The 115,343-nt window shown below is 41.8% G+C and carries 90 protein-coding genes, 2 tRNA genes and 3 pseudogenes (1 of these 95 running past the window's edge); 33 read left to right on the top strand and 62 right to left on the bottom strand.

All coding sequences use genetic code 11. The features are described from left to right. The 12 genes from ACGF5R_RS03730 to ACGF5R_RS03675 form a co-directional block, all read right to left on the bottom strand. On the bottom strand, positions 1-597 hold the 5' portion of the coding sequence (locus ACGF5R_RS03730; RefSeq protein ID WP_112877506.1) for a phage baseplate assembly protein V. Its footprint begins 159 nt before the window's first position; the window shows 597 of its 756 coding nt (coding positions 1-597); the start codon lies at positions 595-597; its stop codon lies off the left edge, out of view. Then, positions 594-1,550, bottom strand: a complete 957-nt coding sequence (locus ACGF5R_RS03725) for a phage protein (RefSeq protein WP_387689818.1) — start codon at positions 1,548-1,550, stop codon at positions 594-596. The genes ACGF5R_RS03730 and ACGF5R_RS03725 overlap by 4 nt, the downstream gene beginning before the upstream one ends. A 91-nt stretch (positions 1,551-1,641) precedes the next feature. Next, positions 1,642-1,947 (bottom strand): phage baseplate plug protein, encoded by a 306-nt coding sequence (locus ACGF5R_RS03720; protein WP_112877510.1) that lies wholly within the window; start codon positions 1,945-1,947, stop codon positions 1,642-1,644. Continuing rightward, positions 1,932-2,537, bottom strand: coding sequence for a phage baseplate protein (locus ACGF5R_RS03715; RefSeq protein ID WP_112877514.1), 606 nt, complete (start codon positions 2,535-2,537; stop codon positions 1,932-1,934). The genes ACGF5R_RS03720 and ACGF5R_RS03715 overlap by 16 nt, the downstream gene beginning before the upstream one ends. Positions 2,538-2,539: 2 nt before the next feature. Beyond that, positions 2,540-4,306: a hypothetical protein gene (locus tag ACGF5R_RS03710; RefSeq protein ID WP_387689816.1), complete on the bottom strand. Its 1,767-nt coding sequence runs from the start codon at positions 4,304-4,306 to the stop codon at positions 2,540-2,542. Beyond that, positions 4,296-4,421, bottom strand: coding sequence for a DUF6889 family protein (locus ACGF5R_RS03705; RefSeq protein WP_250151028.1), 126 nt, complete (start codon positions 4,419-4,421; stop codon positions 4,296-4,298). Before ACGF5R_RS03705 ends, ACGF5R_RS03710 begins: the two co-directional genes overlap by 11 nt. A 77-nt stretch (positions 4,422-4,498) precedes the next feature. After that, positions 4,499-4,909: a phage tail assembly chaperone gene (locus ACGF5R_RS03700; protein ID WP_387689813.1), complete on the bottom strand. Its 411-nt coding sequence runs from the start codon at positions 4,907-4,909 to the stop codon at positions 4,499-4,501. 114 nt (positions 4,910-5,023) lie between these two features. Continuing rightward, the gene (locus ACGF5R_RS03695) at positions 5,024-5,464 is read right to left on the bottom strand and encodes a DUF3277 family protein (protein ID WP_387689811.1); all 441 of its coding nucleotides are present in this window, start codon (positions 5,462-5,464) and stop codon (positions 5,024-5,026) included. A 9-nt stretch (positions 5,465-5,473) separates the two neighbouring features. Beyond that, positions 5,474-6,943 carry a DUF3383 domain-containing protein gene (locus ACGF5R_RS03690; protein WP_387689809.1) on the bottom strand — a complete coding sequence of 490 codons (1,470 nt, stop codon included), beginning with the start codon at positions 6,941-6,943 and terminating at the stop codon, positions 5,474-5,476. A gap of 3 nt (positions 6,944-6,946) precedes the next feature. Continuing rightward, positions 6,947-7,510, bottom strand: a complete 564-nt coding sequence (locus ACGF5R_RS03685; protein ID WP_387689807.1) for a hypothetical protein — start codon at positions 7,508-7,510, stop codon at positions 6,947-6,949. 411 nt (positions 7,511-7,921) lie between these two features. Further along, positions 7,922-8,341: an antiterminator Q family protein gene (locus ACGF5R_RS03680; RefSeq protein WP_112877524.1), complete on the bottom strand. Its 420-nt coding sequence runs from the start codon at positions 8,339-8,341 to the stop codon at positions 7,922-7,924. Positions 8,342-9,586: 1,245 nt separating this feature from the next. After that, positions 9,587-9,662 (bottom strand) — tRNA-Thr (locus ACGF5R_RS03675). A 729-nt stretch (positions 9,663-10,391) separates the two neighbouring features. On the opposite strand from ACGF5R_RS03675, the gene ACGF5R_RS03670 reads away from it, so the two are divergent. The 8 genes from ACGF5R_RS03670 to ACGF5R_RS03635 all read left to right on the top strand — a co-directional run bounded on the left by ACGF5R_RS03670 (position 10,392) and on the right by ACGF5R_RS03635 (position 16,859). Further along, complete coding sequence (locus tag ACGF5R_RS03670) at positions 10,392-10,757, top strand: Dabb family protein (RefSeq protein ID WP_112877528.1); 366 nt, start codon at positions 10,392-10,394, stop codon at positions 10,755-10,757. After that, complete coding sequence (locus ACGF5R_RS03665; protein ID WP_112877530.1) at positions 10,747-11,169, top strand: DUF2000 domain-containing protein; 423 nt, start codon at positions 10,747-10,749, stop codon at positions 11,167-11,169. Before ACGF5R_RS03670 ends, ACGF5R_RS03665 begins: the two co-directional genes overlap by 11 nt. A 13-nt stretch (positions 11,170-11,182) precedes the next feature. Beyond that, positions 11,183-12,586 (top strand): phenylacetate--CoA ligase family protein, encoded by a 1,404-nt coding sequence (locus tag ACGF5R_RS03660; RefSeq protein WP_387689805.1) that lies wholly within the window; start codon positions 11,183-11,185, stop codon positions 12,584-12,586. Beyond that, positions 12,583-13,530 carry a branched-chain amino acid transaminase gene (locus ACGF5R_RS03655; RefSeq protein WP_112877534.1) on the top strand — a complete coding sequence of 316 codons (948 nt, stop codon included), beginning with the start codon at positions 12,583-12,585 and terminating at the stop codon, positions 13,528-13,530. The genes ACGF5R_RS03660 and ACGF5R_RS03655 overlap by 4 nt, the downstream gene beginning before the upstream one ends. Positions 13,531-13,551: 21 nt before the next feature. After that, entirely contained in the window at positions 13,552-14,130 is a 579-nt protein-coding gene (locus tag ACGF5R_RS03650) for a prephenate decarboxylase (protein ID WP_387689803.1), read from the top strand. 99 nt (positions 14,131-14,229) lie between these two features. After that, complete coding sequence (locus ACGF5R_RS03645; protein WP_387689801.1) at positions 14,230-14,922, top strand: carboxymuconolactone decarboxylase family protein; 693 nt, start codon at positions 14,230-14,232, stop codon at positions 14,920-14,922. 86 nt (positions 14,923-15,008) lie between these two features. Beyond that, entirely contained in the window at positions 15,009-15,956 is a 948-nt protein-coding gene (locus ACGF5R_RS03640; RefSeq protein ID WP_387689799.1) for an ornithine cyclodeaminase family protein, read from the top strand. 276 nt (positions 15,957-16,232) lie between these two features. Beyond that, on the top strand, positions 16,233-16,859 hold the full coding sequence (locus ACGF5R_RS03635) for a LysE family translocator (protein ID WP_112877540.1): 627 nt from the start codon (positions 16,233-16,235) through the stop codon (positions 16,857-16,859). Positions 16,860-17,169: 310 nt separating this feature from the next. Here the strand turns inward: ACGF5R_RS03635 and ACGF5R_RS03630 are convergent. Further along, a tRNA-Ser gene (locus ACGF5R_RS03630) sits at positions 17,170-17,257 on the bottom strand. A 213-nt stretch (positions 17,258-17,470) separates the two neighbouring features. On the opposite strand from ACGF5R_RS03630, the gene rcsD reads away from it, so the two are divergent. Both rcsD and rcsB read left to right on the top strand, forming a co-directional pair. After that, entirely contained in the window at positions 17,471-20,161 is a 2,691-nt protein-coding gene (rcsD, locus tag ACGF5R_RS03625; RefSeq protein ID WP_112877542.1) for a phosphotransferase RcsD, read from the top strand. A gap of 4 nt (positions 20,162-20,165) precedes the next feature. Then, positions 20,166-20,819 carry a response regulator transcription factor RcsB gene (gene rcsB / locus ACGF5R_RS03620; protein ID WP_112877544.1) on the top strand — a complete coding sequence of 218 codons (654 nt, stop codon included), beginning with the start codon at positions 20,166-20,168 and terminating at the stop codon, positions 20,817-20,819. 86 nt (positions 20,820-20,905) lie between these two features. Here rcsB and rcsC read toward each other — a convergent pair whose 3' ends face one another. Together rcsC and gyrA are read right to left on the bottom strand one after the other, a co-directional pair. Beyond that, positions 20,906-23,722 (bottom strand): two-component system sensor histidine kinase RcsC, encoded by a 2,817-nt coding sequence (gene rcsC / locus ACGF5R_RS03615; RefSeq protein WP_387689797.1) that lies wholly within the window; start codon positions 23,720-23,722, stop codon positions 20,906-20,908. A 157-nt stretch (positions 23,723-23,879) separates the two neighbouring features. Then, positions 23,880-26,516, bottom strand: a complete 2,637-nt coding sequence (gene gyrA / locus ACGF5R_RS03610; RefSeq protein WP_387689795.1) for a DNA topoisomerase (ATP-hydrolyzing) subunit A — start codon at positions 26,514-26,516, stop codon at positions 23,880-23,882. Between the two features lie 169 nt (positions 26,517-26,685). On the opposite strand from gyrA, the gene ubiG reads away from it, so the two are divergent. The 4 genes from ubiG (at position 26,686) to yfaE (ending at position 31,477) form a co-directional block, all read left to right on the top strand. After that, positions 26,686-27,408: a bifunctional 2-polyprenyl-6-hydroxyphenol methylase/3-demethylubiquinol 3-O-methyltransferase UbiG gene (gene ubiG, locus ACGF5R_RS03605; protein ID WP_112877549.1), complete on the top strand. Its 723-nt coding sequence runs from the start codon at positions 26,686-26,688 to the stop codon at positions 27,406-27,408. A gap of 368 nt (positions 27,409-27,776) precedes the next feature. Next, entirely contained in the window at positions 27,777-30,068 is a 2,292-nt protein-coding gene (nrdA, locus tag ACGF5R_RS03600) for a class 1a ribonucleoside-diphosphate reductase subunit alpha (RefSeq protein WP_387689793.1), read from the top strand. Between the two features lie 12 nt (positions 30,069-30,080). Continuing rightward, positions 30,081-31,211, top strand: coding sequence for a class Ia ribonucleoside-diphosphate reductase subunit beta (nrdB, locus tag ACGF5R_RS03595; protein WP_036781046.1), 1,131 nt, complete (start codon positions 30,081-30,083; stop codon positions 31,209-31,211). Beyond that, complete coding sequence (yfaE, locus tag ACGF5R_RS03590; RefSeq protein WP_036811868.1) at positions 31,211-31,477, top strand: class I ribonucleotide reductase maintenance protein YfaE; 267 nt, start codon at positions 31,211-31,213, stop codon at positions 31,475-31,477. The genes nrdB and yfaE overlap by 1 nt, the downstream gene beginning before the upstream one ends. Before the next feature lie 100 nt (positions 31,478-31,577). On the opposite strand, the gene ACGF5R_RS03585 is transcribed toward yfaE, so the two are convergent. Together ACGF5R_RS03585 and ACGF5R_RS03580 are read right to left on the bottom strand one after the other, a co-directional pair. Beyond that, positions 31,578-31,982: a type II toxin-antitoxin system VapC family toxin gene (locus tag ACGF5R_RS03585; RefSeq protein WP_315903392.1), complete on the bottom strand. Its 405-nt coding sequence runs from the start codon at positions 31,980-31,982 to the stop codon at positions 31,578-31,580. An 11-nt stretch (positions 31,983-31,993) separates the two neighbouring features. Continuing rightward, positions 31,994-32,233, bottom strand: coding sequence for an Arc family DNA-binding protein (locus ACGF5R_RS03580; protein ID WP_036848206.1), 240 nt, complete (start codon positions 32,231-32,233; stop codon positions 31,994-31,996). Between the two features lie 628 nt (positions 32,234-32,861). On the opposite strand from ACGF5R_RS03580, the gene ACGF5R_RS03575 reads away from it, so the two are divergent. Next, positions 32,862-33,857 (top strand): Gfo/Idh/MocA family protein, encoded by a 996-nt coding sequence (locus ACGF5R_RS03575; protein ID WP_387689791.1) that lies wholly within the window; start codon positions 32,862-32,864, stop codon positions 33,855-33,857. Between the two features lie 301 nt (positions 33,858-34,158). Here the strand turns inward: ACGF5R_RS03575 and ACGF5R_RS03570 are convergent, their stop codons facing one another. The 9 genes and pseudogenes from ACGF5R_RS03570 to ACGF5R_RS03530 form a co-directional block, all read right to left on the bottom strand. After that, a complete protein-coding gene (locus tag ACGF5R_RS03570; protein ID WP_387689789.1) occupies positions 34,159-34,692 on the bottom strand; it encodes a hypothetical protein in 534 nt (177 codons plus the stop codon). Positions 34,693-35,188: 496 nt separating this feature from the next. Next, positions 35,189-35,539: a DUF4440 domain-containing protein gene (locus ACGF5R_RS03565; RefSeq protein ID WP_112877559.1), complete on the bottom strand. Its 351-nt coding sequence runs from the start codon at positions 35,537-35,539 to the stop codon at positions 35,189-35,191. Positions 35,540-35,718: 179 nt separating this feature from the next. Next, a complete protein-coding gene (locus ACGF5R_RS03560) occupies positions 35,719-35,910 on the bottom strand; it encodes a contact-dependent growth inhibition system immunity protein (RefSeq protein ID WP_112877561.1) in 192 nt (63 codons plus the stop codon). A gap of 159 nt (positions 35,911-36,069) precedes the next feature. After that, entirely contained in the window at positions 36,070-36,570 is a 501-nt protein-coding gene (locus ACGF5R_RS03555; RefSeq protein ID WP_112877644.1) for a contact-dependent growth inhibition system immunity protein, read from the bottom strand. Between the two features lie 145 nt (positions 36,571-36,715). Beyond that, positions 36,716-37,222, bottom strand: coding sequence for a contact-dependent growth inhibition system immunity protein (locus ACGF5R_RS03550; RefSeq protein WP_387689787.1), 507 nt, complete (start codon positions 37,220-37,222; stop codon positions 36,716-36,718). 162 nt (positions 37,223-37,384) lie between these two features. After that, positions 37,385-37,891 carry a contact-dependent growth inhibition system immunity protein gene (locus tag ACGF5R_RS03545; protein ID WP_387689785.1) on the bottom strand — a complete coding sequence of 169 codons (507 nt, stop codon included), beginning with the start codon at positions 37,889-37,891 and terminating at the stop codon, positions 37,385-37,387. A 162-nt stretch (positions 37,892-38,053) separates the two neighbouring features. After that, a complete protein-coding gene (locus ACGF5R_RS03540) occupies positions 38,054-38,560 on the bottom strand; it encodes a contact-dependent growth inhibition system immunity protein (RefSeq protein WP_112877565.1) in 507 nt (168 codons plus the stop codon). Beyond that, a pseudogene (locus ACGF5R_RS03535) lies at positions 38,560-43,884 on the bottom strand (DUF637 domain-containing protein). The gene ACGF5R_RS03540 and the pseudogene ACGF5R_RS03535 overlap by 1 nt, the downstream one beginning before the upstream one ends. A gap of 58 nt (positions 43,885-43,942) precedes the next feature. Continuing rightward, complete coding sequence (locus ACGF5R_RS03530) at positions 43,943-45,619, bottom strand: ShlB/FhaC/HecB family hemolysin secretion/activation protein (RefSeq protein WP_387689783.1); 1,677 nt, start codon at positions 45,617-45,619, stop codon at positions 43,943-43,945. Positions 45,620-45,923: 304 nt separating this feature from the next. On the opposite strand from ACGF5R_RS03530, the gene tyrP reads away from it, so the two are divergent. Next, on the top strand, positions 45,924-47,129 hold the full coding sequence (tyrP, locus tag ACGF5R_RS03525) for a tyrosine transporter TyrP (RefSeq protein ID WP_387689781.1): 1,206 nt from the start codon (positions 45,924-45,926) through the stop codon (positions 47,127-47,129). 56 nt (positions 47,130-47,185) lie between these two features. Here the strand turns inward: tyrP and ACGF5R_RS03520 are convergent, their stop codons facing one another. Beyond that, a complete protein-coding gene (locus tag ACGF5R_RS03520) occupies positions 47,186-47,728 on the bottom strand; it encodes a YfaZ family outer membrane protein (RefSeq protein WP_387689779.1) in 543 nt (180 codons plus the stop codon). 285 nt (positions 47,729-48,013) lie between these two features. Here ACGF5R_RS03520 and ACGF5R_RS03515 point away from each other — a divergent pair, with 285 nt between their 5' ends. After that, positions 48,014-49,456 carry a catalase gene (locus ACGF5R_RS03515; protein ID WP_262980863.1) on the top strand — a complete coding sequence of 481 codons (1,443 nt, stop codon included), beginning with the start codon at positions 48,014-48,016 and terminating at the stop codon, positions 49,454-49,456. A gap of 98 nt (positions 49,457-49,554) precedes the next feature. Here ACGF5R_RS03515 and menE read toward each other — a convergent pair whose 3' ends face one another. From menE to menF, 6 genes are all read right to left on the bottom strand, one after another. Then, positions 49,555-50,955, bottom strand: coding sequence for an o-succinylbenzoate--CoA ligase (gene menE, locus ACGF5R_RS03510; RefSeq protein ID WP_387689777.1), 1,401 nt, complete (start codon positions 50,953-50,955; stop codon positions 49,555-49,557). Further along, on the bottom strand, positions 50,943-51,914 hold the full coding sequence (gene menC, locus ACGF5R_RS03505) for an o-succinylbenzoate synthase (RefSeq protein ID WP_387689775.1): 972 nt from the start codon (positions 51,912-51,914) through the stop codon (positions 50,943-50,945). Before menC ends, menE begins: the two co-directional genes overlap by 13 nt. Then, complete coding sequence (menB, locus tag ACGF5R_RS03500; RefSeq protein ID WP_387689773.1) at positions 51,914-52,771, bottom strand: 1,4-dihydroxy-2-naphthoyl-CoA synthase; 858 nt, start codon at positions 52,769-52,771, stop codon at positions 51,914-51,916. The genes menC and menB overlap by 1 nt, the downstream gene beginning before the upstream one ends. A 12-nt stretch (positions 52,772-52,783) precedes the next feature. Continuing rightward, positions 52,784-53,551 carry a 2-succinyl-6-hydroxy-2,4-cyclohexadiene-1-carboxylate synthase gene (menH, locus tag ACGF5R_RS03495; protein ID WP_387689771.1) on the bottom strand — a complete coding sequence of 256 codons (768 nt, stop codon included), beginning with the start codon at positions 53,549-53,551 and terminating at the stop codon, positions 52,784-52,786. Beyond that, a complete protein-coding gene (menD, locus tag ACGF5R_RS03490; RefSeq protein WP_387689769.1) occupies positions 53,548-55,242 on the bottom strand; it encodes a 2-succinyl-5-enolpyruvyl-6-hydroxy-3-cyclohexene-1-carboxylic-acid synthase in 1,695 nt (564 codons plus the stop codon). Before menD ends, menH begins: the two co-directional genes overlap by 4 nt. Positions 55,243-55,347: 105 nt before the next feature. Then, a complete protein-coding gene (gene menF / locus ACGF5R_RS03485) occupies positions 55,348-56,667 on the bottom strand; it encodes an isochorismate synthase MenF (protein WP_387689767.1) in 1,320 nt (439 codons plus the stop codon). Positions 56,668-57,683: 1,016 nt separating this feature from the next. Between menF and ACGF5R_RS03480 the strand changes: the two genes are divergently transcribed. Both ACGF5R_RS03480 and ACGF5R_RS03475 read left to right on the top strand, forming a co-directional pair. After that, positions 57,684-58,910 carry an alpha-xenorhabdolysin family binary toxin subunit A gene (locus ACGF5R_RS03480; protein WP_112877587.1) on the top strand — a complete coding sequence of 409 codons (1,227 nt, stop codon included), beginning with the start codon at positions 57,684-57,686 and terminating at the stop codon, positions 58,908-58,910. Positions 58,911-58,955: 45 nt separating this feature from the next. Beyond that, on the top strand, positions 58,956-60,017 hold the full coding sequence (locus ACGF5R_RS03475) for an alpha-xenorhabdolysin family binary toxin subunit B (RefSeq protein WP_112877589.1): 1,062 nt from the start codon (positions 58,956-58,958) through the stop codon (positions 60,015-60,017). Positions 60,018-60,169: 152 nt separating this feature from the next. On the opposite strand, the gene nuoN is transcribed toward ACGF5R_RS03475, so the two are convergent. The 14 genes from nuoN to hexA all read right to left on the bottom strand — a co-directional run bounded on the left by nuoN (position 60,170) and on the right by hexA (position 76,814). After that, entirely contained in the window at positions 60,170-61,627 is a 1,458-nt protein-coding gene (gene nuoN, locus ACGF5R_RS03470) for an NADH-quinone oxidoreductase subunit NuoN (RefSeq protein ID WP_113042499.1), read from the bottom strand. Between the two features lie 6 nt (positions 61,628-61,633). Beyond that, positions 61,634-63,154: an NADH-quinone oxidoreductase subunit M gene (gene nuoM, locus ACGF5R_RS03465; protein ID WP_262980858.1), complete on the bottom strand. Its 1,521-nt coding sequence runs from the start codon at positions 63,152-63,154 to the stop codon at positions 61,634-61,636. 20 nt (positions 63,155-63,174) lie between these two features. After that, positions 63,175-65,022, bottom strand: a complete 1,848-nt coding sequence (gene nuoL / locus ACGF5R_RS03460) for an NADH-quinone oxidoreductase subunit L (RefSeq protein WP_113042495.1) — start codon at positions 65,020-65,022, stop codon at positions 63,175-63,177. Further along, positions 65,019-65,321 carry an NADH-quinone oxidoreductase subunit NuoK gene (nuoK, locus tag ACGF5R_RS03455; protein WP_011147297.1) on the bottom strand — a complete coding sequence of 101 codons (303 nt, stop codon included), beginning with the start codon at positions 65,319-65,321 and terminating at the stop codon, positions 65,019-65,021. Before nuoK ends, nuoL begins: the two co-directional genes overlap by 4 nt. Beyond that, a complete protein-coding gene (nuoJ, locus tag ACGF5R_RS03450; RefSeq protein WP_011147298.1) occupies positions 65,318-65,863 on the bottom strand; it encodes an NADH-quinone oxidoreductase subunit J in 546 nt (181 codons plus the stop codon). The genes nuoK and nuoJ overlap by 4 nt, the downstream gene beginning before the upstream one ends. Before the next feature lie 12 nt (positions 65,864-65,875). Continuing rightward, the gene (nuoI, locus tag ACGF5R_RS03445) at positions 65,876-66,418 is read right to left on the bottom strand and encodes an NADH-quinone oxidoreductase subunit NuoI (RefSeq protein WP_112877597.1); all 543 of its coding nucleotides are present in this window, start codon (positions 66,416-66,418) and stop codon (positions 65,876-65,878) included. 14 nt (positions 66,419-66,432) lie between these two features. Further along, a complete protein-coding gene (gene nuoH, locus ACGF5R_RS03440; protein ID WP_011147300.1) occupies positions 66,433-67,410 on the bottom strand; it encodes an NADH-quinone oxidoreductase subunit NuoH in 978 nt (325 codons plus the stop codon). Beyond that, on the bottom strand, positions 67,407-70,133 hold the full coding sequence (gene nuoG / locus ACGF5R_RS03435) for an NADH-quinone oxidoreductase subunit NuoG (RefSeq protein WP_387689764.1): 2,727 nt from the start codon (positions 70,131-70,133) through the stop codon (positions 67,407-67,409). The genes nuoH and nuoG overlap by 4 nt, the downstream gene beginning before the upstream one ends. A gap of 75 nt (positions 70,134-70,208) precedes the next feature. Beyond that, positions 70,209-71,573: an NADH-quinone oxidoreductase subunit NuoF gene (gene nuoF / locus ACGF5R_RS03430; RefSeq protein WP_112877598.1), complete on the bottom strand. Its 1,365-nt coding sequence runs from the start codon at positions 71,571-71,573 to the stop codon at positions 70,209-70,211. Then, complete coding sequence (nuoE, locus tag ACGF5R_RS03425) at positions 71,570-72,118, bottom strand: NADH-quinone oxidoreductase subunit NuoE (RefSeq protein ID WP_262980855.1); 549 nt, start codon at positions 72,116-72,118, stop codon at positions 71,570-71,572. The genes nuoF and nuoE overlap by 4 nt, the downstream gene beginning before the upstream one ends. A 2-nt stretch (positions 72,119-72,120) precedes the next feature. Beyond that, on the bottom strand, positions 72,121-73,920 hold the full coding sequence (nuoC, locus tag ACGF5R_RS03420) for an NADH-quinone oxidoreductase subunit C/D (RefSeq protein WP_387689762.1): 1,800 nt from the start codon (positions 73,918-73,920) through the stop codon (positions 72,121-72,123). Positions 73,921-74,037: 117 nt separating this feature from the next. Beyond that, the gene (locus ACGF5R_RS03415) at positions 74,038-74,712 is read right to left on the bottom strand and encodes an NADH-quinone oxidoreductase subunit B family protein (protein WP_112877604.1); all 675 of its coding nucleotides are present in this window, start codon (positions 74,710-74,712) and stop codon (positions 74,038-74,040) included. 17 nt (positions 74,713-74,729) lie between these two features. Beyond that, positions 74,730-75,179, bottom strand: coding sequence for an NADH-quinone oxidoreductase subunit A (locus ACGF5R_RS03410; RefSeq protein WP_011147306.1), 450 nt, complete (start codon positions 75,177-75,179; stop codon positions 74,730-74,732). Positions 75,180-75,884: 705 nt separating this feature from the next. After that, positions 75,885-76,814: a transcriptional regulator HexA gene (hexA, locus tag ACGF5R_RS03405; RefSeq protein ID WP_112877606.1), complete on the bottom strand. Its 930-nt coding sequence runs from the start codon at positions 76,812-76,814 to the stop codon at positions 75,885-75,887. An 810-nt stretch (positions 76,815-77,624) separates the two neighbouring features. Here hexA and ACGF5R_RS03400 point away from each other — a divergent pair. Further along, positions 77,625-78,839, top strand: coding sequence for a pyridoxal phosphate-dependent aminotransferase (locus ACGF5R_RS03400; protein WP_011147308.1), 1,215 nt, complete (start codon positions 77,625-77,627; stop codon positions 78,837-78,839). Positions 78,840-79,625: 786 nt separating this feature from the next. Continuing rightward, complete coding sequence (gene yfbR / locus ACGF5R_RS03395) at positions 79,626-80,219, top strand: 5'-deoxynucleotidase (protein ID WP_041380177.1); 594 nt, start codon at positions 79,626-79,628, stop codon at positions 80,217-80,219. On the opposite strand, the gene ACGF5R_RS03390 is transcribed toward yfbR, so the two are convergent. Together ACGF5R_RS03390 and yfbV are read right to left on the bottom strand one after the other, a co-directional pair. Next, positions 80,216-82,048 carry an SLC13 family permease gene (locus ACGF5R_RS03390; protein WP_112877608.1) on the bottom strand — a complete coding sequence of 611 codons (1,833 nt, stop codon included), beginning with the start codon at positions 82,046-82,048 and terminating at the stop codon, positions 80,216-80,218. The two genes, yfbR and ACGF5R_RS03390, sit on opposite strands and share 4 nt — an antisense overlap. Positions 82,049-82,225: 177 nt before the next feature. Beyond that, on the bottom strand, positions 82,226-82,690 hold the full coding sequence (gene yfbV, locus ACGF5R_RS03385; RefSeq protein WP_387689760.1) for a terminus macrodomain insulation protein YfbV: 465 nt from the start codon (positions 82,688-82,690) through the stop codon (positions 82,226-82,228). Between the two features lie 391 nt (positions 82,691-83,081). Between yfbV and ackA the strand changes: the two genes are divergently transcribed. The 10 genes and pseudogenes from ackA (at position 83,082) to ACGF5R_RS03335 (ending at position 98,548) form a co-directional block, all read left to right on the top strand. Further along, entirely contained in the window at positions 83,082-84,284 is a 1,203-nt protein-coding gene (gene ackA, locus ACGF5R_RS03380) for an acetate kinase (RefSeq protein ID WP_112877612.1), read from the top strand. Positions 84,285-84,355: 71 nt separating this feature from the next. After that, entirely contained in the window at positions 84,356-86,497 is a 2,142-nt protein-coding gene (gene pta / locus ACGF5R_RS03375; protein ID WP_112894040.1) for a phosphate acetyltransferase, read from the top strand. A gap of 182 nt (positions 86,498-86,679) precedes the next feature. Then, positions 86,680-87,093 (top strand): type II toxin-antitoxin system HicB family antitoxin, encoded by a 414-nt coding sequence (locus ACGF5R_RS03370; protein ID WP_387689757.1) that lies wholly within the window; start codon positions 86,680-86,682, stop codon positions 87,091-87,093. Between the two features lie 249 nt (positions 87,094-87,342). Next, complete coding sequence (locus ACGF5R_RS03365; protein WP_262980851.1) at positions 87,343-88,467, top strand: ISAs1 family transposase; 1,125 nt, start codon at positions 87,343-87,345, stop codon at positions 88,465-88,467. Between the two features lie 983 nt (positions 88,468-89,450). After that, positions 89,451-91,148, top strand: coding sequence for a ShlB/FhaC/HecB family hemolysin secretion/activation protein (locus ACGF5R_RS03360; RefSeq protein WP_262980850.1), 1,698 nt, complete (start codon positions 89,451-89,453; stop codon positions 91,146-91,148). Positions 91,149-91,196: 48 nt separating this feature from the next. Then, complete coding sequence (locus ACGF5R_RS03355; RefSeq protein WP_387689755.1) at positions 91,197-96,722, top strand: DUF637 domain-containing protein; 5,526 nt, start codon at positions 91,197-91,199, stop codon at positions 96,720-96,722. Further along, the gene (locus ACGF5R_RS03350) at positions 96,722-97,177 is read left to right on the top strand and encodes a hypothetical protein (RefSeq protein ID WP_262980848.1); all 456 of its coding nucleotides are present in this window, start codon (positions 96,722-96,724) and stop codon (positions 97,175-97,177) included. The genes ACGF5R_RS03355 and ACGF5R_RS03350 overlap by 1 nt, the downstream gene beginning before the upstream one ends. 147 nt (positions 97,178-97,324) lie before the next feature. Next, a pseudogene (locus tag ACGF5R_RS03345) lies at positions 97,325-97,536 on the top strand (HNH/ENDO VII family nuclease). 8 nt (positions 97,537-97,544) lie between these two features. Beyond that, positions 97,545-97,964, top strand: a complete 420-nt coding sequence (locus tag ACGF5R_RS03340) for an SMI1/KNR4 family protein (RefSeq protein WP_225816017.1) — start codon at positions 97,545-97,547, stop codon at positions 97,962-97,964. Between the two features lie 248 nt (positions 97,965-98,212). Beyond that, positions 98,213-98,548 (top strand): hypothetical protein, encoded by a 336-nt coding sequence (locus ACGF5R_RS03335; protein ID WP_387689752.1) that lies wholly within the window; start codon positions 98,213-98,215, stop codon positions 98,546-98,548. Between the two features lie 69 nt (positions 98,549-98,617). Here the strand turns inward: ACGF5R_RS03335 and ACGF5R_RS03330 are convergent, their stop codons facing one another. After that, positions 98,618-98,710, bottom strand: coding sequence for an IS3 family transposase (locus ACGF5R_RS03330; RefSeq protein WP_387689875.1), 93 nt, complete (start codon positions 98,708-98,710; stop codon positions 98,618-98,620). A 98-nt stretch (positions 98,711-98,808) separates the two neighbouring features. Between ACGF5R_RS03330 and ACGF5R_RS03325 the strand changes: the two genes are divergently transcribed. Further along, positions 98,809-99,144: an immunity protein YezG family protein gene (locus ACGF5R_RS03325; protein WP_387689750.1), complete on the top strand. Its 336-nt coding sequence runs from the start codon at positions 98,809-98,811 to the stop codon at positions 99,142-99,144. Between the two features lie 81 nt (positions 99,145-99,225). Further along, a pseudogene (locus tag ACGF5R_RS03320) lies at positions 99,226-99,339 on the top strand (phosphate acyltransferase); the annotation flags it as partial. A 214-nt stretch (positions 99,340-99,553) separates the two neighbouring features. Here the strand turns inward: ACGF5R_RS03320 and ACGF5R_RS03315 are convergent. From ACGF5R_RS03315 to ACGF5R_RS03260, 12 genes are all read right to left on the bottom strand, one after another. Next, the gene (locus ACGF5R_RS03315) at positions 99,554-100,243 is read right to left on the bottom strand and encodes a hypothetical protein (RefSeq protein ID WP_387689748.1); all 690 of its coding nucleotides are present in this window, start codon (positions 100,241-100,243) and stop codon (positions 99,554-99,556) included. 696 nt (positions 100,244-100,939) lie between these two features. Beyond that, entirely contained in the window at positions 100,940-101,569 is a 630-nt protein-coding gene (locus tag ACGF5R_RS03310) for a hypothetical protein (RefSeq protein WP_387689746.1), read from the bottom strand. Between the two features lie 314 nt (positions 101,570-101,883). Beyond that, on the bottom strand, positions 101,884-102,528 hold the full coding sequence (locus ACGF5R_RS03305) for a hypothetical protein (protein ID WP_387689744.1): 645 nt from the start codon (positions 102,526-102,528) through the stop codon (positions 101,884-101,886). A gap of 788 nt (positions 102,529-103,316) precedes the next feature. Continuing rightward, positions 103,317-104,141 (bottom strand): class I SAM-dependent methyltransferase, encoded by an 825-nt coding sequence (locus ACGF5R_RS03300; RefSeq protein WP_118987793.1) that lies wholly within the window; start codon positions 104,139-104,141, stop codon positions 103,317-103,319. A gap of 11 nt (positions 104,142-104,152) precedes the next feature. Next, entirely contained in the window at positions 104,153-105,307 is a 1,155-nt protein-coding gene (locus ACGF5R_RS03295; protein WP_387689741.1) for a cysteine desulfurase family protein, read from the bottom strand. Positions 105,308-105,319: 12 nt separating this feature from the next. Then, a complete protein-coding gene (locus ACGF5R_RS03290) occupies positions 105,320-106,204 on the bottom strand; it encodes a hypothetical protein (protein ID WP_387689739.1) in 885 nt (294 codons plus the stop codon). Positions 106,205-106,988: 784 nt separating this feature from the next. After that, positions 106,989-108,443: an amino acid permease gene (locus ACGF5R_RS03285; RefSeq protein ID WP_387689737.1), complete on the bottom strand. Its 1,455-nt coding sequence runs from the start codon at positions 108,441-108,443 to the stop codon at positions 106,989-106,991. A 98-nt stretch (positions 108,444-108,541) separates the two neighbouring features. After that, entirely contained in the window at positions 108,542-109,528 is a 987-nt protein-coding gene (gene astE / locus ACGF5R_RS03280; RefSeq protein ID WP_387689735.1) for a succinylglutamate desuccinylase, read from the bottom strand. 12 nt (positions 109,529-109,540) lie between these two features. Further along, positions 109,541-110,884 carry an N-succinylarginine dihydrolase gene (astB, locus tag ACGF5R_RS03275; RefSeq protein ID WP_387689733.1) on the bottom strand — a complete coding sequence of 448 codons (1,344 nt, stop codon included), beginning with the start codon at positions 110,882-110,884 and terminating at the stop codon, positions 109,541-109,543. Positions 110,885-110,933: 49 nt separating this feature from the next. Continuing rightward, positions 110,934-112,409 (bottom strand): succinylglutamate-semialdehyde dehydrogenase, encoded by a 1,476-nt coding sequence (gene astD / locus ACGF5R_RS03270; RefSeq protein ID WP_387689731.1) that lies wholly within the window; start codon positions 112,407-112,409, stop codon positions 110,934-110,936. Between the two features lie 2 nt (positions 112,410-112,411). Further along, on the bottom strand, positions 112,412-113,440 hold the full coding sequence (gene astA / locus ACGF5R_RS03265; protein ID WP_225816046.1) for an arginine N-succinyltransferase: 1,029 nt from the start codon (positions 113,438-113,440) through the stop codon (positions 112,412-112,414). Between the two features lie 20 nt (positions 113,441-113,460). Beyond that, the gene (locus ACGF5R_RS03260) at positions 113,461-114,669 is read right to left on the bottom strand and encodes an aspartate aminotransferase family protein (RefSeq protein WP_387689728.1); all 1,209 of its coding nucleotides are present in this window, start codon (positions 114,667-114,669) and stop codon (positions 113,461-113,463) included. Between the last annotated feature and the right edge of the window lie 674 nt (positions 114,670-115,343).

The raw sequence follows: 115,343 nt of genomic DNA, 5'->3' as shown, positions 1-115,343 counted from the left end.
GTTAATGGTGACGTTGCCATTTAGGAAGATGTCAGGTGAAGTGATTTCAGTACCGCCATTGGCTGTCGCAATAAGTTTTGCCGATGTGATAATCGTGACGTTATGGCTGTTGGGATCGAGTTCGATATAAGCCGCTCCATCATCACTTCTCAACTGAGCAGCGTTTGTGCTGATACCCGATATTTTTTGTTGCTGGGATTGTGGGCCAATAATGGCAAATCCATCAGACAGGTTGTGCTGCCGGGGATCGACCGGCTCCTGCACACCGCCAGATTGCCACCAATAATCAATGCAGCGATCAGCAAATACGACCAGGCATTCATCACCGGCTTTTATCGGGAAGGTTAATGTCACACCACCGCCCCTTGGGAATATAACCGGCACATCCACTAACAGCGGTAAGGATACCGATTCCAGTTCCCCATCTTTTTGCCTGATTTTCCATCTGATGGCCGGTTGCGCGGTGATGGTTACCGCATCAGCATTAAATGATTGAATAATGCAAGGCAAGGAGACATACAATCCGGCGCTAATGACTTCTTGCATAGCAAAAAAGACCGCTTCAGGTCTATTGAGTCGTTCGTCAGTATTTATCATTCGCTCTCTGCCTTATCCTTATTGTGAGTTGATTGATTCAGCAAAGTATGATCGCTCTTGGCGATACACATTATTGTCATGTACCACTCTGTTTCGCGGGTATTGCCGGAATACTCCACATTGAAGACAATGTAATCACCATCAGCATCCAACATTGCCGGTTGTGCTTTTGCATCCTTATGATCACCAGATTGAGCAGCTTGTTTAGTCGCCGGATCAACCGGTTTGATTGAACGGTTATCCAGTCGGATTAATGTCCCGGGGCGGATATTCGGATTAATTAAGCATGTAACGTTAATACCTGAGCCAATAGTTTGTTCAGGCATACCGATAAGGCCTGTTTTTGATGTAAGGACAATGGCTTCAGTTAAGTATTTATTTTTGGGTACAATGTGTAGTTTGTTATCTTCATAGCGCCAATTAGCATCACATTGTTTTGCCAGATTAGAAACTTCATTGCGGTGCATGCCAAAAAGTACTTTTCCCCTGGGTGATGCTGATTTACTGAATTCAGGGCGTAGACCGGCGGTAATGCCATATTTGGCAATATCACGCATTAGCAAATGATCTAAATCTGCTTGCGAATATCCAGCCGCAATGGTGGTATTCACGGTCGCATAATTGTGTGCTTCATCCCCGTCCGCTGCATGAATTACAACACAAGTATCCGTTGCGTTGTCTCTTTTTACATACGTGTACTGAATTTGGCCTGAGAATATTTGTCCTGAGTTCTCCTTGTAACCCGCCACAAATTTAATCTTTTTAAATTCATTTTTACGTAATTTATTACTAGTTTCGTTATTGAGGTTATATATAGTAAAAATACCAGTAGCAGGATTGGAAGATTCCGTTCTGCTAATGTTAAATGTGATTTTCAGATCTGATAAATTTACTTTTTCGCCATCTTTGTCTACAACGATAAGGTGGCATTCTCTTATCCATTGTTTTGACATAATTCACCTAATTAATAGAAATAAAAGAACCGCAATTAAGCGGCGTATGTAATAAATTATTACAGAATATCTTACCCTTCCTCTCATCAAGTTAACTTATTACAAAGTATAACCTGTCCTCTTTACCAAGATTATTCCTGAAAGGTTTCTCCTGATTTATATCACCATAAAAAATTAATGAGCCGTTAAAACCAAGATGACGATATTGTTCCAGTAAGTCAACCCCAAAAACCAACGGTAAACCTGTGACAATAAATTCACTGTCCGGCGTCATAATATCCAAAATCCAACCCGCGATATCACGCCACATTAATCTCATTTTATAGTTAATGCCATTTAGCTGAATATCGAATTGCTGATTTTGCGGTGATAAAGGAATTTCTACAACCCTAGCCATTTTTTACCTCGCTCTATAATAAAATCAAGAATAATTTTTGGCATTGATGGCTTCACCGTGACTTTGGCGCCCATATTAACTACAGGTGCTGTATCTTCAGGATTTTTCATATTTTCCGCCGGCGCGGCCTTATTCGGTGACGTTTCAACAATAACAATTTCACGTAGGTTTAAAACTACCGATAAAACATTTTCACTGGTTTTATCTGTTGTGACACTGATATCTTTAATCAACATATTTTTATATAAGCGCTTTCCCGTTACGACATCAAACGGTTTATGTGATGCCCTTAGGTCAAGTAACTGTTGATATATATCGCGCGGGCTGGTTCCAAGGTTTAGCCCGGTAGAAATATCAAATACCTTTGTTGTATCAATAATATCAAGCAGCGAACCACCACCGGCGAAACCTAAATCCATTCTCACTTCCGATGGGCTGTCATAAGCATGATCACTGAATGTCACCCCCTGCTGGACCGGATGATCGGTGATATTCGATACATCGGTATGTGTTTCTGAAATAATGACACTCGGTACAATGACACCTATTTTTCTCTTTTGCTGAGAAAACATGACTGATAATATATCCATTGTTATCTCACCTGTGTTTGCATATTTCGAAGGAGCATACTGTGAGTGCGTTCTATCGTTTCTCCGGTCAGTCTCGCCGTTTCTTTGGGAGATTCAACGCCATTAATCTCAATATGATAATTTACTTCTCCTATTCCCGGCATATTATTGCTGGCAGATATTGGCGCACGATATAATAAAGCGGGAGTAAATTCCTGATGATTCACCATATTATTGATATTTGTCACCGCACCATTGATCATTCGGTGATCAATGGACATATTTCGCAAAGAATGAACCACATGATTTAAATGTCCAGCCCGCTTTGGCGGTTTATTCGCTGGCTGTAGCTCTGCCATAATCGCTGACCTGATAAATTCTGGTGAATAGGGATTACCACCACTTTCCACTATCATCATGCTATCAATCAGCCGTTGCATCACATCAGGATCAGTGAGATCAAGGACCGTATCCTTAGAAACTCCCATCATTTTAGATACATTGGCAATGTACTGTTTGGTTTTATTATGATCTTTCTTTGGTGCCCATACCGGAACAATACTTGCAATAGTCTGTAGCTTTGTTCCTGTAGTTTTACCATGAAAATAACGACTCAACTGGTGAGCAGTAGCCCTTAATCCACTGAATGCATCTGGATACTTAGCAAATCTGGGTTTTGGGTTATCTTCAGGTACCGCTCCTGTCTGATGTACAAAGTTCATATTTAATGGATTGTTATTCCGTACTCCTCGCGAAGACTTTAATCTTTTTAGCTTTGCGGCTGTAAGCTCACTATTAAAGATATTCGTTGGCGGATTAACTGGAGTATTTAACTCCTTAGGAGCATCGTGATGCTCAACAATGCCAGCCTTAAGATGATCTTTATTTAATTGCTTATGCTTTCGTTTCTTCTTCGTTTTACTTGATCGTTCTGATACTTTACTGGAAATATCAGCAACTTTCTGGCTATGTTCTTTGTCGATTATCGTTTTCTTATCATCAATTTGTTCTTGGTATTTTTCATATTTATCTTTGCTGAAAAATGGAGTCAGGTCAGAAGCAATATAAATCCCATGTGTTGACATCCAATTATTAAGTTGATCATATGTTATCAGTGGTTTTTTATTTGCATCATATTCTCTTTTCCGCCGTGACAATGTTTCAGCTATTGTTTCGTGATTTTTCTTTGCTTCTTCCTGTAATGCATTTAATCGACTATTAAAATCAAATAATACTCCCAGAACAATTTTTCTTCCTGTAAATTTCCACAATTCATTCAATGTCGCCAATAAACCTTTCGCAGAAATTTCTCCTTTGTCTAACCATTTGACTAATTCCTCAATGGAATTAAATATGTCATCACTATCAAGTGTGCTGGTATTTTGATTAGTACAATCCATTGGTATTTTTAATAACTGCTCACCCATCGATGCGACCAAGGAAGCAGTATTAGAATGGCGACCATTTGTAGCATGGGATTGAACATCAATACACGGCAGAAATGTCTCTACGCTTCCCACAACTAGGCTGACACCACTATTAATAGATTTAATTTTTTCAATTGTTGCATCTGTTTTTTGCAACTGTCCGCAAAGTTTGTCCAGCCCATTAGCGGCTTGAGTGATAAAATTAACCACCGCTAATGTGGCTTCTTCAATTTCCGCCCTCATTTTGAGAATACTAGACGTGATTTCGGCAGTAACAGCCATAAATTTACGCTGCCCTACTTCATCAACATCAAACTTAAGTGATACCAGGAAATCTTTAATTATTTCAGCATTACTGCTCATTTCGCCACCTCTCTATCATGGCCTCATTTTCCGATTTAACATCAAGGGCATCGTTCATCAATGCAATATCAGCCAGATCAAGGATGCTGTTTTTCAACGATTCATAACGGCACATGCCCGCAATGACCGGGCGTAATAGATAATCACGCCCTTTCGGGAGGGTTTCAAAATTTAAACTGGCTTGTCCTGGGATTACATTGCGCTCTCTAATGGGGCGGGAAAAAAATTTCCCAATGAGTCTCGGATAATAAAACCGACAATTTTCAACAGTTCGAAGCCGTTGATGTCATCGAACATCAATACCTGCCCATCAGATTCATAAATCCGACTCCAGATACCATTTTGTTCACGAGAAACAACGGATAAGCAAATATCATTAATTTCATGCCGGTTGGATTTTCCTAATGCGCTGATGGATTCCACCAAATAAGGGAGCACTTCTTCAAAGCCCGCTATCCCATCATCACTTTTAGCTGTCACGATCTTTTTCATCAGCGGCCCAAGTGCCGGAATAGCCGGCGCCAAAGCCACCGCTAAATCCTGTTGCTGAAAAGCGTTTAATTTACCACTGCGATATTTTTTGCCATCAATTTCAAATTCCATGATCACTTATCCTCAAGCTCATTCAAACTACCGCAGCATAAGTCCGATGTTGAAAATGCGGACAAATGCTCCGGTAGATTTGACGGTGATTTAAATGGTTGTGAAGTAAGCTGGTCAGAATGTGCCTAACATGATGTCGATTTTTCCACAATCAAATACCCAGGCAACGGTATTACCAGCTTTGCTATTCTGCAAATCAGGCTGTTTCTGAAAAGCGACGGAACGTGCAACAGCAATGTCATTACTTTGCTTATTGCGAATAACAATCACGTTATTACCCCATGCCGCAGATGAAAGTGATTGCGTACTGAGCATCGCATTCAGTTTAGCATTTACCGGACTGGTCTTAAGTAAATTAACCGTCATGGTTCCAGACTTGGTTGCATGCAATGAATGCATGACTTCTCCGTCTGCGCCAGTGGTCATGGTGTTTTTACTCTCCGACATGGTGACTGTAATCCCCTCATCCGAGAGCGCGGCACCGTTACCAAGATCAAAAGAGCCACCGACTCCCGTAATAGAAGCGGAAACATCAAGAAAAGAATATGTAGCCATTTTCAACCCTTATCTGTTTACATTAATAATGACATCAGCGTAGTGAACAGCGCCTGCTAATTTAATTGCGCACTGAATAACCGGCGCTTTTCGAGCTTCCCGATCAGCCTGGGCCTGCGTTGCAATTGGCGGTGCGTAGACGTAGTAACCTTTGGTTAATGTTGCGCCAGTATCCAGCGCACCAATCGGATCGCCGCCCCATACACCATGAGCGATTAATCCATTTGTCGCCGCTTGAGCCAGTGACTGCTCAACATTGGTAATTAGCCGTGTCACACCTTCATCAGTCTGTGGGATCTTGCTAGTACTGGTGTAAAGCAGGTTATAAAGATTATTCTGAACGTAGTTCTGCAACCAATCCAGACCGTGGCGCTCATCAATGAAATCCCCATTCGCCATGACACCTTCCTGAATAATGGCCGTATCGTTGTTGTATTTAACAAAAACGTTGCCATTTTTCTTTTTCAACGCATTGGCTTGCGTTGCCGTGAGGTTTTCTGCGGTTACAGCGGGTTCCTGTTTAAATTTCAAGGTTATGGTGGTGTTATTGCCGTTGAAATTGACGGTAAACATACGGCCCAACAGCGAAGCAACCGTGTAGGATTTACCGGTTGAATATTGCCAAAGTGTGCGTTGATAGTTCCTCCCTTTCAATTTTGTACCAATGTCGGTCTTAACGTCAGCATCCAATACGTCTGCTTTTTGCACTGTATGCCCATAGATACGGGAAACAGATGCGGATTCAATGTAATCAGCAACAGAGAGAATATCTTCATCCGTCAGAGAGTCATCAGCGATAACCAACCCATACCAGCCACTGGATACCGATCCCAATGCTGCCACCGCCTCGGCAATGGTTTCTGCTTTGGTAGATTCGATAGCGGTAGCACCCGATATTTCGTCCAGTTTTAATAAATCACCAATATAAGTTCCCGTCGTTGCCGGTGAAACATAGCCAACCGCCCCTACAGAATTCGACATAATAGCGAAACGCGAAGAAGAACTATCATATGTGACTGAACAATCTTTTAACTTATCCGCTATCCGTTGGGCCACGCCATTAAGATTGGTCTCTTTACTCAAATCGATGCCGTTGTATACCGTTTCTTTACCGTTAATCGTCAACTTAAAAGAACCCTCGGCGACAGCAGTAAATTTGCTAATAACTTGCTGCTGTTTAGTCAATACTGCCCCTTGTAAAGAGGAGACCACATTGTCCTTAGCCCACCGACCAATATATAAATCAACAGGACGTGGCGACTGGGAATAATAAAGCGCTGCGGCCTGATATTCTGGTGAAGTCAGTCCAAAATCAGCACCGACACCATCGATATCCGAATACCGGCGTAAACGTTCTTGAGGGTTGATCACGTTGCTTGCGCCAATGATCAGTAACGCACCAAAGTTCCGGGATTGAGCCGCATGAGGAGCCATATTCAACGTGACATTGATAATGTTTGAAACAGGTAAACCCTGCATAATTTAATCTCCTAAGAATTTGACAGGCGCTTCCACCAGTGATTTAACACCGTATTCACGCACCACTTTTCGCCGCAAGGTGATCGTCATGTCATAACGACGCACCCTCTGGTTATTGATAAGTTCCGGTAACGAAGTCAGCCGGCTGAGTTTGTCGACTGAAAGACCGAAACGTTCCAATTCGTCATTGTTCTGACTGACCGCCACTCCATCACGAAAACGGGCGCCGTGCCGTTGGCTGTTCGGGCCATAAAAGGAAATCAAGCACACAATCTCCTCATGACGCCATAACTTGGTTCCTTCATCAGTCTGGTTCTCAAAAGCCGGCGAGGCATCCGCAATAAAATCCGTTATGTCAAAATCACACCCGTCATCATCTGCCGGTAACTGGGGCAGTTGTGCTGATGTCCATCGAGAACGCACTTTATCGTCAGGCAAACCAGAAACACCTCCCAGCCAACGACTCAGTATGTGCTCCAGCTCATCATCGTACTCAGGCCCAGGCGTGACAGGTGTTAACCAACCCGCTTTATCACTACCGTTGCTCATCAAAAATACCTCCATCAAACAGCAATAACTCACCCTGTGCTTGGGTAAACCAAGCCCTGCATTGAGGACTAGTTCTTATGGAAACTTAGTTCTCAACACCGAGTTATGATTGATTTAATAGGGATACCGACCGCGAAAAAGGTAAAAAATATGCGTAAGCGATTCGCGACGGCAAATACGAAAAAGGCCGCAACACAGTGCGACCTTCGACAATAATGATTTAAATTTTCACTTATTTATCAGAGTACAATAGAAGATACTTAAGGTTCACTCGTACTAAATAGAGTTCATTGGATAACAGGAATTTTTTAAACCGAATTTAATGGCTTAAATCCTAATTTCCCCTCATTACCTGCAATATCCGAATGAAAAAAGCCCCGATATTTCTATATTTCATTTCTATCGGGGCTTATTCGCAACTTTAACTAATTAGTACACTACCATAGCTTTTTGCGTACGCGCAAGCTTTTTATGTTTTTGTACTTCATCATCCATTTCTAACTTAATATCAAGCATAGCCAAACATCCCTGAACAAAACTTTCTCCCTTTTGCAACCGGGAACGGACTTCAATATCAGGTACTTTAATTAAACGCGCGATGGATCGTTTGGAAAGCCTTAAAGCGTAGTACATAAATAAAACTTCAATTTCTTCAGATTTATCTACCGTCTGCAACTTTGCGATACAAGCATCAATGATCAAGCCATCGTTATCACAGCATGAAGGACGTAATGAACGAGTTGACGCAATCAGACCTTTAAATCCAGCAGCGATCGGTGGCCAATTAACACCAGTGGCATCATCAACCCAACCGCCCCAACACTCTAAAACTTGTTGAATATTGCGCATATATTTTGACCTTAACTTTTAGTAACAAATAGTAGTAAAAATTATTTTCATGATGGTCTCATGCATCCATGCATTTGGCATTATAACAAATTTCCCATTCTCTATTTTTGTGTTTCTCTGTTACGTAACTACATCGTTTAAATACATCTGTTTACTTAGTCTATTAAATACAAATAGTAAATAACCCCTATTCTTGACCAAGCTTAGTTTCAGAGGAAAACACATAAATATCGTTATTAATACGGATGACCATAAAGTGCTCTTCTTCCTCATCTACGTATTTATTATACAAATTTATAATCTTCATTTAATCCTCTAATGTACCTTCCTTTAAAACGCTTAGCACCTAAAGCAACACGCATGTTCTTTATTATTTATCAAAAGTTTTCAAGCAACATAACACCCCCTTTTTATTATGAGATGAAAAATTCATTAAATAAAAAATAGCACAGATTTTTTATCTCATGGATATTTGAATGTAAAAAATATTTTTGATCGACGTTGAAATCCGTCATAAAATGCCGATTAAGAATGGTGTCAACACCTATGCCGAAGACACTGAAATCGGCCTGTTTACAAGGTGATGGACAACGAAACTGGTGCAAATGTGAGATCGCAACAACCCTATTCGCAATATCGCCAGCAGATCAAGCAAAACATTTAAGATATCCACAGAATTAATGTTGCTAACGATAAATTACCGATTATCAGGTAAATATCTACGTGAAAAGTTTTAACACTGTCAGATATATCCGCTTCTAACCAATGTGATTTTTAAACTCACACTCTTCAGTAGATAGTTAGCAAAAATATTCTTCTGAGCCGAAATTGCTTTTATCTGATACACTTTTACAACATCAATATCTTCTGCTATTTCCTACTCACCCTATCCCATCTTATTTTCAGCTCTCGCCAGACGAATAGATGGATACACACCTATAGCAAATATTTTTTCATGTCTGGAAAACAGATATCCCAAACGCTAATATTTTTTTCTGTTAGTTTTTACCAGCGAAAATAAATCCGTATTATCTAAAAATTTGCCATCCTATATTTCTAGCTACATGGTTTTATTTCGACCAGCCTGACAGTAAATTTAACCATGCCATGAATTCAGAAACTCGTTTTAGCGGGAAATTGTACTGGAAAATAGCAGAATTAACTGGATATATAAACAGCATCATCTACTATCAAGCAAGAAAAAAGCCGTTATCTTCTGAAAAGATAACGGCTTCTTATTTGATTTGGTGCCGGCTACCGGAGTCGAACTGGTGACCTACTGATTACAAGTCAGTTGCTCTACCAACTGAGCTAAGCCGGCGTGTTTCAGGGCTAGCCCCCGAAAGCGAGCGCAGTATATTACAACCCATTGCAAACAATCAAGCATAAATAATAGATGATTTAAAAATATCACCAAAACACTCATCATTAGTGACATGCTCAACGACATACCATGGCTTGAAAGCCCATTAATGCAAGACTACTGCCTCGAATCCTCTGAATTGCTGTAGTTTCTTATCAAAATACAGCCGATGAGCGAGTTATTTTCAACATCAAAAAAACTGGTCATTTACTGACAAATCAGAAATAACAACAAAATGTTTTATTATCTTTGCTACCTATTAGAAAATAGCCACTGGTCGTAAAATAGCCTGATCGTCTGGCAGCAGTGGAAGATAAAATATCCAAAATAACCTGTCTCCAAACAATATAAGGATCGGTTAACATGTTAAAAAACAAATACTCAAAATACGGTAGAACACAAGGCGACAAAATATATTTTCAAGGCGTAAGCGCAATCAAATTGAGCTTGTTTTTTATAAGCCAAAGGCAAGCCATAACAGCTTTCTTATCATTGTCAGAACCACAATATTCCCACTCTTTTTTAAATTATTACCATAGGGAAATAGTTGACTGCTATAAATGCAATGTGCTATTTAAATTAGACGCAAATCAAAAAAACTAAATCAGGCATGCGCTAATATTAGGTATAAATCAGATCGTTTCTATAGGTTATTATAACTCAAAATCATTAATTATGAGGTAAATTATGTTGGGCAAAAATAACTTAATTGCACACCAAGTCTTATTTACCTTCAAGGATGGAATAAGCTGGGATAGTGAAAAGGCTATATTAGCAGAGAAGGTGACTTTAAATCATATAAATGAGATAAGTGAAATAAAAGGATGGTTTTGTGGTCGCAGTACGGTAGACAGAAAGCAATCAGTTGACTTTAGTTTAATTGGTTACTTTGAAAGTTACGAAGACCTGGACATATACATGCATCATCCCGATCATATAAAAGGCGTGGTACTATGGAAAGAAATAAGTACATGGACAGTCTCGGATATTATTATCGATATAAATAAGTTGATAAATTTCACTCAGTTAATAGGAAAGTCGTATGGAATTTGACGAAAACCTACATAAAAGTGTCGTCGTTATCGCTGATAGTCTGCCACTTGGGTTAGCCATGAATGCACTGAGCGTCATTAGTGTTTCAATTGGTAGAAATATCAACGGGATTGTAGGACACGATGTCTTTAGTAAAGATAGCATTTGTTATCCCGGTGTCATTAAAACGCCTTTGCCTGTTTTGAAAGCTAGTCATGATGTACTGGCCGCTATTCATAATGAATTAAAATCTAACGATAATTTTAAATTGAGTCCTTTTTCCTGTTTAGCGCAATCATGCAGAACATATGAGGAATACGAAGGAAAATTATCTGCTGAACATTCGGATGAATTGAAGTTATCTGGAATTGGCATAGTTGGACCAAAGAAAGATATCAATAAAATCACTGGCAACTTACCACTTTATAAATAACCAGGTAATATATATGTATTCCATTTTTAGAAATGAACTTCATGAATTAGGTATGAAATACCTTACCGAGTTAAAAAAATATCTGTCTGGCGAGATAAATATCTCCGCATTGGAAAAAATACAATACGAAAAATTAAAAGAAATCATAAATTATACGAAAAATGGGTCAGCTTTCTATCAAGATCGTCTAGACGCAATAAACCCAAATGATGATGAAAATTTATCCTCATTGATTGAAAAACTTCCCTTTACTACAAAATCAGATCTAAGTAAGGCGGGAAACACGATATCTTCAGATAGCCTAAGTAACGCTTGGATATATTATGAAACCACAGGGACGACTGGGCCATCAACACCTTGTCCTCGCAATGAAATAGACTCTTTAGTTAATAACAGTTTTCTGACTCTGCAATATGAGTCTATTTTCAATCAAGAAGGCAAACAACACATTATTGGCGTGATGGGTCCAACGGAATTGCACTCCACTGGAGATACATTTGAAGATGTATTTCGCAGTTTAGGGCATACCGTTATCAAAATGTGGCCTCGTTCGCCCGTTGTTGGTATGCACAGAGTACTCAGGCTGATACAAGACCTCAAAATAACCGCCTTAGTTTGCACACCTGCGGTCGCCGCTGAGTTGCTAAAATATTGTCGGAACAATGCATGTGATGCAAAAGAATTAGGTATCGAGATCATTTTGGTGCTTGGCGAACTTATTACCCCCAATAGATTAAGAAACTTATCTCGGAATTGGGGCGCTAAAATTTACAACTGTATGTATGCCTCACAAGAAACGTCAATTCTGGCGGCTTGTGACAATACCAATAAGCTTATTACTATTCCATACAACAATTATTACGAACTCATTTGCCCTTTTACTCAGCAAAAACTCAATGTTGGCGATAATCACGTTGCTGGTGAATTAGTGATTACCCATTTATATAAAGGGAATAAACCTCTGATTCGATACAAAACAGGGGATATGGTTCGGTGTAAAGCAATAGGCTTAAATCAATGGGAAATAGAACCCATCGGCCGGGTAAAAGATGTATTAGTATTAAACAATGCCAATGTGTATGCTTTTGATATTGAAAATGCCATCTTTGAAGAACTCGAATATTGTTTTGAATACTTTATTGAAATCAACAACACAGCCGGTACAGATGAGCTCAAGATCACTTTAGAGCCGAGTGACGAATTAAATGATGCGTCACTCATTAGTAAGATAAAGCAAAAAATGGAATCCAAATTCAATATGAATGTCGACATCCATGTAGGAGATGTCGGTGGACTTATTGGAACCGCAGCAATGGTAAGTTGGAAAGCAGCACGGATCCATGATCTGAGAGATGATACCAACAATATTGAGCGAAATTCGGCTTTAGAGATCATGAACAAGAGGGCCACTAAATGACAAACAATATCGTTAGCCCGGTTAATAAAGATTGGATCGTATTTCTAGACGGGGAATATCTCAATTTTAGCAATGCGACCTTTCTTGCCAATACACAAGCGTTAAATTATGGCACCGGTACATTTGAGGGAATCCGGGCTTATTGGGATCAAGACAATAACCAACTTAATCTATTTAGAGTGCATGAGCACTATGAACGGTTAATTCAATCAGCTAAAACATTAAAAATTGAATTGCCCTATACCAGTCAGGAGTTAACCGATATTACTAAAAATATCATCATTAAAAATGGTTTCAAACAAGATATTTATATCAGGCCATTAGCGCTTAAAAAGTCGTTAATGCCGGGTGAGAAATTTGGCGTTAAGCTAAGTGGTGTAAATTCAACCCTCTGTATTAACGCTTTACCTATGGGGGCTTATGCCAAAAAAGCAGCGTTTAAATGTCTTATTTCAAAATGGCGACGTGTATCAAATGCGGCAATTCCATCATCTGCCAAAATTACCGGCACTTATGTTAATTCCGCACTTGCTCATGAAGATGCCAAAGAAAACGGATTTGATGATGCTATCATGCTGAATGAACAAGGCATGTGCGCAGAAGCAAGTACATCAAATGTTTTTATTGTAAAAGATAATTGCGTTATTACACCATCGCTTAGCGCTGGCATTCTTAATGGAATAACCAGACAATCTGTTTTCGATATTTGTAAATTCCGCAATATTCCCTGTATTGAGTCAGAAATTCAACAAAAGGATCTCTATGAAGCAGATGGCTGTTTTTTAACAGGCACTGGCCTTGAAATATCAATTGTGTCACAAATAGACAATGTGTCATATATACAAAAAGAAGATTCTATAGCCAATGTTATTGCCAAAGATTATCAAGAAATAATCAGAGGTAGAATAGATAAATTCTCACATTGGTTAAATCCGGTTTATTAGTGTAATTCCAGGAGAGACATCATGGAATGTGTTTTTTTTAGTTTCTACAAAGATACATTTGATGTTCTAAATATTGCTACCTTAGGCCCGTCAGGCACAAGTAGCGAACAATCCGCTATTCGTTTTGGTGAATTTGCTATTAAAAATAAAGTCGCCAAAAGCTACCAGGTTGTTTTATGTAATACTTACGAAGAAGCAAGTAATCAAATTATTTTAAATAACTGTCAGGCATTGGTGGTAGCCAATGCTTATTACAATATCAGTGAATTTTATATGGATAACAGGTTTAACTTGTCATCCGCATTTTTAAATTACACGCCTAATTATGGTATCGCTATTCGTAATGAATTAACTACAGATAATATCGTCATTGCAACCCATCCGGCACCAAAGGCTTTAATCCCAGAGTTGTTGCCTGATAATCTAAGAATTGCAGATATCATTTTTAAAGATTCAACCAGTTCAGCCGCAAAAGCTGTTGCTAATTCAGAGGTAGATGCCGCACTCACGACAGAAGTGGCAGCAAAATTACACAATTTAAAATTTATTTCTCATATTCGGCCAATTCAAATGCTTTGGTCAGTATTTACAGCCGCATAAAAGCTAACGTTGCTTTAAAATAGGCAAATATATATACCCTATGGATTTCAAGATGCATCGAGACGGCAAGGGAGTGAATCCCCGGGAGCATAGCAAACTATGGTGACCGGGGTGAGCGAGTGCAGCCAACAAAGAGGCAACTTGAAAGATAACGGGTATAGACTTATTCAAAAATATACAGAGGTTATTATGTCTTTACTTACTCTACACACCATTACTACCACACCTGAAAAAAGTAAAAAATTACTTCAAAGTTCTATTAATGATTTCGGCTGGATACCTAACCAAAGTGGTTATATGTCAGAATCTCCTTCATTATTAGCCGCTTACCAACGAGCACACGACCTATTTATTGATAGTTCACTGAATGAAGAGGAAAAAGCTGTGGTGTGGATTACAACCGGAATAGAAAATGGTTGTAATTATACGGTTCAAGCACACGCCTATATTGCAATTCATAATGGAGTGGACAAAAAAACGGTTAAGGCATTGATTGAAAAAACCAACGATCTTTCCCCACGATTATTGGCACTGCGTGAATTTACCATAGAAGTCATTTATTGCCGGGGACAATTGAAAAGAGATGCTATTGATCTATTCTTAAACCGTGGTTTTAGCAAACAGAATATGTTAGATGTCGTGTTAGGTGTTTCTCAAAAGAATATGTCGACAATTCTCAATAGCATTGCTGGAACTGAGATTGATGATAAATTCAAGCTGGATGATCTATACCCTATGGATTTCAAGATGCATCGCGACAGCAAGGGAGCGAATCCCCGGGAGCATAGATAACGATGTGACCGGGGTGAGCGAGTGCAGCCAACAAAGAGGCAACTTGAAAGATGACGGGTATATAACTGATATTGAAAGGCATCAACATGCTTTATGTCGATAAAGAAACCGTTGCGCGTTATTTGACGATGGAACTTAGTCTTAAGCTAAGTGAAATAGCATTTAAATTGCAATCGGAAAGAAAAGTAGAACAACCTTTGCGCAATATTGTTAAAGGTGAAGACGGCTTAATGGGCACCATGCCGATTTATATTAAGGAGGGGCCATACAAAGGATTTGGGTTAAAGTCGGTGGTAGTGAGGTTTCAAAGCAACAGCGATAAACCTTCACACATCGGTAGCGTGCTAGTTTACGACGAGCCAGGTGTTTCAGGGATTGCCGCGGTGGATGCCGGCGCTATCACAGAAATCCGCACCGCCGCCGCTTCTGCTTATGCAACTCATCTTCTTGCCGCAAAGGATGCTAGCCGGTTAGCGATACTTGGCACTGGCTTACAAGCAAAAGCACATTTGCAAGCCATGTTATATGTACGCCCGATTAGAGAAGTCACTTTATGGGGTCGTAATACAGAAAGATGCCGAGAATTTGTCACATGGTGTGATAAAACGCTCAATCTTCCCATTTCGATCAAAGCCTCACCGGCAGAGGCTGTACTCAATAGTGACATCATTTGCACAACCACGGCATCGCGTGACCCTATACTCAATAGAAAAGAGCTACCGGTTAAATGTCATGTCAATGCCATTGGCGCTTCGGCACTGGGATTCCAGGAACTCAGCGAAGATATGTATAGCAATACAACCCTATTTACTGATTCCAATGAATCGGTACTTGCCGCCTCTCAATCTGTTATTAAGGCAAGGGAGAAAGGTATTCTTAGTGGGTCAGACATTGGGATAGAAATTGGTACCGTTTCTCAATCTCATTCCAATTTGTGCGATCAGGGTGTGACTATCTTTCAATCCGTTGGTTTGGCCGTTCAAGATATGGTATTTTCTCGGGAAGTCATTCGACAACTAATAAAAATGTCTTAATTATTTTGGATGAAAATATGCCAAACTTAAGACGTTCAGCATTAGAAAAATGTCGTTATTGTCTATACCCAATGGATTTCAAGATGCATCGCGACGGCAAGGGAGCGAATCCCCGGGAGCATAGGTAACTATGTGACCGGGGTGAGTGAGTGCAGCCAACAAAGAGGCAACTTGAAAGATGACGGGTATATACTAAAGAGTCCTATTTGTCACTTGCATACGCAAGTGACATTTTTATGTTCTGTTACTTCAAAGTGTTATTTTGAGAGGAAAGATATGCTAGAAGTGTCACAAATAGTAACCTATACAGCGGCACTGACTGTTGCTGCGGCGATACCAGGCCCAGGAATGGCAGCATTGGTTGCCAGAAGTGTGAGTAATGGCGCGTTAGCGGGATTTAGTGTGTTGTTTGGCCTGATTATTGGTGATCTCACTTATTTGTCCTTTGCTGTTTTTGGCTTGTCCATTATCGCGAGCAGCTTTGACACTTTATTCGTTGTGGTGAGGTGGGGTGCCGCCTTATATTTGGGTTATTTGGCGTGGCAGTTTTGGTTTGCCGATCATCAATCCATTGGCGAAGACCAACCCATTAAGAAAAAGGAGTTGGCTGCGGCCTGGTTATCTGGCCTCACTCTAACGTTAAGCAACCCTAAAACCATTGCCTTCTATCTCGCTCTATTACCTTTGGTAATTAACATGGAATCTATCTCGTTGCAAAACTGGGGGCTCATGTTAGTACCACTGACGGTTTTTGTCTTATTCAGCGTAGGCGCGGTATTTATTCTCGGTGCTCTCAGTATTCGACATCTGTTATCAAGCCAACGGGCACAACGGATTTTATTTAAAGGTGCGGCTATCATTATGTTCGTAACCGCTGTAACTATGCTGTTCAAAGGCGATTAAAAAAGTTTAATTTCTTACTATTTCCACGGTTTTATTGAACAAGAATCCGCCCTGGAAAACCATTCTTGCCAATAAATCGTGGATACACCATAAATTAAAGACATAACTCGTCCCCGGAAACCATCGCACACACTTACTCATTGGAAATTGATAGATTTCAGATCAATCAGGCTGTGGACTTTCATCCCCCATCATTTGTTGCTCAATAGATGAATGGTCACCTTATGTCCATGAAAATGGATTGATTATTATCTAAATGGCATATGGAAATGAAAAAACCCCATGCAAGAAGATGCATAGGGTCATTATTTGGCGGAAGGATAGAGATTCGAACTCTAGGATGGTTTCCCATCGGCGGTTTTCAAGACCGCTGCCTTCGACCGCTCGGCCATCCTTCCATGGCGCGAGATTATGCGCCTAACATGATAATATGTCTAGTCTCTATCGTAAAAATTCTGTGATTTTTTTACTATTCGCTCAATCCTCAATCTATAATATCCTTTTCAGCCCTGATCCTGCTAAAATTAGCCTAAATAGATCGAATCACAAGATTCACCAATTTAACGAGCTCGCTAAACAGCCAAGCAATTATTAAGGCTTTTACTCAACGAATGTATAACAAACAATTTTCTATTAATTCATCGACCATAAACCGTTACTACGGTCTGTTCATTATTCTGCTTTTTGTTTCCCTGTTTTTATACAGCTATAACTACTTCAATGCCTGGCTAATGGGGAAAAAATATGCGCTAAATAGTGTCGCAACCAAAATAGTATTACAGATAGAAGATTATCGTTACCACGCTAATTCTATCTTTAAACAAGCCAATAGCTCATCTTTTAAACCACCAGAACTCGTCACACCGATGAAGCTACGACCTGATGTTTACTGGCTTGAGAATAGTTATCAAACTATCGACACGATTATTTTTGGTCACCACAACACTGCAAGTGTAGAGTTGGCACAGCGCCTTTCCAACTATATGGAGATTTTGTGGGGCACCCGCAATGAATACAACTCCATGTACTACCTGAATGGTAAAGATAACAGTCTGTTTCTGATAACCACTCACTCTATTCTTAAACCAGAATTGAGGTTTAAAGAAAGTTATCTAACATTGACTGCCGAATCAAAACGTTCAGAAATGCTGATGCAATCCACCGCGTTAGATGAACGGGAAAATATTTCATCAATCCGTAAGTTAAATGGCGAAAATATCCATTTTTATACTTATCGGGCGACGTTCAATTCACCGGGTCAATTGGCAACAGTTATCGCTTTTGATTTGCCTATTTGTCATCTTCTTCCTATGGATATGGCAGCGGCCAACTTCAGTCTATTGTTGGATGACGAGCAACCCCCTAATGAAATTAATAAAGTCAATATTTCACAAAATGGTTTCTGGCTCGAATTTTCCCAATCGCTTAAAGGTACGCAATACAAACTGCTGTATCGGATATCACTCAAAGATTTGCTAATCGATTTGTTATACAGAAACATCTGGTTGTTACTGGCTGATTCAGTATTTATTATCCTGTCCTTAGGTGGGCTTATTTACATTCGTAGAAAATATATCGCGCCAAATGCCCTGATGAGTCACCAGCTACAAATCAAGGATGCGTTAAGTCACGATATTATCTCCAATATTCCGATTGGCTTATTGATTTATGATTTCTCAGTAAATCAGATAATTATGTGCAATAATATCGCCGATCATCTGTTGCCGAATGTCGATTTAAATAAAATTAAGATGATGGCAAAGCAACATCATGGTGTCATCCAAACCTCAATTGATGATTCAGTCTATGAAATTAACATGTACAGCATTCGCCTGTTGCCAGAAACTTATCTGTTTTTACTGCAAGATAAAGATCAGGAAGCATTAATTAGCCGGCGTCTACAACTTGCCCATTTGGAACACGATAAGAGTGTACAAGCTCGGCGTTTTATGTTGACCAACATTCGTTCTGAATTACAACAACCAATAAAGGAATTAGATCATATCGCTTACCAACTGAAACAAATTCTTATAGAAGAAAATAGTGTTCGTATCGTCGATAATTTATTAACTAAATCTGAATATATATCCGACTGGATCGAGAATATTTCATTACTCAATGAATTAGAATCAGGTGAATGGCAAGCAAAAAATGAATCATTTTCATTATCAGTCATTTTAGAAGATATTATTAAAAAAGTGTTTCCTAAGATGAATAATAAAGGATTGAATTATTATTATCATTGTAATATTAATCCTGAATCACTATTTATTGGCGATAATACTGCCATCAGTAAAATCGTCCTGATGTTAGTCAATTATGCAATCACGCTCACATCTTATGGCAAAATATCTCTCATCGTTAATTATTCTCAGGAATACAAAGAACAAATTCAAATCGAAATTATAGATACAGGAACCGGACTTAATTCAACAGATTTAACAAACTTGAATTATCCATTTTTAAGCAAAGCCACAGGTGATAAATATCAATCCAATTCAGGACTGACCTTTTATCTATGTAACCAATTATGTAGAAAATTAAATGGTCATTTTACTATAAACAGCAAACCCAGCCTGGGTACGCGCTATGCTATCAGTCTGCCCTTAATAATCGGCCAAGACCAATGCCCGCCGCTCCTGGAAGACATTACTGCCTTGCTGGATATCAGCAATACGGAGATCCGTAAGATCGTGCAAAATCATCTGCATCATTATGGCGCTGTTTACTTCGATAAAAAGCCAGAAAATATGGATCGAGAATACGATATCATGTTGACGGATAAACCCTACGATTCGGCAAAATCGACTATATTACTGGTTGATAATCTGGCCAGCTTTGAGCAGATAAAACCTGACTATATTCGATGTAACTACAATCTGAGTGAAGCGGTTATCAATGCCATTTCGTTATTAATTGAGAGAAGTTTCAGTTTTAACGAATTCACTGCAAATTTAGAAATGTCAGCATTTAACGATGAAAGCAGCGATTACGATTTTGGCAATGTTATAAATAGTTATCAAAAACAGCTAACTGATAGCGATTACCGACAATTATTTGTCGAGACAGTACCGATAGATATTAATAAGCTGTATACTGATATAGAACAATATGATCTGATATCGCTTTCGCAAACAGCACATCGCCTGAAAGGCGTCTTTGCTATGTTAGACCTAGAACTCCTCAAACTTTCTTGCGAAACACTGGAACAACACATAACAGACAGTAATGAAATAGAGATTAAGAATAGCATTGGCCGTATTGAATCCTTCACCAAAAGGCTATTGCAGCAGGGTAACTAATAAGATGAATAACCTTAACGTCATTATTGCTGATGACCATCCGATTGTCCTGTTTGGCATCCGCAAATCACTTGAGCGGCTTGAATGGATCAACGTCGTCGCTGAGTCTGAAGACTCGACCACATTGATCAACAATCTGTCCTGTATTAAAGCAAACGTACTGATCACGGATCTGTCCATGCCTGGGGACATATACGGCGATGGGATCAATTTGATTAAATACATCAAACGCCATTATCCCAGGCTATCCATCATTGTTCTAACCATGAACAATAATCCAGCAATTTTAAGTGCTGTACTCGAACTTGATATTGAAGGCATTGTCTTAAAACAAGGAGCACCAACAGATTTACCTGATGTATTAACGGCCCTGAAACAAGGGGAAAAATTTATGCCAGAAAGCGTTTCTGAACTGTTGAAAAAAGTGACGAAAACCCCCTATGGCGATAAACCGTTATCACAGAAAGAGAGTGAAGTTATACGTCTATTTGCCCAAGGCTTTTTGGTAACAGACATTGCCAAAAAACTTAAACGCAGTGTCAAGACTATCAGCAGTCAGAAAAAATCGGCTATGGTAAAACTGGGGGTAAATAACGATATTGCATTACTCAATTATCTTGCTTCTGTCACTATCGGTACGAACAATCACGTTCAGTAAATATCGTTCGTTATTTTAACCTGAAAGTCGTCCTGATGCCCGGTAACTATTTGTTTGTACCGGGCATTATTTTATAAATCATCGTTTCAAATCATTTTCGTCAGTGTCTGTCTGAGAGTCACCAGAGAAACCGGTTTAGACAAACAATCATCCATTCCTGCATCAATACAGCGTTGTTTTTCTTCTGCCAGTGCATTTGCCGTAATACCAATAATCGGCAGCTTACACCCATCATTCCGTAAATACATTGTTAACGCATAACCATCCATATTGGGCATATTGACATCCGTCAGAACAATATCAATCCCCCCGTTCTTCAAATATTCCAACGCATCTAATCCATCATTTGCCACCGCTGTTTGAAAACCAATGGATTTCAACTGATCGGCCAATAAACGGCGGTTGATAGGATGATCATCTACCACCAGAACCACAATAGTATTAAACCGGGTGTTTGCCTGAAAAACAGGTGCGGCGGTATTCAATACCACATTATGATTCGGCGAAATCAGCCGCTCAATCATTACCGACAAATCATGTAAATGGTAAGTGTTATGTAACCAATAGTTTTCTCTGATTTGTTCCGGTGAGCCAATATAGTCCGTCGATAATTCAATATAAGCGTATACAGGGGAAATAACCGCATCAGGAAAATCGCTGATAACAATTTCACTACCCTCTGTGTTTTGCTCACTGTATAAAACAGTGTGTAAACCATGATGAACCAGAAAACGCTGTAAAAACTCCTCCAGATAAAGATTACGTATAGCCAAGATGATTTTTCGCTGATACTCATTTATTAACTGAGTTTTTGGCCTATATTTCGCACCATATAAAGGTAAACGAATAGAAAACATACTTCCTACCTGTGGTTGTGAAATGACTTCAATATCACCATCCATCAGATTGATCAGTTTTTCACAAATCGCCAGACCAAGCCCTGTTCCCTGAGATGAACTTTCCGTATTTGGCATAATCTGAAAAAATGGATCAAACAACTGAATAAGCGCTTTATCAGAGATACCGACGCCAGTGTCCTTTATTCTGACGTATAAGTAATCTCTATCAACTGTCACATGGATAATCACACATCCGGTATCAGTGAATTTAATCGCATTATTTAATAGATTAGATATAACTTGTTGTAATCGAACCGGATCATTGCAGATATAATCTGGAACATCCGGTTCAATATAGCAATACAAGGTCAACGGCTTTTTCACTACTAGCGGTAAATAGTTAGAAATAACATGAGAGATAACTTCCTGACAGGAAAATTCTCTAGACTCAATTTTAAGCTGTTTAGATTCAATCTTTGAAAAGTCGAGAATATCACTGATGATTTTTAGCAACAGCGCTGAGGAGTTGTTCATCGTTGATAACAAACGGACAGATTCAGCAGGCAATGAATGTGCTTGTAATAACTCTAGGTTGCCAATAATACCGTAAAGCGGCGTTCTCAACTCGTGACTGACGGTAGCCAAAAACATAGATTTAGAATAGTTAGCCTGTTCTGATGCCAACGCCATTTCCTGTAATGATTTTTCCATCCGCACACGGACACTAATATCAACCAAGACACAAATTGCCACCTCTTCATTCCTGTAGCGGGAATGAACAAAACTGATTTGCAAATGATGATTATTACTGGTTACAACATCAACATAACTGCCGGTTCTGTCACAAATAATATGAATAATCCGTTCCCGATCTTCGTGCGTTAGCATTCTCAAATAATTATGTGCCAACTCATTACTCAGAATACTACTGCCATCACTGACCCGCAATATACTGATCCCAACCGGCGCTGAAGCCACAATTTTATGATTAAATTGCTCATGCTCTTCCAGGCGAATGGCATTCTCTTCAGCCGGAACAAACATTTTCCGTTCAAACAGATACACCAAGATAATGATGACAAAGGCAGATAATACATTAAGCACAAAACTGCTAATAATCTGTAGCTTAAAACCTTCAAAAATAGTTTTCAGTGGCAGTGCATAAATGATACTGAATGAAGATGGCATTAACCGACGTTTTAACAGTAAATCAGTAAAATTATCATCATAGCCAAAATAAGGCGCTTCCAACTGATAATCAGCATAATGAAGTTTATAGTCATCATTTACTGGATAATGCAACACCGGTTGATTACTGCGATTCAATAACGTTATTGAAACTGGGCGGTCTTGTCTCTGAATAAAAGAGTCCAATCTGATGAATTGTTCAATGCCTATCATAGCAACCATCTCACCATTGACATATACCGGAGCCAACACGTAGAGATGGCCGCTATCAGATCTTGCACCCGGTATAACCCAATAAATATTTCGTTCTTTACCTTGCTCTTTCAGGCTGATAAGCCTACGTGAATTTTCATAAACTATTTTTTTCAACGTATCGGGTTCAGTCGTGGTATTACGGATAGAAAAATTCACCATACACATACTTTGTGTGCCCACCAGAAAAACCTGATTCAACCCTTGAGGCGCAGCAAGATTATCTTTCCAATAGAAGATAAGGTTATTCAACGAATTTAAATAACTATGAGTATTGTTGCGAAAAGTACGACAGTCAGCGCTTTGGTTCAAAGGATGGTAAGAAAACGCCGGGCTATTATGTGGAAAATCAAAAATAGCATTTTTTCCATTAGAATTCAGTAAATGCTTCTCTGTCATATATTGGATATCCCGCAGAACACTTGCTGTATGACGCACATAAGAGAGTGTGGAATCATAATTAGCATTGTATTCTTGCCGAATATCTGACTTGACTTCATTAAAGATATTAACCAGGTAAAAAGCTGTTAATAAAGCGCCTAACGCCCACAACATTAAGCCAAGCACCCGGAAAAGATAACGGGATATTTTCAGCGATGTACGAAAAGAAGAAAGATATCTCAAAAGGTTACCTGATAAAAACCAGCATCATTCAACGTCATTAATGACAAGATATACCAGAACTTAAAGATTAAAAAGGCCCATCTGTTGCATATTTCGATATTAAAAAAACAGGTACCGAAGTACCTGTTTCTTAAATTAAGTGAAAAACTATCCTCACTTAAACCGGATCAACTGACTCGCTGCTGTTAGCATCAGGTAAATCGGTGCTATCACTTTTCACTTCTTCCCCTTCTGCTGCCAACCCATCTTCATCATCTTCATCGTCTTCGGGCTCAGCAACCCGCTGTAAGCCAACAACTTTCTCATCTTCAGCGGTACGAATAAGTGTTACGCCTTGAGTATTCCGGCCAACAACGCTAACTTCCGACACCCTTGTTCGTACTAATGTGCCAGCATCAGTAATCATCATTATTTGATCAGTTGGTTCAACCTGAATTGCCCCGATCACATTACCATTACGTTCGCTGACTTTAATCGAGATAACCCCCTGTGTTGCACGGGATTTAATTGGATACTCGTTTTCAGCGGTACGTTTACCATAACCGTTTTCAGTGACCGTTAGAATTTCTCCTTCTCCACGCGGGATAATCAGAGAAACAACTTTATCTTTACCATTTAGTTTAATACCCCGTACACCGGTAGCGGTACGCCCCATTGAACGAACCGCTTCCTCTTCAAAACGAACAACTTTCCCTTCCGCGGAGAACAACATAACTTCGTTATTACCGTCAGTCAGGTCAACGCCGATCAGCTCATCACCTTCATTGAGATTAACGGCGAGAATACCCGCACTGCGCGGACGGCTGAAATCTTGCAACGCGGTTTTCTTCACGGTCCCACTGGCAGTAGCCATAAAGACATACAGCCCTTCTTCATATTCACGCACCGGCAGAATCGCCGTAATTCTCTCATTTTGCTCTAACGGCAACAGGTTAACAATCGGACGACCGCGTGCGCCACGACTAGCCTCCGGTAATTGATAAACCTTCATCCAGTACAGGCGGCCACGGCTGGAGAAGCAGAGGATCGTATCGTGAGTATTGGCAACCAACAACTTGTCAATAAAATCTTCTTCTTTAATACGCGCTGCGGATTTACCTTTACCACCACGGCGCTGCGCTTCATAGTCAGACAATGGTTGATATTTGACATACCCTTGATGTGACAAGGTGACAACAACATCTTCCTGATTAATCAAATCTTCAATATTGATATCAGCCGTATTTTCCGTGATTTCAGTACGGCGGGCATCACTGTATTGCGCCTTAATTGCCAACAACTCTTCACGGATCACTTCCATCAAACGCTCAGGATTTTCTAGAATGAATAGCAACTCGCCGATTAATGTCAGCAATTCACGATATTCATCCAGCAGTTTTTCATGCTCCAAGCCGGTCAGTTTCTGCAAACGCAGATCCAGAATGGCTTGAGCCTGTTGTTCGGTCAGATAATATTTACCGTCATGCACACCATATTGTGGTTCCAGCCATTCAGGGCGGGCGGCATCATCACCGGCACGTTCCAACATGGCAGCAACACTACCTAATTCCCACGGCTTAGCAACCAATGCAGCTTTTGCCTCGGCTGGTGTCGGAGCAAGACGGATAAGTTCGATGATAGGATCAATATTCGCCAGTGCCACGGCCAATGCTTCAAGAATATGGGCACGTTCACGGGCTTTACGTAATTCAAAGATGGTACGACGAGTGACCACTTCACGGCGGTGGCATACGAAGGCCGAAATAATATCTTTCAGATTCAGCAGCTTCGGCTGCCCCTGATGCAGGGCCACCATGTTGATACCAAAAGAAACCTGGAGTTGAGTCAAAGAATAGAGGTTATTCAGAACCACTTCTCCCACCGCATCCCGTTTCACTTCAATCACAATCCGCATGCCGTCTTTATCAGATTCGTCACGAAGTGCACTAACCCCTTCGATGCGTTTTTCTTTCACCAATTCGGCAATTTTTTCAATCAGACGGGCTTTATTGACCTGATAAGGAATCTCGTGCACTAAAATAGTTTCACGACCATTCTTCTCATCCACTTCAATTTCCGCACGGGCACGGATATAAATTTTACCGCGACCAGTACGATAAGCCTCCTGAATACCGCGACGACCATTAATAATCGCAGCAGTAGGGAAATCTGGGCCAGGAATATACTGCATCAGCCCTTCAATGCTGATATTTTCATCTTCAATATAAGCCAGACAACCATCAATAACTTCGGACAAGTTATGAGGAGGAATGTTAGTTGCCATACCCACTGCGATACCGGAAGAACCGTTGATCAGCAGGTTTGGTACTTTCGTTGGCATCACTTCCGGGATCTGTTCTGTACCATCATAGTTCGGCACAAAATCGACTGTCTCTTTTTCCAGATCCGCTAACAGTTCATGGGCAACTTTCGCCATACGCACTTCGGTGTAACGCATAGCGGCGGCTGAGTCACCATCAACTGACCCAAAGTTACCCTGACCATCAACCAACATATAGCGCAAGGAAAATGGCTGAGCCATACGAACAATCGTGTCGTAGACTGCACTATCCCCATGTGGGTGGTACTTACCGATGACGTCCCCGACAACACGGGCAGACTTTTTGTAGGGTTTATTCCAATCATTTCCCAGTACACTCATGGCATAAAGTACGCGACGGTGTACCGGCTTTAGTCCGTCTCGAACATCTGGTAGTGCGCGCCCGACAATAACAGACATCGCATAATCCAAATACGAGCTTTTCAGCTCTTCTTCGATATTGACCGGGGTGATTTCTCTGGCAATGTCGCTCATGGAGCCCACTATCCCTCATACATTCCGAATTCAAAGGTTTAGAACTATACCACACCCCAACAGTTTTATAAAAATCAGATACGGGTATTTAAAAATTAAGCCGTGTATACTATCTCAGAACTGAGTGAATCCGCCTGTTTAAAGAAAGTTTAAGGAGCAACAACCGCTGATGAACATCAAAACCCCTTCCACCCCAAACAATGTTGATCAACAGGAAATAGAAAAATTTGAAGCGATTGCTTCTCGCTGGTGGGATTTGGAAGGTGAATTTCAGCCACTGCACCGGATTAACCCACTACGCCTGAATTATATTTTGCAGCGTTCTGGCGGCATTTTCGGTAAAAAAGTGTTAGATGTGGGCTGTGGCGGCGGTATTTTGTCAGAAAGTATGGCCCGTGAAGGGGCTGATGTGACCGGGCTGGATATGGGTACGGAACCACTTCAAGTTGCCAGACTACACGCCCTTGAAACAGGTATCTCCGTGACCTATGTACAGGAAACAGTAGAAAGCCACGCCGAAAAATATCCACAAGCTTATGATATCGTCACCTGTATGGAAATGCTGGAACATGTCCCAGATCCACAATCGGTCGTTCAGGCTTGTGCTCAGTTAGTGAAACCCGGCGGACACGTCTTTTTCTCTACCATTAACCGCAACAAAAAAGCCTGGCTTATGGCAATAATCGGCGCGGAATACATTCTAAAAATGGTACCGAAGGGAACTCATGATGCGAAAAAATTTATCCGGCCATCAGAGTTGATAGGCTGGATTGACAGAACACCCCTACGGGAAAAGCATATTATCGGCCTGCATTACAACCCGTTAACAGATAAATTTAGCCTTGGTCACAATGTAGACGTCAATTATATGTTACACACCCAGTATGTCTGACATATTTATCTGACAGATTAATAAAGCGGCAAATAAATCACATTTTCAGGAATTTTTTTACCCATTTTCGCCGATGTTTCTGTCAGAGCAACCGCTAGTAATGATGCAGGCTTCCGGCTTTTTAATAAATTTTAGTCCTCAAGTTATCCACAAGAATCCGCATTTTTGTGCACTTGATAAAAGCTGCTTTTAACATTATCTTGTTGTCATTATTTAGTGTACCCCCTACATATTGTGTTCCTTAACATTCCATTACCACTACTCTCTCGTGGGTTTCTTCGCCACTGAGAGGGTTATGTTTTGGTCTAAGTCAAAGACACAAAGCAGGTGGGAGCGAATCTGAAAGTAAATGTAAGGTATGCCTGTCCATGAACCATAGTCTGCTAGTAACAAAGCGTGATGGCCACAAAGAACGAATTGACCTTGATAAAATCCACCGGGTTGTTAACTGGGCAGCCGATGGACTGAAAAATGTCTCGGTATCACAAGTAGAACTGCGTTCTCAAATCCAATTTTACGATGGCATCAAAACCTCAGATATTCATGAGACGATGATCAAAGCTTCCGCTGATCTTATCTCCGGTGATGCACCTGACTATCAGTATCTGGCCGCCCGCTTGGCAATTTTCAACCTGCGTAAAAAAGCTTACGGTCAATTCGAGCCACCCGCACTCTATGACCATGTATCCCATATGGTGAAAATGGGCAAATATGGCAAGCACTTGCTTACAGACTACTCGAAAGAAGAATTCGAGCAAATGAACGAATTTATTGACCATTGGCGTGATATGAACTTTTCTTACGCGGCGGTCAAACAGCTTGAAGGTAAATACCTGGTTCAGAATCGCGTTACCGGTGAAATTTATGAAAGTGCCCAATTCCTCTATATTCTGGTCGCGGCTTGCCTATTCTCCGGTTATCCGAAAGAGACACGTCTGGACTATATTCGCCGTTTTTACGACGCAACTTCCACATTTAAGATTTCTCTGCCTACCCCGATCATGGCAGGTGTACGCACCCCGACTCGTCAATTCAGCTCCTGTGTGTTGATTGAATGTGATGATAGCCTAGATTCCATTAATGCGACTTCCAGCGCGATTGTAAAATATGTTTCTCAACGTGCTGGTATTGGTATCAATGCAGGCCGTATTCGTGCACTGGGAAGCCCAATCCGTAATGGTGAAGCCTTCCATACCGGCTGTATTCCTTTTTATAAACATTTCCAGACCGCGGTCAAATCCTGCTCTCAGGGGGGCGTTCGTGGCGGCGCCGCGACACTGTTCTATCCATTATGGCATCTGGAAGTTGAAAGCCTGCTGGTACTGAAAAACAACCGTGGCGTTGAAGGAAACCGTGTTCGTCACATGGACTATGGCGTACAACTTAACAAACTGATGTACGAGCGCCTGATCAAAGGTGAAGAGATTACCCTGTTCAGTCCATCCGATGTTCCAGGGCTATATAATGCATTCTTTGCCGATCAGGATGAATTTGAGCGCTTGTACACCAAATATGAGCAGGACAGTAATATCCGCCAGCAACGTCTGAAAGCGGTTGATCTCTTCTCCCTGATGATGCAAGAGCGTGCTTCTACCGGCCGTATCTATATTCAGAACGTAGATCACTGCAACACCCACAGCCCATTTGATCCTTTAGTCGCCCCGGTGCGCCAATCAAACCTGTGTCTGGAAATTGCACTGCCAACCAAGCCATTGAATGATATCAATGATAAAAATGGTGAAATCGCACTGTGTACCTTGTCCGCATTCAACTTGGGGGTAATTGAAAATCTTGATGAGCTGGAAGAACTGGCTACTCTGGCGGTCCGTGCCCTTGATGCCCTGCTTGATTATCAGGACTACCCTATCCTTGCCGCCAAACAAGGGGCAATGGGTCGCCGTACATTAGGCATTGGTGTCATCAACTATGCTTACTATCTGGCGAAACACGGTGTACGTTACTCAGATGGCAGCGCTAACAACCTGACTCACAAAACATTTGAAGCTATCCAGTATTACCTGTTGAAAGCCTCTAATGAACTGGCGAAAGAACAAGGCGCTTGCCCGTGGTTTAAAGAAACCACCTATTCTAAAGGTATCCTACCTATCGATACCTATAAAAAAGCGCTGGATACATTGACCAATGAACCGCTGCACTATGACTGGGAAGCATTGCGCAACGATATCAAACAATATGGTCTGCGCAATTCCACATTATCTTCTTTGATGCCGTCAGAGACCTCTTCCCAGATCTCTAACGCCACCAACGGCATTGAACCACCTCGTGGTTATATCAGCATCAAAGCATCAAAAGATGGCATTTTGCGCCAGGTTGTGCCGGAATATGAGCGTCTGAAAAGCGCTTACGAACTCTTGTGGCAAATGCCGGGCAATGATGGCTACTTGCAGTTGGTTGGTATCATGCAGAAATTTATCGATCAATCGATCTCTGCCAATACCAACTACGATCCAACACATTTCCCGAGTGGAAAAGTGCCGATGAATCAACTGCTGAAAGATTTGCTGCTCGCTTACAAATATGGTGTGAAAACACTGTATTACCACAATACCCGCGATGGTGCGGAAGACATTCAGGATGACCTGGAAGAAGTCGTGGAATCTGCTGATTCCGATTGTGAAGGCGGCGCGTGTAAGATTTAATTTGAGGAAGTTATGGCCTATACCACTTTTTCACAAGTCAAAAACGATCAGTTACAGGAACCAATGTTTTTTGGTCAGCCAGTAAACGTAGCCCGTTATGACCAACAAAAGTATCCGATTTTCGAGAAATTGATCGAAAAACAGCTCTCTTTCTTCTGGCGCCCGGAAGAAGTCGATGTGTCTCGCGATCGCATTGATTACAATGCGCTGCCGGACCATGAAAAGCATATTTTTATCAGTAACTTAAAATATCAAACGCTGCTGGACTCTATTCAGGGCCGCAGCCCGAACGTGGCTTTTCTGCCCTTGATCTCCATCCCTGAGCTGGAAACCTGGGTTGAAACTTGGTCTTTTTCTGAAACGATTCATTCACGTTCTTACACTCACATCATCAGGAATATCGTTAACGATCCGGCGGTTGTGTTTGATGATATTGTCACCAACGAAGAGATTCTGAAACGGGCGAAAGATATTTCCGCTTATTACGATGATCTGATTGAGATGACTAATCACTACCAACTATTTGGTGAAGGAACACATCAGATTGCCGGTAAAACCATCACGGTAAGTCTGCGTGAACTGAAAAAGCAACTGTATCTGTGCCTGATGAGCGTTAACGCGCTGGAAGCGATCCGCTTCTACGTCAGCTTTGCCTGTTCATTTGCCTTTGCTGAACGCGAATTGATGGAAGGTAACGCGAAAATCATCAAATTGATCGCTCGCGACGAAGCACTACATCTGACCGGCACACAACATATGCTGAATCTGTTGCGCTCCGGTCAGGACGACCCAGAAATGGCAGAAATTGCCAAAGAGTGTGAACAACAGTGCTATGACCTGTTCGTTCAAGCGGCGGAACAAGAAAAAGAGTGGGCAGATTACCTGTTCAGCGAAGGTTCCATGATTGGCTTGAACAAAGATATTCTGTGTCAATATGTTGAGTACATTACTAACATCCGCATGCAGGCTGTCGGGCTGAAGCTGCCATTTGAAACGCGTTCTAACCCGATTCCGTGGATTAACGCCTGGCTGGTGTCTGATAACGTTCAAGTCGCGCCGCAAGAAGTTGAAGTCAGCTCATATCTGGTTGGTCAGATTGATGCTGAAGTTAACCCTGACGACCTGAGTGATTTTGAACTCTGATGACAAGCTATAAAGTAACCCTGCATGGTATGCAGGGTTATCATATCTACAGCTCTCCCAAGCTACATAACAGTCTGCTAGAGGCACTGGAACAAGGTAGAGTTCAAGCTGAATACCAGTGCCGCGAAGGTTATTGCGGTTCCTGCCGTGTCAAATTGATAAAAGGCAAAGTCGGCTATCGACGCAAACCTCTGGCTTTTGTTAATGAAGGCGAGATCTTACCCTGCTGCTGTCATCCACTTAGTGATATTGAGATTGAGCTTTAGTAATTAAAATTGGTCTTCTTGGTGGGCAGATAATAGTGATTATTTGCTCATTATTACACGCACCAAGAACGTAAACCCATAAGTAATAACAACTATGTTATTAGCCCTTCCAAGGGTTAATAACAGTAAGCCCGGCAGCTTCAAAGGGTGATGTGTCACGGGTTGCAACAATCAGCCCATTCGCTTCTGCAATAGCCGCAATATACCCGTCAGCCTTCCCAATGGCTTTCCCCTCGCTCTTCGCTCGCGCCATAATATCGGCATAAGCTTCCGAAGCGGCCGCATCGAATGGCAAGATACGGCCGGTAAATAAAGGGACAACACTCCGCTCCAGGTTTCTATGCAGGGTATCTTTGCGCTTACCATTGGACAGCGCTGCAACCCCAAAGCGCAGCTCAGCCAAGCTGATCGCGGACAGGTAAAGCGTCTCGACATTCTGTGCATCTATCCAGGCAACCACAGCGGGGTGGCCGCTGAGCCGCAACGGCTCGGAAATCACGTTCATATCTAGCAGTATCATTCAAAACTCATCGGCTCGGCAGGTGTCTTATCACGCTCGATCTCAAGATCGACGCCCCCCGCCTCGCGGCCGATTTTTGCCAGCAAGGAACCCAGCTTGATGCGCCCCGCCGGTTGTACGGCGTTTTCCAGAATAAACCGGATTTCAGCCTCAGCACTACGACCGTGTGTGGCTGCACGTACCCGCAAAGCACGATGCACTTCGTCCGGTACATTTCTGACAGTAATGGATGGCATAGATTCATTTCCTCATTTAGCATGCATTGCAAGCAATATATATTACTGCAATCATGACTGCAAGCATGTGGGATAGAGCGAGAGTTAATTGCATTCAATCAAAGTCCATTAGCCATTAGCAAAGAGTTGAAAAGAAATCAGCACGCAAAAGAATATTATTCGAATAACAGAGATTTAAGCGTTTTCTTGCCATTACTTTATGAAGCAAATCATAAAAAATAATACAATAGAAAAATGGATAAAACGGTTAATGTGGTAGGGTTTAAGCCCTGAAAAAGCTTAATTATCGGAAAAAACATAAAGGAGTATCTTTATATCATCAAGATATTTACTGACTGATTTATCCCCTTCATCTTTTAAGTTGCTACTTTGTTGGTTGCTTTCACTTGCCACCATGCTGTAATTTGAAATCTAATTGGGCATAGATGTGAACCCACATGTCACTTTGGTATAATAGATTATAAGAAATACGATGAAGATGATATTAACTCACTTGATTCAAAAGTAAGAAACATGTTATATAATCATATATTGGAACGAAAAAAATGGGATAAATCAGAATTTTACTATAATCTCCATCAAGATTTTATTAGGAAAGAATTTAATATAAACATATTGAGAAAATAAGATGCAAAAAACAATAAAATGGGGCATTATTGGTTGTGGTGATGTTACTGAAGTAAAAAGCGGCCCTGCTTTTTATAAATTAGATAACTCTGAATTGGTTGCAGTAATGCGACGCAATGCTAATTTAGCCGAGGACTTTGCCAAGAGGCATAATGTGCCTAAATGGTATTCTGATGCTAATTCACTTATTAATGACAAAGACATTGATGCAGTATATATTGCAACACCACCCTCTACACATAAAGAATATACCATTTTAGCGGCTGAAGCTGGTAAAGCAATATATGTAGAAAAACCTATGGCATTAACATTTGAAGAATGTAATGAAATGATCGCTACCTGCCAGTCTCAAAATGTCCCTTTATTTGTAGCTTATTATAGGAGAGCATTGCCAAGATTCTTAAAGATCAAAGAATTAATTGAGTCAGGTGCTATAGGAACACCAAGAATTGTAAGTTGTATACTTTACAGAGAGATAGAGCAATGTTACCAAGATCCTCATCATTTACCTTGGGTCGTTAATCCAGAAATTTCCGGTGGTGGATTATTTGTTGATTTAGCATGCCATACTCTTGATATATTAGACTTTCTTTTAGGGAAGATTATTTCTGTCAAAGGACATGCAAATTCTCAAGGGAATGCTTATCCTGCGGAAGATTGCGTATCAATGTCATTTATGTTTGAAAATAATATTCAAGGTGTGGGTATATGGAATTTTGTATCGAACTCTAGAGGAGATAATGTTGAAATAATTGGTACCAAAGGAAAAATATCTTTCTCTACATTTGGAAATTCGGCCATTTCATATTATGACGAAAATAATAAATTACACCAATTTAATATTGATAATCCAAAGCATATAGAAATGCCATTAATTAATACTATCATTAATGAATTGCAAGGAAAAGGATTTTGCCCATCAACAGGAGAATCAGGCTCACGAACCAGTTGGGTAATAGACCAAGTATTAAAAGAGTATAGAATGAAGAATTATTGACAATATAAAAATGAATAAATTTGTTTTTATGGGGAAATAAAAACTAAATATATATGAGCTCATTAAAAATATCGGAAGTTAATAAATGGTCTTGAATCCTCTATTAGCTTCTTTTTAATTAGTTTGAGAGAACTTCCATTTAGTTATAATTTCGTCTTCGATATTATTGGTAGGCTGTATAATTCATGAGAGGTATTTAGACTGGAAATGATAACAAATTTGCCTGTTACTTCTTGAATTTATTATCTGTAGTAATGAAAAAACCGTATATCCATCTAAGATAAAACCAGCTTGACATATTCTAGCCAATAGAATTAAAGAAATTATTAATGTCTTCTTTCGATAACTCTTTTATTAGGATACTAATGATATTTTCATCATTATCCAGTCCCAACCATAAAGAATTATTACATTTAACCCAACTTGATAATTTACATTTCTCTTTTATCATCAATATAATAGCCTCCTGATAAACATCTACTTTAATCACATAATTAAATTCATCAATAAAACGATGGCTGAAATTATTACTTTCAATAAATTTCCACGGACTCATATCAACTATAGGAAAACCACATTTACTTTCATATGATTCAATAAGATAATCATCTGCATATTGAATAAAATCTGGATTAATTATAACCAAAGTAATCGCTGCTATTCTGCCATCGCTAGGTAAAATAGCAAACTCTAATAAACTTTTCTTATTATCACCAATTCTCCAATACAAAGGGGTTTCGTTTATATTATCAACCAATTGGATATTAATAGGTATATAATCATCAATACTTATGGTTACTTCCTGAATGTTTACTAATTTTAATATTTTTATCATGATTTATCCAACTCATGTTTCAATACCGGAAAAAATAAACCGCTTTTTTATCCTAAGATATAAATTTCCATTATAGCTATTTGATATAGATAATCACAGTTATCAGTACCGAATATAAATAGAATTTTATATCAATCATAATGGCCCCCTATCTACTCATGGCCCCGGCCAGATTAATTTCTCTTTTAAATTTTCAGGGATAATACTAACATTTTTATATATACTCCATTTTTTTTCATTTACATACCTCATTAATATCAAGCATCATTTTTTACTAGTAATGGTTTTACGCCTACCGGAGTATTCTTAGTTTGCGTCTACAAACCGTTTTATAAAAGTTTTTCTATATACAATAAGTCACCAGTTTTACGATATATTTCCTAGGCCGCTACCATACGATGATTTCCTTCCGCTATTTAATTCTTTTTTGCTTATGGCCGCTTGTAGGATTGCGTTTAATCCCTGAGCGGCAGCACTGGCTCTGGCATACCCCAACCTATAATCCACACGGTGTACCCTGATGAAAAGTCAGGCGCCAATTATGTTCATTAGAAAATACCCAAATTGATGACCTCAGTGCTGCATGACCACCGTCCTGATTGTAAGTTCTGTAAAGTAAAATAACGCACATTTCTCCCACTATCGTCAGCCGGAAGTTGGAACTTACGATGCAGTTAGTACTATTTTCAGCTATCAGGGCGTCAATCGTTTCACTGCGGCCGACTAAGTGACCTGAGCGAGTTATTTCGAGAAAATCAGGATGCAGGATTTTCTCAAGCCATGCTCTGTCATACCGCCGGACACCGTGAAGACTGCATTCCAGAGATGTTATTGTTTCAAGAAGCATATATATCCTCCTGCATGGATATAGAAACTCGGATTTACACCAAAAGGTGACATTTTAAATTTGGAATAACAAGGCATTTTTCTGGTGATTATGCTAACCGTCATGACGCATCAAAAGCACTAACCTAGCGTCAATGCTTTTAGAGCAAGGTTTGGTATTATCCGCTATTCCCATGGTATTCACCTCTTCTTGGATAATGCATCAAGAAGCGCCATACTTAATTGCTCGTCATTTGTATTTGGGGGCAATAAATAGTGGCCTCCCTGTAGATCAAAACTGAGCATTCGATAATCAGAAAAGATCTCAATGAGGTAAAAATCTCTATTAAATACGCATCCGGCATTTTTCCATCGTTTAAAAATCTCACTCATTATTTCACCACCGTGATTTTAGGGGTAAGTCTCATTTAATAATTATTTAGATTCTTCTGAGATAATTAACGGACACATAATAGCTATTACGTGTCCACCTTAATTAATTCTATAAATCAAAACTCATGACTAATCAGTACAAAAGCCGTTGTTTTATTGTCAAACATAAATTCTGCAACGTGAAAAAGCCAATCGTAATGCCGAACCAACTTCCTCAAGGGAACTGTCTGCCGGAATAACGACATTATCAGATTCTACAATACCTTTTCCTGTCCAAAGCTCAAGTTTCTCGTGACCATAAGGCATAATAGTTATAACACCATCTAATAAACAAATATCACAACTGTTCATTTTCTTAAATAACTGACGTTTTGAGCAGTAATTATAAATTTCCATTAAATGCTTAATCCACTCTTTATATCGTTCAGCTGCCCTTTCGTTGTCGAAAAAATCATCATCAGGATCGACCAACCGACTTTTAGAAAGTGAATCTAAAACGGCACCACCCAATTGGCTATCAGTTACATCGGGAGATAGAACATGTTCGTGACCTTGAGGATCAGCTCGAAGCAGGCGATACCCAGAATAAGTTTTGACAGAGTAAAAATCACCATTAAATTTGGCGTTTGCATTTAACCCTTGTTTAAAATCTACATTCATGCCATTTTGACGGCAAGACAAATTTAATAACTGCTTGAGCCTTTTTAAGATAATTAGGAAACTCATAAATAGCTATTCCACCCTATTGATCATATAAATCAAAAATTATGATTAATCAATACAAAAATAAACTGCTACTTTATCGTCAAACATAACTCCTACAACGTGAAAAAGCCAGCCGTAATGCCGCACCAACTTCCTCAGGGGAACTGTCTGCCGGAATAATGACATAATCTGACTCGACAATACCTTGCCCTGTCCAAAGTTCAAGTTTTTTATGACCATAGGGTTTAATAGTTATGACACCATCTAACAAGCGAATATCACAACTGTTCATCTTCTTAAATAACTGACGTTTTGAGCGATAGCGATGAAATCCCATCATCTCTGTAACCCACTGATCATATCGTTCTTTTCTTTTTTCATTATCTAAAAAATCACCAAGACTCTCATAGGGAATAAATCGACTGTTAGAAAGAGCATTAATAACCACGGCACCTAATTCTGCATCAGAAGTATCGGGAAATAACATATGGTTACCCCCTAAAAGGTCTAAATTCAGTGAACGATAACCTGAATAACTTGTTATTGAATAAAAATCACCATTAAATACGCATCCGGCATTTTTCCATCGTTCAAAAATCTCACTCATTACTTCACCACCGTAATTTTAGCGATAAGGCTCATTGAATAATGCTTTAAACCTTTTGAAATAATTAGCGGACACATAATAGCTATTATGCGTCCACCTTAATTAACTCTATAAATCAAAGATCGTGATCAATTTAGTACAAAAACAACTGTTTCTTTATCGTCAAACATAACTCCTACAACGTGAAAAAGCCAATCGTAATGCCGCACCAACTTCCTCAGGGGAACTGTCTGCCGGAATGACGACATTATCAGATTCTACAACGCCTTTTCCTGTCCAAAGCTCAAGTTTCTCATGACCATAGGGCATAATAGTTATGACACCATCTAACAAACGAATATCACAACTGTTCATCTTCTTAAATAACTGACGTCTTGAGCGATAGCGATGAAATCCCATCATCTCTGTAACCCACTGATCGTACCGTTCTTTTCTTTTTTCATTATCTAAAAAATCGCCAAGGTTCTCAAAGGGAATAAATCGACTTTTAGAAAGAGCATCAAAAACTGCAACTCCTAATTTTTCATCAGAAGTATCGGGAAATAACATATGGTTACCCCCTAAAAGGTCTAAATTCAGTGAACGATAACCTGAATAACTTGTTATTGAATAAAAATCACCATTAAATACGCATCCGGCATTTTTCCATCGTTCAAAAATCTCACTCATTACTTCACCACCGTAATTTTAGCGATAAGGCTCATTGAATAATGCTTTAAACCTTTTAAAATAATTAGCGGACACATAATAGCTATTACGTGTCCACCTTAATTAACTCTCTAAATCAAAGATCATGAATAATTAATGCAAAAGCAAACTGTTACCTTATCGTCAAACATAACTTCTGCAACGCGAAAAAGCCAGCCGTAATGCTGCACCCACTTCCGCAGGGGAACTGTCTGCCGGAATGATGACATAATCAGATTCAACAATGCCTTTTCCTGTCCAGAGCTCAAGTTTTTCATGACCAGTAGGTCGTATTGTGATATTTCCATCCAGCAATTGTATACCACAATCTCGCATTCTTTTAAATAATCGACGTTTTGAACGATAACCATAAGTTTTGATTAATTCATCAATCCATTCTTTATATTGTCCATCACACTTCTCTGGCTCAAAGAAATCATCTATCTCTTCCAAAGGAATGAGCCGACTCTTAAATAACGCATCAAGAACTGCCATACCTAATTGCTCATCATCTACATCAGGAGATAGCAAATAGTAACTCCCTTGTGGATCAGCGCCTAACATCCGATAACCAGAAAAAGTTTCAATGCAGTAAAAATCGCCATTAAACATGCATCTAGCATTTCTCCATCGTTTAAAAATTTCGCTCATTATTTCACCACTATAATTTTGACATTAACATTTTTTTCTGAGCCATAAGATATTGCACGGTTAATTTGCTCCCATTGTTCTATTGTTGTAGCTTTGGGTACAGCAATCCGAACTTCACGCTGTGAAATCATTCCCGCATTTAAATTCTTTTTACCCAGTCTCGCCTCGGTAAAGTTTACTGTGGCATCTATATTCCCTTTTATAGAAGTATAAAGTTGTTTTGGATTCTTAATTCTGGAAACAGTACGTGTATCCAATGTTTTTACACTGATAGCCAAACCTGTTTTTCCATCATAAAAATCAAAAACCTCAAACCTTTCAGGCAACCGAGAACCTGCTGGCATCTGCGTAGCAACAAAATCCTCAAAAGGATACCCCTGCTTATAGATATCTCCTCCCCACTCCATTTGGGTTTTACTACCATCTTTTTCTACCCGATATACACTCCGTATGTCTACTGTTGGGTGCGGATCTTTTGAGATGACTTTCGACAATTTAGCCGTGGCAGATGTAGACCCTTTGACCGCACCAAAGCCACCGCCGGCCATACTGGCTATTCCAGTAACCAGTTTTCCTATCTCCAGACCCGCATTATAAGCCCCTCCCGGACCCGCTTTTTCATATTCAGCTTTGACAGTATCAAGCTGCTTGAGATAACTATCCTTTGTTGCCTGCCAGATAAAACCGGGCATATCCTCCTGAATCAACAGTGTTCTAAGCGATTCAATGACTTCCGAAGGATTAGATACCGCGCCGACAATTGCCACCACACTATCATAGAGTTCTGATGGAATACCGGATACAAAACCCGCGGCCAGATAGCCATCTTGTGTGTGACTAATCAAGCCCCATTTAGCAAAAATCTGCGCTTTTTTAAGGTAACTGGACTCAGCGGCAAGCTCTTTTTCCATTAATTCCCGCTGATGATGGGCCAGATAGTTATAACGGAAAGTGTTTTCTGCACTGCTCGCTCCACTGTAAGCGCCATCTGCTTTACCGGTAAATACTGCTCCGGCAAAGCCGCCAAAAACACGGGCAATTTGCGCCTGCCGCTCAGATGTTCTCTGCCATTCTTCGGCTTTGATGAGATTATCTCCCATCATGACGCCAGCCAATTCCGCAGCCAAAGCCCCCGCCATTGCGCCTTTAACATTTCCTCTGCCAATTTCAGCGCTGACCCCTGCTACAACCGCGTGGCTTAACATTTTACCCGGTATTCCCAATACCTCGCCATTATCACCAATCAATCTGGCGCCTTCAGCATTAATCTGGCTGCCAATATTAGCCAACAGAGCCGTAGTCAAATTATCTTTAAAACTGCCGCCGTTAATGGCGGTATTCAGGCTGGAACTAATAATAGATTGACCAGCTACCCGCTGGACGACTTTGTTCCAGTCACCATTGCTGATTTGGGGTAATTTCGCTTTTGTGGGATCTAATGTAGTACCATCAGCCGCTTTATCCCATCCCATGTAGGAATCAAATCCGGCCAATGCGCCACCAATCGCCATTGAGGTAATTGTTGATTTAACCGCATCACTGCTACCTAATACTTTTAGCGCTTTGGATATGTCCCCCTGATTATCCACAATAGCAACCGCCGCCTGTGCCGCCAGTGATGACATACCCGCAGTTAACGCCCCACCCACAACGCTATTACCCGCATAAGATGCAACAGATGCCGCCAAAGAGCTGCTTGCGGTTGCTGCCGCTGCCGCAATCGCAATCACCGCAGAAACCACCGGGTTTAAATGCTGGCTCTTGTGATCCCAACTGTCATAAGCGTCTTTGACCACATTCCATTGGATATCTTTATTTTCACGAAGCCCTTTCAACCAGGCTGTTTCTGGCGTATTTCCCAATACGGCCAGGACATTTTGCAATGACTGACCATTTTTAGCTTTAATATCAGCACTAACACCATTGGCTGCTTCCACTGTCAGCTTTCCACCAGTGAAAATCTGCGGTAATACCCATTGGGTTTCGGTATAACCTTTATCCCTTTGCTTAATATAAAAGCCTTTGGAAGACGTAATAGTCTGTTCAAAAGCGGTATTTTTGACCGCCTTAAAATTGACTTTACCGTGAGTGCTGGTCAGTTTGGCGTTTTTATTAGTCGCAATTTTACTGGCTTCGTAAGTGCTGTCATCCCGACTTAACAGATTAATATCACCACCAGCAGTAAATTCAGTGACTTTATTAGTAACATCATGACGGGTACGTTTAATGGTTTTCTTTTTGCCATACCACTTACGTTTGGTTTCTGTTTTCTCATCATGGCTGGATTCTTCCATCGCCTGAGCGTATAGATAGCCACCTTTCGCCGCGACGTCCATTGCACCTTTGGCCGTCAGTTTAGTGGCTTGGAAAAGAATACTGCCGTTTGAAATAACAGTTAGTATACCGCCACTAGTCAATGCAGTACCTTGCTGTGTGACTGATTCGGTAAATTCCCTGCCTTTTTCTCGGTAAGAGTGATTCTGCACTGATTCAAAACGCATATTGCCGCCGGAAGAAATCGTTGTATTTCCGCCTGAGCTTAATGTCGCGCCTTGGGTAATCAGCGTTCCATTAGCAGCCAGGGTAAGCTGTTTTCCACCATTAACTACAGCAACAATATGGCGATCATCTTTATTGTTATCATTCTTATTATCAATAGCGGAATAGCCCAGCGCTAATAAGTTAATATTCCGACCTGCTGATAATAATGTGTTACCTTTAGCGTTAATTTGAGCCGCTTTGCCATTGATATCTGCACCACTGATAATATTGATATTATTTCCTGCGGTTAACCGGCTACTTAACTCACCAGAACGGGACGAGGGAAATAATCTACTCAACGAAGGTGATAACTCACGGGGAGTGAGATCAATACTTTTTGCAGAAGTTAAGTTGATATCTTTTACTGCTGAGATATTAACTCCCTTAACAGATAGATTGCCTCCAGCATTAATCACAACCGAGCTTTTGGCATCAAGCTTACCTAGCTTAGATAACATCTGATTAAAGAGCGTTTGTTCTTTACTCTCAGCGGTCACGTCTCCCATTCGTTTATGTGTCAATAAATCACTGTTATTATCAATGGTAATATCATTATTCGCAGATAAAGAAATATTATGACTTTTCGTTAAGAAAATATTGCGAAGCAGAATATTCTTACCTGCATGTAAGAGTAAATCACCCGTAGCTTCCAGGCTACTTATTTTACGCGTATTATCAGGATTAAAATACTCTGGCTTACTACTACTCTGAAACTGAATATTCCCGTTGCGACTGATAATAGTTACATCTTTACCTTTTAGTTCACCTTGCAAGGCATTAATGTTATTAGCTGCTGTTATAGATAAACTATTTGACGAAATCAATGCGGCATTATTAAGATTAATATCATTCTCGGAAATAATATTTAACCCATCAGTCGCCTTTAGTTTATCAATAATATTGATTTTACCCGCGTGAAGCAAAATGTTTTTTGCTGATAATGTGTCAGGTCGAGCAGTTACAGTTACTTCTGACAGATTTTTTGCATCATCAGGAATCAACGTTCTGATATTTAAGTTATTTTTAAAATCCGCTACTAGATTTTTTTCCGCACTAATTGAAGACGATATATAACTTTCTTCTCACCAAGTATATAACTCTCCTTGCTTGGTATACTCTGCGTCTTCATAAACATAAAATAAATCCCAATCACCAGGTAGTGCATCATCATCTTTGAATTCACTGCCAACCAGAGGGTTTGATGTAGTATAATGCCAAAATGTATTTTTCTTACCTAATTGACGGCTGATAACATCAATATTTTCCCCAGTGAGAATAAGATCCTGCTTTGCATATATAGATGAAACATCATTTCGCAAATTAGTTGCATTAATATAAGCATTACCACCAGAAATAATATTTCCCGCTGGGCTTATCGCCTTTATTGAAAATCTATCCTGTTTAATGTTGATAAAGTTATTTTTTAATAAATCAACAATACCAAACCATTTATCACGATTAAAATCTTTCAGTTTTACAGCCAATGTAATGACGGAATCAACACCTTGTCTAATACCATAAAAACTACCAGCCCATTTATTAATTTCTACTGAATCAGCCGGGATAGTTTTCCATTCCGTTATGGTTTGATCTCTGATATTATCCAGTTTATCAGTGCGAACAACCAAATCCCCTTTCACAGTCTTTATCGTCGCAGACTTGTTTTCAATCAGAGCGCTCTTATTCCCCTGAGCATCTTTCTGTAACCACATATTATTATTAGCTTGCAGAAGTGATTTATTTCCGGCATTACGTATAGTATCACCAAATATCCGCATATCCCGGCCCGCAGTTACACTCCCTTTATTATCCAATTTAGTACTTGCCAGAGTAATATCCCGTTCCGCTTGTACCTTGATATTTTGCGCAATATGAGTCTCTTTAGCGCTAAGATTAAAATCCGTTTTGGCTTTGGCATTTCCCAGCTCAATTTTGCCATTAACGTTTAAGGTAATATCACGCTGATTGCTGATTAAATCCTTAAGATTAACACCGACACCATCTTCTGTAGCAACCAAACGGATTTTATTGGCATACATGCCGCCTAATGCTTTGGTATCAACGGCTAATTGAGGTTTAGCACCTTCTCCAGTGATTTTTTTCACTGTGCCATCGTTAAAATCAATCCGGTTAGCTCCCTGCGTCAGGGATAAATTATTAGCTTGAATTTTTCCATTTAATTCAGTCGCTCGACTGATAATATCGATATAATCTGTCGATTTGCCATCCAGCCCTTTGCTACCAATGGTAATCTGGCCTTTTTTAACCTCCAGTGCTTCCAACGCACCCTGTTTATCAAATTGAGGCTTACCGGTAGTCAATGTTGCACTGCCGGTATTAATAAAACCACAGCCATCGCAGGTAATGCCATTGGGGTTAGCAATCATCACATTGGCTTTATGACCAACTATCTCTAGTTTTCCCTGAAGATTAGATCGTCCACTGCCAGTAACTTCATTAATAATCAGTTCAGCCGATTTTCCATTCAAGTTAGGGTTAACATTAAGTTGTCCGGCTAATTGTGATTTAACTGCCTGAGTGGCGTTATTTAATACGGCACCCTGAGTGGCAACATTAAATTCTTTATAGGTGTTGCGAGATATTCCTGCACCATTAGGCGTAGCAATATTTACGATCGGCACATTACCCTGGTTTTGTACCTGTGTTCGGTTATTATCTGGCGCGATCCCAGCCGCAATAGCAGGATGAAGGGGATATACGGCAGTAAGATAAATTAAAAGATAACAAGCGCCCCTTGCCATAGGGCCGTTACGTCTATCCATTATTCTGTCCTTTCTTAATTTGAGTACAAAGTTATTGGTATATACCCGTATTACATCGCTAAAAAATCAGTGATACAGACCAGTAAACTACCCAGTTATCCGGTTTCAGATGGTCTGGATAAATCAGTGGTGTTCCCAATGTCATCGTTTGATTGAACCTGCGGTGAGTCAGTGATATGCCAAGCGCTGTACCGGTAACATTACCACCATCGATTTGTCCGGTTTTTCCCTGTAACCAGCCAGTATCCAGCGCCCCTGTTAAGGCAAGTTCACCTACAGGAAGAGTTGCAATCTGCCAGTTCAGCTCATTACGCCAATACCCACCGCGATTGCCGGTCAGGTATTGTTCTTTAAATCCCCGAACAGAGTATTGCCCGCCCAATGAGAGACGTTCACTGGCATAAAGGTTGTACGGTGTGGTTTGACCGTAAACAGATGAGAGGTAATAAATGGAGTCGGTGACCGGGATAAAATAGCTAGCACTCAGACTGAATTTGCGGAATTGGCTACGTGGAGCATCCGGGAAATACGGGTCATCTTTTGTTGCACCTAACACGGGTAAGCCATAACTCAATGCAGGGTTGAACGTGATATAGCCACCCGCCAGTACCGAACTGTAATTGATACCAAGATTGGCAACACTTAATGTCGGGCTGCTGATGGATAATTTCTTTCCTGCAAACAAATTCGTTGTCTGACGATGTGTTATTCCTGCATTCAGAGTCAGTTTCTGCTCACCGTCACGATATAACGTCCGGTTTATTACTAGCCGGTGAGTCTGATTGTCACCTTCATAGCGGTAGGTTTGTGAGCCAATCGGAACCTTCTGAAAAGAATCGTTCCACGCATATTGATAGCTGAACAACCAGTCACCATAAGGAACCGTCACATTGGAAGAGAAACTTCGACTACGGTGATTATTACGGAAATCGCTGTTGCGGCTGGCAGATAATGACCATTGGTCAGCAAGGCGTAATAGATTATCTACATTCACACTGGCGTTAATTTGCCCGGCACCAGTACTTTTTTGACCACTATTATCCACCCCCAAACTGGCGCCAACCGGCAAACGAGTCGATATTCGTTTTAAGATAACCGCAGAATAACCAAGCTGTTTTCCCGGCTGAATATCAATGGTTATCTGCTGGGAAGGAAGCCGGTTCAGTTGTTCCATCCCCTGTTCAATATCCCGAAGATTCAATGTCTTACCAACCATTCCCGGAAAGGCCATTTTCAATGAAAGTGGTGTCTCACCATCAAGTGTGATTGATTCAACTTTGCCTTCACTCACGGTAATAATGAGCATACCGGTGGATAAATCCTGTGCTCTGAGTCCAGCACGAGAAGTGACATAACCTCGCTCGATATAGGCATTCGATACTTTACGCACCAGTTCATTAATATCTGGCAAGGTTAAGCAACGGGATAAATAAGGCTGTATTAGCTTTTCCCGCGCTGACAGGGAAAGGCTCTCAGTGCCTTCAAATTGAATATGGTGAACGGTATGACAGACAGATTTAGCGCCATCAATTTCAGGCGCTAAATCTGGCGATAAAGTGATGTTGTTACGCAACGCCTCCCGTTGCTGCTGAGCCTGCTGCAATAACGCTTTTTGTTGTTGAGTGATAACCTCTTGATCCGCTGGGCTAATAAACGATGAAGCATAAGCTTCCCCTGATATAGCGAATAGAACGGATACAGCTAATTTCCTAAGACAAACAGATATTCTTTCCATTGATAATTTTTATTTCACAATACGTTTAATTGTTAAAAGAATGAACAATGTCTTAGTTTAACTGTAAATTTAGATGAAAATAAAAGTATATCTTACTTAAGTGTTGGTAAAATATTACTTTTTAAATACTTAATAGAATAAGTAACTTTTTATATTTAATTAAACACATAATTTAGGAACATGCAAAAACACAATTGTAATTATTTATTTACACTTAGTGTAACCGTAGTTTGACATAAATAAGTTAATCCTTTAGCCTGCCTTTCTATAACGATTTCAATCAGTTCAGAAACTAGGGGAAAGCGTGAAGAATCGTACTCTTGGCAGTATTTTTATCATAGCGGGCACGACAATTGGCGCAGGAATGCTGGCTATGCCGCTGGCAGCGGCCGGTGTCGGCTTTGGAACAACCTTTGTGATGTTAATCGCTCTTTGGGTTTTGATGAGCTATACCGCTTTATTGCTGGTGGAAGTTTATCAATACAGCCCGGCCGATACGGGTCTGGGAACAGTGGCAAAACGCTATCTGGGACGAGGAGGCCAATGGCTCACCGGTTTTAGTATGCTCTTTCTCATGTATGCCCTGACCACCGCTTATATCAGTGGCGCCGGTGAGTTGCTCTCAGGCAGCCTCTCTTCATGGCTGGATAAACCTGTTTCTGTCTCATTTGGCGTGCTGATTTTCACCCTTGTCGCGGGTTGTGTTGTCACTATCGGTACTCAATCTGTCGATATGATTAACCGCCTGCTATTTACGGCAAAAATCATCTTTCTGGTTATTATGCTGACCGTCATGATGCCCCACATCAAAAGCACTAACCTGATGTCAATGCCTTTGGAACAAGGTTTGGTATTATCAGCTATTCCCGTGGTATTCACCTCTTTTGGTTTTCACGGTAGTGTGCCAAGTATCGTCAATTATATGGGAGGCGATACTCGCAAGTTACGTAAAATATTTGTTATCGGCAGTGCAATCCCATTAACTGCCTATATCCTATGGCAATTGGCAACATTGGGCGCCATCTCTTCCCATACTTTTGTCGGAATTTTAGCGGAACAATCAGGATTGAATGGGCTGTTAAAAGCGGTGAGAAAGGTTGTCGCGACGCCTCGTGTAGAACTTGCTGTCCGTCTGTTTGCTGATTTGGCGCTGGCAACCTCATTTCTTGGGGTCTCTTTAGGTTTGTTTGATTATATGGCAGATCTGTTCAAACGCCGTAACAACGCGACCGGTCGCCTGCAAACCGGAATCATTACTTTTGTTCCACCATTACTTTGTGCTTTGTATTATCCAAACTTTGTCATGGCGTTAACTTTCGCCGCAGTCGCACTGTCCATTCTCGCACTATTACTGCCTTCCATGCTGGCATGGCGTAGTCGTCAAATTGAGCAAAAAGCTTATCGGGTAAAAGGCGGAAAACCTGCGTTGATTCTGATATTTCTTTGCGGAATTACGGTAATTACCATCCAGATTGGTATTGTCAGTGGTTTACTGCCAGAAGTGGGTTAATTAAGAAGCCAAAACTGTCCGCATCAGCAATGGTGCGGACAAAATGCAAAAGTAAATTAGAAATTCAAACCAGCACCGATATAAAATCCATCAGCCAGTTTGTTATCCCTATTTCCCTCTTTCCCTCTCATGTTCATAACCCGGTAACCGGCATCCACCGTCAACGGTTTAAATACGGTAAAACGTAAACCACCCGCGGCCTCAGCATAAGAATCAATACCCGAAGTTAATCTGGATGGCGCACCGTAAACTTCACCGTACAGAGCTAAAGAGGGCATAACAGTCCAACTCAAACCCACACCTGCTGCTAATGCCTCACCATTTTTCCCATCTTTAGGGGATAAATAGAGAGCCTTACCGCCAATGCTGGCCGTCAATGGACCAACAGGCAGGCTAAATGCGGTTCCCAAACCTCCCAACTGCCCATTATGATCACTGCGTGCCCAGTTGCCATTAAAGGATAATCCAGCACTGTTATCACCAATTGCCGCAGAAGTATGGGTGAAATGGCGGCCAGCCTGAACATTCACGGAAATTGCATTCGCTGATTCAGCAATCAACAACAAACCGGTTGCTACCGCGGCAAGATAAACCTTCATGATATTTCCTCTTTATTTACTTAATGTTAAACATCTTACGTAAATACAACTAAACCGATAGACAACAAAAAGAAATGAATCATCTATACTTACTAAATATGTGTGAATTTTTCATTTCATTTGCTTAATAATTAATTATGTAAATAGTTTTATTTTAAACAATAAATAAGAAAATAATAAATAAATTATAAAAAAACACAAAATTTGCATTTCGCCATTTGACCAGAACGTTTTTCTTAATCAGCGATTCCGCTGTTTTTTTTCATGTAAAACAGGAGAAGTGTGATGAAAAAGAGAGGACTTACAACGAATGCTGGCGCCCCTGTCGTTGACAACAATAATGTCATGACTGCGGGTCAACGTGGTCCTATGTTGTTACAAGATGTTTGGTTCTTAGAAAAGCTTGCCCATTTTGATCGTGAAGTGATCCCAGAGCGCCGTATGCATGCCAAAGGTTCTGGAGCTCATGGCGTCTTTGTGGTGACTCACGATATTACTAAGTACACCCGCGCTAAGATTTTTTCTGAAATAGGCAAAAAAACCGAGATGTTTGCCCGTTTCTCAACCGTCGCCGGTGAGCGCGGCGCAGCAGATGCGGAACGTGATATTCGTGGTTTTGCGCTTAAGTTCTACACTGAAGAAGGTAACTGGGATTTAGTTGGTAACAACACCCCGATATTCTATCTCCGTGATCCACTGAAGTTCCCAGATCTTAACCATGTTGTTAAACGCGATCCCCACACTAATTTACGTAATCCTGCCTATAAATGGGATTTCTTCTCTCATCAACCTGAATCACTGCACCAATTAACCATTGATTTCAGTGACCGTGGTGTACCTAAATCTTTCCGTCATATGCACGGTTTTGGTAGCCATGCTTTCAGCTTTATCAACGCAGATAATGAACGTTTCTGGGTGAAATTCCACTTCCGTTGTCAGCAAGGCATTAAAAGCCTGATGGACGAAGAGGCAGAAGCGCTGGTGGGTAAAGATCGTGAAAGCTCTCAGCGTGACTTGTTTACAGCAATTGAACAAGGCGATTATCCACGCTGGAAATTAAAGGTTCAGATTATGCCAGAGAACGAAGCTTCTCAGACGCCGTACAATCCGTTTGATTTGACAAAAGTATGGCCTCACGGCGACTACCCGATGATTGATGTCGGTTATTTCGAGCTAAACCGTAACCCTGATAACTATTTTGCAGACGTTGAACAGGTTGCTTTCAACCCCGCGAATGTTGTGCCAGGTGTCAGTTTCTCCCCTGATAAGATGTTACAAGGCCGTCTGTTCTCTTATGGTGATGCTCAACGTTACCGTCTTGGCGTTAACCACCATCAAATTCCGGTCAATACACCTCGTTGTCCGTTCCATAATTTCCACCGTGATGGGGCAATGCGTGTCGATGGTAACAGCGGAAACACAGTGACCTATGAACCAAACAGTGCAGGATTGTTCCAGGAACAACCTGAATTCAAACAACCATCATTGTCTTTAGAAGGAGATGCCGATAACTGGAACCATCGTCAAGATGAAGATTATTTCAGTCAGCCTCGCAGGCTATATAACTTAATCAGCAGTAAAGAACATCAACGTATGTTTGACCGTATCGCCAGTGAACTGTCACAAGCACATGAAGAGACTCAACGCCGTCAGGTTGAGCTATTTAGAAAAGTTCACCCAGAATATGGCGCTGGTGTTGAAAACGCGCTGAAAAAAATCAAAGGCTAATGTCTAACAACACCATCTTTTAACCCTCTCTGCCCATTATTACACGATAAATAATGGGCAGTACGAAATTCAACATATTGATAGCAAATCAAAATAGCTCAAGAGCAACCGGGCAAATCCAACACCCATTTTTTGATTTGCTGACGGGAAACTTTAATGCCGTTATTTTTAAGCTTTTGAGGTAACAGATAGTAAGCGACTGGGCGCTGAAAAGCAGCCAGTTTATCAATCAACCATTCAGGTAATGTATCAATGACCTCAGATGAATTACTGTCTATGACCGCGACAGGACGATAACCAAATTCAGGGTCAGGTACGGGAACAATAAAGTTTTGTGCAACCTGTGGATAGGTGTTAATCACCCGTTCAATCTCTTCCGGCTGAATCCCTTCTCCACCGCTGAAAAATTGATTATCCATCCGGCCAAGTATCCGCAACTCACCATTTTGTATCACTCCTCGATCACGAGTATGAAACCAGCCATCACGATCAGCTAATGGTTGTAATTTTCCATCCAGCCAATATCCATTGGCAAGGCTGCCAGAACGAATTTGAATCTCCTCCTTGATCAACCGAACTTGCTTGCCCGGTAATGGATTTCCCACACCAGGCAACTCATCTGCCCGTTTAATGCATACTGTTGAAGCCAGTTCGGTTAAACCATAACTACACCAACAACGAATACCTTGCTGCTCTGCCCTTTGCGTCAATTCAACGGGGATCATCGCCCCACCCAGCAGCACTTCTTTCAAATTCGGTGGCTGATGTTGTGACTGCTCCAATAACCGCCAGAGCTGAGTCGGCACCAATGAAGCGTGAGTACAATCGGCTAAAGCATGCTCCAGTGGATTGATATTTCTCAATACCAGAGAAGCCCCTTTAATTAGCCAGCGCCAAATAATCCCCTGACCCGATACATGAAACAACGGCAATGAGAGCAGCCAGCTATCTTGCTGCTGAAAATTGATTACTGAAAGGACATCTTGCGCACTGGCAAGATGAGCATGAATTGAGTGAATAGCCGCTTTAGGCATCCCGGAAGAGCCGGAGGTCAGTATCATACTGGCCGGGCGTATCGCATCCCATGCCACTGAATTATCATCAGCATTTAGCGGTTCACTTTTCCAATCGAGGGATTTGGCATCCATCACAAGCAAGTTGTCACCACAAAAATCAGCCACAAAATCGATATTCAAATGTGGCAGTAATTTAGCCAAGAGCATTTCAGGCAGTTGAGGATTCAGTGGCAATACCCGCGCACCACACTGTAGCGCTGCAAGATAGCAAAACAACATCTCTTCACTGTTCTTCCCTCGCAGCATTACACCACTGCCTTCAACTACCCCCTGTTGGCGAAAATTGGCCGCTATCGTATCCAAAGAGATAACTAACTGATGCCAAGTTAGGGAGCGATCATGCAACTTGACAGCAATATTTTCAGGACTAAGCAATGCCCAGTAACGCCACGGCCACTGGGTAAATGAATTTAACTGCACCATGCGATTTCTAACTTGTCCAATCCTGTTACTGGCACCGTGCTACCCGGCCAACAGCGCACTAACTGAGACTGAATCAATTCCAGTGTATCCAGCCCAGGAATAGTCGCTGGCGTCAGCCAATGAGCAATGCGGGCAAGTTGAGTCAGACCGAAGCTGGTTTCAATACTGGAGCTGATCACAGCCTCCAATCCAGCATTGCGCGCGGCTGAAATCAACTGACGGCAACGGGCAAGGCTTCCTATCAGAGTGGGCTTGATCACAATAGCAGTCACCCCTGCTTGTGCCTCTACGTTAAACCCCTCATCCCGGACGCTTTCATCCCATGCAATGGCAATCCCTGTATCACGGGCAAAAGCGAGCGATTCTTCCGGGGTTTGACAAGGTTCCTCCAAAAAGGCAATTCGGTTGCGGTAATCTGGATTGACATACTTAGCGAAGCTGTCCGCTTTAGCTCGGCTCCAACTACGGTTAGCATCCAGCCGCAAAGATAAATCCGGTACCGCTTCCAATAAAACATTCACGACCATGCCATCACGTACAGCTTCATACAGCCCAACTTTCACTTTGGCAACTTTTTGTCCACTCATGTTACTGAGACGAACAATCAGTTCATCAGGATCACCATTGCACAGCGGCGCTTTCCGGTAATCAGCGTCTTCCGGTAATTTACCCTGTAATTCAGCTAATGCGCAGCTAAGCCCAAATGCCACAGAAGGTAATTCACTTTCATCAGGTTCCGCACCAAGGTGCCACTGTTTAAGCCATGCCACCGCTGCTTCACCGGCCTGTTCAACGGTTTCTTTGCTGAATTCCGGCAATGGTGCAATTTCACCCCATCCCTGTTGACCATTTTCCTGTAAGTGAACTAAAAAACCATCACGAGTTTTAAGCCGCTGATATCGCAGGATAACACCTGCCTCCATTGGCAATCTGAACCGGTATAAAGTTACAGTACGCATTATGGGTTACGTTTGAATTTACTGAAATCAGGGTGGCGTTTCTCAACGAATGCATTACGTCCCTCCTGACCTTCTTCTGTCATATAGAAAAGCATGGTGGCGTTACCGGCCAGCTCCTGCAATCCAGACTGACCATCACAATCAGCATTTAGAGCGGCTTTCAGGCAGCGCAGAGCCATTGGGCTATTTTTCAGCATTTCACGACACCAGCGAACGGTCTCTTTTTCCAGATCCGCATAAGGCACAACAGTGTTAACCAGCCCCATCTCCAACGCTTGTTTAGCATCATACTGACGACACAGGAACCAGATTTCACGGGCTTTTTTCTGACCAACAATCCGTGCCATGTAAGATGCCCCCCAACCGCCGTCAAAAGAGCCCACTTTAGGCCCGGTCTGACCAAAAATAGCGTTATCAGCCGCAATGGTCAGGTCACACACCAAATGAAGTACATGACCACCACCAATCGCATATCCAGCAACCATGGCAACGACGGGTTTTGGACAAGTGCGAATCTGGCGCTGGAAATCCAATACATTCAAGTGATGCATGTCGTTGGCATCTTTATAACCACCGTAATCACCACGGATTTTCTGATCACCACCAGCACAAAAAGCTTTTTCACCCATACCGGTCAGAATAATCACACCGACAGTGTCATCATAACGGGCATCATCCAACACCTGCATCATCTCTTTAACCGTCAATGGCCGGAATGCGTTACGTACTTGTGGGCGATTGATGGTGATTTTAGCCATACCATCGGTGGATTTGTGATAAAAAATATCTTCAAATCCTTCGGAGCAGTCCTGCCATACAATTGGGGCATAAAGTTCTTCTTCACTCGGGTAAATCATATTCGTATTCCTTCAATCAAAGAGTGATAAAAAATGGTTTACTGCCGCAGCAAACGCCGCCGTGTTCGCTCGGTGAGCATTATGCCCAACATGTGGAATAGTTTGCAGCGGCAAAGCGCAACGTTTTGCTAATTGTCCGAATTTTTTGTCATTTTCGCCGCATAGATAAGCAAAAGGCAACGTCAGTTGTTGCAATACAGGCACCAACCAAGGTTGATGTCCAAGTGAGGTATTTTCCAGCATATCAGCCACACTATCACCATTATTATGGCGGCGTATTTTGATAAGTTGTTGACGCTGTTCAGGCAATAGATCAGAAAAAATGGGCTGCTGATACCAATCAGATAAAACCTGTTCCATCGACTGAGAACGAAAACGTCTGGCCCAGTTTCGATCGTGGTCAAGGCGGTCATTCCTCTCCTGTTGGGAAAACAAACCAGGGTTTCCACCTTCAACCAGCAACCCACATAATCCCCGATTATGACCATAGCAAGCATAATTCATGGCGATACGGCCACCCAAGGAGTAACCAATCAACCAATATTGATCAATTTGCTGTTCTCTTAACGTTTTAGATAGAAGACGGCTCATCTCTGTAAAATCGTTTATCCGCACCCTTGCGGAATCACCGTGACCGGGGAGATCAACGACCAATGAAGGATGTTGAGCACACAGATTCACTAATGGCAACCATTCATCACCACAACCCAATAATCCATGCAACCAAACCAACCACGGGCGGTCATTGTGACCGTTGAATTTGCGACAAGCGAGACTCACAACATCGCCACCTGTTTTAACAGCCGTTGCAAACAGTCAGCCCCTTCTTTGTCCGGTACTTTTAGCTCAATCAGTGTGGTTTCATTTTGTTGCCATGCCTGCTCAATACCTTGTTGCAACTCCATCCAATTTTGTGGGCTGGCATATTTCAAGCCAAACATTGCCGCAGCATGATCAAAATTAACGTATTGAGGCATACAGTAAAAACGCTGCCTTGCTTCCTCCGGGGTTGGTAGTAGAGAGAAAATCTGCCCGCCGTTATTATTTACCACAATTAATACCATTGGAGCGGAAGGATGACGCAACAGAGCCAAGCTATTGAGATCATAAAGCGCCGATAAATCACCGATAACCGCCAAAGTGGGCTTTGCCGTTGCCCGTTGCACACCTGCCGCAGTGGAAATTAACCCATCAATACCGCTAGCGCCCCGGTTACTGTAAACTGGATATCCCGCCGGTAATTGCCCCAGTGCATCTATCAAACGAATAATCAGGCTGTTACCGACAAACAACTGCCCGCGTTCAGGCAGTAATTCACTCAATCGATAGGCCACAGTTGCTTCACCGAATTTCCCGGCTAATTCAGTTCTGACGCAGTTAACTGCTTTTCCTGACCAGATTATGAGCTCTTCTGCCCACGGTGTATGCGATTGCGCCCACGGCATACGCGACTGTGCGGGATGAGCCAGTAACCAGTCAGCAATATCATAAGTTAATTTTCTGCCACGATGACTGGCAGGATCAAGTCGGCCGGGTATCGGATCAATAATCCAAAACTCCTGCGGTTGGCATTTCGCCTGCCACTGTAACAAGCGTTTCCCTATCAGGCTGGAACCAAACTGTACTACCAATTGCGCTGGCGCTAAAATCTCCCGCACATGAGGATTATCCAACCATAAATCGGCACAAGGCAATGGCTGCCCAGTTTGTGAAAGCACATTGCCAATCAACGGCCAGCCCAATGCCTTTGCCCATTTAGCAACATTAACTCCCTCTTCGGCACTCATTCGACCAGCCAATACAACGCCTTTTTTCTGTTGCCAACAGTCCCAATCCGCTACTTCTGCCACAACATTAGTTACTGGCTGGCTCAACCAAGGTGTTTTACTTTTCCACCAATCGCCTAACTGCTGCTGCCACTCATCATAAGCAGGCTCTTCATCACCATATAATGGTTCAGCAAATGGGCAATTAATATGCAAGGCCCCATGCCGCAAATTCGCCATACTATGATCGATGACAGAAGCCAGCCAGCTTGCCGGTATATCTACGGTCGGTCTTGGCAAAGAAATTATTTGGCATGGATGAGAAGCAAAAATACCATTTTGACGGATAGCCTGATTCGCGCCACAATCCATCAATTCTGGTGGCCGATCAGCAGTAAGGAAAACCACTCGTTCACCCGTTAAACTGGCTTCAATTAATGAAGGGTAGAGATTGGCCACTGCGGTTCCAGAAGTAACGATAACGGCAACCGGCTCTCTACTTGCTTTGGATAACCCCAGTGCCAGATGCCCTAATCCACGCTCGTCAAAATGAGTATGACAAATCAGTTTGTTATTTGCCGCAGCAGCTATTGTCAAAGGCGTGGAACGTGAACCGGGTGCAATACAAACATGACGTAATCCATGACGAGTAAGTGCTTCCAATAAAAGTTCCGCCCAGCGGCGGTTAAATGCGCTGTTTGACATATTTTACTCAAAAAATTTCTATAAAAACTGGCTATTAGCCTAACGGTACCGATAATTATTTCTTTATCCTAGTTCAATGAATTGCCATTTAATCGGAGATTGTTTTCATTCACCTTTCAGCAAAGTGCGCAACCCGGCAGCTTTATTCTCTATCTCTATCCACTCCTGTTGTGGATCAGATCCCATCACAATCCCCGCACCGGCATACAGTGAAAGTAAGTTATTGTTAATTTGTGCGCAACGTAGCGAAACCGCAAACTCACTCTGTTCACAGGAAAGATATCCAGCGGACCCTGCATACCAATCACGACTGAATAACTCGCTATCACGAATAAAATCACGCGCCGCTTCACGAGGTAATCCAGCAACAGCGGCCGTTGGTTGTAAACGATGCAAGCAATCACTATCACTGGCATTCTTTAGTTCTCCCTGGATCCGGCGGCGCAAATGCTGAACCTTTCGCAGACGAATCACATCTGGCGGAGCAACATCGACAGAAACCACGGCGCCTTGAAGACGCTGGCAAATATCATCAACAACGAGCAAGTTTTCATGTTGATTTTTTTTATCACCTAGCAACCATTGCCCCAATTTTTCAGCTTGCTGAGTATCATCTGAATTGGTAACCGTCCCCGCCAGCGCTTCTGTATAAAGCTGAGTCTGCTTGCGGTAGTAAAGCCGTTCTGGCGAAGACGCCAAAAAAGCCTCATGCTGATTAAAAGCCAACATAAAATGATAACAACAGTGATTTATCTGGCGACTCGCTGCCATAAACTGTCCAGTCGCTAAAGATTCACTCAGTATTATCTGCGTTTTACGCGCCATCACTACCTTTTCCATCTTGCGATGAGTAATAGTATCCAAAGCCTGCTCAATCAAATCACACCACCGGGCGCGTTCCGGCACATTCTCCTCGTTCACTACCACCGCCTGTAACACAGAGAATTCCTGGTGCGGTACTAACTGTCGCAGAAATTCCTGTGCATTCCTCATATCCTGCCGACCAGCTATATTCAAATACAATCTGCTTTCGTCACGGTAGCGACGTAATTCGATGCGGGGCAAAAACAGATAACCTGTTTCCCCTGCTTCGGATTGCGTAATACGGGCTGGTTGAATCCGATCCCAAGCATTCAGCCCCCAGATCCGTATCTGTGGAAACTGACCGTTTCTCTGCAAAAAATTTTCGGCTAAAGCGATATCACTGAAAAGATGGATTTGCCCACAAGCAGCAACTTCTTCATGGCCCTCTCTGTGATGCCAGTAGAATTGTGGATAATGAGACTGCGCTGCCAGCCATTCCAGCCAGTAAACGCTGCAACCTGCTGGCAGAGGAAATGAAATCTGTTGAATACCAACTTCGCTAACTTGTTCATTATTCAGTGTTTTACATATATCAGCGACAACATTAGCAATTTGACTCACCACTTTCTGCCCCAAAAGACGTGATAAAAAGTAGGATTATACGGGGCATTAATAATAATTAAAGCCCTGATTATTTATGTAATTATACTTGTCCAATTCCGTTAACAGAATGCTATTATCTCAATACTGAAACAGACTAAATCAGATGTTTTGTGCCTCAAATAACGAATATAAGAGCCTATCCCAAGTATGATCCTCACCATGCAATTTATAAAAAAACGACTCCATTACTTACTACGAAAAATCTACTAAATAAATACCGTTATTATAAACAAAGAAATAAACATTTATTCTTTGTAAAAATCCACCTATAAAAAACATATCTTATTTTCATAATAGCTAAATAGAATTATAAAAAAATCCTCCTTATTTGTTAATTTGAACTATCATATGAACAATTAAGACTTTAATTAAAATATAGATCTAAAAATAGCAAAAACTTTTATTCAACAACACATAAAATAGAGTTCTATCTTATCTATTATTTAAACATGCCATAAACGACAAATCAAAAAACATCCGACTTATTCTTTATAAAAACACCACATTACCTATTTTTTAAATTAACAATATAGAAATTATATAACCGCCACATCACGAAATCAACGTAACAAATTGTTTTAAAATACATTTTATAAAAATAACATTAAAATATTTTATATTTATTATCTTAACATCAATTAAAAAATGAAATACCAAACCATATAAACAAGAAAGACAAAATATTATTTTTACATTTGATTACTAAAATAATAAAAATTCATACTATTTAATTTCATATATTAGATATAAAAAAATCATAAATAATTTCATTTAAGATTGATAAAAATATAGACAATTATTTAATAAAACTCATGAATTAAACTATTTTCACAACAATTAATCATGAAAATATATGTATTTTTAATTCAGATTATTCAATAAAAAATACAACATTAATTTAACAACATGAGTATTATGACGTTCGGTTGTGCCTTGATGTATTTAATAATTTTTCAATAAAGCAAGAACCATTAATGGAGAAATATATGTTATTAGCTCAACTTCCAGCGGAAAAAACACTAAACGAAACAGATATTCCCTCGGCTACCTTGCAATTACTGACTGGTAAACAAGAAGGTGTTGCACGCCCCGGAGGAATATTTACCAAAGAAGACTTGATTAATATCAAACTGTATATTAAAAAAGGTCTATCACTCCCTTTTAATCTTGAGGAAGTGAAAAACTACTTGGGTTACCAAAAGATCGATATCGCTGGATTAGAACCAGAAGATATTCACACTTTGTTTGAAGAAATCCGCACTCACTCGTTTAGCTGGAGCGATGTGGAAAACGATATTCTGCAACAGAGCATAGACCTGGAAGTTGTTGGCAAACAAATTACCGAAACGGGTGAAAACATCATTAGCATCATTAATGAAATGCCAATTATCACACGTATAAAAAGGAGATTAGGAGAAATATCGGACAGACAACTCGCCGAGATCACCTATACCTATGAAGACAGAGAAGTATCCTATGTTCTAGGGGAAATCCTTGACACCATGAAAAGTGATATTAAGAAACAACAGGAAAAAACTGAAAAGGTCAAAGCTGAAGTATCCGATTTCAAGCTAAAGCTGATTGGTGGCAGGTTATCAAACGGCAGCATTGCCTTGGGCTTACAACCACAAGTCGAAAATAAGAGAAAGCTGATGAAAGACAATAAGATGTCGGTCAACATCGGAGATCTGGATGAGAAAATCATTGAGAAAAAAGAGGACATTGTCCAACTCAAGAAAGACTACGATAAATTCGTCGGCCTGGCTTTCTCTGGTATCGCAGGAGGGCTTATCGGCCTCGCTATTACCGGTGGCATCTTTGGTTCCAAAGCAGAGGAAGTGCGAAAACGGAAAAATATGCTGATCGAAGAAGTGCGAAGCCTGGAAGAGAGCATCAAAGGTAAACGCGCACTGCAAAAGTCTATTACTAGTTTATCCCTTGATTTTAGCGACATCGATACCCGTTTGTTGGATGCAGAAGTCGCGCTGAACCATTTGGATTACATGTGGCAATCCATGCTGACCCAGATCAATGCTTCCAAAGATAAATTCAGCCAAATTAACGATGCTCTGAACCTGACCTCTTTTATGACTAAATTCCAGCAAGTCATAAACCCTTGGAAAGAAGTAGAAGGTTCCGCGAAACAATTGGTCAAGGTTTTCGATGAAGCATTGAAAGAATACAAATCTCGCTATAACTAATCATTCACGTATTACATAGGACTTACGGAAAAAAGGAGTATTAAAATGACTGACGTCATCACTTTCCCTCAGAAAACGATCATTTATCCAGAAATTAACGTAAAAACTTTGAGTCAAGCGGTGAAAAACATCTGGCGTTTAACGCATCAGCAAAAATCAGGCATTGAAATTATTCAAGAAAAAACTCTACGGATAAGCTTATATAGTCGTGATATCGACGAAGCCGCTCGCGCCTCTGTACCTCAACTACAAACTGTTCTGAGGCAACTCCCGCCGCAAGATTATTTCCAGACCATCATCGAAATTGATACCGCTTTGGAAAATACCGAATTGGATGACGAAACACGAAATACCCTGTTGGAAGCACGTTTAGAGCAAGTACGCAGTTTAAACAAAGATGTTAAAAACGTCATTTCCAGCTTACACGAAGAAGCTAACATAATGACCAGCAAAATTGCCGACGTTAGTAATGTCGTTATTTTAGAACGTCTGGAAGAGCGCCTGAAAGAAGAACAGGAAAGAAAAGAAGAGCTGCAAGCCGATATCACGCAGAAAGAGCAGGATAAGACCAAATTAATCCCAGATCGCGACAAGCTCATCGAAAGCCAAAATATTATCCGTCAATATAATCTGGCCGATATGTTTAAGGATTATATTCCCGATGTCAGTGAACTGGACAAACTGAATCTGGCTAGCCCCAAAAAAGAACTCATTAAACAAGCGATCAAACAAGGAATTGAGATCACTAAAAAGATTCTGAGTAATATCTCCACAGGACTAAAATATGTTGAGCTAGCTGATGCTAGAATCAAATTGGATAAACAAATCGCTCAATTAACCACAGATTGCGACGATTTAAAAACTCAGTTAAAAGGCGTGGAACAACGGATTACCGGTATAGCTGATGTGCATCAAATCGACAAAGAACGCACTACCCTATTACTCCAGGCAACTCAACTGGAACAAGTATGGAACATCTTTGCCAGACAATTACAGGAGACCATAGATGATCAAACCCGTCAGCAAAACCTGACTAAACTCATACACGATCAACTAGACTACCTTGACAATCTGGAATCACAATATAGCGGGCTTCTAGTGAAATAAATATGGCTTATCCCCTGATCTTTGATCTCCATCAGGCAATTGAAACACTGATCAGGGAGAAGAAAGCGTTATCAATAAATTGCAATAACCCGGTAAGGATGATCTTACCGGGTTTTTATATTCCAAATAATCCGTAACAACTGACTGGCTATTTAGAGAATAATTTTCGCTTGCTGTATCACATCAATCAGCGGTTGAGGCCAGATACCTAGCGCTAACACCAATAATGCAGAAATCAGAACAACCATCCCGCCGGCAGTCGATGCCCAGTTCCTTGGCGTGTCACGGTTAAGGGCCTTCGGCGCAGGTAGATACAGACTGACCATGACCCGCAGGTAGTAATACAAACCGATAGCACTACCCACAACCACAGCCCCCGTCAGCCACCACAGTTCCGCTTTCACACCCAACACAATGACGTAGAACTTACCAATAAAACCGAACGTCATTGGGATCCCCGCCAGTGACAACATCATCACCGTCATCACCGCAGACAGAATAGGTTTATGCCAAAACAGGCCACGGTATGAGTAGAGGGAATCTGCATCCGGCCCTTTATATGGGCTGGACATGAGGCTAACAACGCCAAATGCGCCAATACTGCTAAACAGATAACCTGCCAGATAGATACCGACCGTTTCTTCTGAAAGCTGGTGGTTCTGTACCGCCACCAGCGCCACCAGCAGATAACCCAAGTGAGCAATAGAAGAGTAACCAAGCAGCCGTTTGATATTTGTCTGGGTCAGCGCCATCAAGTTACCGAACAGCATAGAAGCAATTGCAATAACGGTTAATACCGTACGCAGTGCTTCACTATCCGCCATTGGTGCTTCAACAAACAAACGCACTACTACTGCGAAAATCGCTATCTTACTGGCTGTTGCCAGAAAGGTGGAGACCGGAGCAGGCGCTCCCTGATAAACATCCGGTGTCCAGAGATGGAAAGGCACCAGTGATAATTTAAAGCCAAGGCCAACAACCAGCATACCCAAGCCTGACAGTATCAAAGGTTGATAGATATAGCTGTCAGACAAACGATGCCCCAGTGCGGCAAAAGAGAGATCGCCTGATTCCGCATATAACAACGCTATACCAAACAGCATGAAAGAAGAGGCTGCCGCAGACAGCAGCATATACTTGATAGCCGCTTCCAGAGAGCGTTTCTGACGATATGCATAACCAATCAAGCCAAACAGCGGTAAAGTTAATAACTCAATACCGATAAACAATGATGCCAGGTGGTTTGCACACGCCAGAAGAATCCCGCCCACTGTCGCAATCAGCACCAGCAAATAAAACTCTTCTTTGTTATCTGGGTAATTTTCTAACCAAGAATAGGCGAAAGTCGTCGTTGCTAAGCTTGCAACCAGTACAAGACCGATATAGAGCATAGCATAGCGATCCACATGAACCAGTGGAGTGACATCCATCGCTTCTTGCTGTCCGACAAAATAGAGAGACAGCAGAGCCAGATTCAAACCTATCACGGTCAGAGTGGTATTAATAAAGTGATCGCGTCGCCACGCAATGGACAGCATCACAACGACTACCGTCAATCCGACGATCAACAGCGGTAACAGCGCGATCAGTTGTTGAGGAGTTATTGTCATGGCGAATTACGGCCTTGTAGTTGAAATTGAAGCTGAATACCAGGTCTGGATGTTATCCATCGCTGCCGCTGAAGTATCAAGGATAGGTTGTGGGTAGAAGCCCATCACCACCAGTAATATCAACAGCACCATTACAATGGATACTTCTCGCATATCCATTCGTCTTAGTGGTTCATCTGATTTTGATTCACCGTAGTAAGCACGCTGCATCATATACAGAGCATAGACAGAGGCAAAGACCAGACCAAACACAGAAATCGTTATAATTAACGGAAATTCACTAAAACTACCAAACAGGATCATAAATTCACCGACGAAGTTACCGGTCCCCGGCATCCCTAGTGTCGCCACAGCAAAAGAGAGCGATAACGCAGGCAAGAACTGCACACGTTTCCACAAACCACCCATAAGATTCATATCACGGGTATGTAAGCGCTCATAAAGCTGCCCACAGAGAATAAACAGACCTGCGGCTGACAGACCATGAGCAATCATCTGAATAATTGCCCCTTGGTAAGCAAGCTGGCTGCCAGAATAGATCGCGATTAACACAAACCCCATATGAGAGATACTGGTATAAGCAATCAAGCGTTTGATATCTGTCTGGCTGAATGCCATCCATGCGCCATAGAAGATCCCAAGCACACCGAACCACATCGCAATGGGAGTAAACTCATGAGAAGCTTCCGGGAACAGTGGCAAACCGAAACGCAACAGACCATAACCTGCGGTTTTCAGCAAGATACCCGCCAGGTCAACAGAACCCGCTGTTGGTGCCTGACTGTGCGCATCAGGTAACCACCCATGTAAAGGCACTACTGGCATTTTTACAGCAAAAGCAATGAAGAAACCGAGCATCAGCAAGTATTGAACGGTATGTGACATTGGTGTATTCAGCAGCTTTCCATAGCTGAATGTCCACTCACCTGTCCCGTTATAGTGAACCAGTACCAGCGCCATAATCGCAATTAACATCACCAAGCCACTCGCCTGGGTGTAAATGAAAAACTTGGTCGCTGCGGTGATACGGGTTTTACCGCCTGAGCCTCGGTGCCCCCACAGTGCAATCAAGAAGTACATCGGCACCAACATCATTTCCCAGAAAAAGAAGAATAGGAACATGTCGATAGCGAGGAACACCCCCATCACACCACCCAAGATCCACAGCAGGTTCAAGTGGAAAAAGCCCTGATATGGCTGATTTTCCGTCCATGAACAGAGAATAGCCATCAGCCCCAGTAGTGCGGTCAACACCACCATCAGCAACGATAAGCCATCCAGAGCAAGGTGAATACTGATACCAAAACGTGGGATCCATGGCATAAGAAATTCCTCTTGCCATTGAGGGATCCCTTGCGGATTCACCAAGGTATAGTCCCCCAGCAACCACAGTTGCAGAGAGAGCACCAGAGTCAACCCCATCGAAATTAACGCGATCCAACGCGGTACACGGGTACCGAAGCGTTCAGCCTGCCAACTCAACAGGCCACCGATGAAGGGCATAAGAATTAGCCAAGGTAATAGCATGGCGCAATGTATCCCTTAAATTAAACCAGTAGCAGCAGAGCTAAAACCAGCACTGCACCCAACCCCATAGAGGCAACGTACCAACGGACCTGTCCATTTTCACTCAGACTAAGACCTTTGTTACTCCAGCGTGATAACACCGCAGGAATATTCATCAATGAATTTAGCGGATCGTTTCGCAATACATGTGTAATGTTCTTGAACGGCTTAACAAATACCCAATCATAGAGAACATCAAAACCCCAAGCATTAAACCACCATACGGAGAAGAAACGCCCCGGAGCACTTTGTGCCACACCATTCACTAACTGACGTTTACCCAAATACAGTGCCATTGCCAGCAAAATACCCGCGACAGCGATCACACCAGAAACCACTTCCAAGGTCATTTTTCCTGTGTGATCCGTTGCATGGCTTCCCGGTAATACACCCGCCAATGGTGGCACAATTAGTGCGCCCACAAAGGTGGAAAGCACCAGCAATACCAGTAACGGCAGGTGATGGGTGATACCCTTAACAGGATGAGCTTTTGTTTTCGCCTCACCGTGGAATACAATGAAAATCATACGGAAAGTATACAAAGAGGTCATAAATGCCCCCGCCAGACCAGCTAGCATAAGGTTGATATGACCATGTGACATTGCTCCCCACAGAATTTCATCTTTACTGTAGAAACCCGCAGTGACAATTGGCAACGCTGATAACGCCGCGCCACCTACCAAGAAGCAGGCATAAACCAACGGAATGGATTTACGCAATCCTCCCATTTTGAAAATATTCTGCTCGTGGTGACAGGCCAAGATGACAGAACCCGATGCCAGGAACAACAGCGCCTTAAAGAAAGCGTGAGTCATCAGGTGGAAGATTGCTGCATCCCACGCCTGAACCCCCAACGCCAGGAACATGTAACCAATCTGGCTCATGGTTGAGTAAGCCAATACACGCTTAATATCGGTTTGTACTAACGCGGCAAAACCTGCCAACACCAGCGTGACAGCACCGACAGTGCCAACCAGTTGCAGGATTTCCGGCGCCATCAAGAATAGGCCGTGACTACGTGCAACTAAGTAGACCCCAGCGGTTACCATCGTTGCAGCATGAATCAACGCAGAAACTGGCGTTGGACCGGCCATCGCATCGGCCAACCAAGTTTGTAACGGCAACTGGGCTGATTTACCTACTGCTCCCCCCAATAACATCAAAGTCGCCCAGGTAATCACCGAAGAACCGGCTTCCAGATGCTGTGGAGCTAAAATCGCCAACTCGCGGAAGTTCAATGTTCCCAGATTGTCATACAAAATGAACATGCCGATAGCCAGGAAGACGTCACCCACACGGGTAACGACAAAGGCTTTCATTGCTGCGGCGCCATTCGCCGGATTGGTATAGTAGAAGCCAATCAGCAAATAACTGCACAGCCCCACCCCTTCCCAACCGAGATACATCAGCATCATGTTATCTGCCAGAACCAGTATCACCATGCTGGCAATAAACAGGTTGGTATAAGCGAAGAAACGGGAATAACCCTCTTCACCGCGCATATACCACGAGGCATACATATGGATCAGGAAACCAACACCCGTTACCACACTCAACATGGTAAGTGATAAACCATCAAGAACCAGAGTGAACGGAATACTGAAATTCCCAACTTCCATCCAGTTCCACAGGTTCTGACTGTAAACCAGATCACCTGCGCCATTCTGACTGTTGAAATCGATAGCTACCCATAAGGTAACCAACGCAGCCAAACCAACAGAACTAATCCCGATGGTAGCTGATGTATTTTCAGACCAGCGGCCACGGGAAAATGCCAACAGCAAAAATCCCAGCAGTGGCAGCAGAATTGTTAAATAGAGTAAGTTCATCCGCGCATCTCACTGACTGTATCAATATTCAGATTCTGGCGACGACGATAGAGCTGCAATAACAGCGCCAAGCCAATACTCGCCTCTGCCGCCGCCAAGCTGATAGCCAAAATAAACATCACTTGACCATCTGGCTGGCCCCAATAGCTGCCTACCACAACAAAAGCCAGAGCTGCAGCATTAATCATCACTTCGAGCCCAATTAACATAAACAACAGATTACGGCGGATGATGAGCCCGGTCAGGCCCAACACAAATAGAATTGCCGCCAAAATCAGTCCATGTTGAAGAGGTATCATGGTTGTTCCTCCGCATTTCGGTTGCTGAGCACTTCACCCTGTTTGTGTTCACGGCCAATGTGATACGCCACCACCATACCGGCAAGCAACAGCAAAGAAGCCAGTTCAACGGCCAATACATACGGACCAAACAAACTGATACCCACTTCTTTGGCACTGACAACTTCACCCGTGATATTGTCGGCAATATCCCCATGAGAAACATTGATAATGGTATACACCAGCACAACAAGCAGCATTGTTGACAGTATTCCCGGACCAATCCACGTCCGCGGTTTCAACCAAACACGCTCCTGTTCAACAACAGATTTGCCAAGGTTAAGCATCATCACCACGAAAACGAACAGCACCATAATAGCCCCGGCGTAAACGATGATCTCTAGCGCACCGGCAAAATAAGCGCCCAGCGAGAAAAACACCGCTGAAAGCGCCAGCAGAGAAACGATCAGATACAAAAGCGCATGTATCGGATTGGTATGGGTAATTACCCTGATAGTTGCCAATATGGCAATCAGCCCAGCGGTATAAAACGTAAATTCCATGAATATCGCTCCTTACGGCAACAGGCTTTTAACGTCGATAGGTTTCGCTTCATTGTCGGCTTCACCTTTTGATTTGCCGTCAATTGCCACACCTGTCTTACGGTAAAAATTATAATCAGGATATTTACCCGGACCTGAAATCGTCAGGTCCTCTTTTTCATATACCAAATCCTGACGCTTAAATTCCCCCATTTCGAAATCAGGCGTTAATTGGATCGCAGTAGTCGGGCAAGCTTCTTCACATAAGCCACAGAAAATACAACGTGAGAAGTTGATGCGGAAAAATTCTGGATACCAACGACCATCTTCATGTTCAGCCTTTTGCAGTGAGATACATCCCACTGGGCAAACAGCCGCACACAGGTTACAGGCAACACAACGCTCTTCACCGTCCGGATCGCGCGTCAACACAATACGGCCACGGTAACGGGGTGGCAGATAAACCGGTTCCTCTGGATACATTTGGGTTTCGCGCTTATGAAAGGCATGCAAGCCAATCATCCAAATACTGCGTACCTGGGTGGCAAAACCAACCACTAACTCTTTCAATGTCATGGTTCATTCCCCCCTTATTGAGCGTTGTACAAAATCACTGCCGCAGTCGCCAGCAGGTTAAGTAAGGTCAGCGGCAGACAGATTTTCCAGCCAAACGCCATCACCTGGTCATAACGCGGACGCGGTAAAGAGGCACGTATCAGGATGAACATCACCATGAAGAATGCCGTTTTCAACGCAAACCAGACAAACGGCGGCAGGAACGGACCATGCCAACCACCAAAGAACATTGTCACAATCAGGGCAGAAACCGTGACAATACCGATATATTCACCAACGAAGAACAGGCCGAATTTCATACCGGAATATTCAATATGATAGCCATCAGCCAGCTCCTGTTCTGCTTCCGGCTGGTCAAATGGATGACGGTGACACACCGCCACACCCGCGATAGCAAAAGTCAAGAAACCAAAGAACTGAGGAATGACATTCCACATATGCTCTTGTGCATTGACGATATCCACCATATTGAAGGAGTCCGCCTGCGCAACAACACCCATAAAAGAGAGACCAATAAACACTTCGTAACTCAGTGTCTGCGCAGAAGCGCGCATTGCCCCCAGTAACGAGTATTTGTTGTTACTTGACCATCCAGCAAACAGCACCGCATAGACAGCCAGACCCGCCATCATCATGAAGAACAAAATGCCGATGTTCAGATCAGCGGCCATCCAAGTCGGCGTGATCGGCACAATGGCAAATGCCAGCAACAGAGAAACGAAACCAATCACCGGTGCCAAGGTAAAGATCATTCTGTCCGCAAAACGGGGTACCCAGTCCTCTTTGAAGAACATTTTGATCATGTCAGCGACGATCTGTAACGATCCGCCCCAACCTACGCGGTTAGGCCCATAACGGTTTTGAAACAGCCCTAGCAAACGACGTTCACCAAAGCTCATCAATGCCCCACAGACAACAACCACTACCAGTATCACCACTGCCTTCAGAACAGCGATCAGCACATCAATAATTTCGGGGGTTAACCAACTCATTGTGCAACCTCCCGCAGATTATTCACGGAAACACCGGCCAATACCGGAGGAATACCCGGCATTCCCATTGGCAAACCGATCTGCCCTTGAGCAAGATTTTCACTCAGACGAACTGCCAGACGCAGTTGCTGACCAAAACAATCAAACTCCAGAACAGAACCCGTTTTCACACCTAATTGATCCGCATCTTTGCTATTGAGCATCACATAAGGCTCCGGCATGCGTTCCTGAATCACATCGGAACGTTGAGTTAACTCTTCACTACCAAACAAATGATGGTAAGGAGCCACTGTCCATTGGTTATTTTGTGCAGTAAATGCTGTCGGAATCTGATCAAAATAGTTCAAACCGCCGTCAGTGGTTTCAATCAGACGCACACCAGGATCGCCAAAGCGCAGATGACCACCTACCTCCGCCTGGAATTTGTTCCAAGCCTGTGGTGAGTTCCAGCCCGGCGCCCATGCAAATGGCACCTGCTGACGATGGGCATTAGGACTATTGTTACCTTCCATTGAGAAAGCAAATGGCGAATCGACATCCTGCGGCTGACGTTGCTCATGTACGCTGAGATTCGCCAACATAGCAGTACGACCACTGTAACGGTGTGGTGAACGAGCCAGTCTCTGACCACGGATGCGGAACGTAGAATCAGGCGCGGCATCAACAATGCCTTTAAGCTGTGGCATTGCTTCAACACAGGCATCAATCACATGGTCAAGCTGCGTCCAATCCAAATGACGTTCAGCATACGTTGTATGCAAGGAGTGCAACCAACGCCAACTCTCCAGCATCACCACCGATTTGTCATAGAAAGAGGGTTCGAAAACTTGGAAATAACGCTGAGCCCGACCCTCCTGATTCACCAACGTGCCGTCACTTTCTGCAAAGCTGGAAGCTGGCAGAATCAAATGGGCTTTATCCATGATAGCAGTGCGTTGATGGTCAACCACAACCAGGTTTTTCAGATTATTCAGTGCATCGTCTACCTTATCTGCTGCGGCATGCCGATAGAGATCATTTTCCATCACAATAGCCGTATCAGATTTACCACTACTTATACGTTGCAGAGCAACATCCAGTGGCTGAGCCTCCATCATTGCCAATCCAATACTATTCGCATAGATTGCAACAAACGACAAACCGACATCTGAACCTCGGTCTTTCAGTGCCCAGGCAATATTAGCAGCTGCTTGAATAATCGCATCACTGCCGACGTTACTGCCGCTGATAATCAGCGGTTTCTTAGCGCCAATCAATGCTTGCGCAACCATATCCACTTTGGCTCTCAATTCGTCAGGCAAATTCTCGACGGCCGGCGCCGTGTTATCCAATGCATGAGCGACTGCAAAACCAAAACGAGCCTGATCATCAACCGGCGCACGATAATTCCACGCTGCGATATCATCCAGATGCGTATCATCCACGTTAGTTACAAACAGAGGATATTTGGCACGCTGACCAATATTCATCACAGCGGCAATCTGCCAATCAGCAACTTTCTGAGCAGCAGCCATTTCGCGGGCTTTACCTTTCACAGCCTGACGAACCGCCAGTGCCATCCGGGCACCGGTTTGCGTTAAATCTTCGCCTAAAATCAATACCGCATCATAGCTTTCAATTTCACGCAGCGACGGTGTATAAACACCACCCTGTTGCAGAATTTCCAGCATCATATCAAGGCGTTGTTGTTCAGCCGCAGCAATCCCACTATAGAAGTTTTCCGCGCCAACCAGTTCACGTAGTGCAAAGTTGCTTTCCAGACTGGCGCGTGGAGAACCGATACCGATGGCATTTTTGGCCTGACGCAAAATATCCGCCCCACCCTGCATGGCCTGTTCAGCGTTAAGCGAGATCCAATGATCACCACGCAATTGCCGTGGCTGGCGAGGGCGATCTTTACGGTTGACATAACTGTAACCGAAACGACCACGGTCACACATAAAATAGTGGTTTACCGTACCGTTATAACGGTTCTCGATACGGCGTAATTCACCATAACGCTCCCCGGGGCTGGTATTACAGCCAATGCTACACTGTTGACAGATACTTGGCGCAAACTGCATATCCCATTTACGGTTATAACGTTCAGAATGGGTTTTATCAGTAAATACCCCGGTTGGACAGATTTCTACCAGGTTACCGGAGAACTCGCTTTCCAACGTGCCACTTTCAGGGCGACCAAAATAGATGTTATCGTGAGCGCCATAAACACCAAAATCAGTGCCGTCGGCATAATCTTTGTAGTAACGTACGCAACGATAACAAGCAATACAGCGGTTCATTTCATGAGAAATAAACGGCCCCAATTCCTGATTGTTATGAGTACGCTTAGTAAAACGGTATTTACGGAATGTATGACCGGTCATCACAGTCATATCCTGTAAGTGACAGTTGCCCCCTTCTTCACATACCGGGCAATCGTGCGGATGGTTAGTCATCAACCACTCAACCACACTCTCACGGAACTGTTTAGCCTCTTCATCATCAATAGAGATAAAAGTGCCATCCGTTGCCGGAGTCATACAGGACATTATCAGACGACCGCGCGTATCATCCGCATTTTGATATTGCTTCACCGCACACTGGCGGCAAGCGCCAACGCTTCCAAGCGCTGGATGCCAGCAAAAATAAGGAATATCTAACCCCAAAGAGAGGCAAGCTTGTAACAGGTTATCAGCCCCGTCTACATCATATTTTTTGCCGTCTACATGTATCGTAGCCATAGTCAGCATGCTTCCAAATGACCTGCTTTTCAGCAAGTGTTAATCAAAAATTCTGCTAATTTCGTGAAGAACCCATTACCAACGCTGCTTTAACAGGTTTGACTGGATACCCGCAATGAAATGGGTGTTCCCATAGTCTTTAGTCACAATTCCAGCTTCGAATTCATCACGGAAATATTTGATGGCACTCTGTAGTGGTTCCACGGCCCCTGGTGCGTGAGCACAGAACGTATTACCTGGCCCAAGGAAACGACAGAGCTGCTCCAACGTTTCAATATCCCCGGGTTGCCCTTCCCCACGTTCTATTGCACGCAGGATTTTTACGCTCCACGGCAACCCGTCACGACATGGAGTACACCAGCCGCAAGATTCACGGGCAAAGAATTCTTCGAGATTACGCGTCAACGAAACCATATTAATTTCATGGTCAACTGCCATTGCCAAGGCCGTGCCCAAACGGCTGCCCGCTTTAGCAATATTTTCGAAATCCATTGGCAGATCCAGATGTTCAGCAGTCAGGAAGTCAGTTCCTGCACCACCGGGCTGCCATGCTTTGAATTTCAAGCCGTCACGCATACCGCCAGCATAATCTTCAAGAATTTCACGAGCAGTCGTACCAAATGGCAGTTCCCACAAGCCCGGATTTTTCACCCGACCAGAGAAACCCATCAGTTTGGTACCGGCATCTTTACTCTTGCCTGCACTTAAACCGATATACCACTCTTTACCGTATTCGAGAATTGAAGGAACGTTGCACAAGGTTTCAACGTTGTTAACGCAAGTAGGTTTACCCCATGCGCCGGAAGTGGCTGGAAATGGCGGTTTTGAACGAGGATTCGCTCGGCGACCTTCCAATGAGTTAATCAGTGCGGTCTCTTCACCACAGATATAACGCCCCGCGCCGGTATGAACAAACAACTCAAAATCAAAGCCGCTGCCCATAATGTCTTTACCCAACAAACCTGCAGCCTTAGCTTCTTCGATGGCTTTACGCAGATGCACAGCCGCTTCCACATATTCACCACGCAGGAAGATATAGCCACGATAAGCTTTCAGGGCAAATGCACTGATCAACATCCCTTCCACCAGCAAATGAGGAAGTTGCTCCATCAGCAAGCGATCTTTGTAGGTACCTGGCTCCATTTCATCTGCGTTACATAGCAGATAACGGATATTCATGCTTTCATCTTTTGGCATCAGGCTCCACTTCAAACCAGTAGAGAAACCTGCACCGCCACGGCCTTTCAGCCCTGCGTCTTTTACCAGAGAAACCACTTCATTTGGGGACATGCTTTTCAGTGCTTTCTCAGCACCTCGATAACCATTTTTGCTACGGTACTCATCCAACCATACCGGTTGTTTGTCATCACGCAATCGCCAAGTAAGAGGATGGTTTTCCTCAGTACGAATAATTTCTTTTATTCCTGAATATGCTGTCATGGATACTGCTCCAGTAACTTTTCAATCTCTTCAGGTCTGACAGAACTGTGCGTATCGTCATCGATCATCATCGTCGGGCCTTTGTCACAGTTACCCAGACAACAGGTTGGCAACAGCGTAAAACGCCCATCTTTCGTCGTCTGTCCCGGACAGATATTTAGATGTTTTTCAATTGCAACCTGAACATCTTGATAACCGGTAATATGACAAACCACGCTGTCACAATAACGAATAATATGGCGGCCCACAGGTTGACGGTAAATCTGGCTGTAGAATGTTGCCACACCTTCCACATCACTAGCGGGAATACCAAGCACATCAGCAATCGCGTAAATAGCGCCATCCGGTACCCAACCACGATGCTTCTGTACGATTTTCAATGCTTCTATCGAAGCGGCACGCGGATCTTCGTAGTGGTGTTTTTCATGCTCAATAGCATCGTGCTCTTCGGTGCTCAGCACAAAATCTGCTTTTGCCTGAGACTCTGCTACGTTAACCACATCAAGGCGCGCTTGTTGAGCACTCGCGTTAATTTCACTTTGCATAGTTAGCGATCCACATCAGACATAACAAAATCAATACTGCCCAGATACACGATCAGGTCAGAAACTAAGCTACCGCGAATTACCGATGGGATCTGCTGCAAATGCGGATAACTCGGTGTACGGACGCGGGTACGGTAACTGACAGTACTGCCGTCGCTGGTGAGATAATAGCTGTTGATGCCCTTAGTGGCCTCAATCATTTGGAAAGATTCATTTGCTGGCATTACCGGTCCCCATGACACTTGCAAAAAGTGGTTAATCATAGTCTCAATATGCTGCAAAGTACGCTCTTTCGGTGGTGGCGTCGTCAGTGGATGATCTGCTTTGAATGGACCTTCAGGCATATTGTTCAGACACTGTTTCAAGATTCGCAAGCTCTGACGCACTTCTTCCACTTTCAACATCACGCGGTCATAACAGTCGCCGTTATTACCAATCGGCACGTCGAAATCGAAATTTTCATAGCCGGAGTATGGACGCCATTTACGCACATCAAACGCGATACCCGTTGCCCGCAAACCCGCTCCAGTGGTGCCCCATTCAAGAGCTTGTTTGGAATTATAAGCAGCAACTCCAATAGAACGGCCTTTCAGGATGCTGTTTTTCAGCGCCACTTTCACGTAGGAATCAAGACGTTTGGGCATCCAGTTGAGGAAATCGCGCAATAATCTATCCCAACCACGCGGCAAATCATGAGCAACGCCGCCAATGCGGAACCACGCTGGGTGCATACGGAAACCGGTAATCGCCTCCACCAGATCATACACTTTCTGACGGTCAGTAAAGGCGAAGAACACCGGTGTCATCCCGCCAACGTCCTGAATGAAAGTCGAGATGTAGAGTAGGTGGCTGTTAATGCGGAACAATTCCGACAACATAACGCGAATGGTTTTTACCCGGTCAGGCACGTCAATTCCCGCCAGTTTCTCCACCGCCAGCACATAAGGCATTTCGTTAACACAACCGCCTAAGTATTCAATACGGTCTGTATAGGGAATATAACTGTGCCAAGATTGTCGCTCTCCCATCTTCTCCGCGCCACGATGGTGATAACCAATATCCGGGACACAATCAACAATCTCTTCACCATCCAGTTGCAGAATGATACGAAATGCCCCATGAGAAGAGGGATGGTTAGGACCAAGGTTAAGGAACATAAAGTCCTCATTCTCGGTACCCCGCTTCATTCCCCACTCTTCTGGTTTGAAAGTCAGTGCTTCCATTTCCAGATCTTCTTTCTGTCTGGTCAATTCGAAAGGATCAAATTCTGTCGCACGAGCAGGATAATCCTTCCGCAACGGATGCCCTTCCCAAGTCGGCGGCAACATAATGCGGCGCAGATTTGGATGGCCGTTAAAGACAATACCAAACATTTCCCATGTTTCACGCTCATACCAGTTGGCATTTGGGAACAGAGGAGTTGCAGTCGGGAGATTCAGGTCTTTTTCACTGAGGGCAACCTTCAACATGATATCGCGGTTACGCTCAATAGAAAGCAGGTGATAAAACACAGAAAAATCTGCCTCTGGCAGACCCTGGCGATAAGTACGCTGGCGTTCATCCATGCCATGCAAATCGAATAACATGACATAAGGTTTAGGCAGCTTCTTCAGGAAAGTCATCACTTCCAGTAATTGTTCACGCTTCACCCAGACAACGGGTATACCTGTACGGGTTGGCTGAACAGTAAAGGCATTCGGGCCAAAGTGGTTACGCAGCTCACTCATGACCGGATCATCAAGATGATCATGAGTTTGCCACGCAGGCCGGGCGCTTTCTTGCGCTATCTGATCTATCATCATTTTTCACCACAACGCTTTGATCAGTGTTCGTTTTGATCAGGATTAGTATCGCAACACATTGCTCTGGTTACATTCATTAGGCTACTTTAGTAACGCCTACTGTCTAAAGACAAATTCTTAAACTTCGTCTGGCGTACGCAGATTTTTCACCGCGATACGTTCCCCGTGCTTACGTTCTCTTTCTGACTGCATATTGGCACGGTAAACCCCTTGCTCTCCCACTACCCAAGACAACGGACGACGCTCTTTGCCAATTGACTCTTGTAACAACAACAGAGCTTGCATATAAGCTTCAGGACGGGGAGGACAGCCAGGAATATAAACATCAACAGGGATAAACTTATCGACACCTTGAACGACAGAGTAAATATCGTACATACCGCCAGAGTTGGCACAAGCTCCCATAGAGATAACCCACTTCGGCTCAAGCATCTGGTCATACAGGCGCTGAATAACCGGCGCCATTTTGGTAAAACAGGTTCCAGCGACCACCATAAAATCCGCTTGGCGGGGTGATGCACGTAAAACTTCAGCGCCAAAACGAGCGACATCATGAACAGCGGTAAATGATGTCGCCATTTCCACATAACAGCAGGAAAGACCAAAGTTGTAGGGCCACAGGGAGTTTTTACGTCCCCAATTCACCATATCATGCAGAGCATGCTCCAGTTTGCCCATGTAAACACTACGGTGAACATGCTGCTCCAATGGGTCTGCGACAATTTCCTGTTTTTGCAGGGGATAACGGTCATTCTCACCGTTCGGATCTATGCGGGTGAGCGTATAATCCATCTTTAAATGCCTCGCTATTACTGCGGATGACTATTGTTAATGTTAATCACAACACTTGGTTTACTTACCTGGCGGCTTGAACGAGATGGCGTCCAATTCAGCGCCCCAATACGCACCAGATAAAACAAGCCTGCAAGTAACACCAAAATGAAAATGCTTGCTTCGATAAAGCCTAACCAGCCACTCTCTTTGATAGAGACTGACCATGCATATAAAAACAGAGCTTCAACATCGAAGATGACAAAGAACATAGCGACCAGATAGAACTTGGCCGACATACGGAGACGAGCACTACCGACAGAATCAATACCAGATTCATAAGGGACATGTTTTGCCCGGGCTTTCGCTCTTCCGCCCAAGAAAAATGCCCCTAACAGCATCAAAGCACACAGACCGAAAGCACCTAAAAGAAATACCGCGAATGCCCAGTGATGGGCAAAGAGTTCAGTGGATGTTGACATACTCATTGCTTACTCATCAAAAGTGGTGTCAAAAGTGTCTGCTCTTTTGTCTGGCAGTGTTGCACCACATCGATTCAAGGGAAGGGGTAACAACCAAATCTGAAACACTGTTAATCAATGATTGATGGAGTGAATCTTCTTGGTTTTTACTCCTCTCAACAATATTTTGTCTGTTATGACAAAATTAATCTAACATTTATTTACAAACAACAAACTTAGTCTTAACGAATCGTGCTGCCGCACTGCTAAAACGTGTCAGTCAACTGGCATGCGAACAGTGGCGGCAACTAGTTTAACCGATAATTCGCTTTTACCACATCATTATCTCAGGAAAAACCTGCCTTTCCACTGCTACATAGGGAGTATTTCTTTGATCAAGTACACAATTTGACAGAAAAAAATTTTACTACTGATGATAATTCATTCAAATCTGAAGAAATTATATTTTTTATCCATTCGCGACGAGAAAAGTTCCCGTTCACTACAGAAATACTTATTTTATCAATTCAGCAAATTATTACCTTGTTAACAATATAACAATTTGTTAACCAAATCAGGGGGTGTTAAGAAAAATGCTACCGTATATTTAATGATTACGATAACAACAGAATAAGGTGAATTTAGTTGATGATTACTTATAAATATATTCGAGGAGCTAATACCTCCTTCCATCCATAATGGAGGTATTAGCAAAGGGAAGTGTTTCAGATATTACTCATCAATAATATCGTCATCATCAGGAAGTTCTTCAGAAACACTCGTTACCACGTATGGCGTTTTCTTATTCTCTATTGCACTAAAAACCGTAAGAACAGATTCATTTTGTTCATTACTATGTCTATACAGAGAGAACTGGGTTTCAGGTAAACGAGGAAGCCCTTCACTCTCCCCTAAAATACGCAGATCAGCATTTTGCATTTCCAAAGGACGAGCAGTAATACCGACTTCTGCATTCACTGCCGTGCGAACTGCCGACAGAGAAGCGGCTTCATAAGCAATCCGCCACGATACTCCCACCTCATCCAGCGTATCCAACGCTAACTGACGGAATGGGTTGGTTTCATCCATCACAACCAGTGGCACAGGTTCATTTGACTGTAGCTGGAAATCAGGAGCACAATGCCATAATACTGGTGTTGAACGCAGAACAGTCCTTGGATGATGACTGATTTTTGCGGTTGTGAGCGCCAAATCGATCTCATGGCTATCCAGCATACTTTCAATAAACTGAGTACGCTTTATCCGGACGTCTATTGCCATCCGTGGATAAACGGAAGCGATGCGATTTAACAAAAAAGGGAGCAGTGTATCCACCGTATCATCGGATGCACCGATTCTTAGTTCACCTTCTGCATCGCTATAGGTTAATGATGCGCTGGCATCATCGTTAGCGCGCAGAATTTGTCTTGCATAACCAAGAAGTTGAAGACCATGCTCTGTAAGAAGCTTATTACGGCCATGACGGGCAAACAACTCTCTGCCCACCAACTGCTCCAAACGTTGCATTTGCTGACTTACAGCCGATTGCGTTCTGCATACTGCTGCTGCTGCTGCTGCAAAAGTATTTAAATCAGCAACAGCAACAAAAGTTCTTAGCAGATCGAGATCGAGATTCATTATCGGACGATTTGCATTTATCATTGTTTATTCATCACTTTTTTTTGATTTTAATTACTAACTAACCTAGTGTTTTTACGTAAGCACTATCAAATTAAATTAACATCGCTTAGACAGTACTCTACTCTATTAAATAGGGCAAAGATTTACTGCTGTTTTTTTACCTATTGAACCCATTGCGGGTTTTATTTTCTCCTCTTCTTAGCAAAAGTTACTCGGATTCCTAAATAAAATTGAGGACAATCCCTATTTACAACACCCTATATGTGATTTCTAGTTTGGTTATTTTGTTTTCTGACTCACGTCAAAGAATAACATAAGTTATATCAGAAAAACTAAATATAAAGTAAAAATCTACAATATCACTAATGTTTAATAATCCTATTCAGATAAATTTACAACTAGTTTCCAGAAATGATCAAAAATATTGTTTGATCTTTCTAAAATATATAGTTCCAAATTGCCAATTCAAGCCAAATCTTATACATAAGAATAAATTATACAAACACAACAATTTTTATTGGCAAATTGCGCTATGCTCACTTTCTCTCCACAATGGCCCGGCCATGCCGTTATCACGCTAAAAATACCCCCATTCCCACACTAAAAAACAACAACAATCCAGATTATAAATTTGATATCATCAGTAAATTCAGGATTTAACGCTGACATAATTTACATAAAAAGATACTCAAATAACAACTCCCCTACTAAAACAACCATTTTAACCAAATATATCAATGCATCTTCAAAACATTCAGAGGGAGGAGTACATTAAATGTTACACGCTATATGCCAAGCGACTTTTTTTACCAAGATAAGGTAAGACTCTCTATGCTAGCAGTTAAAAAATCCAGCAAATTGGATAATGTTTGTTATGATATCCGCGGCCCCGTACTCAAGGAAGCTAAACGCCTTGAAGAAGAAGGCAATAAAGTCCTCAAATTAAATATTGGTAATCCAGCCCCCTTTGGTTTTGAAGCACCAGATGAAATCTTGGTAGATGTTATCCGTAACTTACCAACAGCACAGGGTTATTCAGATTCGAAAGGTCTGTATTCTGCACGCAAAGCTATCATGCAACATTATCAAGCCCGGAATATGATGGACGTGACCGTTGAAGATATTTATATCGGCAATGGTGTTTCTGAATTAATCGTTCAGGCAATGCAAGCATTACTGAATACCGGTGATGAAATGCTTGTTCCCGCACCTGATTATCCTCTCTGGACTGCGGCAGTTTCACTTTCCAGTGGCAAAGCCGTACATTATATGTGTGATGAAGGGTCAGATTGGTTCCCTGACTTAAATGATATCCGCAACAAAATTACGCCCCGCACACGTGGGATTGTGATTATTAACCCTAATAATCCAACGGGTGCTGTATATAGTAAAGAATTGCTATTGGAAGTTGTTGAAATAGCTCGGCAACACAATTTGATTATTTTTGCTGATGAAATTTACGACAAAATCTTATATGACGATGCAGAACATCATTCAATTGCTGCCCTCGCGCCTGATCTGTTAACGGTAACATTTAATGGATTATCCAAAACATATCGGGTTGCAGGTTTTCGTCAAGGCTGGATGGTATTAAATGGCCCGAAGAAACACGCTAAGAGCTACATTGAAGGCTTGGAGATGCTGGCATCAATGCGTTTATGTGCCAATGTGCCAATGCAACACGCTATTCAAACTGCTTTAGGCGGTTACCAAAGTATCAGTGAATTCATTTTACCTGGTGGCCGTTTGTATGAGCAGCGTAACCGAGCATGGGAATTAATTAATCAAATCCCCGGCGTTTCCTGCGTGAAACCTAAAGGCGCTTTATATATGTTTCCAAAAATTGATGCGAAACGTTTTAATGTTCACGATGACCAGAAGATGGTGCTTGACCTTTTATTACAAGAGAAGGTCTTGTTAGTGCAGGGAACCGCATTTAACTGGCCGGAACCTGACCATCTCCGCATCGTGACCCTACCAAGGCTTGATGAACTAGAGATGGCAATTCAGAAATTCGCCCGATTTATTGGCAAATATCATCAGTAAAAATAAGAACCGTTTATATACCCTATGGATTTCAAGATGCATCACGACGGCAAGGGAGTGAAGCCCCGGGAGCATAGGTAACTATGTGACCGGGGTGAACGAGTGCAGCCAACTAAAGAGGCAACTTGAAGGATAACGGGTATAGAAAAATATCGCTGATAACGGACATTATTCATACCATGCGTTCTATCGGAATAGGCGAAAACTTATTTCTTCTATTCCGATAAGTCTCGCCTACCCACTTTTTCTTCACTGGTGAAAACCTCACCTGTCAGATAGAAATCCTTGATAACCACGTCCATAACTCTCTTTATTGATATCCAATAACCACTCTCTGCAAAATAAGGTCAATAAATTTTCATTTTTTACCGGTAACACAGACTAATTTTTTTATTTTTATGGACGATTTTTGCAGCGATTATATAAGGCATTAGCAAGATATAAAAGAATTAAACATTGCATTTATTAAACTTAATAAAAGAGAACGCCTGGATGAATAACAAACTATTGTAAATTATATGAAATTTTTGTATATAAACTGTATGCAAAATGGAGTAAAAACATAAATTTCCTTTAAAAAAGATATCTATTACGATTATAACATTGCCAGTTAATAATAAATTTAAATTAATCATATCAACCTTGCTATACAGTCTGGATACCCGTTTAGATAAATAGCAGATTTCCCTATGAAAATAAGGTATAAAAACAAGAAACGATTTTAAGGTTTACTTTACCCCTATCCACCGCTCACAATAAAAACAATATTTACTGTAAGAGATGATTATGAGCCACTTTTTTGCCCACCTTTCCCGTTTGAAACTGATTAACCGTTGGCCTCTGATGCGTAATGTACGTACAGAAAATGTATCGGAACATAGCTTACAAGTGGCCTTTGTCGCACACGCCTTAGCCATTATCAAAAACCGCAAATTTGGTGGCAATGTGAATGCTGAACGCATTGCGTTGCTGGCTATGTATCACGATGCCAGCGAAGTTATTACCGGAGATTTACCCACTCCGGTCAAATATCACAATCCACATATTGCACGGGAATACAAAAAAATAGAAAAAATCGCGCAGAAAAAATTACTGGAAATGCTGCCAACAGAGCTACAAGAGGATTTCCGTCCAATCCTAGATGACAGCCAGCATACAACAGAAGAAACTTTTATCATTAAACAGGCCGATTCCCTGTGTGCTTACCTCAAATGTCTGGAAGAGTTATCGGCAGGTAACCATGAATTCAATCTGGCGATAGCCCGACTTGAAAAAACCCTGGCTGATCGTCACAGCCAGGAGATGGATTACTTTATGAAAGTTTTTGTACCGGGATTCAGCCTGTCATTGGACGAAATTAGCCTTGATATTCCACATTAAAATGGAAACAACCAAGGGATGACCAGCACACTTATTACCATCACCAGTAGGGTAAATGGCACGCCCAAACGGACAAAATCGGAAAACTTATAACCACCGGGGCCAAGAACCAGCGTATTCACTGGGGACGAAACCGGGGTCATAAATGCGGCGGAAGCTGCCACACCAATAATCATGGCAAATGGCATGGGCGATACTGCCATTTCACGTGCAGCAGCAATAGCTATCGGCGCCATTAATACCGCCGTTGCCGTATTAGAAATAAACAAGCCGATTACGGCACAAAGTATAAACAGACATACCAGCATCACCCTCGGCCCCATATCACCCGCAATATCCATCAAGCCACGGACAATCAGCTCAATCCCGCCCGTTTTCTGTAATGCCAGAGCAAACGGCATCATCCCGACAATCAGGATAATACTGGGCCAATGAATAGAGCGGTACGCACTTTCCATATCAATACAACGGAATTTTCCCATCAACAGGCAAGCTATCAATGCGGCAATCACATTGGGTACTTCATCGGTAAGCATCATGGCTACCATCAGTGCCAAGCTAAAAAGCGCATGTGGCGCTTGAGACGTTGCCGGAGCCACCTCTTCGATCTCAACCGGCAGATTAAGGACAATAAAATCGCGCATTTTGGTTTGCAGGATACGTATCAGTTTCCAGTCACCAATAACCAGCAAAATATCGCCAAGTTGCAGTGGCGCATCAACCAGTTTACCCGACAACGATTCACCATCACGTCGAATACCAACAACATTCAAACCATAGCAGGTACGAAAACCTATTTCCCGCAGTGACTTACCCAATAAATCCGACTCCGGGATCAGAGAGACTTCAGCCATACCTACGTTACGAGATTGTTCAGAGAAATACTCCCCGCGCAGTACCATCGGTTCTAATAATTGCTCACTGCAAAATTGACGCAGATCCACCTCACTGTCTGACATATCAACCAGCAACACATCCCGTTCTCTCAATTCTGTATTGCCCATCGCACTGACCATAACGCGCCGGAAACGCCGCCAACGCTCGATACCAACGACATTAGCCCCGTAGCGAGCACGCAAATTTGACTCATCAAGAGAGAGACCTATCAGCGGGGAACCTGGGCGGATCGCCAGGCGACGTGCGCGACCTGATAATTTATAGTCGCGGATAAGGTCACGGAAAGTACGACGATGCCATTTATCATGGCCTTTATCTGATTGATTATTGCCCAACCAATGGCGAGCGATCAGCATATAACCAATACCGGCAAACAGAATCAAAATACCAATAGGTGTAATAGAGAAGAATTTAAAACCGGGAAGCCCTTCCCGTATCAACTCACTGTTAACCACCATATTGGGTGGTGTCGCTACCAATGTCATCATGCCACTGATAAGCCCGGCAAAACTCAAGGGCATCATCAACCGCCCCGGCGAAATTTTCATCCTTACCGCAACACTGAGCACCACCGGAATGAAAATCGCGACCACCCCTGTAGAGCTCATAAAAGCACCAAGCCCTGCAACAGTCATCATCAGTAATGCCAGCATTTTGGTTTCGCTGTTTCCGGCGGCTCTTACCAGCCAATCCCCCATTTGATAAGCAACGCCAGTTCTTACCAATCCTTCACCAATAACAAACAAGGCAGCTATCAGCAACACATTGGGATCACTAAAACCGCTGGTCGCTTCACCGAGCGTCAACGTTCCACTCATGACAAACGCGATAATTACCAATAATGCAACAATATCCATGCGCAGTTTATTGGTAGTAAAAAGAACAATAGCTATCAGTAGCAGGGTCAACACCCACAAGAGCTCGCTATTCAAAATGGCCTCTATCAACAAAAAAGAAGATATTAATGTCAAAAGCTTGGCTAGTAGACCATTTTATTAAGAGAAAATCCCCGGTTGCGATCAACAATGTGTCCACTTTTCGTCATGAACCATCATCTCTGATTTTCCAGTACATTGACTGCAATAATCTAGCAACAGGTTTCTCCTGGTTCAAATATCATCAAGAAACGAACGATCGAGTTGTTTAAATGCGCGTTTCAGCAGTTCTGCGAGAGATTGATAAGTTGGCGTTTGCTGCAAAGGTGCCATTGCGATACCCGCTGCGGCAAATTTATCACGGATTTCATGAAACCATTTCAGCAATGCCGCGGGTAACGGGGTTGATGCCCGTTTCCCCAACCACCATAACCCTTGCATCGGTAAACTACACGCGAACAGTGCCGTCGCCACCGCTGGACCAAGCTGACCAAGCTGACCACCCAGTGCGATTTGCCACGTCAGAGTAAAAATAGCCAACGGCGGCATAAACCGGATACCAAAGCGGGTTGCCTTAATAATCCGATTTTCAGGAAACATGGGTGCCAACTGTTTCTCAATCGGCCAAGTTTTCATGTATTGCTGTCCCAGTTGCATCTTTCTCAGCCATCCGTTACTGGTGGGAGGTATTGCGCTCATCATGACCTCAATCAATTAAAAACACATTTTTTAAAAAAACATTGTAACTGATAAAATATTTTTTGTAGGATTAAGTATATTTTGTCTTTGCTGCTAGCTATCGGTATCCTACATTCACTTTTATGTTATACACAGCAGCAAAGCGGCATATTTTACCTTTTTTACTGCACTTAGGCTCATTTTGTTAACAAATCACGCTATCCCTTAACATCAGAGCAGACAAAAAAGGGGTTTTGAAAATTTAAACCTTATCATCATGCTCTTTGCACTTAGCATGATGTTAATCATTTAATGTCATCACTATATGCTCTACGCTGATGAGTAATTGACGTTTTATTAATCACATGTCTTATCTGTAAGACTCAATGACAAACACGATATAGGTACTTCCATGTCAAGTAAGCTGGTACTGGTCCTCAATTGCGGTAGCTCTTCTCTGAAATTTGCTATCATCGATCCTGCTAACGGTGAAGAATATCTTTCTGGTCTAGCTGAATGTTTTAACCTGCCTGAAGCCCGCATTAAGTGGAAAATGGATGGCGCAAAACATGAAGCCGCTTTAGGTGCTGGTGCAGCCCACAGTGAAGCATTGAACTTTATTGTTAATACGATTCTGGTCGAAAAACCAGAACTTTCTGATCAAATCGCCGCAATCGGCCACCGCATTGTTCACGGCGGTGAAAAATTCACGGCATCCGTTACCATCAATGATGAAGTCATTCAAGGGATTAAAGATGCGGTTCCATTCGCACCATTGCATAACCCTGCTCACCTGATTGGCATCGAAGAAGCGAAAAAAGGATTCCCGCACCTGGCTGACAAAAACGTTGCCGTATTCGACACCGCTTTCCATCAAACCATGCCAGAAGAGGCTTACCTCTATGCCCTGCCATACAACCTGTATAAAGAGCACGGCATTCGTCGCTATGGCGCTCATGGAACCAGCCACTTCTTCGTTTCCCGTGAAGCCGCAAAAACGCTCAACAAACCGGTTGAAGAGCTGAATGTTATCGTCTGCCACTTGGGTAATGGTGGCTCTATCTCGGCTATCGTTAATGGTCAGTGTGTTGACACCTCTATGGGATTGACACCATTGGAAGGTCTGGTAATGGGTACCCGCAGTGGTGACATCGACCCAGCGATCATTTTCCATCTGCATGATTCACTGGGCATGAGCGTTGAACAAATCAACAAACTGTTGACCAAAGAATCTGGCTTGCTAGGTCTGACCGAAGTCACCAGTGATTGCCGTTATATAGAAGATAACTATGAAACCAAAGCCGATGCTAAACGCGCTATGGATGTCTACTGCCACCGTCTGGCTAAATACGTTGGTGCTTATTCCGCACTGATGGAAAGCCGTTTGGATGCCATTATCTTTACCGGTGGGATTGGTGAAAACTCCGCACTGGTTCGTGAACAGGTGATGAAAAAACTGGCCCTGTTAGGTTTCGAATACGATCACGACCGTAACCTGGCGGCCCGCTTCGGTAAATCCGGTGCTATCACTACTGACAACAGCCGTCCTGCTTTAGTGATCCCAACCAATGAAGAATTGGTGATCGCTCAAGATGCAGCGCGCCTGACCGCGTAGTAACTTTACCAACCGCTAGCCACTGCTGGCGGTACTATTTTTGACCAACGAGCAACCGTAAAGAGGTTTCCGTGTCCCGTACAATTATGTTAATCCCTACTAGCACCAGCGTCGGCTTGACCAGTGTTAGTTTAGGTGTAATCCGCTCAATGGAGCAAAAAGGCGTCAGCCTGAGTGTTTTCAAACCTATCGCCCAACCCCGTTGCTGTGGCACCCAAGATCAAACCACCACCATCATCCGCTCTCATTCCAGCATAAAGACCGCTGAACCGCTGGACATGGCGCATGTGGAATCTTTGCTGACAACCAATCAGAAAGATGTGCTGATGGAAAAGATCGTGGCTCTTTACCACGAAAACACCAAAAACGCAGAAGTCATTCTGATTGAAGGTCTGGTTCCAACCCGCAAACATTCATTCGCCCAGTCTCTCAACTATGAAATTGCCAAGACCCTGAACGCTGAAATCGTATTCGTATTGGCGCTAGGTAACGATTCCCCTAAGCAGTTGAAAGAACGTGTTGAACTGGCTCGTGCTGAATTTGGCGGCAGCAAAAACCAGAACATTACCGGTGTTATTATTAACAAACTGAATGCGCCGGTTGATGATCAAGGCCGTACCCGTCCGGATCTGTCAGAAATCTTTGACGAATCCTCAAAAGCCATCGTATCCAACATTGATCCGAACACGCTGTTCAAAAATAGCCCATTGCCAATCCTGGGTTGCATTCCGTGGAGTTTTGACCTGATTGCAACCCGAGCAATTGATATGGCAAAACACCTGAACGCCCGTATTATCAACGAAGGCGCAATCAAAACCCGCCGTGTGAAATCTGTGACTTTCTGTGCACGCAGCATTCCACACATGTTAGAGCACTTCCGTCCCGGTTCTCTGCTGGTCACTTCGGCTGATCGTCCAGACGTTCTGGTTTCAGCCTGTCTGGCGGCTATGAATGGGGTTGAAATCGGTGCAATTCTGCTGACCGGTGGCTATGCCATCGACGAGCCGATTAAGCAATTGTGTGAACGTGCCTTCAGCACTGGCCTACCCGTCTTTATGGTTGATACCAACACTTGGCAGACTTCCCTGAGCCTGCAAAGTTTCAGCTTGGAAGTCCCGGCAGATGACCGTGAACGCATCGAAAAACTGCAAAACTACGTCGCACACCATATCAACAAAGAGTGGATCGACTCCCTGACAGCAAACTCTGAGCGCCCACACCGCCTCTCTCCACCCGCATTCCGTTATCAATTAACCGAACTGGCGCGCAAAGCGGGCAAACGCGTCGTTCTGCCGGAAGGTGACGAACCTCGTACTGTGAAAGCAGCATCTATCTGTGCTGATCGCGGTATCGCGCAATGCGTTCTATTGGGTGCTCCAGAAGAGATCCGTCGTGTTGCCGCGGCTCAAGGCGTAGAACTGGGTGCAGGTATTGAAATTGTTGATCCAGTTGCTGTACGTGAGCGTTATGTCTCACGTCTGGTTGAATTGCGTAAAAACAAAGGCATGACCGAAGTCGTTGCGCGTGAACAACTGGAAGACAACGTTGTTCTGGGTACGTTGATGCTGGAACAGGGCGAAGTTGATGGTTTGGTTTCCGGTGCGGTACACACCACGGCAAACACAATCCGTCCACCATTGCAGTTAATCAAAACTGCACCGGGTAGCTCGCTGGTATCATCCGTATTCTTTATGCTATTGCCAGAACAAGTTCTGGTTTACGGAGACTGTGCAATCAACCCAGATCCGACTGCTGAACAACTGTCTGAAATCGCCATTCAATCGGCGGATTCAGCTAAAGCATTCGGTATTGAACCACGTGTTGCCATGATCTCCTACTCTACCGGCAACTCCGGTGCAGGCAGTGATGTTGAGAAAGTTCGCGAAGCGACCCGTTTGGCACAGGAAAAACGTCCAGACCTGATCATTGATGGCCCATTGCAATACGACGCCGCTATTATGGCAGACGTGGCGAAATCCAAAGCACCAAACTCACCGGTTGCCGGTCAAGCTACCGTGTTCATCTTCCCTGATCTGAACACTGGCAACACCACCTACAAAGCGGTACAACGTTCTGCGGATCTGGTTTCAATCGGACCAATGCTGCAAGGTATGCGTAAGCCGGTGAACGATTTGTCCCGTGGCGCTTTGGTAGACGATATTGTTTACACGGTTGCACTAACTGCGATTCAATCAGCACAGGGTGAAGCGTAACCGTTTCTTATTCCATAGCAGATTAATGACTGATAAAGGCTGAATCCTGTACTTCACTGGATTTGGCCCTTTTATTTTCTTTTTATCCCCGGAAAGATATAAGATTGGAAAATCATGCCAACTTATTAAATATCGTGTTCCCAAATGAAGTAACCAGAAACACTCAAATCAGGAGAAAAAACATGTTATATCCCGCTCTTATCGAAGTTGACACAGACGGCAGTGCAAGCGGCTGGTTTCCTGATGTAGCTGGCTGTTATTTTGCTGGCGATACACTCGAAGAAGCCTGGCAAGATGCTAAAAGTGCTATTGAGGTACATTTTGAATTATTAACGCAAAATGAATCAAAGCTGCCTAAGGCCAAAACAATGCAAGAACATCTGGCTGAAAATATTGGCAAATATATTGATGGTCAATGGATCTTAGTCGACATCAATATGGATAAATTCGATGGCAGAGCAGAACGAATCAATATTACCTTGCCACATCGTTTATTACATCGTATTGATACCATTGTACATGACCATCCTGAATATGGCAGCAGAAGTGGTTTTCTGGTTCAGGCTGCACGTAATGAACTGCAAAAAATAATTTAATCGTGCCGCATATTGCGGCACTTTATATTTATCTGCACAAATTTAAGGTTGATAATTAATCTGAACTCTGGATAAAAAATTGAACTCAGTGCCTGTTCCAAGATCAGAACTCTCAGGGCTAACGCATGATCATTTTTTATCTATAAGATGACGAATCAACCGTACAAAATAAGCCACGTTTTATTCTTGTTGCAATCTTATCTGTTTGCCGTTATTTATCCACAACTTCCCGTAATAATGGCCTTATTTATGACTCAGAAAGCCCTGTTTGACTACCTTGAAGCCTTACCTGACCCACGTCAACAAGCCAAATGTTCTCATGTGCTATCTGAGGTCATTTTTATGACACTCTGTGCCATGATGTGTGGTTTTGATACCGGGTCCGAAATTGCGCTCTTTGCTCAGGAACGCGAAAAATGGTTTAAGCGTTGGTTAACCCTGGCAAATGGAGTTCCCTCACATGACACCTTTAACCGGATTTTTGCCATTATGCCAGCCAGTACCCTGCAATCATTGTTTCAGGAATGGGTGAGTCATATTTTGAAAAAGGAAGGTCTTTCAGGGCAACTGGCGGTTGACGGTAAGGCGTTAAGGGCAACAGCAAAAGGTCGGGGAGCTAATCGTATCCATACCGTCAATGTCTGGTCAACTGAACTGGGCCTCTGCCTTGGGCAACAAAAAGTGGAGAAAAAATCCAATGAAATAAAAGCCATTCCTGAACTTCTCCAATTATTGGCGCTGGAAGGATGTCTTGTGAGCATTGATGCGGCGGGAACGCAAACAAAAATCGCCGAGATTATTCTGGAAAAATCCGCGGATTATTTGCTGGCAGTCAAAGATAATCAGCCGACACTGGCTGCTGAAGTCAGCGCGCAATTTCACGCTTTTTGGGCGAATACGGCAAAAGATATTGCCGGCCCCTCTTTCTGCGAACAATTTGATGATCAGCATGGTCGCCGGGAACATCGCCGATGCGGGCAATTCCCTGTGGGTGAGCAGATGCCCATTTGTCAGAAATGGAAAGCAAAGACGATAATAGCAGTCCAATCTGAACGGACAGAAAAAGGACGTGGGCATGATTTTGTGCGATTTTATATCAGTAGCCAGCCAATGAATGCGGAGAAAGCCTTGCAAGCGATACGCTCTCACTGGTCGGTGGAGAATCATTTACACTGGTCACTTGATGTTGCGTTTCGAGAAGATAAACTCCAGGCCCGGATGGGATTTGCCGGTGAAAATTTAGCTGTACTACGAAAATGGATTTTGAACATGCTGAAACAGAATAAATCCCGTAATTTAAGTATGGAAAATAAACGCAGGCTCTGTTGTTTAAATGATGATTATTTATTCGAATCCTTGAGTTTGTTTATATAATGAGCTTTGATGCGTTAGCCCTGTCCATACAGGCCATACTGAAACTGCTAATAACTAATAAAAATGGCGAAATAAAGAAAACCTTTTTATTCAAATTCATATTTCTCTCCTTACTTGATTTATGGTTTTAGCACTAAATGGAACAAAAATAAATTTCGTTATTATTAAATTGAAATACAATTTACGACATAAATAATAATCTATACCCTATGGATTTCAAGATGCATCGCGACGGCAAGGGAGTGAATCCCCGGGAGCATAGATAACTATGTGACCGGGGTGAGCGAGTGCAGCCAACAAAGAGGCAGCTTGAAAGATAACGGGTATAAATCACAATTCAGGCATAAATAAGAAATTAATAACAATAGAGCATTACAATATAAATTATTTAATTCAATTAACTATTATTGCCTTCCTTAAGCAAGGATAGATTATTAAATCAAAAAATACAAATTACACAATCATTAAATTGGGAAATAAATAACTTTCCAAAATGGTGCTACACCTTATCTACTAACAACCCTATGTATAAAAATGGGTTGAAGAAAACCACGTGTAGCGGAATTATGAAACCTTATTTATCTTATTTAAACACATCAAGATCAATATAGAAAAATTTAAAAAACAATTTCAATAATATATAAAATAAATAATTTATTAGCATTCAAACATTATATATAAAAATAATAACCACTAGTGGATTCACATAATTATACCACACATGACCATCTTCAACCCATTATTATAAATAGAATTATGAGTGATATAAGATGTAGCGCTATTTTGTAATCTTATTTAGAACAGTTTACCTAAAAATTATAATCACGCCATAAACAAGATGTCAGATCAAATGCCAACCAAATTAAGATTAATTTATACACATTATTTAAAAAACGACCAGATTTATAAAAAACACAAAACTATTGTTTTAAATTTACATTTCTATATAATGCGGCGCCATTTTCTTATACATGTAATTTATTATGTCCCTTTATTCTCCGGGCAGAATTTCTGTTCATTCTGCTGGTTTATTGATCCTTGCGCTGTTAGCCATTTCAGGGAAGTCAACGGCATCATCATTAATCAGCCCTGTTGATCAAGATGCCATTACCCAGCAACAAAAAGATTTGTTACAACAAGCGCAACAACAACGTGATGACATCCGTAATAGCGTTACGTTATCACCACTCACAACATCGACATCTGACGATGAAGGATCGTTCTGCCATCCTATTTACAAAATTCAGTTTGAAGGCGCAGAAAATCTCTCGGCATCAGTGCAACAGGTATTATCCAAACCTTACTTATCCCGTTGCCTGACTGCCGGTAAAATTAATGAATTAGTCCGCAAGGTATCAAATACCTATATAGAAAAAGGTTATGTGACTTCACTTGCCGGATTAAAAGGACAGGATTTATCCACCGGCATTCTGATCATTACGGTTACGGAAGGAAAAGTAGGCACAATCCAGCTTGACGGTGAGACGCTCCTTGCCCTGAAAATGGTTTTTCCAGATATGCCTGGAAAGCCCCTTAATCTGAGGGATATTGAACAAGGCATGGAGCAGTTAAACCGACTACCTTCCCAGCAAATAACCATTGATATCCAACCGGCTAAACAGCCCGGTTATTCTGACGTTATTTTAAAACGAACGACTTCCCAATTGCCTGTTCATGCCAGCCTGGGAATAAATAACAGTGGGCAGAAAAATACCGGACAAGAACAAATTAATACCACTTTAGGACTGGATAATCCACTGCGCCTTGCAGACCTGTGGTCAATCTCCGCCAATCGTAACAGTGACTTTCGCAATAACCATCAGAGCTGGAGTGTAACATCAGGAGTGACAATCCCTTATGGTTACTGGTCATTTGATTATCAGTATGCCAGGAACAGCTCATTTCAAATGATATCCGCAGATACATTCAATGCCGGCCATGAAAGCAAAGGACAAACTAACCAATTAAAAATAAACCGGACGTTATACCGTGATGGTCAGCAAAAACTGACCCTGAATATGGGATTAGTCCGTCGCCAAACTTCCAATGTTACGGCTGGAGTCAAGTTATCCGTTAGCAGCCCGACATTAAACACTGCCAGCTTGGGAGCTAACTACAGTACTGTTCTGGCAGGAGGTTATCTTACATTCAACCCAACGTTCAACCATGGGTTAACTGGCTGGGGAGCAACTAAAGATAATTCCGGCGACCGCAACGCCCCCAAGAGTCAGTTTCGTAAATTTAGCCTGAGCAGTAGTTATTTTATTCCTGTCACGGAAGATATTTATTACCTGACCTCCCTGTATGGACAGTTTACTCCGGATAATCTTTATGCCGGTGAACGCCTTTCATTAGGCGGACAATATTCCGTCCGAGGATTTAAAGAACAAAATCTCATCGGGAATAATGGTGGATATTGGCGCAATGAATTCAACTGGAAATTAACCAGGCTCCCTTTATTGGGTGAACTTTCTTTAAATAGTGCACTGGATACAGGCTGGCTGGAGAATAATAAAAAAAGACAAATCGAAGGAGGTAATGTCACGGGAACATCACTAGGTATTTCATTCAATCACAGTAGGATGAATCAGACGATCACAATAGGAAAACCACTAATTTATCCCAATCATCTCAGACCAGACCACTGGGTCGTTTATTGGTCTGCATCACTCAATTTTTAATAAAACCATACCAACAAATTTGGACTTAATTTAATCAAAGGACGCAATATGGATAAATTTAACAGCCCTGTGGCAAAGGGAACCTGTTATTTTTTAATTTACCTGACAGGTATATATCCTCTTAATTCGGCAGTGGCAGGTGATATTACCCCTGACAATACGCAGACACAAGTACATAACAATGGCAATGTTCCGATAGTGAATATTGCTGCACCTAATAACGCTGGGATATCTCACAATACGTATAAAGAATTTAATACCGGCACTCAGGGCGCAGTATTAAATAACGCCACACAAGCAGTTAACTCTCAACTTGCCGGCCAAATCAGTGCCAACGCCAATCTGCATGGAAAAGCAGCCCAACTTATTATCAACGAAGTCACTGGAAGCAACCGTTCCGAACTACTGGGACAGCTGGAGGTTGCCGGCCAGAAAGCCAACGTCATGATAGCCAACCCCAATGGTATTACCTGTAATGGATGTGGATTTATTAATACCTCAGGAGCAGTATTGACTACAGGTAAACCGCAATTTGATAAACAAGGTGCACTTGAAGCCCTGAAAGTGACAAAAGGCCAAATCACCATTGGCGGCAAAGGGTTAAATGGCCAGTCAACAGATTATGTCGATATTATCAGCCGGGCTACTGAACTGAATGGAAAAATTCAAGCCAATAACCTTTCACTCACTCAAGGAGCCAACCAAATTTCCTTCAAAGACGGCACGGCAAAGACCATTGCCGGTGAAGGTGCAGCGCCACAACTGGCTATCGATACCAAAGCGTTGGGTGGTATGTATGCCAATAAAATCCGCCTGATTGCAACGGAAAATGGTGTTGGGGTTAATCTGAAAGATATCACCAGTACCCAACGCGATATCACATTAAGTGCTAATGGCAAAATTGAACTTGGCAATATTAAGGCTAAGACAGGCTTAAATGTGGGCGCTAAAGAAATCAATATCGAACCGAATACTCCGGTTCAGGCAACAAGGAATATTGTTCTGACTGGTGATAAGATCACCAACAAAGGTAGTGTGACTGCTGGGCAAGATATGCGGGTGTATGGTGACACTATCAGCAATATCGGTGCTCAAGCACTTCTGCAAGCCAATAATAATATGTGGATTCAGAAGAATGTGGGAGGAGATAAAAACGAGTTAGTTGAAAATAAATCCGGTACTATAAAAACAAACAATGGTGATTTAATCATAAGAACGAAAAATTTAGTTAACGAACGGGAAAGTCTGAAAATAACAAAACAAACTCAGAAAGTGGATACTGATAATAAAATAGAAGGTTCAATTAATTTTGAAAAACCTATTTACGTAGATGTATCACATAGAGACACAAAATTAGAATACATTAATTTCACATCAGAAATAAATAGTAATCCAGCAATTATTGAATCCGGTAACAACGCTTATTTATATGGAGATAAATTACTTAATAAAAGCAGCAATATCTTAGCTAAGAATAATTTAATCCTTACAGGAACATATTTAGAAAACAGTGGAGTCTCTTTAGGAACATTAGAAAAATACAAGGAATACTATGGCTCCCAAGAAAACATCAAGAATATCTTAAGTAGATATATTTCAATATGGAAAAATAATAGAATTTTAGAATCAAAATTAAGCGCCGGAAATAATTTGGTTTTTGATTTTAAAGAATCAATTCTGATAAAAAATAAATTACCTGATGAAGCCAACAGTATTGATCAAATAATATCTGATAATAGCCAGATATCTTTAAATGCAAAGAATATTTTGCTGCACGCCAAAGGCATTGATGTTTCAACCGGGATAAAAGCAGATAATGATATTAATATTATCTCTGACGACACCATTAAAGTATCTTTATCCGCCTTAAATTCTGGAGAAAATATTGCTATAACGGCACTTAATGACATTAACTTATTACAAAGCAATTTAAAAAGTAAAAACGTTGCTTTGATGAGTCACAATGGCAATTTAAATATAAAAGATCCTTTAAGATCTTTTCATTTAGATAATACCCGCTGGCTAAACAAATTAGAGGCATCTGACGATTTAAGTTTTTCTGCTGGAAAAAACATTTACATTAAAGATACGTTATTTGCATCCAAAAGTAAAAATATTTCATTCAATGCTAATAAAGATATTACTATTGAACACACAGATGATTTACTGAACCATCATAACATAATGCAACCAATTTCAGTTGATCGAGAAGCAGAACTGTTCAGTAGCCTATCTCCCACAGTAACATTAAATTCATCTGGTTCAATTTTAATGAATAGCGGTGGAAACCTATCTTTAAACAGAGTAAATTTAGAAGCTGATAAGGATATTGAACTATATGCTGGTTACGATTTTAATCATTATATAAAAGCAATTAATCCTAAGAATTTCAGAGTTTCGACTATCACCAGATTTCCAAATCTCCAAACTCATATTAAATCTGGCAATAATTTACTCATCAATACACAGCATGATATCACCTTAGAAGGCTCAGACATTTTAACGAAAGGTTCAACCAATTTATTAGCCGGAAACTCAATAAATTTATTATCGATATCTTATCATTTTTTTAAGGAAACTATAATAGATATAATGAACCATCTCGTTCCTTTTAAAAATCCACCTATAGGTATGAATTATATTATTACAACGATTAAGGCTGACAAAGATATAAATTTAACAACCAGTGGAAAACTTTTAACGGAAGCTACAAAGTTATCGGCCAATGGTAATATTATCGCATTTTCTGATGATAATATGCGCTTTGAGTCACTGACTATTTCTGATCGCAGCTATTCTAAAGATACTGGGCGTGTTGAAAAAACAATCAACAAAGTATCTGAATTAACCGCTGGTGGTATTTTAAAACTATTTACCAATGGAAGTATTTTATTTGAAGCAACTAAATTAACTGCGAAAGGGTTAGGAGCTGTTTGGAAAGATCCTATCTTTATATCAAATCACAGCGGCCCTGTAATTAGTGCAGAAACCAAAGTAAGAGAAGCCCAAGAAAAACTTGAAATAATTCAAAAAGAAAAAGCTCCCTTAGAAAAAGAAGTAAATGATTTAAAACGAGCTATTGCAGAAATAGAAGCTCCATTTAACGCTTTTCATGAAAAGACAAAAAGTAATAGAAGGCCTGCTGGTGAAAAAGGTATATTATTCATGAGAGATTTTGCTACTAAAGAAAAACGAGAAAAATTAGCTCCTAAGCTAGATAAACTAAATGAAATAGAATCTAGAATTAATCAGGTTAAAAATACTTTGGCTACAGCTAATAATCAATTAGTTAAAGCTATACAAGAAGCCAAAAATAAAGGTGATTCTGAAATAAAATTACAAACTGATATAGATGCCCATAATAAAGCAGAAGCAATGCGTATAGGTACTATCGATGTTGCAGCTAAAGGTGGATATTTATATGCCAAAGCACAAAGGAATTCAGAAAAACATGTAATAACCCGAAAAAGTTCAAGCGGAGGTTTCTTTGGTGGTACTAAAACAACCACAACAGTTAGTCAAAAAACTGGCCATGATGTAAGCGAATTTATTGCTGCTGGAAATATTACTATGCTAAGTCATGATGACAGTACTTATGAAGCTAGTAAAATAGAAGCAGGTAAAAACATTAGACTTATTAGTACTCATGGTTCTGTTAATTTTAAAGCCACGCCAAATATTTCATTTGAGCAAACAACTAGTCATTCGAAAGGTTTTTTCATCAAACAATCTAATAGTGGACATAATAACACCATTTGGACATTACCAACGATATCTGCTGGGAACTTATTTACCGTAGATGCTAATTCAGGAATTAACGCTGATATTAAGACACAAAAAAGCCAATCTCTGCAAACTGCATTGAAGATGCTTGGAGAAAATCCAGAAACTGCTTGGTTAAAAGATTTAAACAATCGACATGATGTAAAATGGAATGAAGTTCAGGATGCTTATGAGAATTGGAATTACAGTAACCAACAATTAAGCCCGGTAGCTTCTGCTGTTATAGCAATAGCCGTAGCAGCAGTGACTGCGGGATCAGGTTTAGCTGTCGCTGCTGGCGCATCTGCGGCTTCTGCGGCGACAGGAGTTGGCACAGCAACGGCCGCAACAGCAACGACTACAGGCGCTGTTGTTTCCGGCGCAACCATTGCCGGTATATCATCTTTAGCTTCTAAGGCAGCAGTTACTCTGGTTAATAATCAAGGAAACTTATCTAAAACGTTTAGAGAGTTAGGTAATAGTGACACGGTAAAATCAACCATTACTTCAATGGCCATTGGTGGTGCACTGACCGGGTTCGATCAAGCGATGGGTTGGACTGCCACTAAAGATGGCGCTAACGCAGCGGCTTCATCAACCCATTCAAATATCCCTCTATTAAGTAAAGGCGCAGATTGGAGCAAAGTCGCTCAACGTATTGCTGGACAATCAATTATCAGTTCCAGTTTAAATACCACAATTAATGGTGGCAGCTTTAAAGATAATTTCGCTACAGCATTGCTTGCCAATATTGGCAGCCAGATTAACGCCGAAGGTGCCGGGTTGATTGGTGATAACGGTCAGGTATTAGGTTTACCCGGAAAAGCCATCAGCCATGCGACGGTTTCTGCCCTTGCTGCGGAAATTGGCGGCGGTGATGCCAAAGGGGCTGCTGCTGGAGCATTAGCGGCAGAACTGGCCGCGATAACATTGGATAAAACATTCAGCGATCCAATGAAAATTCAGGCGGGCGGCAAAATCATTGGCAGCATTGCAGGTGCCATTGCAACCAATAGCGCCAAAGGCGCTAACAGTGGGGCTAATGCCGGAGAAATTGTTATTCTCTTTAACCACCTGAACTCTATGAATGCCTACAATCTGGCCAGAGAGCTCCAAGAAGCTAATAAGCAAGGAACGCCTACCGAAACAATCTGGAACAAATACAACAAACTGAGCGCAGCACAACGGGCAGACATGTTATCTGACTGTGCCGGGAACGGTGGATTATGCACACTGACCTATCAGGCTGAAATAGAAGGCGGAATAAAAACAGCGGATGCGATTAGTGGCTTAAGATGGATGTTTGACTTATCGGCTGAGGATGCCCATCGTATCAGCCAGTTTGTGACGACAGAAAATCAGAACGATTTAGGGCTGTTGTATAACTCGCTGCCTGCCTGGGAAAAAGGTGCATTAATAGCCAAAGAAGCGGTAGAATCTGCCGGTATTGGCGGTGCTATCGGCGGTAAAGCTTCGGTTGCTTCGATTGTTGGGAAGAATAAAAGTCAGCAATCTTCACATGGCTATACGCTAAACAAAAATGGTCAAATGATAGGTGCAAATGGAGTTCAAGTGCCGAGTAAAACAATTTGGAAAGGAGTAGGTAAAGAACGTATTGATGTGGAAAATCCAAATCCTGGTCAACGAGCAGGACAATTACACTATCAAGACAATCAAGGAAATAAGTACTATTATGACCTCATTTCAAATACATTTCCTGATGCGCCTAAAAAAGTCAATGAGTTATTAAAGAATAGTAATTTTAAGAATGCGATTGATAAAGGCATGAAACAATACCTAGGAGAAAAATAATGCTAAAAGCTAACTTAAGCATGAAACAGAAAATGAATGAGTTAAAAGGAAATCATTTGGTTCTTACAGATGAACTACAATCAATCATTTCCAGTGGATTTATTGAAAAGGAACATTGTTTTTTCTCTAAAAAAATGATGAATTATAGTTCTTCTGCATCCCAAAAACACTTTCAGGATTGTGTTGGATTTGAGTGTTTTGTAAATTCACTTCATATTGATGACTATGTGAATAAAGATTATTTAGAATATTCAATATTATTCTGTAATTCCTTACTTATTTCATGGAATTCTTTTAATCCCATTAGTAAACTTAATGTTATTATTTCATTAGACGAATTTGGGTCTTTAGTTAAATTTCATTTAGACAGGAATGGGGAAATGTGGTTAAATGAAGACTTAGAATCATATGATGAGCCTATTTTAATAACAAGCAGTTTTATTGAATTACAGTAAAAAACACATAATAAATAAGTCAAATATAACCATATATTTATATATGGTTATATTGGTCAGCAGAGCCAATTGCATTTCAAGGAAATAAGGTTTATCAGAGATAATGATATATTCGATCCGAAATATATTGACCCAAAATCAGGAAAAATGAACATAGAGCTAATGTCATCTGGTCGTGCACCAACCGGTACAGATGGTAAGCCAGTAAATCTTCACCACATGTTACACAATCTTTCCATAAAGAAAATCATAGGGTTATACATATTAATGACAATAGTATTCCTTCAGGCATAAATAGAGCAGAATTTAACAAATGGCGTTCTAACTATTGGAAAGATAGAGCCAAAAGCTATAAATAGGTGTAAAAATGAATAACGATTTAGATAAAATTATCAATGAGTTAAAACTTCTATCTGGTGGAGAAACAAGCAACACAGATCTACCAGACGATGAATTGCTAGCACAATATGAGCGTGAGATTGGTTTTACTTTTCCTAATAACTATAAAAAAGTTTTAAAGGAAATAGGGAATGTTTTCTATGGCTCCATAGAGTTATTATCTGTAACTAAAGATAAACAAAATTATGGTGAGTTATCACAATCTCTTAAAGATGCAAGAAAGTTAGGAGTACCTAAAGACTGGTTACCTATTTGTGAAGATAACGGAAACTACTATTGTCTCCTTCCTAGCGGTCAAGTTAGATACTGGTCCCATGATGGCTATAGTGATGAAATGTGGTCAGATATCACTGATTGGCTCCAGCAAGTATGGATAAATGGCAATTAATAAATACTCTGCCAAGAGTTTGTAAATAGATTTACGTAATTTCTCGTTAATAAAATGACCACTCTCCCTGTGTTAGCCGTACGCTAACACAAGGGATTTATAGCCCCCGTCACATTACAGGGCGAGATCTCATATTTTTTGAATGGGTATTTTATTTAAAAATAAATCGCATTTAATTCAAAAAACCTATTGGATAGTTATCAAAGACCGATAAGAGAAGGATTTATAAATGCACCTGGGGGTAAGTAATGTTAAGTGATGATGAACTTTATTCAGAAATTGGTCGTATATTATATGAAGCGGCTCCTGATGATGCACAAAGGATTTTACTGGATGTAGAGTTATCTCCCGAAAATGATCATGCTAAGTTTCTATATGACTATGTTGATGAAAGTGGGAGTAAAAAGTGGTTTTTACCCCCATCTCCAAAAACAGACAGAGATCTTATAGAAAATTTAGCAATGCTGCGTAAACACTACGTGGAAAACAATCTGACTAGCGGTCGTCCTGTATGGTATGGCTGTGTCGTCACTGTTGACCTTGAAAACATGAAAATCAGAATAGAATTCAAATACGAGGACTAACCTGAAAGTGATCCCTGCCATATATTGAAGTGATCCCAAAAAGTTGGACAGGTTACACTAAGCAACTAATCATGCCTGAGTTCGGAACTCTACTGGACTCAGGCCATTCAATTTTAAGCGAGTTCTTTCATGGTTATAGACATGAAGATAAAGCCTACTTATTCTAATGATAGTCTTAGACCTGACAAATTTACTGTGAGTTATTCAGTAGATAATGGTAGAGTTATTGACAGAGTCTTCAAAAATGCTCCGAGCGAAAAATGATGAGAGATGATCAAGAGATTTATAATGATATTGGTAAGGTTTTATTTTCTATAGCTCCTGACGATGCATCTAAGATCATTGTTAATGCTTCATTAGAACCCGAGAATGATAGCGGTGAGTTTACTTACGATTACGTTAATAAGAATGGCGAAGAAAAATGGATTAATGATACTTATGATGCCAGTCCTCAACTGTTAGATTTACTGGTTGAGTTAAGGATCTATCTTTTAGATAATTTTAAATCGGAGAAGGCTCCTTTTTGGCATTCCTGTGTTATCACACTTAATATTGAAAAAGTGAAACTTAATGTAAATCTCAAATACGAAGATTAACCCGAAAGCGATCCCAGCCATTACGCTGGGATCTTCTTTGCCCCTACTTGTTCTCAAGAAGCCAAATCATCAACCGCTTAGAAAGTTCGTGAAGCAACTCGTTTGGCTCAGGAAAAACGTCCAGATCTGATCATTGATGGCCCATTGCAATACGACGCCGCAATTATGGCAGACGTGGCGAAATCCAAAGTACCAAAACATCTCGCTGAAAACCTTGGCAAATATATTGGTGGTCAATGGATCTTAGTTGACGTCAATATGGATAAATTCGATAACAGAGCAGAACGGTGCACGTAATGAACCGCAAAAAACAATTTAATCGTGCCGCATATTGCGGCACTTTATATTTATCTGCACAAATTTAAGGTTGATAATTATATGGTAACAGAACAGAGGTTAAACCTTATTTTTATGGCTTTTTCGGTAACAATACATAAGCAACTTTATGTTGTATTCTTTTTTCTGATAACCATTGATTAAATTCATCACCTACCTTATATTTATCAGGCTTACAGCTACTCACTTTATCACCAGATGTTCCTGTTCTACCAAGCCCATATGACCCTCCACCTTCCGCTTTAATTTTACACCCATGTCCTCCTTCTTTTATTGGTGTACTGAATTCTTTATATAACCAACCAGCTCCTTCTGTAGTGAATTCTATAGTAATTTTTGGCTTTTCATCCTTATTTTTATCTTTCGGAAATTTTTTTGCATAAGTATATTCAGGTGCAATTCCACAATAGCTTTCTTCTTTAACACAAGGGATTGCATTATATCCACTTTTGTCTAATGATATATATTCATTTTTGCCCATCCCTCTATACCAATACTGTGCTGTTACTTCCTTAGCCTCCTGATTATGAGTAGAAGTGTTATTTAATTCAACGTCATTTCTCTTTTCAAAACCGCTTAATTTCGCTCTAAGTTCGCAATTTTCATACAGCGACATCACTTCAGTATTTTGCAGGCCATTGCTTCTTATTACTTTTTTTACCTCAGTTCTAACTTCCTCCGGATCTTTCACACAGGCCATACTGAAACTACTAATCGCTAATAAAAACGGGGAAATAAGGAAAAATTTTTTATTCAAATGCATGTTTCTCTCCTTGCTTTATTTATGGTTTTATACCCTTCATCTTTCAAGCTGCTGCTTTGTTGGCTACTTTCACTCACCCCAGTCACATCGTTATCTATGCTCCTGGGGATTCGCTCACTTGCCGCCGCGCTGCAACTCGAAATCTATTAGGTATATCACTCAATGGAACAAAAATGAATTTCGTTATTATTAAGTTGAGACATAATTTACTACATAAATAATAATTTAAATCACAATTTAGATATAAATAAGAAATTAATAACAATAGAACATTACAATATAAATCATTTAATTCAATTAGTTATTATTACCTTCCTTAAATAAGGATAGATTATTAAATCAAAAAATACAAATTACAGAATTATTAAACTGTAAAATATTTTATTTAAACACATCAGAATCAATATGGGAAAATTTATAAAACAATTTCAACAATATATAAAATAAACAATTTATCAATATTCAAATGTTATATATAAAAATAATAACCACTAATTTTTTATACCATAAAAATCTAAATAACCTCATAATGTAGATTCAAAAAATCCTACCCATTTTATCTATTAACATGAAACACAGAATTTACTTAAATCTATCACCAACAAAAAGCACCGAAATCATGAATATTCGGTGCTGCATTTTTTGAAAAAAATCATTTAAAACTGACAATCACGCAACTAAAAAAGATATTAAATCTTACTTTGACAATAATACATAAGAGATTATAACATCTATCTTTGCTGGTTTTTCTAACCACTTATTAAATACATTCCCTATTCCAAGCTTCTTGTATTGATCATCACAACTCGCTGATGTTCCTGTCACACCAAGCCCGTATGTTCCTCCTCCCTCAGCTTTAACTTGACACTTATGCTTAGTTGTAAATTCATTATATAACCATTTCGGTTCTATTGTACTAAACTCAATAACAACTCCAGGTTTTTTATTTGTCAAATAACTTTGCGAATAAGTATATTGGGGAGCAATTCCACAAAAACTTTCTCCTTTAACACAAGGAAGGCTTTTATACTTATTCTGGTGAAATGCTTTATATTCCTTTATTTCCATCCCTCTATACCAGTACATCGCTTTTTCTGCTTGATCATCACGCTTTGCTGCTTTCTTATTGACTAATGTCACTTTATTAGGTGTATTTGCTGTGACTGAAAGTGTGCAATTCTTATACATAGACATTACTTTGGTATTTTGCAGTCCATTTTTAGTGATTATTTTTTCTATCTGTGGATCTGTCTTACATGCCATACTAAAACTACTAATCGCTAATAAAAATGGGGAAATAAGGAAAACCTTTTTATTCAAATTCATATTTCTATCCTTGCTTTATTTATGGTTTTGGTACTTAATCAAATGAAAATAGATTTCATCATTATATGTTGATTTAAAAAACACTATTGCAGACAATATATAACCAATACATTAATCCTCATTGTTATTATCTGATTCAAATAAGATAGATTATTTAACTATAAAAAACAAAAACAAATTCCAATATAATTAAATTAAAAAATATGTCATTGGGATAGCTTTAACCAATAAGAAAAAGCACCGAAGCCAGCAGGCAGGCATTCGATGCTAAAAGATCGTTGATAATCATATGATTATATAACAGATATTAAGGATTAGTTCGGTATAGGTAATTGCACATAAGAAATTGTAGTCTCTATTTTAATTGGCTTTTCTGATAGCCATTTATTAAACTCATTCCCTACCTTATAACCTTTAGGCTTACAATTTGATTCATCTTTTTTCAAGGTGACTATTCCACCCAGTCCATATGATTCTCCTCTTGATTCAATATTAATTTCGCAGTTATGTTTAGTTGTAAATTCATTATATAGCCAGCCAGGTTCTACTGTACTAAATTCTATAACGAATTTTTTATCTTCTCTCATCGGATAGCTCTTCGCGTAAGTATATTCAGGAGAAATCCCGCAAAAGCGATTCGGAATGTTAGCGCAAGGAATTTTTTTAAAGTTATTACTATCAAATAACTTATATTCCTCTATTCCCATTCCTCGATACCAGTACATCGCTATCCCTGCATGTTCATCCCTATTTTGGGATTTATTATTAGTTAATATAATTCTATTTCCGGTATTCACCACATCCAATTCACATTTTTTATACATAGACATCACTTTAGTCTCTTGTAGACCATAACTTTTTATTATATTTTCCACCATTGGATCAATATTACATGCCATACTAAAGTGGTTCATAGTTAATAAAGTGAAAATCAGAAAGATTTTTTTATTAAAACTCATATTTCTCTCCTTGCTTTATTGATAGTATTGATGCCAATAAAAACAAAGATATATTTCATATCCGTTATTAACAAATCCATCTATACCCTTCATCTTTCAAGCTGCTGCTTTGTTGGCTGCTTTCACTCACCCCAGTCACATCGTTATCTATGCTCCCGGGGATTCATTCACTTGCCGCCGCGCTGCAACTCGAAATCTATTAGGTATATAAATAAAGGATCAATAACAAAATAACTTCGCAATATAAATCATATCATTTAATTAGTCTCTCTTGTTATTAGCTATCTTAAATAAAGATAGATTGTTAAATCAAAAAATACAAGCTCCATAATAATTAAATTAAAAAACAAAAACACAAAAAAAGACAATTTCAATAACATATAAAATAGATAATTTTTTAGTTGTTATAATATCATATGAATAAAACAGCCATCTATTTATTATTCCAAAATAATATAATAGATATCATCCAATTGCAATTATAGCTATCCACATAATTCAGAAAATAAAGTGTCTATTTATATCTATTGGAAAACATCTAGCAATGAGAATTTTCTCTTACTAGTCGAATCTGCCTCTCTTTATAATATATCTCTCAACAAAAATGTTTTTTCTATTTAAATAACACGCTTACTGATAACTCATATCCGTTTTTTATTTAAAGAAACCAAAAGAACCGCAGGCATAATATGTTGTCTAACCAGAACGATTAAACCGGGCGTCCAGCCCGGCAACAGTGAAGATAAAATAGGTAAAACACCTAATCTGCCCAATCGGACAGGGAACAATTAAGGACGATAACCGACGAAGGCCACGCGCGACAACCTGCGTTCGATTGAAACTAACTGAGTGGTGGACAAGAAATTCTGCATACGTCCGAACGCTTCTTCACCCTCCATTGCAATGAATTGCTCCCTACGCTTCTCACGCCCAGCACGCCAGCGTTCACTGAGTTCAACAACGCTTTGTGTAAGGTCCACCTGCATTTCAAGGCAAAGACCCGCTTCGCTGATGAAACGCTCGTTCAACCCGATCGGGGTATAGAGGAAATAACCTGGCATACCACGTACCATTATCTCTTCTTTACTCAGCATGCCCGTTACCAAGGTAGGATCGGTATACAAAAACCGTCCGCCCGGCTTCAGTAGTCGGCACCACTCACGCAACAAGGCCAACCGATCTGGAATGTGAATGACAGAGTCGATGCACCATAGTGCGTCAAAAGTGCCGTCGGGAAATGGCAGAGGCTGACGAACATCACTGTCGACGAAGTTGCTTCGATCTTCTAGTCCAAAATCTACCGCAAGTTGCCGGGAGGTAAGGAGGCCGTCAGGATGAATGTCAACTCCCGTCACCCTACAACCGCTGGTCCTTGCCAGAAACAGGGCCGGTCCTCCGGACCCACTACATACATCCAGCACATGAGAACAGTCGGATAATTGAAGCCATTGGGAGAACTTTCTAAATTCATCAGCAGAAGACCAGTTGTTCTGCCCCAAGTCTTCGCCATAGGTCTCTTTGCGTACCTCGGATACTGCTTCCGCAGAGAAACTACCGAAAGCCCGCTCGTAAAAACCAGTGCCAGGGCTTGAAGAAGAAGTTTGCATAGTCATGGATAATGCTCCTAGCGAATAGAATTTAATCGAAAGACGAGGTGTTCAATTGCGGTATCCAGTACCGCATTGTCGAGATCCGGATCAAAACAGAACCGAACCGATGCATTGGCCTGAGCTGAGCTCAAGCCGATGCCGGTAAGTACGTGCGAAGGCTGTAGTTCCGCAGAGTTGCAGGCTGAACCTGACGATATAGCCACCTGATGTAACCCGGATATTAGTGCCTCCGAAGCGATACCTTCGAACTGGACGTTCACGATGTATGGGGAACTGCAAGAGAGATCGGTATTCAACACTGCGTTCGGCACCCTTTGATGAAGGCAAGTAATGAAATAGTCTCTCAATGCAGTGACTTTTGCTTGGCGTTGAACAAGGGTCGACTGAACCATCTGGCAAGCAAGACCAAACCCTACAATCAGCGGCGTTGGCAAGGTGCCGCTGCGCAGATGATTCTGGCCGCCGCCATAGATGAAGGGCCTCAAATGTCCCGCAACACGCGCATCGACGAAGAGTGCCCCAATGCCTTTCGGTCCCCGCATTTTGTGGGCGGAAAATGAAAGCATATCAATTCCCGTTTCCTTGACGTTCATGGGAATTTTGCCGACAGACTGGACGGCATCCACATGTAGCCAAGCGCCTGACCGACGCGTGATTGCGGCAATTTCATCCACCGGCTGAACTGTGCCTAGTTCGGAATTCACATGAGCAACGCTGACGATACGGGTGTCGGCGGTCAGTTTGGTCATGACATCTTCCGGTTGTACCCGGCCATTAGCGGCAACCGGCAGATACTCGACGGCCAGCCCCCGACGGCTCAACTCTTTGCCGACCAGTAACACAGATTTGTGGTCGATGGGGCAAAGCAGCGCCCCCGCAGGAGCGCATTCGTTGTGAGTAAAACTTGAGAAAAGCGCAATATTGTTGGCTTCCGTGGCCCCCGATGTAAAGACGATCTCCTCTGGACGAGCACCGATGAGAGACGCCACTTGCTGGGCGGCATTCTCAATCGCATGCCGGGCACGACGCCCCATCACATGGGCGGAGGAAGAATTACCGAATTCATGCTCCATGTAGAATCGCATGATGTCGACGACCTCAGGAAAGCATGGTGTCGTGGCACAATGATCCAAATAGATTACGCCAGTCGGGTTTTCATTGACATTCATAGCGACTCCCCATCAGGAAGTGAAGACGGCAACGTTAACGAGCTTCGAGTAGATCTCTTGCGTCTGCATCTCTCCGCTTCCACCGGGGTCCGCAACAATCACCTTCATACCCGCAAGCCCATACAGAGAAAGCGCCGTGCTGACCCCTGTTTTAACCGGTTGGAAACATTCTCCGGGGGCAAAGATCACCAAAAGGCGATGTTGCGCTTTGTAGACCTCAGAGATCATCTCAGTGATCTCTCCCGCACATCCGGTAACACCGCAGGTAATGAGAGGTCTATAGTCGCCGTTTTCGTCCACAAGGGAAATTTCGGTTCCGGCATCAGGGCCATTGTCGAGAACGCGACGATTCAAGAGCCCTGCTTTGACCAACTTATCGGCGCTTTTCTGGAATCGGTATTTCAGCCAAGTCTCCGGATAAGCAATAGGATGTTTCCGGCTTGCGAGCATGTTTTGCTCAGAAAATTGCCCACTGCGCTCTAAGATGGATTTGTACGAGGCCGGAAGCGCGGAGAATTGCTCGTAGAAGGCACGTCTTAGTTCAGATGCTGGCCCGCTGTCACGCGAAACATATTGCCAATCGTTGATGAGTAGCAGGAATTTTATCGCTTCGAATTGATGTTCAAGCTGCTCTGCGATTCGAACACCAAGTTCCCAGGTGTATCCAGGAAAGATCCCTACGCGTCGCTCAATTTTTTCTCGCATAGGAGCAGTATTTTCTTCAATGACTCCCGGTACAAGGCATCCTTGGTCTTCGTCAAGGAAGAGCATGAAATGCCCTGCCATAATAACGAGATCCGGATGTGGAGCATTAGTCACTTCGGTGAGAATAAGGTCGAGTAGCTCAGTCTCGGATTGAACCAGACGGTGGCTGTTTGAGATGTTAACTTGTTGCATATGCGCCTATATTTATATTATTGATTTTTTTAGCAATTAAAAGGCTGTGTTATAGTTCTGAAAACCGTATGACCCATTTCAACTTTCCTGGTGGATCGCTGAATTTCACTCACTATGAACATCCTCCCTCACAACAATTATCAATTATCTACTGACAATTGATAATAGATAATAGATAATAGATTATATATTTGCATATAATCTATTATAAAACAATTAGCAATATTAATGATTTATCTATGCCCTGTACTATTTTAAATACATTAAATGGCAAAGATTGATGTTGTATATCCTTGCTGTAGAGAGACTAAAGGCGCTGACTAAAACGGTCATTTAACATCCGAATATCAACGCTACCGATATCATAATTCCCACCCATTCGATTTCAGCCACAAGTCTACACATTCCGCGAAACACCAAGTACAATGGGCTTTCCATCCCCATAACCACATTTCACAAACATATTATTGCGCACGTATTCAAATCACATAATGCCGTTACCTTACGCTAGTTATTGACATTACTTAGCCAATTTGGCGTGACGTTTTTCTATGATAGACGTCCAGCCTGCCTATCGGACATTATCGGTAAGCAACTCAAAATTAATTAAAAAATGTGATGATAAATAAAATAAATCATCAACGGTTGTAATTAAATTTTAATGGAAATACCGAAGTTATAAATATCCAATGCTGGATTCGACTAATAATGCACGTAGCATGGAAGGCTGTTTAGGGCTAAACAGCAGATGCGGGCCATAATTTATTATTTCTCAATTAGCTGCCTATGAACGAAAACTCTCTTTCTTTATCTGATAACGCTGTTCTTCCTGTGCCTCATTTTTCTTTTTTACGCGCCATAAAATACTTAACATAATAAACCATAAAGGCGTGCCACAGAGTGCAGCCAATGTATCTGGGTCAAAAACCATTACCACTATGGTAAAGATGAAAAAAATCAGGGTCAGCCAAGTCATTAATACCCCCAAAGGCATCTTAAATATTGAACGTTTATGCACATCAGGGTAATTCTTACGATAAACCAAATAGGCAATCAAAATCACACACCAGCTATAAATCACCATAATCGAAGCAACGGTTGATACAATCGTAAATAACTGCATGACATTCGGTACGATAAATAAAAGTGACGTACCAACCACCATACAGAAACAAGAAAATATCAGACTATGTATAGGAATCGCAGTATTACGGGAAAGAATTTTAAATTTCCGGTGTGCATTCTTTTCCGTTGATAAGCCATAAAGCATACGTGTACAAGCATATAATCCACTATTAGCAGAGGACATTGCCGATGTTAATGCAACAAAATTAACCACTGCGGCGGCGGCAGGCAGACCCGCCAAGGCAAATAGTGTCACAAAAGGGCTGGTTTCAGATGAGATCCGTCCCCAAGAAGTAACGGCAATGATGCTCAACATGGAGAAAATATAGAAAATCATAATTCTCATCGGGATATAATTAATGGCTTTCGGCAATATCTTTTCCGGATCTTTTGTTTCTGCCGTCATCGTGCCAACTAACTCAACACCGGTAAAAGAAAAAATCGCTATTTGAAAACCGGCAAAAAAACCAAAAATACCGTTTGGCAAAAATACCGATGGATCAGTCAAATTATTCACAGAAGCGATCATACCATCCGGTGATTGCCAGCCTACCATCACCATACCAAAACCAATAATAATCAGCGCTAAAATCGCAACAACCTTAATCATGGCGAACCAGAATTCAGCTTCGCCAAATAAGCGGACAGAAAGAAGATTACAAGTACCAAGTAAACCTAGCGTTAAAAATGCAGGCACCCAAAGAGAGACACCGGGAAACCAATATTGAATATACCCACCACACACCACAACATCAGCAATACAAGAGACAACCCAACTCATCCAATAAGTCCAGCCGAGAAAAAAACTGGCTTTCGTGCCTAAATAGTCCGATACAAAATCAGCAAAAGAGCGATAATTCAGTTTAGTAAGAAGTAATTCTCCCATCGCCCGCATCACCATATAGACAAAGAAACCCACAATCGCATAGGTAATAATGATCGATGTACCGGATACGGCAATGGTTTTTCCTGAACCCATAAATAAACCGGTACCAATAGCTCCGCCAATGGAAATTAATTGAATATGACGTGCACTTAGCCCTCGATGAAGCTCTTGCGGATCCGTTAATTTTTCTACCGAAATGTTTTGTTGATTTTTATTATTTTTTTTCATGATAATACCCGTCCGTCATTAAAAAAGCAGTTGACTGCTAAATCTTTCTAAAAAAGAAGTTACCACGGCTTCAGGAAAAAAATGGAATAATGTCTTATTTATTTAATTATTTTTTCATTTAAAGCAAGTAATAATCCTGCTCGTAATCCATTAGCAACCTCAGCATTAGGAAATAAAATAAATTTCGCCGGAAATTTAATTTCCCAATGACAATCATGTTGGCTGGCGATTTCAAATCCTTCTGGCAATTCAGTAAAGTTCAAGGTATCTGCGGGGATATGAAGTTGAAAACTGTCGTGACTCTTAATAATGGAATTGATTATCTGGTAATGTTTCAGTTCAGATTTAATGCGTGCTGTTATTGGCGATAAAGAAATTAAACCATAGAGAGCATCGGTAATTTTTTGGAACCTTGTTAAATCGTTTTCCCCAAAAGGCATTGCTTTACCCATCTCCATCGTACAGCTATCCGCCCCAAACTTTTCACTCAGAAAATGGCTGAAAGTCCCCGCTTTCTCTCGATGGTAAACGAGCGCATCAATATCGCTGTCATGCAACCATTGCATAAATTCAGCAGAAAAGGGACGATTCTGAACAGGCAATAACGCAAATTGCTCATGATGAGAAGCGCGTATAGCGGTATGCAGATCAATATGCCAGCGAATATTTGTCGACGACACCGCAGGTTCAGCAAAAAAGCGACTCACAACATCTTCAAGTTCCGCCGCACGTGCTCGCTCATTTCCCAAAGGAAAATCCAGGTAACGGCCACCAAACATGCGATTCAAATCATGATGTAGATAACGTCGATTCGCACGCATCGCAGGTAAGTTACCGAAGATAATCAATAAATTATTTTTTAGTGTTAATGTACCATCCGCCAACTGTGCGAGTAACTGAATCAATATTTCAATAGGCGCGGTTTCATTACCGTGAATACCGGCGGAAATCACCAGAGACCGATTTTCCCCTTCATGGGGAATCAGTTGCAATACGCCTTCGGCCAACCAATGCGCATTCATTGTTTCTGGGAATGTCAGGTGGTCGGCAAGTTTTTTTTCAAGCAATAACGTTAACAGATCCATATCTGCTCCAATTTAGCGCTGAAATTCATAGATCGATCCTAAATTCAGGATCTGGGTAAGCTCATCCAGAGCGGTATAAACTTCTCGAAGTAATTGGGGATCAGCCAGATCGCGGGTACATAATTCATCACGATAATGGCGTTCTATCCATTTGATCAGGCGATCGCAAAGCGACGTATTTATCAATGTTGCGGGATTGACAGCACGAAATTCAGCATCGTTTAGTACCACCCTCAGACGCAAACAGGCCGGACCGCCGCCATTGCGCATACTTTCCCGCAAATCAAACACACGGACGTCATTAATCGGTGAAGAGGCTTGCGCAATCAGCAACTGTAAATAATCCCAAACGGCGGAACTTTGGCGACACTCCTCAGGAACAACGATCATCATTTTCCCATCAGTTTTACTCAGTAACTGACTATTAAAGAGATAAGAATCAACCGCATCTTTGATGCTGATCTGCTCAGCAGGCACCTCAATCGTGACAAAATCCTGCCCCAACACCGCCATTTTCTGTTTAATTTCGGTCAGCACCTGAGACTGATTAAGATAAGCATATTGATGGTGAAAAAGGACATTTCGGTTGCTGACCGCAATCACATCGTTATGGAAAACCCCACTGTCAATGGCGACCGGGTTTTGCTGGACAAAAACGGTTTGTGCCGGATTAAGCTGATGCAATCGCGCGATCGCTTCACTGGCTTCCAATGTTTGCCGCGCCGGATAACATTTGGGCATTGGGCCGCCGCGAAATGCGCTACGGCCATAGACAAACACCTGTACGCCAGGCGCATCATAATCACCGCCAAGGCGATTATGATTTGCCGCCCCTTCATCACCAAAATCTTCATGTTGTGGAAGAGCCTGGTGATGGACAAAATAGTTTTGATCAGCAAAAGTGGCTTTTAACGCGGCTGACGTCGTTTCCATTTCCAGCGAACGGTGCAATTTGTTGTTTAAATTTGCTACCGTGAAATGGACTCGCTGATCAGCGCTATCCGCCGAAGGTGACACGGTTGCCGCATTTGCTGTCCACATTGATGAAGCAGAACTCAGTTTTGATAATAACGCCGGAGAATATTTGGCTGCTTTATGAAGTATCTGCTCATCACTGCCGACAAAACCTAAATTACGTAAAGCAGGGATATTAGGGCGTTGTTGCGGAGGAAGCACTCCTTGAATAAATCCCGCATCCGCCAGCGCTTTCATTTTCATCACCCCTTGCAGCGCGGCTTTACGTGGGTTAGATATGCTGTCTTTATTATTAATAGAAGCCTCATTACCCACTGAAAGCCCCGCATAATGATGGGTCAGGCCGACCAACCCATCAAAATTTGCTTCAAAACCAGCCATAAATCCCTCTGAAAAAATTGTATAAACTGAAATCTATCCCGTTAAACGATTAATCAGGGAAATGAATCCCCGGCGCAAGCGTTTCAGGTAAAGTGAGTTCGTCGGCAACAAAGGATGCCATCGGCCAGGCACAGTAATCAGCAGCATAATAAGCACTGGGTCGGAAGTTTCCCGACGCGCCAATGCCACCAAAAGGCGCTTTACTGGAAGCTCCTGTCAACGGTTTATTCCAGTTCACAATGCCCGCTCTGGCATCTTCCGACAGGCGCTGGAACAACGAAGCATCCGGCGAAATCAAACCAGTAGCCAATCCGAACCGGGTGTTATTCGCCATTGCCAACGCTTCATCAAACGTGTCATAACGCATAAGCATGAGCAGCGGCCCGAAATACTCTTCATCAGGAACATCAGCGATTTGGCTAACATCAATAATTCCTGGGATCAACAACGTTGATTGCGGCTCGCATTGCTCCAGCGAAACCAAAGAGATGCCACCAAGTTTTTGTAGCCGATCTTGAGCTTCCAATAGATTTTGCACAGCCTGTAGAGAAATGACGCCACCAATGAACGGTTGAGGTTGAGCATCCCAATGAGATGGCACGATCCGCTTTGTCACCTCCACCAGACGCTTAATCACCGCATCTCCGTGCGTGCCATTTTTTACCAACAATCTGCGGGCACAGGTGCAACGTTGACCGGCGGAGATAAATGCTGACTGCACAATGGTGTAAACAGCGGCATCAATATCGTCGCAAGCATCGACGATCAATGCATTGTTTCCCCCCATTTCAAGTGCCAACATCTTCTCTGGCTGACCACCAAGCATGCGGTGAAAGTGAAAGCCAGTATTGGCACTCCCCGTAAACAGTACGCCATCAATCTGCTTATCCTCCAGCAATGCTGTCCCGGTACTGCGTGCTCCCTGAACCAGATTTAGCACACCGGCGGGTAAACCGGCTTTTTCCCATAATTTCACTGTTTCTTCCGCAGTCATCGGTGTCAGCTCACTCGGTTTAAACACCAGTGTATTACCCGCAATAAGCGCGGGAATAATATGACCATTAGGCAAATGCCCAGGAAAGTTATACGGACCAAAAACCGCCATCACACCGTGAGGACGGTGACGCAGTAAGGCACGGCCGTCTGGCATAATCGTTTCTGACTCACCAGTACGCTGTTCCCACGCTTCGATAGAAATAGCCGCCTTACCTATCATGGATTGTATTTCAGTTCGAGTTTCCCATAACGGTTTACTGGTTTCCTGACTGATAACACGAGCAAGCGTTTCTTTCTCCTCATTCAGCAAAGCCGCAAATGTCTGAACAACCTTAATCCGCTCACTGGCGGGCAAATGTGACCAGGCATAAAACGCCTCGCGGGCAGCATGACAAGCAGCTCTGACTTGAGAAGCATCGGCGCTGTTAGCTTGCCACAGAATCTGTTGATCTATTGGGGAAAACTTAGTTATCGACTCACCCTGCCCCTCAATCCATCTTCCCCCAATGTAATGTACTTTATAATTCATGCTTAATTTTCCTTTGGAAAGAGACTAACGAGCCGCACCTGATCCCTATCGCTTACTTGAAGTGCATCCATCTCAGCGGTTGTCAAAAAAAGTTCATGACTGTCACACGCCACATTCAATAAAAGCGCTCGAAACTCATTAAAATGCTGATTGGCAACGATGCAAGGAACACCATCGTCTCTGGTCACTGATTCGACTTTACTGATAGGAACGAGACGACTCTCTTTTACTGCCCGTATCCGGTTAATCTCAGCCTGTAATAAAGCGCCGCCATCAAAAATATCGATATGGCCTTGATAGGTAAGCCCTTCTTTTTCAAGAATTGCCCGCGCGGGTACTGTTTTCTCATGGACCTGTCCAATCACCTTCTGCGCCTCAGCAGATAATAAGGATATATAAATAGGATGAAGGGGCATGAGTTCGGCAATAAAGGTTTTCGACCCAATACCGGTTAAGTAATCCGCCTCGGAAAAAGGAATGCCAAAAAAATGTTGTCCCAGTGAATTCCAGAAAGGGGAATTTCCTTGCTCATCGGCAACCCCGCGCATTTCAGCGAATATAATTTTAGAAAAAATATCCCTAAACGCGGCAATAAAAAGAAAACGTGCTTTGGAAAGAAATATCCCATTTCTTCCCTTCTGATATTCCGGATCAAGGAACAACGTACACAATTCACTGTTACCGGTCTGATCTTGTTCCAAAGTCAACGCTTCAATAGATTTATAAATCCCCAATTCACGTGATGAACGAATGGTTTTTTGTACCCGAAAGTTATAAAACGGCTCCTCCAGCCCAACCGCCACTTCGATGGCACTGACACCCGCCACCCGATTCACGCTGGTATCTTCCAGCACAAACAAGAATCCCTGCTGAGCCCTGGCCAGTTTTCCCTCAAAAGTATCAACGCTACGTGCAATACGTGAGCGTAATTGCTCCAGGTTATTGGGAAAAGATGTCAAACCTATACCAGCGTGTTGAGATAAAGATTGAACCCCATTTAAGTCACTATGCTGGACAGCTCGGAAAAGCATCATAACGTCACCTTCAACTATTAACCTACAAACCGCATGATGGCGCTTTCAAGACGAACCAGACCTTCATCAATATCAGCAAATTCGATATTTAATGCCGGCGCAAAGCGCAACACATCTGGACCCGCGATCAAGGCAATTAATCCCTCCTCTGCCGCCAAGTTAGTTAATTGCTTCGCCTTACCCTGCCAAGCCTTATCCAATTCAGCACCTAAAAGCAGCCCTTTACCTCGCAAGCAACTGAATATTTGGTAACGCTGATTCAGCTTCGATAATTTATCCATGAAGTAATCGTGACGTTGCAAAACGCCGGTGAGCAATTCCGTCTGATTAACAATAGAAAGCACCTTATCGGCAACTGCCGCCGCCAGAGGATTACCGCCAAATGTGGTACCGTGTGTTCCAGGTTGAAAAACCGCTGCGATAGGTTGCTTTGTTAACATAGCGCCGATAGGAAAACCGCCACCGAGACCTTTAGCACTAGTAAGAATATCAGGCTCAATACCATATTCCTGATAAGCATAAAGGTATCCTGTACGGCCTACCCCTGTTTGAATTTCATCAAAAATAAGCAGCGCTTGAAAACGATCACATAAAGTCCGTAATTCCTGCAAGAACGCCGGATCCGCGGGAATAACACCGCCCTCACCGATAATAGGTTCGACAATAACCGCACAGGTGTTTTCAGAAATATGTTCTCTGATCGCAGATAAATTATTATAAGGAAGATGCGTAATTTCTTGCGGAAGAGGGGCATAATCTTGTGAATATTTTGGCTGCCCTCCTACGGTAACGGTAAATAATGTTCTACCATGAAAAGAATCTTTAAATGAAATAATTTCATTTTTATTTTTTCCATATTTATCAGCGGTATATTTCCTGGCTAACTTTAATGCTGCTTCGTTAGCTTCCGCCCCTGAATTACAGAAAAATGCTTTATCAGCAAACGTATTCTCCACCAGTCTTTTGGCTAATTTCAGGACAGGTTCATTGGTGTAACCATTACCTATATGCCATATTTTCTCAATCTGAGAAATTAACTCATCCTTTAATTCAGGATGCGCATGACCTAATGAATTAACGGCAATTCCACCGGCAAAATCGATATATTCCTTGCCATCTTGATCCCATACTTTCGAACCTTTGGCCCGAACAGGTATGAACTTAGCAGGAGAGAAACAGGGCACCATATAGTGTTCAAACCAACTTCTCTGAATATTTTCTAACATAGATCATTTCCCCTTAAAATAGAGAGTACACGGATGAGAGAAAGTAATATGCCCCGCATCATTTTTCGTCTCACACTTACACAACTTATTTAATGTATGCCAAGTAAAAGGTTTACCAAACTGAAACCTAAAAAGCCTTAAAAATAATAAGATTACAGGATCTATTTAATATTATTCTTATTAATCCCATGACTATTTCCTAAAACATAGTTGCTCAGCCATTAGACAGATACTGTTGCCCATACTTAACAAAGTCAACACAAGTTGTACACAAAAAAAATACTTTTTGATCTTGTTCAAAATTCCAAAAAGTATTTTTATGCACAATTTATGCACTTTATGTGAATAAAAATCGAATAAAAAGTGCATAAATTAAATCTACTACATATAGATAAAACGAATAAATAAATAATTATTCATTAATAACGCTAGAAATTTATCTACTTAAATGTAAAATAAGATTTGACCGAATTTAATTTTCAAAAATCAGAGTAAACCGATAACCAAAACAACAAAAGAGGTGAACAATCTGACAATAACTTAATATAAAATTAACTATCCAGGGCAGATTCGACTAATAAGTGCAATTTTTCAGAAGGGCGGTCAGTTGCTATAGTAGGCATCTTTCTCGCCAAAGGAAAATGCACTATGGCCTATACACAACTGACCGAAAC

The organism is Photorhabdus sp. RM71S (genome assembly GCF_042879355.1).
Lineage (GTDB): Bacteria > Pseudomonadota > Gammaproteobacteria > Enterobacterales > Enterobacteriaceae > Photorhabdus > Photorhabdus kayaii.
The sequence above is the reverse complement of the archived record's forward strand: the minus strand, read 5'-3'. Positions and strand labels throughout refer to the sequence as shown.

Excerpts from the sequence above, each read along its gene's own strand:
- ACGF5R_RS03725 (WP_387689818.1), bottom strand. The coding sequence starts at position 1,550 with ATGTCAAAACAATGGATAAGAGAATGCCACCTTATCGTTGTAGACAAA.
- ACGF5R_RS03720 (WP_112877510.1), bottom strand. The coding sequence starts at position 1,947 with ATGGCTAGGGTTGTAGAAATTCCTTTATCACCGCAAAATCAGCAATTC.
- ACGF5R_RS03715 (WP_112877514.1), bottom strand. The coding sequence starts at position 2,537 with ATGGATATATTATCAGTCATGTTTTCTCAGCAAAAGAGAAAAATAGGT.
- ACGF5R_RS03710 (WP_387689816.1), bottom strand. The coding sequence starts at position 4,306 with ATGAGCAGTAATGCTGAAATAATTAAAGATTTCCTGGTATCACTTAAG.
- ACGF5R_RS03705 (WP_250151028.1), bottom strand. The coding sequence starts at position 4,421 with ATGTGCCGTTATGAATCGTTGAAAAACAGCATCCTTGATCTGGCTGAT.
- ACGF5R_RS03700 (WP_387689813.1), bottom strand. The coding sequence starts at position 4,909 with ATGGAATTTGAAATTGATGGCAAAAAATATCGCAGTGGTAAATTAAAC.
- ACGF5R_RS03695 (WP_387689811.1), bottom strand. The coding sequence starts at position 5,464 with ATGGCTACATATTCTTTTCTTGATGTTTCCGCTTCTATTACGGGAGTC.
- ACGF5R_RS03690 (WP_387689809.1), bottom strand. The coding sequence starts at position 6,943 with ATGCAGGGTTTACCTGTTTCAAACATTATCAATGTCACGTTGAATATG.
- ACGF5R_RS03680 (WP_112877524.1), bottom strand. The coding sequence starts at position 8,341 with ATGCGCAATATTCAACAAGTTTTAGAGTGTTGGGGCGGTTGGGTTGAT.
- ACGF5R_RS03670 (WP_112877528.1), top strand. The coding sequence starts at position 10,392 with ATGTTGGGCAAAAATAACTTAATTGCACACCAAGTCTTATTTACCTTC.
- ACGF5R_RS03665 (WP_112877530.1), top strand. The coding sequence starts at position 10,747 with ATGGAATTTGACGAAAACCTACATAAAAGTGTCGTCGTTATCGCTGAT.
- ACGF5R_RS03660 (WP_387689805.1), top strand. The coding sequence starts at position 11,183 with ATGTATTCCATTTTTAGAAATGAACTTCATGAATTAGGTATGAAATAC.
- ACGF5R_RS03655 (WP_112877534.1), top strand. The coding sequence starts at position 12,583 with ATGACAAACAATATCGTTAGCCCGGTTAATAAAGATTGGATCGTATTT.
- ACGF5R_RS03650 (WP_387689803.1), top strand. The coding sequence starts at position 13,552 with ATGGAATGTGTTTTTTTTAGTTTCTACAAAGATACATTTGATGTTCTA.
- ACGF5R_RS03645 (WP_387689801.1), top strand. The coding sequence starts at position 14,230 with ATGGTGACCGGGGTGAGCGAGTGCAGCCAACAAAGAGGCAACTTGAAA.
- ACGF5R_RS03640 (WP_387689799.1), top strand. The coding sequence starts at position 15,009 with ATGCTTTATGTCGATAAAGAAACCGTTGCGCGTTATTTGACGATGGAA.
- ACGF5R_RS03635 (WP_112877540.1), top strand. The coding sequence starts at position 16,233 with ATGCTAGAAGTGTCACAAATAGTAACCTATACAGCGGCACTGACTGTT.
- rcsD (WP_112877542.1), top strand. The coding sequence starts at position 17,471 with ATGTATAACAAACAATTTTCTATTAATTCATCGACCATAAACCGTTAC.
- rcsB (WP_112877544.1), top strand. The coding sequence starts at position 20,166 with ATGAATAACCTTAACGTCATTATTGCTGATGACCATCCGATTGTCCTG.
- gyrA (WP_387689795.1), bottom strand. The coding sequence starts at position 26,516 with ATGAGCGACATTGCCAGAGAAATCACCCCGGTCAATATCGAAGAAGAG.
- ubiG (WP_112877549.1), top strand. The coding sequence starts at position 26,686 with ATGAACATCAAAACCCCTTCCACCCCAAACAATGTTGATCAACAGGAA.
- nrdA (WP_387689793.1), top strand. The coding sequence starts at position 27,777 with ATGAACCATAGTCTGCTAGTAACAAAGCGTGATGGCCACAAAGAACGA.
- nrdB (WP_036781046.1), top strand. The coding sequence starts at position 30,081 with ATGGCCTATACCACTTTTTCACAAGTCAAAAACGATCAGTTACAGGAA.
- yfaE (WP_036811868.1), top strand. The coding sequence starts at position 31,211 with ATGACAAGCTATAAAGTAACCCTGCATGGTATGCAGGGTTATCATATC.
- ACGF5R_RS03585 (WP_315903392.1), bottom strand. The coding sequence starts at position 31,982 with ATGAACGTGATTTCCGAGCCGTTGCGGCTCAGCGGCCACCCCGCTGTG.
- ACGF5R_RS03580 (WP_036848206.1), bottom strand. The coding sequence starts at position 32,233 with ATGCCATCCATTACTGTCAGAAATGTACCGGACGAAGTGCATCGTGCT.
- ACGF5R_RS03575 (WP_387689791.1), top strand. The coding sequence starts at position 32,862 with ATGCAAAAAACAATAAAATGGGGCATTATTGGTTGTGGTGATGTTACT.
- ACGF5R_RS03570 (WP_387689789.1), bottom strand. The coding sequence starts at position 34,692 with ATGATAAAAATATTAAAATTAGTAAACATTCAGGAAGTAACCATAAGT.
- ACGF5R_RS03565 (WP_112877559.1), bottom strand. The coding sequence starts at position 35,539 with ATGCTTCTTGAAACAATAACATCTCTGGAATGCAGTCTTCACGGTGTC.
- ACGF5R_RS03560 (WP_112877561.1), bottom strand. The coding sequence starts at position 35,910 with ATGAGTGAGATTTTTAAACGATGGAAAAATGCCGGATGCGTATTTAAT.
- ACGF5R_RS03555 (WP_112877644.1), bottom strand. The coding sequence starts at position 36,570 with ATGAATGTAGATTTTAAACAAGGGTTAAATGCAAACGCCAAATTTAAT.
- ACGF5R_RS03550 (WP_387689787.1), bottom strand. The coding sequence starts at position 37,222 with ATGAGTGAGATTTTTGAACGATGGAAAAATGCCGGATGCGTATTTAAT.
- ACGF5R_RS03545 (WP_387689785.1), bottom strand. The coding sequence starts at position 37,891 with ATGAGTGAGATTTTTGAACGATGGAAAAATGCCGGATGCGTATTTAAT.
- ACGF5R_RS03540 (WP_112877565.1), bottom strand. The coding sequence starts at position 38,560 with ATGAGCGAAATTTTTAAACGATGGAGAAATGCTAGATGCATGTTTAAT.
- ACGF5R_RS03530 (WP_387689783.1), bottom strand. The coding sequence starts at position 45,619 with ATGGAAAGAATATCTGTTTGTCTTAGGAAATTAGCTGTATCCGTTCTA.
- ACGF5R_RS03520 (WP_387689779.1), bottom strand. The coding sequence starts at position 47,728 with ATGAAGGTTTATCTTGCCGCGGTAGCAACCGGTTTGTTGTTGATTGCT.
- ACGF5R_RS03515 (WP_262980863.1), top strand. The coding sequence starts at position 48,014 with ATGAAAAAGAGAGGACTTACAACGAATGCTGGCGCCCCTGTCGTTGAC.
- menE (WP_387689777.1), bottom strand. The coding sequence starts at position 50,955 with ATGGTGCAGTTAAATTCATTTACCCAGTGGCCGTGGCGTTACTGGGCA.
- menC (WP_387689775.1), bottom strand. The coding sequence starts at position 51,914 with ATGCGTACTGTAACTTTATACCGGTTCAGATTGCCAATGGAGGCAGGT.
- menB (WP_387689773.1), bottom strand. The coding sequence starts at position 52,771 with ATGATTTACCCGAGTGAAGAAGAACTTTATGCCCCAATTGTATGGCAG.
- menD (WP_387689769.1), bottom strand. The coding sequence starts at position 55,242 with ATGTCAAACAGCGCATTTAACCGCCGCTGGGCGGAACTTTTATTGGAA.
- ACGF5R_RS03480 (WP_112877587.1), top strand. The coding sequence starts at position 57,684 with ATGGAGAAATATATGTTATTAGCTCAACTTCCAGCGGAAAAAACACTA.
- ACGF5R_RS03475 (WP_112877589.1), top strand. The coding sequence starts at position 58,956 with ATGACTGACGTCATCACTTTCCCTCAGAAAACGATCATTTATCCAGAA.
- nuoN (WP_113042499.1), bottom strand. The coding sequence starts at position 61,627 with ATGACAATAACTCCTCAACAACTGATCGCGCTGTTACCGCTGTTGATC.
- nuoM (WP_262980858.1), bottom strand. The coding sequence starts at position 63,154 with ATGCTATTACCTTGGCTAATTCTTATGCCCTTCATCGGTGGCCTGTTG.
- nuoL (WP_113042495.1), bottom strand. The coding sequence starts at position 65,022 with ATGAACTTACTCTATTTAACAATTCTGCTGCCACTGCTGGGATTTTTG.
- nuoK (WP_011147297.1), bottom strand. The coding sequence starts at position 65,321 with ATGATACCTCTTCAACATGGACTGATTTTGGCGGCAATTCTATTTGTG.
- nuoJ (WP_011147298.1), bottom strand. The coding sequence starts at position 65,863 with ATGGAATTTACGTTTTATACCGCTGGGCTGATTGCCATATTGGCAACT.
- nuoI (WP_112877597.1), bottom strand. The coding sequence starts at position 66,418 with ATGACATTGAAAGAGTTAGTGGTTGGTTTTGCCACCCAGGTACGCAGT.
- nuoH (WP_011147300.1), bottom strand. The coding sequence starts at position 67,410 with ATGAGTTGGTTAACCCCCGAAATTATTGATGTGCTGATCGCTGTTCTG.
- nuoG (WP_387689764.1), bottom strand. The coding sequence starts at position 70,133 with ATGGCTACGATACATGTAGACGGCAAAAAATATGATGTAGACGGGGCT.
- nuoF (WP_112877598.1), bottom strand. The coding sequence starts at position 71,573 with ATGACAGCATATTCAGGAATAAAAGAAATTATTCGTACTGAGGAAAAC.
- nuoE (WP_262980855.1), bottom strand. The coding sequence starts at position 72,118 with ATGCAAAGTGAAATTAACGCGAGTGCTCAACAAGCGCGCCTTGATGTG.
- nuoC (WP_387689762.1), bottom strand. The coding sequence starts at position 73,920 with ATGATGATAGATCAGATAGCGCAAGAAAGCGCCCGGCCTGCGTGGCAA.
- ACGF5R_RS03415 (WP_112877604.1), bottom strand. The coding sequence starts at position 74,712 with ATGGATTATACGCTCACCCGCATAGATCCGAACGGTGAGAATGACCGT.
- ACGF5R_RS03410 (WP_011147306.1), bottom strand. The coding sequence starts at position 75,179 with ATGAGTATGTCAACATCCACTGAACTCTTTGCCCATCACTGGGCATTC.
- hexA (WP_112877606.1), bottom strand. The coding sequence starts at position 76,814 with ATGATAAATGCAAATCGTCCGATAATGAATCTCGATCTCGATCTGCTA.
- ACGF5R_RS03400 (WP_011147308.1), top strand. The coding sequence starts at position 77,625 with ATGCTAGCAGTTAAAAAATCCAGCAAATTGGATAATGTTTGTTATGAT.
- yfbR (WP_041380177.1), top strand. The coding sequence starts at position 79,626 with ATGAGCCACTTTTTTGCCCACCTTTCCCGTTTGAAACTGATTAACCGT.
- yfbV (WP_387689760.1), bottom strand. The coding sequence starts at position 82,690 with ATGAGCGCAATACCTCCCACCAGTAACGGATGGCTGAGAAAGATGCAA.
- ackA (WP_112877612.1), top strand. The coding sequence starts at position 83,082 with ATGTCAAGTAAGCTGGTACTGGTCCTCAATTGCGGTAGCTCTTCTCTG.
- ACGF5R_RS03370 (WP_387689757.1), top strand. The coding sequence starts at position 86,680 with ATGTTATATCCCGCTCTTATCGAAGTTGACACAGACGGCAGTGCAAGC.
- ACGF5R_RS03365 (WP_262980851.1), top strand. The coding sequence starts at position 87,343 with ATGACTCAGAAAGCCCTGTTTGACTACCTTGAAGCCTTACCTGACCCA.
- ACGF5R_RS03360 (WP_262980850.1), top strand. The coding sequence starts at position 89,451 with ATGTCCCTTTATTCTCCGGGCAGAATTTCTGTTCATTCTGCTGGTTTA.
- ACGF5R_RS03355 (WP_387689755.1), top strand. The coding sequence starts at position 91,197 with ATGGATAAATTTAACAGCCCTGTGGCAAAGGGAACCTGTTATTTTTTA.
- ACGF5R_RS03350 (WP_262980848.1), top strand. The coding sequence starts at position 96,722 with ATGCTAAAAGCTAACTTAAGCATGAAACAGAAAATGAATGAGTTAAAA.
- ACGF5R_RS03340 (WP_225816017.1), top strand. The coding sequence starts at position 97,545 with ATGAATAACGATTTAGATAAAATTATCAATGAGTTAAAACTTCTATCT.
- ACGF5R_RS03335 (WP_387689752.1), top strand. The coding sequence starts at position 98,213 with ATGTTAAGTGATGATGAACTTTATTCAGAAATTGGTCGTATATTATAT.
- ACGF5R_RS03325 (WP_387689750.1), top strand. The coding sequence starts at position 98,809 with ATGATGAGAGATGATCAAGAGATTTATAATGATATTGGTAAGGTTTTA.
- ACGF5R_RS03315 (WP_387689748.1), bottom strand. The coding sequence starts at position 100,243 with ATGCATTTGAATAAAAAATTTTTCCTTATTTCCCCGTTTTTATTAGCG.
- ACGF5R_RS03310 (WP_387689746.1), bottom strand. The coding sequence starts at position 101,569 with ATGAATTTGAATAAAAAGGTTTTCCTTATTTCCCCATTTTTATTAGCG.
- ACGF5R_RS03305 (WP_387689744.1), bottom strand. The coding sequence starts at position 102,528 with ATGAGTTTTAATAAAAAAATCTTTCTGATTTTCACTTTATTAACTATG.
- ACGF5R_RS03300 (WP_118987793.1), bottom strand. The coding sequence starts at position 104,141 with ATGACTATGCAAACTTCTTCTTCAAGCCCTGGCACTGGTTTTTACGAG.
- ACGF5R_RS03295 (WP_387689741.1), bottom strand. The coding sequence starts at position 105,307 with ATGAATGTCAATGAAAACCCGACTGGCGTAATCTATTTGGATCATTGT.
- ACGF5R_RS03290 (WP_387689739.1), bottom strand. The coding sequence starts at position 106,204 with ATGCAACAAGTTAACATCTCAAACAGCCACCGTCTGGTTCAATCCGAG.
- ACGF5R_RS03285 (WP_387689737.1), bottom strand. The coding sequence starts at position 108,443 with ATGAAAAAAAATAATAAAAATCAACAAAACATTTCGGTAGAAAAATTA.
- astE (WP_387689735.1), bottom strand. The coding sequence starts at position 109,528 with ATGGATCTGTTAACGTTATTGCTTGAAAAAAAACTTGCCGACCACCTG.
- astB (WP_387689733.1), bottom strand. The coding sequence starts at position 110,884 with ATGGCTGGTTTTGAAGCAAATTTTGATGGGTTGGTCGGCCTGACCCAT.
- astD (WP_387689731.1), bottom strand. The coding sequence starts at position 112,409 with ATGAATTATAAAGTACATTACATTGGGGGAAGATGGATTGAGGGGCAG.
- astA (WP_225816046.1), bottom strand. The coding sequence starts at position 113,440 with ATGCTTTTCCGAGCTGTCCAGCATAGTGACTTAAATGGGGTTCAATCT.
- ACGF5R_RS03260 (WP_387689728.1), bottom strand. The coding sequence starts at position 114,669 with ATGTTAGAAAATATTCAGAGAAGTTGGTTTGAACACTATATGGTGCCC.